General features: G+C 58.8%; 110 protein-coding genes, 1 tRNA gene and 8 pseudogenes (2 of these 119 cut by a window edge). 73 read left to right on the top strand and 46 right to left on the bottom strand.

What is annotated here, in order from left to right:
• Positions 1-2,362, bottom strand: partial view of a type I polyketide synthase gene (locus GZH91_RS11240; RefSeq protein WP_147071827.1) — the 5' portion only. 5,291 nt of this gene lie to the left of the window's left edge; only the first 2,362 of its 7,653 coding nucleotides appear in the window; it begins with the start codon at positions 2,360-2,362; its stop codon lies beyond the left edge, outside the window.
• Between the two features lie 520 nt (positions 2,363-2,882).
• Between GZH91_RS11240 and GZH91_RS11235 the strand changes: the two genes are divergently transcribed.
• Positions 2,883-3,869: an OmpA family protein gene (locus tag GZH91_RS11235; protein ID WP_147071825.1), complete on the top strand. Its 987-nt coding sequence runs from the start codon at positions 2,883-2,885 to the stop codon at positions 3,867-3,869.
• Between the two features lie 99 nt (positions 3,870-3,968).
• On the opposite strand, the gene GZH91_RS11230 is transcribed toward GZH91_RS11235, so the two are convergent.
• From GZH91_RS11230 to GZH91_RS11205, 6 genes and pseudogenes are all read right to left on the bottom strand, one after another.
• A complete protein-coding gene (locus GZH91_RS11230; protein ID WP_147071823.1) occupies positions 3,969-4,283 on the bottom strand; it encodes a VirB8/TrbF family protein in 315 nt (104 codons plus the stop codon).
• Between the two features lie 915 nt (positions 4,284-5,198).
• Positions 5,199-5,457, bottom strand: a pseudogene (locus GZH91_RS11225) (IS5/IS1182 family transposase); the annotation flags it as partial.
• Between the two features lie 30 nt (positions 5,458-5,487).
• Entirely contained in the window at positions 5,488-6,129 is a 642-nt protein-coding gene (locus tag GZH91_RS11220; RefSeq protein WP_147071821.1) for a DsbA family oxidoreductase, read from the bottom strand.
• Between the two features lie 26 nt (positions 6,130-6,155).
• Positions 6,156-7,268, bottom strand: a complete 1,113-nt coding sequence (locus tag GZH91_RS11215; protein WP_147071819.1) for an NADH:flavin oxidoreductase/NADH oxidase — start codon at positions 7,266-7,268, stop codon at positions 6,156-6,158.
• Positions 7,269-7,299: 31 nt separating this feature from the next.
• Positions 7,300-8,313, bottom strand: coding sequence for a zinc-binding alcohol dehydrogenase family protein (locus tag GZH91_RS11210; protein WP_147071817.1), 1,014 nt, complete (start codon positions 8,311-8,313; stop codon positions 7,300-7,302).
• Positions 8,310-8,501 (bottom strand): hypothetical protein, encoded by a 192-nt coding sequence (locus GZH91_RS11205; RefSeq protein WP_147071815.1) that lies wholly within the window; start codon positions 8,499-8,501, stop codon positions 8,310-8,312. Before GZH91_RS11205 ends, GZH91_RS11210 begins: the two co-directional genes overlap by 4 nt.
• 118 nt (positions 8,502-8,619) lie before the next feature.
• Here GZH91_RS11205 and GZH91_RS11200 point away from each other — a divergent pair, with 118 nt between their 5' ends.
• The 3 genes from GZH91_RS11200 to GZH91_RS11190 all read left to right on the top strand — a co-directional run bounded on the left by GZH91_RS11200 (position 8,620) and on the right by GZH91_RS11190 (position 12,090).
• Positions 8,620-9,516, top strand: coding sequence for a LysR family transcriptional regulator (locus GZH91_RS11200; RefSeq protein WP_147071813.1), 897 nt, complete (start codon positions 8,620-8,622; stop codon positions 9,514-9,516).
• Between the two features lie 418 nt (positions 9,517-9,934).
• Positions 9,935-10,495 carry a c-type cytochrome gene (locus GZH91_RS11195; protein ID WP_147071811.1) on the top strand — a complete coding sequence of 187 codons (561 nt, stop codon included), beginning with the start codon at positions 9,935-9,937 and terminating at the stop codon, positions 10,493-10,495.
• An 848-nt stretch (positions 10,496-11,343) separates the two neighbouring features.
• Positions 11,344-12,090 (top strand): hypothetical protein, encoded by a 747-nt coding sequence (locus GZH91_RS11190; RefSeq protein ID WP_147071809.1) that lies wholly within the window; start codon positions 11,344-11,346, stop codon positions 12,088-12,090.
• Positions 12,091-12,100: 10 nt separating this feature from the next.
• Here the strand turns inward: GZH91_RS11190 and GZH91_RS11185 are convergent, their stop codons facing one another.
• Positions 12,101-13,399 (bottom strand): glucoamylase family protein, encoded by a 1,299-nt coding sequence (locus GZH91_RS11185; protein WP_147071807.1) that lies wholly within the window; start codon positions 13,397-13,399, stop codon positions 12,101-12,103.
• 43 nt (positions 13,400-13,442) lie between these two features.
• On the opposite strand from GZH91_RS11185, the gene GZH91_RS18105 reads away from it, so the two are divergent.
• Positions 13,443-13,577: a hypothetical protein gene (locus tag GZH91_RS18105; protein WP_371860358.1), complete on the top strand. Its 135-nt coding sequence runs from the start codon at positions 13,443-13,445 to the stop codon at positions 13,575-13,577.
• 144 nt (positions 13,578-13,721) lie between these two features.
• On the opposite strand, the gene GZH91_RS11180 is transcribed toward GZH91_RS18105, so the two are convergent.
• Genes GZH91_RS11180 through GZH91_RS11170 form a run of 3 tightly spaced genes read right to left on the bottom strand, consistent with a single transcriptional unit; the run spans position 13,722 to position 14,777 of the window.
• Positions 13,722-13,982: an SPW repeat domain-containing protein gene (locus GZH91_RS11180; RefSeq protein ID WP_147071805.1), complete on the bottom strand. Its 261-nt coding sequence runs from the start codon at positions 13,980-13,982 to the stop codon at positions 13,722-13,724.
• Positions 13,943-14,143, bottom strand: a complete 201-nt coding sequence (locus GZH91_RS11175) for a hypothetical protein (protein WP_147071803.1) — start codon at positions 14,141-14,143, stop codon at positions 13,943-13,945. Before GZH91_RS11175 ends, GZH91_RS11180 begins: the two co-directional genes overlap by 40 nt.
• Complete coding sequence (locus tag GZH91_RS11170) at positions 14,130-14,777, bottom strand: SDR family oxidoreductase (RefSeq protein ID WP_147071801.1); 648 nt, start codon at positions 14,775-14,777, stop codon at positions 14,130-14,132. Before GZH91_RS11170 ends, GZH91_RS11175 begins: the two co-directional genes overlap by 14 nt.
• Positions 14,778-15,014: 237 nt before the next feature.
• Between GZH91_RS11170 and GZH91_RS18340 the strand changes: the two genes are divergently transcribed.
• From GZH91_RS18340 to GZH91_RS11160, 4 genes are all read left to right on the top strand, one after another.
• A complete protein-coding gene (locus tag GZH91_RS18340; protein ID WP_198415302.1) occupies positions 15,015-15,320 on the top strand; it encodes a thiamine pyrophosphate-binding protein in 306 nt (101 codons plus the stop codon).
• A gap of 48 nt (positions 15,321-15,368) precedes the next feature.
• Positions 15,369-15,581, top strand: a complete 213-nt coding sequence (locus tag GZH91_RS18335) for a hypothetical protein (RefSeq protein ID WP_198415301.1) — start codon at positions 15,369-15,371, stop codon at positions 15,579-15,581.
• Between the two features lie 79 nt (positions 15,582-15,660).
• Positions 15,661-16,242: a hypothetical protein gene (locus tag GZH91_RS17825; protein ID WP_232522178.1), complete on the top strand. Its 582-nt coding sequence runs from the start codon at positions 15,661-15,663 to the stop codon at positions 16,240-16,242.
• A 144-nt stretch (positions 16,243-16,386) separates the two neighbouring features.
• Positions 16,387-17,150, top strand: a protein-coding gene (locus GZH91_RS11160) for an IS5 family transposase (RefSeq protein WP_161984191.1) whose coding sequence is annotated in 2 segments (ribosomal slippage) — positions 16,387-16,759 and positions 16,759-17,150 — 765 coding nt in all. Because the reading frame shifts where the segments join, the coding sequence is not laid out codon by codon here.
• 94 nt (positions 17,151-17,244) lie between these two features.
• On the opposite strand, the gene GZH91_RS11155 is transcribed toward GZH91_RS11160, so the two are convergent.
• From GZH91_RS11155 to GZH91_RS11130, 6 genes are all read right to left on the bottom strand, one after another.
• On the bottom strand, positions 17,245-19,203 hold the full coding sequence (locus tag GZH91_RS11155) for a proton-conducting transporter transmembrane domain-containing protein (protein ID WP_147075065.1): 1,959 nt from the start codon (positions 19,201-19,203) through the stop codon (positions 17,245-17,247).
• Complete coding sequence (locus GZH91_RS11150; RefSeq protein WP_147075066.1) at positions 19,200-20,060, bottom strand: NADH-quinone oxidoreductase subunit B family protein; 861 nt, start codon at positions 20,058-20,060, stop codon at positions 19,200-19,202. The genes GZH91_RS11155 and GZH91_RS11150 overlap by 4 nt, the downstream gene beginning before the upstream one ends.
• Positions 20,061-20,075: 15 nt before the next feature.
• Entirely contained in the window at positions 20,076-21,641 is a 1,566-nt protein-coding gene (locus GZH91_RS11145; protein WP_147075067.1) for a hydrogenase large subunit, read from the bottom strand.
• Complete coding sequence (locus tag GZH91_RS11140) at positions 21,638-23,128, bottom strand: proton-conducting transporter transmembrane domain-containing protein (RefSeq protein ID WP_147075068.1); 1,491 nt, start codon at positions 23,126-23,128, stop codon at positions 21,638-21,640. Before GZH91_RS11140 ends, GZH91_RS11145 begins: the two co-directional genes overlap by 4 nt.
• Positions 23,125-23,757 carry a hypothetical protein gene (locus GZH91_RS11135; RefSeq protein WP_198415299.1) on the bottom strand — a complete coding sequence of 211 codons (633 nt, stop codon included), beginning with the start codon at positions 23,755-23,757 and terminating at the stop codon, positions 23,125-23,127. The genes GZH91_RS11140 and GZH91_RS11135 overlap by 4 nt, the downstream gene beginning before the upstream one ends.
• Positions 23,758-23,830: 73 nt before the next feature.
• Positions 23,831-24,775, bottom strand: coding sequence for a respiratory chain complex I subunit 1 family protein (locus GZH91_RS11130; protein WP_147075070.1), 945 nt, complete (start codon positions 24,773-24,775; stop codon positions 23,831-23,833).
• A 339-nt stretch (positions 24,776-25,114) separates the two neighbouring features.
• On the opposite strand from GZH91_RS11130, the gene GZH91_RS17705 reads away from it, so the two are divergent.
• A complete protein-coding gene (locus GZH91_RS17705; protein ID WP_174861875.1) occupies positions 25,115-25,273 on the top strand; it encodes a hypothetical protein in 159 nt (52 codons plus the stop codon).
• Between the two features lie 144 nt (positions 25,274-25,417).
• Here GZH91_RS17705 and GZH91_RS11120 read toward each other — a convergent pair whose 3' ends face one another.
• Positions 25,418-26,389 (bottom strand): cation diffusion facilitator family transporter, encoded by a 972-nt coding sequence (locus tag GZH91_RS11120; protein ID WP_147075071.1) that lies wholly within the window; start codon positions 26,387-26,389, stop codon positions 25,418-25,420.
• A gap of 96 nt (positions 26,390-26,485) precedes the next feature.
• On the opposite strand from GZH91_RS11120, the gene GZH91_RS11115 reads away from it, so the two are divergent.
• A complete protein-coding gene (locus tag GZH91_RS11115) occupies positions 26,486-26,836 on the top strand; it encodes a hypothetical protein (protein WP_161984256.1) in 351 nt (116 codons plus the stop codon).
• A 253-nt stretch (positions 26,837-27,089) separates the two neighbouring features.
• On the opposite strand, the gene GZH91_RS11110 is transcribed toward GZH91_RS11115, so the two are convergent.
• The 3 genes from GZH91_RS11110 to GZH91_RS11100 form a co-directional block, all read right to left on the bottom strand.
• Complete coding sequence (locus GZH91_RS11110; RefSeq protein ID WP_198415298.1) at positions 27,090-27,860, bottom strand: hypothetical protein; 771 nt, start codon at positions 27,858-27,860, stop codon at positions 27,090-27,092.
• An 83-nt stretch (positions 27,861-27,943) separates the two neighbouring features.
• Positions 27,944-28,792: an FTR1 family iron permease gene (locus tag GZH91_RS11105; protein WP_147075072.1), complete on the bottom strand. Its 849-nt coding sequence runs from the start codon at positions 28,790-28,792 to the stop codon at positions 27,944-27,946.
• A gap of 2 nt (positions 28,793-28,794) precedes the next feature.
• Complete coding sequence (locus tag GZH91_RS11100) at positions 28,795-29,133, bottom strand: cupredoxin domain-containing protein (protein ID WP_223264655.1); 339 nt, start codon at positions 29,131-29,133, stop codon at positions 28,795-28,797.
• Between the two features lie 235 nt (positions 29,134-29,368).
• On the opposite strand from GZH91_RS11100, the pseudogene GZH91_RS11095 reads away from it, so the two are divergent.
• The 4 genes and pseudogenes from GZH91_RS11095 to GZH91_RS18410 all read left to right on the top strand — a co-directional run.
• Positions 29,369-29,876: pseudogene (locus GZH91_RS11095) on the top strand (IS630 family transposase); the annotation flags it as partial.
• Positions 29,877-30,129: 253 nt separating this feature from the next.
• Positions 30,130-31,089 (top strand): IS5 family transposase, encoded by a 960-nt coding sequence (locus GZH91_RS11090; RefSeq protein ID WP_161984250.1) that lies wholly within the window; start codon positions 30,130-30,132, stop codon positions 31,087-31,089.
• A gap of 264 nt (positions 31,090-31,353) precedes the next feature.
• A pseudogene (locus GZH91_RS18415) lies at positions 31,354-31,416 on the top strand (hypothetical protein); the annotation flags it as partial.
• Positions 31,417-31,700: 284 nt separating this feature from the next.
• Entirely contained in the window at positions 31,701-31,955 is a 255-nt protein-coding gene (locus tag GZH91_RS18410) for a hypothetical protein (RefSeq protein ID WP_371860403.1), read from the top strand.
• Positions 31,956-32,110: 155 nt separating this feature from the next.
• On the opposite strand, the gene folK is transcribed toward GZH91_RS18410, so the two are convergent.
• From folK to GZH91_RS11035, 10 genes are all read right to left on the bottom strand, one after another.
• Positions 32,111-32,677 (bottom strand): 2-amino-4-hydroxy-6-hydroxymethyldihydropteridine diphosphokinase, encoded by a 567-nt coding sequence (folK, locus tag GZH91_RS11080; protein WP_147075121.1) that lies wholly within the window; start codon positions 32,675-32,677, stop codon positions 32,111-32,113.
• On the bottom strand, positions 32,674-32,916 hold the full coding sequence (locus tag GZH91_RS11075; protein ID WP_147075120.1) for a formate dehydrogenase subunit delta: 243 nt from the start codon (positions 32,914-32,916) through the stop codon (positions 32,674-32,676). Before GZH91_RS11075 ends, folK begins: the two co-directional genes overlap by 4 nt.
• 7 nt (positions 32,917-32,923) lie before the next feature.
• A complete protein-coding gene (gene fdhD / locus GZH91_RS11070) occupies positions 32,924-33,745 on the bottom strand; it encodes a formate dehydrogenase accessory sulfurtransferase FdhD (RefSeq protein ID WP_147075119.1) in 822 nt (273 codons plus the stop codon).
• Complete coding sequence (gene fdhF, locus GZH91_RS11065; RefSeq protein ID WP_147075118.1) at positions 33,732-36,581, bottom strand: formate dehydrogenase subunit alpha; 2,850 nt, start codon at positions 36,579-36,581, stop codon at positions 33,732-33,734. The genes fdhD and fdhF overlap by 14 nt, the downstream gene beginning before the upstream one ends.
• On the bottom strand, positions 36,578-38,140 hold the full coding sequence (locus GZH91_RS11060) for a formate dehydrogenase beta subunit (protein WP_147075117.1): 1,563 nt from the start codon (positions 38,138-38,140) through the stop codon (positions 36,578-36,580). Before GZH91_RS11060 ends, fdhF begins: the two co-directional genes overlap by 4 nt.
• On the bottom strand, positions 38,137-38,577 hold the full coding sequence (locus GZH91_RS11055; RefSeq protein WP_147075123.1) for a formate dehydrogenase subunit gamma: 441 nt from the start codon (positions 38,575-38,577) through the stop codon (positions 38,137-38,139). Before GZH91_RS11055 ends, GZH91_RS11060 begins: the two co-directional genes overlap by 4 nt.
• Positions 38,574-38,873, bottom strand: a complete 300-nt coding sequence (locus tag GZH91_RS11050) for a tunnelling fold family protein (RefSeq protein ID WP_161984254.1) — start codon at positions 38,871-38,873, stop codon at positions 38,574-38,576. The genes GZH91_RS11055 and GZH91_RS11050 overlap by 4 nt, the downstream gene beginning before the upstream one ends.
• 46 nt (positions 38,874-38,919) lie before the next feature.
• Complete coding sequence (gene folD / locus GZH91_RS11045; RefSeq protein ID WP_147075062.1) at positions 38,920-39,870, bottom strand: bifunctional methylenetetrahydrofolate dehydrogenase/methenyltetrahydrofolate cyclohydrolase FolD; 951 nt, start codon at positions 39,868-39,870, stop codon at positions 38,920-38,922.
• A gap of 26 nt (positions 39,871-39,896) precedes the next feature.
• Positions 39,897-40,760 (bottom strand): formyltetrahydrofolate deformylase, encoded by an 864-nt coding sequence (gene purU / locus GZH91_RS11040; protein WP_147075061.1) that lies wholly within the window; start codon positions 40,758-40,760, stop codon positions 39,897-39,899.
• Positions 40,761-41,529: 769 nt separating this feature from the next.
• Entirely contained in the window at positions 41,530-41,892 is a 363-nt protein-coding gene (locus GZH91_RS11035) for a hypothetical protein (protein WP_161984253.1), read from the bottom strand.
• 50 nt (positions 41,893-41,942) lie between these two features.
• Between GZH91_RS11035 and GZH91_RS18090 the strand changes: the two genes are divergently transcribed.
• The 8 genes from GZH91_RS18090 to GZH91_RS10995 all read left to right on the top strand — a co-directional run bounded on the left by GZH91_RS18090 (position 41,943) and on the right by GZH91_RS10995 (position 50,115).
• A complete protein-coding gene (locus GZH91_RS18090; RefSeq protein ID WP_223264653.1) occupies positions 41,943-42,119 on the top strand; it encodes a hypothetical protein in 177 nt (58 codons plus the stop codon).
• Between the two features lie 99 nt (positions 42,120-42,218).
• Positions 42,219-43,073, top strand: a complete 855-nt coding sequence (locus GZH91_RS11025; protein ID WP_147075059.1) for a 3-methyl-2-oxobutanoate hydroxymethyltransferase — start codon at positions 42,219-42,221, stop codon at positions 43,071-43,073.
• A gap of 73 nt (positions 43,074-43,146) precedes the next feature.
• A complete protein-coding gene (locus GZH91_RS11020) occupies positions 43,147-44,469 on the top strand; it encodes an ABC transporter substrate-binding protein (protein ID WP_147075058.1) in 1,323 nt (440 codons plus the stop codon).
• A gap of 230 nt (positions 44,470-44,699) precedes the next feature.
• The gene (locus GZH91_RS11015) at positions 44,700-45,575 is read left to right on the top strand and encodes an ABC transporter permease (RefSeq protein ID WP_198415297.1); all 876 of its coding nucleotides are present in this window, start codon (positions 44,700-44,702) and stop codon (positions 45,573-45,575) included.
• Entirely contained in the window at positions 45,572-46,387 is an 816-nt protein-coding gene (locus GZH91_RS11010) for an ABC transporter permease (RefSeq protein ID WP_147075057.1), read from the top strand. The genes GZH91_RS11015 and GZH91_RS11010 overlap by 4 nt, the downstream gene beginning before the upstream one ends.
• A gap of 30 nt (positions 46,388-46,417) precedes the next feature.
• On the top strand, positions 46,418-47,683 hold the full coding sequence (locus tag GZH91_RS11005) for an ATP-binding cassette domain-containing protein (protein ID WP_161984252.1): 1,266 nt from the start codon (positions 46,418-46,420) through the stop codon (positions 47,681-47,683).
• A gap of 30 nt (positions 47,684-47,713) precedes the next feature.
• Complete coding sequence (locus GZH91_RS11000; protein WP_147075055.1) at positions 47,714-48,565, top strand: ABC transporter ATP-binding protein; 852 nt, start codon at positions 47,714-47,716, stop codon at positions 48,563-48,565.
• Between the two features lie 5 nt (positions 48,566-48,570).
• The gene (locus GZH91_RS10995) at positions 48,571-50,115 is read left to right on the top strand and encodes a methylenetetrahydrofolate reductase C-terminal domain-containing protein (protein ID WP_161984251.1); all 1,545 of its coding nucleotides are present in this window, start codon (positions 48,571-48,573) and stop codon (positions 50,113-50,115) included.
• Between the two features lie 74 nt (positions 50,116-50,189).
• Here the strand turns inward: GZH91_RS10995 and GZH91_RS10990 are convergent, their stop codons facing one another.
• Positions 50,190-50,891: a Crp/Fnr family transcriptional regulator gene (locus tag GZH91_RS10990; RefSeq protein ID WP_147075053.1), complete on the bottom strand. Its 702-nt coding sequence runs from the start codon at positions 50,889-50,891 to the stop codon at positions 50,190-50,192.
• A 367-nt stretch (positions 50,892-51,258) separates the two neighbouring features.
• On the opposite strand from GZH91_RS10990, the gene GZH91_RS10985 reads away from it, so the two are divergent.
• Entirely contained in the window at positions 51,259-52,236 is a 978-nt protein-coding gene (locus GZH91_RS10985; RefSeq protein WP_223264652.1) for an IS66 family transposase, read from the top strand.
• 168 nt (positions 52,237-52,404) lie between these two features.
• Positions 52,405-52,539, top strand: a complete 135-nt coding sequence (locus GZH91_RS18275) for a hypothetical protein (protein WP_262982472.1) — start codon at positions 52,405-52,407, stop codon at positions 52,537-52,539.
• 118 nt (positions 52,540-52,657) lie between these two features.
• Here the strand turns inward: GZH91_RS18275 and GZH91_RS10975 are convergent, their stop codons facing one another.
• On the bottom strand, positions 52,658-53,074 hold the full coding sequence (locus GZH91_RS10975) for an AF1514 family protein (RefSeq protein ID WP_147075051.1): 417 nt from the start codon (positions 53,072-53,074) through the stop codon (positions 52,658-52,660).
• 481 nt (positions 53,075-53,555) lie between these two features.
• Here GZH91_RS10975 and GZH91_RS10970 point away from each other — a divergent pair, with 481 nt between their 5' ends.
• The 7 genes and pseudogenes from GZH91_RS10970 to GZH91_RS10940 form a co-directional block, all read left to right on the top strand.
• Positions 53,556-54,515 carry an IS5 family transposase gene (locus tag GZH91_RS10970; protein ID WP_161984250.1) on the top strand — a complete coding sequence of 320 codons (960 nt, stop codon included), beginning with the start codon at positions 53,556-53,558 and terminating at the stop codon, positions 54,513-54,515.
• A 225-nt stretch (positions 54,516-54,740) separates the two neighbouring features.
• A complete protein-coding gene (locus GZH91_RS10965) occupies positions 54,741-55,493 on the top strand; it encodes an adenylyl-sulfate reductase (protein ID WP_147074941.1) in 753 nt (250 codons plus the stop codon).
• A 4-nt stretch (positions 55,494-55,497) separates the two neighbouring features.
• Positions 55,498-55,941 carry an adenylyl-sulfate reductase subunit beta gene (gene aprB / locus GZH91_RS10960; RefSeq protein WP_147074942.1) on the top strand — a complete coding sequence of 148 codons (444 nt, stop codon included), beginning with the start codon at positions 55,498-55,500 and terminating at the stop codon, positions 55,939-55,941.
• Positions 55,942-55,989: 48 nt separating this feature from the next.
• The gene (aprA, locus tag GZH91_RS10955; RefSeq protein ID WP_223264641.1) at positions 55,990-57,801 is read left to right on the top strand and encodes an adenylyl-sulfate reductase subunit alpha; all 1,812 of its coding nucleotides are present in this window, start codon (positions 55,990-55,992) and stop codon (positions 57,799-57,801) included.
• A 138-nt stretch (positions 57,802-57,939) separates the two neighbouring features.
• Positions 57,940-58,086, top strand: a complete 147-nt coding sequence (locus tag GZH91_RS10950) for a hypothetical protein (protein ID WP_161984249.1) — start codon at positions 57,940-57,942, stop codon at positions 58,084-58,086.
• A gap of 47 nt (positions 58,087-58,133) precedes the next feature.
• Positions 58,134-59,207, top strand: a pseudogene (gene istA / locus GZH91_RS10945) (IS21 family transposase); the annotation flags it as partial.
• Positions 59,202-59,495 (top strand): annotated as a pseudogene (locus GZH91_RS10940) (ATP-binding protein); the annotation flags it as partial. The pseudogenes istA and GZH91_RS10940, both read left to right, overlap by 6 nt.
• A gap of 310 nt (positions 59,496-59,805) precedes the next feature.
• On the opposite strand, the gene GZH91_RS10935 reads toward GZH91_RS10940, so the two are convergent.
• Positions 59,806-61,005, bottom strand: coding sequence for a GGDEF domain-containing protein (locus GZH91_RS10935; protein ID WP_147074944.1), 1,200 nt, complete (start codon positions 61,003-61,005; stop codon positions 59,806-59,808).
• A 95-nt stretch (positions 61,006-61,100) separates the two neighbouring features.
• Positions 61,101-61,403 (bottom strand): integration host factor subunit beta, encoded by a 303-nt coding sequence (locus GZH91_RS10930; protein WP_147074945.1) that lies wholly within the window; start codon positions 61,401-61,403, stop codon positions 61,101-61,103.
• Positions 61,404-61,772: 369 nt separating this feature from the next.
• Between GZH91_RS10930 and GZH91_RS10925 the strand changes: the two are divergent.
• Positions 61,773-62,240 (top strand): annotated as a pseudogene (locus tag GZH91_RS10925) (transposase); the annotation flags it as partial.
• A gap of 555 nt (positions 62,241-62,795) precedes the next feature.
• Here GZH91_RS10925 and GZH91_RS10920 read toward each other — a convergent pair.
• A tRNA-Asn gene (locus GZH91_RS10920) sits at positions 62,796-62,871 on the bottom strand.
• A gap of 199 nt (positions 62,872-63,070) precedes the next feature.
• Between GZH91_RS10920 and GZH91_RS10915 the strand changes: the two genes are divergently transcribed.
• Positions 63,071-64,312 carry an OmpP1/FadL family transporter gene (locus GZH91_RS10915; protein ID WP_147074947.1) on the top strand — a complete coding sequence of 414 codons (1,242 nt, stop codon included), beginning with the start codon at positions 63,071-63,073 and terminating at the stop codon, positions 64,310-64,312.
• A 71-nt stretch (positions 64,313-64,383) separates the two neighbouring features.
• On the opposite strand, the gene GZH91_RS10910 is transcribed toward GZH91_RS10915, so the two are convergent.
• Positions 64,384-65,577: a pyridoxal phosphate-dependent aminotransferase gene (locus tag GZH91_RS10910; protein ID WP_147074948.1), complete on the bottom strand. Its 1,194-nt coding sequence runs from the start codon at positions 65,575-65,577 to the stop codon at positions 64,384-64,386.
• A 97-nt stretch (positions 65,578-65,674) separates the two neighbouring features.
• Between GZH91_RS10910 and uvrB the strand changes: the two genes are divergently transcribed.
• Complete coding sequence (gene uvrB, locus GZH91_RS10905; RefSeq protein ID WP_147074949.1) at positions 65,675-67,702, top strand: excinuclease ABC subunit UvrB; 2,028 nt, start codon at positions 65,675-65,677, stop codon at positions 67,700-67,702.
• Positions 67,703-67,783: 81 nt separating this feature from the next.
• On the opposite strand, the gene GZH91_RS10900 is transcribed toward uvrB, so the two are convergent.
• The 3 genes from GZH91_RS10900 to GZH91_RS10890 form a co-directional block, all read right to left on the bottom strand.
• Complete coding sequence (locus GZH91_RS10900; protein ID WP_147074950.1) at positions 67,784-67,984, bottom strand: heavy-metal-associated domain-containing protein; 201 nt, start codon at positions 67,982-67,984, stop codon at positions 67,784-67,786.
• A gap of 61 nt (positions 67,985-68,045) precedes the next feature.
• Entirely contained in the window at positions 68,046-68,342 is a 297-nt protein-coding gene (locus tag GZH91_RS10895) for a hypothetical protein (RefSeq protein ID WP_147074951.1), read from the bottom strand.
• Between the two features lie 31 nt (positions 68,343-68,373).
• Positions 68,374-70,416: a thioredoxin domain-containing protein gene (locus tag GZH91_RS10890; protein WP_147074952.1), complete on the bottom strand. Its 2,043-nt coding sequence runs from the start codon at positions 70,414-70,416 to the stop codon at positions 68,374-68,376.
• A gap of 401 nt (positions 70,417-70,817) precedes the next feature.
• On the opposite strand from GZH91_RS10890, the gene GZH91_RS10885 reads away from it, so the two are divergent.
• The 28 genes and pseudogenes from GZH91_RS10885 to cueR all read left to right on the top strand — a co-directional run bounded on the left by GZH91_RS10885 (position 70,818) and on the right by cueR (position 91,282).
• A complete protein-coding gene (locus GZH91_RS10885; RefSeq protein ID WP_147074953.1) occupies positions 70,818-71,051 on the top strand; it encodes an FmdB family zinc ribbon protein in 234 nt (77 codons plus the stop codon).
• A 186-nt stretch (positions 71,052-71,237) separates the two neighbouring features.
• Positions 71,238-71,618: a ribonuclease HepT family protein gene (locus GZH91_RS10880; protein WP_147074954.1), complete on the top strand. Its 381-nt coding sequence runs from the start codon at positions 71,238-71,240 to the stop codon at positions 71,616-71,618.
• On the top strand, positions 71,615-73,330 hold the full coding sequence (locus tag GZH91_RS10875; protein ID WP_147074955.1) for an AAA family ATPase: 1,716 nt from the start codon (positions 71,615-71,617) through the stop codon (positions 73,328-73,330). The genes GZH91_RS10880 and GZH91_RS10875 overlap by 4 nt, the downstream gene beginning before the upstream one ends.
• Positions 73,331-73,350: 20 nt before the next feature.
• The gene (locus GZH91_RS10870; protein WP_124703979.1) at positions 73,351-73,644 is read left to right on the top strand and encodes a hypothetical protein; all 294 of its coding nucleotides are present in this window, start codon (positions 73,351-73,353) and stop codon (positions 73,642-73,644) included.
• On the top strand, positions 73,641-73,808 hold the full coding sequence (locus GZH91_RS17655; RefSeq protein ID WP_170227465.1) for a hypothetical protein: 168 nt from the start codon (positions 73,641-73,643) through the stop codon (positions 73,806-73,808). Before GZH91_RS10870 ends, GZH91_RS17655 begins: the two co-directional genes overlap by 4 nt.
• Before the next feature lie 48 nt (positions 73,809-73,856).
• Complete coding sequence (locus GZH91_RS10865) at positions 73,857-74,165, top strand: hypothetical protein (protein ID WP_124703980.1); 309 nt, start codon at positions 73,857-73,859, stop codon at positions 74,163-74,165.
• Positions 74,166-74,174: 9 nt separating this feature from the next.
• Positions 74,175-74,489, top strand: a complete 315-nt coding sequence (locus GZH91_RS10860) for a hypothetical protein (RefSeq protein WP_147074956.1) — start codon at positions 74,175-74,177, stop codon at positions 74,487-74,489.
• Between the two features lie 78 nt (positions 74,490-74,567).
• Positions 74,568-75,881, top strand: a complete 1,314-nt coding sequence (locus GZH91_RS10855; RefSeq protein ID WP_147074957.1) for a flavin monoamine oxidase family protein — start codon at positions 74,568-74,570, stop codon at positions 75,879-75,881.
• 13 nt (positions 75,882-75,894) lie between these two features.
• Complete coding sequence (locus GZH91_RS10850; RefSeq protein WP_147074958.1) at positions 75,895-76,509, top strand: glutathione S-transferase family protein; 615 nt, start codon at positions 75,895-75,897, stop codon at positions 76,507-76,509.
• A 40-nt stretch (positions 76,510-76,549) separates the two neighbouring features.
• A complete protein-coding gene (locus tag GZH91_RS10845) occupies positions 76,550-78,052 on the top strand; it encodes a protein adenylyltransferase SelO (protein WP_147074959.1) in 1,503 nt (500 codons plus the stop codon).
• A gap of 4 nt (positions 78,053-78,056) precedes the next feature.
• On the top strand, positions 78,057-78,320 hold the full coding sequence (locus tag GZH91_RS10840; RefSeq protein WP_147074960.1) for a hypothetical protein: 264 nt from the start codon (positions 78,057-78,059) through the stop codon (positions 78,318-78,320).
• A 54-nt stretch (positions 78,321-78,374) separates the two neighbouring features.
• Complete coding sequence (locus GZH91_RS10835) at positions 78,375-79,061, top strand: fumarylacetoacetate hydrolase family protein (protein WP_147074961.1); 687 nt, start codon at positions 78,375-78,377, stop codon at positions 79,059-79,061.
• Between the two features lie 51 nt (positions 79,062-79,112).
• A complete protein-coding gene (locus GZH91_RS10830; RefSeq protein WP_147074962.1) occupies positions 79,113-79,547 on the top strand; it encodes a hypothetical protein in 435 nt (144 codons plus the stop codon).
• A 41-nt stretch (positions 79,548-79,588) separates the two neighbouring features.
• Positions 79,589-79,903, top strand: a complete 315-nt coding sequence (locus GZH91_RS10825; protein WP_147074963.1) for a Rieske (2Fe-2S) protein — start codon at positions 79,589-79,591, stop codon at positions 79,901-79,903.
• A 212-nt stretch (positions 79,904-80,115) separates the two neighbouring features.
• The gene (locus GZH91_RS17820) at positions 80,116-80,268 is read left to right on the top strand and encodes a hypothetical protein (protein ID WP_161984248.1); all 153 of its coding nucleotides are present in this window, start codon (positions 80,116-80,118) and stop codon (positions 80,266-80,268) included.
• Positions 80,237-80,746: pseudogene (locus tag GZH91_RS10815) on the top strand (IS110 family RNA-guided transposase); the annotation flags it as partial. The gene GZH91_RS17820 and the pseudogene GZH91_RS10815, both read left to right, overlap by 32 nt.
• Positions 80,747-81,052: 306 nt before the next feature.
• Positions 81,053-81,343: a hypothetical protein gene (locus GZH91_RS10810; RefSeq protein ID WP_198415296.1), complete on the top strand. Its 291-nt coding sequence runs from the start codon at positions 81,053-81,055 to the stop codon at positions 81,341-81,343.
• 36 nt (positions 81,344-81,379) lie between these two features.
• A complete protein-coding gene (locus GZH91_RS10805) occupies positions 81,380-82,246 on the top strand; it encodes a tRNA nucleotidyltransferase (RefSeq protein ID WP_147075139.1) in 867 nt (288 codons plus the stop codon).
• Between the two features lie 165 nt (positions 82,247-82,411).
• Complete coding sequence (locus GZH91_RS10800; protein ID WP_147075125.1) at positions 82,412-82,741, top strand: hypothetical protein; 330 nt, start codon at positions 82,412-82,414, stop codon at positions 82,739-82,741.
• A gap of 596 nt (positions 82,742-83,337) precedes the next feature.
• Positions 83,338-83,607, top strand: coding sequence for an AF1514 family protein (locus tag GZH91_RS10795; RefSeq protein WP_232522176.1), 270 nt, complete (start codon positions 83,338-83,340; stop codon positions 83,605-83,607).
• Between the two features lie 388 nt (positions 83,608-83,995).
• The gene (locus tag GZH91_RS10790; RefSeq protein WP_147075128.1) at positions 83,996-84,340 is read left to right on the top strand and encodes an HVO_A0114 family putative DNA-binding protein; all 345 of its coding nucleotides are present in this window, start codon (positions 83,996-83,998) and stop codon (positions 84,338-84,340) included.
• Positions 84,337-85,035, top strand: coding sequence for a DUF3800 domain-containing protein (locus tag GZH91_RS10785; RefSeq protein WP_147075130.1), 699 nt, complete (start codon positions 84,337-84,339; stop codon positions 85,033-85,035). The genes GZH91_RS10790 and GZH91_RS10785 overlap by 4 nt, the downstream gene beginning before the upstream one ends.
• Positions 85,035-85,505 (top strand): hypothetical protein, encoded by a 471-nt coding sequence (locus GZH91_RS10780; RefSeq protein WP_147075133.1) that lies wholly within the window; start codon positions 85,035-85,037, stop codon positions 85,503-85,505. Before GZH91_RS10785 ends, GZH91_RS10780 begins: the two co-directional genes overlap by 1 nt.
• 421 nt (positions 85,506-85,926) lie before the next feature.
• Complete coding sequence (locus tag GZH91_RS10775) at positions 85,927-86,340, top strand: hypothetical protein (RefSeq protein WP_147075135.1); 414 nt, start codon at positions 85,927-85,929, stop codon at positions 86,338-86,340.
• Between the two features lie 77 nt (positions 86,341-86,417).
• Positions 86,418-87,212, top strand: coding sequence for a TOBE domain-containing protein (locus GZH91_RS10770; RefSeq protein WP_161984247.1), 795 nt, complete (start codon positions 86,418-86,420; stop codon positions 87,210-87,212).
• Positions 87,213-87,230: 18 nt separating this feature from the next.
• Entirely contained in the window at positions 87,231-87,995 is a 765-nt protein-coding gene (gene modA / locus GZH91_RS10765) for a molybdate ABC transporter substrate-binding protein (RefSeq protein ID WP_147075181.1), read from the top strand.
• 292 nt (positions 87,996-88,287) lie between these two features.
• Positions 88,288-90,708: a heavy metal translocating P-type ATPase gene (locus tag GZH91_RS10755; protein WP_198415295.1), complete on the top strand. Its 2,421-nt coding sequence runs from the start codon at positions 88,288-88,290 to the stop codon at positions 90,706-90,708.
• Positions 90,709-90,877: 169 nt separating this feature from the next.
• The gene (gene cueR / locus GZH91_RS10750) at positions 90,878-91,282 is read left to right on the top strand and encodes a Cu(I)-responsive transcriptional regulator (RefSeq protein WP_147074848.1); all 405 of its coding nucleotides are present in this window, start codon (positions 90,878-90,880) and stop codon (positions 91,280-91,282) included.
• A gap of 21 nt (positions 91,283-91,303) precedes the next feature.
• Here cueR and cphA read toward each other — a convergent pair whose 3' ends face one another.
• Together cphA and GZH91_RS10740 are read right to left on the bottom strand one after the other, a co-directional pair.
• On the bottom strand, positions 91,304-93,877 hold the full coding sequence (gene cphA / locus GZH91_RS10745; protein ID WP_147074847.1) for a cyanophycin synthetase: 2,574 nt from the start codon (positions 93,875-93,877) through the stop codon (positions 91,304-91,306).
• A gap of 45 nt (positions 93,878-93,922) precedes the next feature.
• Complete coding sequence (locus GZH91_RS10740) at positions 93,923-96,127, bottom strand: cyanophycin synthetase (RefSeq protein WP_147074846.1); 2,205 nt, start codon at positions 96,125-96,127, stop codon at positions 93,923-93,925.
• Between the two features lie 367 nt (positions 96,128-96,494).
• On the opposite strand from GZH91_RS10740, the gene GZH91_RS10735 reads away from it, so the two are divergent.
• Together GZH91_RS10735 and GZH91_RS10730 are read left to right on the top strand one after the other, a co-directional pair.
• Entirely contained in the window at positions 96,495-98,771 is a 2,277-nt protein-coding gene (locus tag GZH91_RS10735; protein ID WP_223264639.1) for a cyanophycin metabolism-associated ABC transporter, read from the top strand.
• An 18-nt stretch (positions 98,772-98,789) separates the two neighbouring features.
• Positions 98,790-99,254: a cyanophycin metabolism-associated DUF1854 family protein gene (locus GZH91_RS10730; protein WP_147074844.1), complete on the top strand. Its 465-nt coding sequence runs from the start codon at positions 98,790-98,792 to the stop codon at positions 99,252-99,254.
• A gap of 319 nt (positions 99,255-99,573) precedes the next feature.
• Here GZH91_RS10730 and htpG read toward each other — a convergent pair whose 3' ends face one another.
• Complete coding sequence (htpG, locus tag GZH91_RS10725) at positions 99,574-101,475, bottom strand: molecular chaperone HtpG (protein ID WP_147074843.1); 1,902 nt, start codon at positions 101,473-101,475, stop codon at positions 99,574-99,576.
• A 200-nt stretch (positions 101,476-101,675) separates the two neighbouring features.
• Here htpG and GZH91_RS10720 point away from each other — a divergent pair, with 200 nt between their 5' ends.
• Positions 101,676-103,640, top strand: coding sequence for a DNA topoisomerase IV subunit B (locus GZH91_RS10720; RefSeq protein ID WP_147074842.1), 1,965 nt, complete (start codon positions 101,676-101,678; stop codon positions 103,638-103,640).
• A 108-nt stretch (positions 103,641-103,748) separates the two neighbouring features.
• On the top strand, positions 103,749-106,127 hold the full coding sequence (gene parC / locus GZH91_RS10715; RefSeq protein WP_147074841.1) for a DNA topoisomerase IV subunit A: 2,379 nt from the start codon (positions 103,749-103,751) through the stop codon (positions 106,125-106,127).
• Positions 106,128-106,430: 303 nt separating this feature from the next.
• On the opposite strand, the pseudogene GZH91_RS10710 reads toward parC, so the two are convergent.
• Positions 106,431-107,392 (bottom strand): annotated as a pseudogene (locus GZH91_RS10710) (DUF3375 domain-containing protein).
• Between the two features lie 59 nt (positions 107,393-107,451).
• Positions 107,452-107,862, bottom strand: coding sequence for a Fic family protein (locus GZH91_RS10705; protein WP_223264638.1), 411 nt, complete (start codon positions 107,860-107,862; stop codon positions 107,452-107,454).
• Positions 107,863-108,139: 277 nt separating this feature from the next.
• Here GZH91_RS10705 and GZH91_RS10700 point away from each other — a divergent pair, with 277 nt between their 5' ends.
• From GZH91_RS10700 to GZH91_RS10690, 3 genes are all read left to right on the top strand, one after another.
• Positions 108,140-108,526 (top strand): glutathione S-transferase N-terminal domain-containing protein, encoded by a 387-nt coding sequence (locus tag GZH91_RS10700; protein ID WP_147074840.1) that lies wholly within the window; start codon positions 108,140-108,142, stop codon positions 108,524-108,526.
• Positions 108,527-108,788: 262 nt separating this feature from the next.
• Positions 108,789-109,916 (top strand): Fic family protein, encoded by a 1,128-nt coding sequence (locus tag GZH91_RS10695; protein WP_147074839.1) that lies wholly within the window; start codon positions 108,789-108,791, stop codon positions 109,914-109,916.
• A gap of 80 nt (positions 109,917-109,996) precedes the next feature.
• Positions 109,997-110,191 (top strand): helix-turn-helix transcriptional regulator, encoded by a 195-nt coding sequence (locus GZH91_RS10690; protein WP_147074838.1) that lies wholly within the window; start codon positions 109,997-109,999, stop codon positions 110,189-110,191.
• A 20-nt stretch (positions 110,192-110,211) separates the two neighbouring features.
• Here the strand turns inward: GZH91_RS10690 and GZH91_RS10685 are convergent, their stop codons facing one another.
• On the bottom strand, positions 110,212-111,009 hold the full coding sequence (locus GZH91_RS10685) for a sulfurtransferase (protein WP_147074837.1): 798 nt from the start codon (positions 111,007-111,009) through the stop codon (positions 110,212-110,214).
• Between the two features lie 212 nt (positions 111,010-111,221).
• On the opposite strand from GZH91_RS10685, the gene chrA reads away from it, so the two are divergent.
• From chrA to GZH91_RS10670, 3 genes are all read left to right on the top strand, one after another.
• A complete protein-coding gene (chrA, locus tag GZH91_RS10680; RefSeq protein WP_147074836.1) occupies positions 111,222-112,439 on the top strand; it encodes a chromate efflux transporter in 1,218 nt (405 codons plus the stop codon).
• 9 nt (positions 112,440-112,448) lie between these two features.
• Entirely contained in the window at positions 112,449-112,865 is a 417-nt protein-coding gene (locus GZH91_RS10675) for a PadR family transcriptional regulator (RefSeq protein WP_147074835.1), read from the top strand.
• A 106-nt stretch (positions 112,866-112,971) separates the two neighbouring features.
• Positions 112,972-113,514 carry the beginning of a multicopper oxidase family protein gene (locus tag GZH91_RS10670; RefSeq protein WP_147074834.1) on the top strand. It continues 945 nt past the right edge of the window, so only the first 543 of its 1,488 coding nucleotides appear in the window; its start codon is at positions 112,972-112,974; the stop codon falls past the right edge of the window.

The raw sequence follows: 113,514 nt of genomic DNA, 5'->3' as shown, positions 1-113,514 counted from the left end.
TCTTGATCGCTTGCTTGAACAACACGGGTTTGCGGATGTTGTGCCACCAGTATTCCGCATTGAGTTCCGTTCCATCCAGCAGATTGCCGGTGACGGTCGAGTAGAACGGCACGAGGGATTCGCTGGGTTGGAGTTCTGCCAGTGTCTGTCTGACACTGGTTTCGATTTCGTCCATGGCCGGGCTGTGAAATGCGTAGTCAAGGTCCAGCCGTTTATTGAAGATGTCACGTTCGTTTAAAGCTGACTCAAGGCGGGTGAGCAATTTTGGGCTACCGGCGATGGTCACCCCATGGGAGCTATTGATTCCGGCTAGCGCAAGCGACTGTGTCAGGCCCAGTTCTGCAAGCAGGTCATGGGCGACTTCCTGCCCCAAACCTACGGCAGTCATTTGACCGTTGCCCTTGGTGGTTCCCTGCGCGTGGCTACGGTAATAGATCACATCCACCGCAGCTTCGAGCGTCAATGCGCCCGATGCCCAGGCCGCAGCCACTTCGCCTACGCTGTGACCCGCCACTGCTACAGGCGTGATACCCCGGTGCCGCAGCATTTGTGTGATTCCGACCTGAAGAGCGAACAGGGCGGGTTGCGCGATTTCCGTGTATTGGTAGCGGCCTTCGCCATTCTTGCCGGCCAGTTCGTCCTCCAGTGAGTAGTCGGCATGGCGACGGAAAATGGCATCTACTTCGCGGATGGCCTCTCTGAATAGCGGCTCCTCTTCCAGCAGGCGCTTGCCCATTCCCGCCCATTGGGAGCCATTGCCCGAGTAGATAAAGGCGACACCGGAAGGTGCTTCCAATGCGACTCCGGTTTCCACCATGAGTTGCTCAGGCACATCGTTTGCAAAGTTGAGCAGCGCCTTGGCAATGGCTTTTGGTGTGGCACCGTAGACCATTGTACGGTGCTCATGCCATTCGCGCCGAAATGCGGCGTTGTGGGCGATGTCGTAAAGCGCGGCCTGAGGTTGCTTCTTCAGGAAGGCGGAAAACTCGCGGGCTGCCGCTTTCAGTGCGACACTGTCCTTTGCTGAAAGTATGACTGGCAGAAGCGTGTCTTGGGGGTGTTCGGGTGTCTTTGATTGTGGTTGTTCATGACTTTCCAGAATCACATGTGCATTGGCGCCCCCGAAGCCGAAGGAATTGACTCCGATAATGAGCTTTCCGTTTTTTTTGAGAGGCCGGTTTTTGGTAACGACCTCGATGTTCCAAGCGTCGAACCGAATGTTCGGATTGGGAGTTTCGAGGCCAATAGTTGCCGGTACCATCCGATGCTGGATGCATTGCAGCGCCTTTACCAGTCCCGCCACGCCAGAGGCCGCTTCGAGATGCCCAAGATTGCTCTTCACCGAGCCGATAAGGAGTGGGCTATTTTTGGGGCGGCGCTTGCCCAGCGCCTCGCCAATGGCTCGTGCTTCAATCGGGTCACCTACGATCGTGCCGGTGCCATGAGCTTCGATGTAGTCGATTGCCGCTGGATCGATGCCAGCCTGGACGTAAGCCTGTTCCAATAGAGCCGCCTGGGTCTTTGGGTTTGGCACTGTCAGGCCGGATTTTCGGCCATCCGTGTTGATCGCGGAATTTGCAACGACGGCCAGGATCGGATTGCCGTCGGCTATGGCCTGGTCGTAGTCCTTGAGGAAAAAAATACCCCCGCCTTCGGAACGCACGTAACCATCGCCGGATGCGTCGAAAACACTGCATCGCCCACGCCGGGACAACATGGATGCCTTGGAGAAGGTAATGAAACCGTAGGGATGCAGATGCAGGCTGACCCCTCCTGCAAGCGCCTGGGTGCTCTCTCCCGAGAGGATCGAGCGGCATGCCTGGTGAAATGCCACCATTGAAGACGAGCAGGCGGTATCGATCGCCATACTGGGACCACGCAGGTCAAGAACATAGGAGATGCGGTTTGCCGCGATGCTCGCGGTATTGCCGGTAGCGACCGACGAGTCAACAGCAGCGAGATCGTCGGCCAGCCGATAGGAATAGTCAGCACTGGCGATGCCAATAAAGACGCCGCACTGGCTACCGTGAAGAGTGGATGGCTTGATCCCCGAATTTTCCAGCGCCTCCCAGCTCATTTCGAGCAGCAATCGCTGCTGCGGGTCCATCAGGGCGGCTTCCCGTGGGGAAATGCCAAAGAATCCCGCATCGAATGTTGAGATGTCTCCGATAGAGCCTGCTGCAAACGTATAGCTCGTTCCCGGATGATTCTTGTTCGGATGGCGGAAGGTGTCCTGCGCCCATCGTTCCGGATCGACCTCTGTCACCAGATCGCGGCCATTCATCAAGTCCGACCAATATTCGGTGATATTCGTGCCTGGAAATCTGAAGGAAAACCCGGTAATTGCAACTCGTTTTGCCATTGGTATAGAATTCTTTTGTGCTTTTACTTGTTCAGGTGCATTACGCCGTTTGCCGTCTTGAAGAGTTGATACGCTATAGCATCAATTAACGATTACTTACTCTCATACTTTGTCCAAAGTCCATGTCAATTTAATGTGTATCGAACGCAATTCTGGTTGCGCCTTTGATAACCGTATGCATTTTATACCGATTAGCTACAGCTTTACCCTGAATATCGCCCAAAAGAATGCCGATTCATCCGTCATCCTTGCGTAGGCTTGGATCCATTTGCCGCTGTGACTTACTGTGTGGATCTCATCGATGGGCCATACATGGAAACCGAACACTGGGAGACATAGTCAAAGCTTTCCACCAGAACAGCTGCAAAAAAACAACACCTGGATGAGGGATGCCGCCCACGCCGCTAAATTAACGATTCGACTTACAAGCTCTTACGCTTAATATGCTAAATTGATTACTGTTGTTGTCGCTAATACACAGGCGCTCGAGATTCGTATCAAAATTTCAAAGGAGAACAGTATGTCCCTCAAAATTCGCACCTTGGTGGCGTTATCATGCGCCATAGTAGCAGCTCAGGCACTGGCCGCAGAGCTGGATACCCGCCTGTATATCAGCCCGACGGTCAACTACACCGTGACCGATGGTAACTGGCATACGCGGGATGATTCCGGTTTTGGTATAGGTGTGGGCAAACCCATTAGCCAAAGTCTGAACCTGGAGCTGAACGCTAATTACGGCGAGTATCAACGCAATAATACTTACGCAACATTAGGCACGGTTAAAAACACCGGCCTGATGGTGGATGCTCTGTACTTCTTCTCACGTGATCCTAATTTTTCTCCCTATGCTTTGTTGGGTGTGGGTGGTGTGCAGACCCGGGCGACTAAGTACTCCGAGACCAATTTGGCTGCCAACGCCGGCGTGGGTATGATGACGTGGATTCACGACATTGGCCTGCGTGCTGATGTGCGTTATCGCGACATTAACACGAGGAAATTTGATCGAGGCGACTGGATTGCGACTGCCGGCCTGGTTATTCCTTTGGGCGCGAAACCACTACCGCCGGCCCCCAAGGAAGAACCTGCACCCCAGCCTGCGCCGGAGCCGGTTCCAGCACCTGTGCCTGCGCCTGTGGAACAGCCAGCCATTGAGCGTCCCGCACCGCAGACCAAGATTATCCTGGAAGGCACCAACTTTGACTTTGACAAGGCAACCCTGCGTTCCAGCGGCAAGGCCAAGCTGGATAAAGATGCTGAAATGTTGAATACCTATCCGGATATCAATGTGGACATTAATGGCTACACAGACAGCATCGGCACTCAGAAATATAATCTGGGCCTGTCCAAGCGTCGTGCCACGACCGTCAAAAAGTATCTGGAAAGCAAGGGTGTTGCCGCCAGCCGTATGACAACCAAATGGTTTGGCAAGAAGGATCCAGTCGCCAGCAATAAGACTGCCGCTGGTCGCGCCGAGAATCGCCGCGTCGAAATCATCATTCTCAACTAAGCAATTTCGTGTGTTGAATCAAGCTGGGCAGCTTGCAACTAGCCTGAATTTTGCTTGAAAAGGGCGAATAACACAGCAACCAATTGATATAATTGGAGTTTAAAATTCAAAGGCGGCGCTCTTTACGGAGTTCCACCTTTTTTCGTTGCTGAATCTGGAAACGTGGACTTCCGTATCCTGTTGGCAATCTGCGCGATCAGGAGGCGCTGACTCACGGCGCTCCGCCGGTAGGCTGGGTGATTGCAACCGGCTGCCCATCTGGTAAATGGCAACCACAAAAAACTGAATCTTGCTCAGCGCGCCGATGTAACTGACCCCAGCTACCGCCAGCCCGGCGACGGCAATCGTGGCGAGTGCGGCAAGGAGCCAGGACTTGGCGCGGGCTATAGCGTTCATCCCGTTCACGCCGGGCATCGAGGTACGGCGTGGTGTTGTTGTGACTATGGTTTGGTTTTGACACGACAAATCGCCTGGCTGAGGTTGCTGCACGGTATATGTGCAGCAGGGGAAATTTGTGCGGACGCTACTTGGTGCGCTGAGGCGTGGGGGAGGGGGCGATGATGTCAGAAGTCAGCAGATTCCTCTTCTGGTAATGATCGTTTTACCTTCTCGCGTGACTTGATGCGACCATTGGCAAATCTCCGACTCAGCGTTTTTATACAGCTTGGGTCGTTAACAGATAGTCAATTTCGATGTGTCATTAGAACGTAGCGGGCCCTAGCCGCTATTTATTCAAATCCGATACTGTTGGTGGATAGTTGACTATCTTGGCAGAGGCCGCGAAGACGGGGTGAAAGCCCAGCCAATAACACACGCCGAGGCGGCTCCCCTTCGCAGGCTTCCTGGTGGGTGGCCAAACTTTTTTATTGAGATGAAAGGGGGGTAAACCACAATATCACCGGTACAAAACTCTGGTACAAAACATAAATACGCGTATACTATAACCATTTGTTAAATATAGTTATATATTAGTTGGTAGAGTATCCCGCCCTCTCCGCCATATAATAGATGCAACGCATTGATAATAAATAACTATTGTTTTTAATTGCGCGATTGTTCTTGCGCCGATTTTGCCCAGTGACAACGTGAGGGGATGCTAAGGCAGTTCGGTAGCACTCTGTCTGAGAATTTCCTATCTGCTCAATCCACACTGAAATGTTGCTCTATTTATTGCTGTGAGCCTTGCGCATTAAGCTCCTTGCAAGCTCCAGATGGGAGGCATTACATGGGTGGGGTGGGCTGCTTGCCGGTCTCGGCTTCTCTGGTCGCTTTGATCTGATCTTCCGACAGGTGATTTCAGCCGCTACGCTCATGGCTGGCGTCGGCGGCGGTCTGATCTGCGACTTCGGCCAAGGCGAACAATTCCGGTACTTCGGCCTTGAGCTGCGCTTCGAGCCTGACAGCATGCTTGTATGGCAAGGCGCTATGCGCGGCTGGCGCTGGCGTGAATTTGGGTGCCGTCAAGGCTGACTGTCCCGCAGCGGGAGAGTTGGTTCTCCTGGGCGACTTGCGACACTTGGACAAAGGCTGATTCGGATTGCTTGCCGAAACAGCGGCGAAAGGTGACCAGGGTGTCGTGATCGGAGTGTGGCGGATACCCTCAGGCCGTTCGCCCATTTCAGCCCGCCTGGCTTGAGGCATCCCTCAGTATCTCACTGACTGCCCGACTGATTACCTGGAAAGGCTGGGCGCCACTCAACAAAAGGGCGTTTTCAGCCGCTTCGCCGTGCCGCTGCATGAGCAGCGCGGGTACGCCGCTGATTCCCAATGCCTGGGCCTGTCGCTGATCGTGACTGACGGCCTCGGCATGTTCGCCGTTTTCCAGAGCTACACGCAGACGCGCGACATCAATCCCCACGTTGCCGCCAATGTCCAGTACTACCTCGATATCGCCGATATCCCGGCCGCGCTCGAAGAAGGCGCGGAAAAACGCCTGACGCATTGGTTTGCCGAGCCCGTAGCGGCGAGCGAAGCGTTCAGCTTCCAGCGCGAGGCGGCTGCGCGGCTGGACCGGGGGCAAGCGCAGCGTCATGCCCCGTTGCGCGGCCATCGGGTAAACGGAGCGCGCCCAGGTTGTACGCAGGTATTCGCCGTTTGGATCCAGCGTGGGCACGGGGTCGGGGCGCAGTTCAAACGCCCGCCAGTCGACTTCAACCTGCGCGCCGAATGCCAACTCAAGCTGTTCCAGCACGGGTTCTTCAAGATAGCAGAAGGGGCAAACGTAATCGCTCCAGACGCTGATCAGGATTTTGTCGGACATAGCTCGGTTTCCGTGGGCTTTGAGGGTTAGCGTTGGCCGATGCGCACATCGCCAAACAGCCTGGTCAGGCCACGCGGCTGGGAACGCCAGTATTGTGGCGGCGCTTCGACCTGGGCGCCCAGTTTGGCCGCTGCATGCCAGGGCCAGCGCGGGTCGAAAAGGATGCCACGCGCCAGGGCGACCATGTCGGCACGTCCTTCGGCGACAATCGTCTCGGCCTGCTCCGGTTCGGTGATCAGGCCAACCGCGATGGTTGGCAGGCCGGTTTCACTGCGAATTTTTTCGGCCAGTGGAAGCTGATAATTCGGACCCAGGGGGATTTGCTGGCGCGGCGACAGGCCGCCGCTCGAGACGTGGATGAAGGCGCATCCGCGCTGGCGCAAGGCATGGCCGAAGGCAACGCTCTGCTCGACATCCCAGCCGCCCTCGACCCAGTCCGTGCCGGAAATGCGGATGCCAACCGGCATCTCGGCCGGCACGGCAGCCCGCACTGCCTCGAAAACCGCCAGCGGGAAACGCATCCGGTTTTCCAGCGAGCCACCGTATTCATCCGTACGGGCATTCGAGAGTGGCGAGAGAAACTGGTGCAGCAGGTAGCCGTGCGCCGCATGGATTTCGATGACGTCGATGCCGATCCGGTGAGCCCGCTGTGCGGCCAAGACAAAAGCTTGCAGCACGCGTTGCAAGCCGGCTCGATCGAGTGCCACTGGCGGCGGTTCGTCCGCACCATAGGGAGTGGCCGAGGGGGCGAGCGTGGGCCAGCCGCCTTGCTCCACCGGGATTAACTGACCGCCTTCCCAGGGAACGTGGCTCGAAGCCTTGCGGCCGGCGTGAGCAAGCTGGATGGCGATGGGTATCGGCGAATACTTACGTACGGCGGTCAACACCTTTTTCAGCGCCGTTTCGTTCGCCTCCGACCAGAGTCCGAGATCGGCTGGAGAGATGCGCCCCTCGGGCTCGACCGCCGTCGCCTCGATCATCAACAACCCGGCACCGGACAGCGCCAGATGGCCGAGATGAATCAGATGCCAATCGGTCGCGTCGCCATTCTCGGCGGAGTACTGGCACATCGGTGCGATCACGATGCGGTTCTTCAACGGAAGATTTCCGATGGAAAAGGGTAAAAAGAGTTGGCTCATGATCCATTCCTTATCGAAGCTGAATAGTGTTTCAGAATCCTTCAAGCACGACCTTGCCGATGGCCTGGCCGCTTTCCAGCAGGCGGTGTGCCTGTAGCAGGTTGGCGGCGTTGATGTTGCCGAGATTCTGCCGTGCCGTCGTGCGTATAATGCCCAGATCGACCAGGCCCGCCAACTCGTTCAGCAATTTGTGCTGCGCCTGCATGTCGCCGGTCTGGTACAGCGAGCGGGTGAACATCAGTTCCCAGTGCAGGCTCAGGCTCTTGCGCTTGAGCAGCCGGACATCGATCGGTCCCGGGTCGTCGATCAGGGCCAGTTTGCCCTGCGGTGCGAGGATCTCGACCAGTTGCTCGAAGTGCCGTTCGGTCTGCGTCAGGCTGATCACGTGATTGACTGGTGGCAGCTGTTTTTCGACCAGCTGGGCGAGCAGCGGCTGATGGTGGTCAATAACCTGATGCGCCCCCAGCTCTCTGGCCCAGGCTTGCGTTTCCGGGCGAGAGGCTGTTGCCACCACGGTCAGCTGCGTGAGCTGGCAAGCCAGCTGGATGAGGATGGAACCAACGCCGCCGGCAGCGCCGACGATCAGCAACGTGCTTGGTTGCCCGCCTCCGGCCAGCGGAATCTGCAGTCGGTCGAACAGCAGTTCCCAGGCAGTGATGCCGGTCAGCGGCAGAGCGGCGGCATCCGCCGCAGAAATCGAGCGCGGCCTGCGGCCGACGACGCGCTCATCGACCAGGTGAAATTCGCTATTGCAGCCCGCGCGGTCGATCGCGCCAGCGTACCAGACCTCGTCACCGGGCTTGAACAGCGTGACATTGGTGCCTACCTCGCGCACGATGCCCACCGCATCAAAGCCAAGCACCTTGTACTCGCCATCCGTCGGGACTGCACTGCGCCTGAGCTTGGTGTCGACGGGATTGACCGAAACGGCCTGCACCTCGACCAGCAGGTCGCGGCCGGTTGCGCGCGGGCGCGGCAGTTCAATGTCGATCAGGCTATCGCTTGCTTCAAGCGGGCCGGGCTGGCGATATCCGACGGCCTTCATGCAGCGCACTGCGCGATTTCGGCCTGCATTCCAGGATGGTAGACCGGATAGGTTGTATAACCCTCGGCCATCAGCACATTGGGTGCGTCGCCCGGCCGGGAACTTTGGACAGGGGTGAGCCGGGGCATGACAATGCGGTTGTAGAGGTGGAAGGCCCCGAACTGGCAGGGCTTGAACAAAGTCGTCATGTGGATCTAGCTGAGGAAGGTAAATTTGGATACGTAGAGTTTACGGTCATGTTGTTTGATTGATAATTTGCTGTTTTATTGATTTAATATCAAAACAATTTTGATAATTGATGAATACATGCTCAACTTTTCCGACATCCAGCTCTTTATACGGGTCAGTGAAACCGGCGGCATCAGTGCCGCCGCGAGAAGTCTTGGCCTGATGCCGGCGACGGCCAGCGCGGCGATCAAGCGGCTGGAGCGGCAGCTCGGTAGCCAGCTGTTCGAGCGCTCAACCCGTTCCCTGCGCCTGACCCAGGCCGGCGAGGATTTTCTTGGCTACTGCGTGCAGTCATCGCAATTGCTGGAAGAAGGGATGGCGGCCCTGAAGCATGGCCGCGAAGGACTCTCCGGCGAAATCCACCTGGGTGCGCCATCCGACCTTGGACGCGACCGTCTGGACGAAGTGCTGGAGCAGTTCCGTCAGCGCCATCCCCAAATTCGGCTGGTCATGCATCTGTCGGACGGCATCCACGACCTTTATCGCAACCCGATCGATTTGGTCTTGCGCTATGGTTTGCTGCGCGACTCCAATCTGATCGCCAAAAAGCTCTGCGACAACAACCGGGTGATTTGCGCAGCACCCGCCTACGTGGCTCGAGTCGGGCGGCCGGAAAACGTCGAAGCCCTGGCTCACCACAACTGTATCTGCTTTTACCGGAACGGCGAACTCTTCAACCTCTGGCGCCTGTTTTATCAAGGTCAGCCGCGAGAGGTGCAAGTCAGTGGCGACCGGGCCGCCGATGATGGCGCACTGGTGCGCAAGTGGACCTTGCAGGGATTCGGGATTGCCTACAAATCGCGGCTGGATATTCAGAGCGATCTGGCGGCGGGCCGGCTCATCGATCTTTTTCCGGAGGCCCGCTGCGAGCAGGTCCCGCTTTATGCGGTCTATCCAAGCCGACAGTATCAGCCGGCTCGATTGAAGGCATTGCTTCAATTCCTTCAAGAGAACACTTCCATGAATTCTCCGTAATTTTGGTTCACCCAGACAAGAGCCCAAACCTTAAGCACATGCAGCCAGCTACCCAAGGCGGGTGCGATCCCCATCGAATGGGGACAAGGGAAGTCCAGACTCGCGCCCAAAGATATTGGCGCGGCTGGACGAGAAAAGGGGGGCATCTTCCTGTTCGGTGCAGCCAAAATGCAGGTGGTGATATGAAAACGGGGGGCGTCCCAAACAGCTCACATTGCGCGAAAAAAAGGTCGAACCCCAGAAAAAATCGAAACTCTAGCCGAAAATTTCGAAAAATGAAATTTGTCCATGCAGCCGTGACTCTCACACGTGATTTATAATAGCAGCGCTCTTAAGAATGACTGAATGTCTGCTCCTGATCCATTAGCGTGGGCCGGCAGCATACGCAGGCAATAGTCCTGCCAATGAATGAGGAGATATGATTTTGAAAAGTATCATTATGGGAGTCGCATTGACGCTTGCTGCTGCACTGATCGGCGCGTACGCTCTGGTGCTAAGCGGCCTTATTCCAGCCAATGCCGATGCGAAACCCGGTCGGCTGGAAACCTGGATGGCTCGTACATCGTTAGACGCGACACTGCGCCGCGACGCCCCTAAAGACCCCAATCCGGTGGCGCTGACTGATCAGAATCTCATCAATGGTGTTCATCTGTTCGCGCAGAATTGCGCGGTTTGCCATGGTTCCGAAAAGGGGATTGCGTCGTTATCACCGATAGCGAAAGGTCTTTATCAAAAGCCACCGCAATTTGCGACCGACGGGGTGGAGGACGATCCGGAAGGCGTCTCGTTCTGGAAAATCAAGCATGGTATTCGGCTGACGGGCATGCCCTCGTTCAGGTATTCCCTCAGCGACCGGCAGATATGGACGCTTGCTCTGTTCCTGAAGCACATGGACAAGCTGTCGCCCGCGGTACAACAGACCTGGCAGCAAGTCCAGAACTGGCCGGTGACATCCGTGAACCAGGTGGTTCGGAAATAGCTCTTGCGACCCTGCGCAAGGCGTTAGTGGCACGCTGGACGATGCCGCTGTTTTGTCAAAACGCGCCTCTGCGTAATACGGATGTCCGTTCGACCACCACATACCACCCAATGCACCTGCGGCGTGTCTTGCCGCGAAGGCGCGGGACGAATGCGGAGAAATTACTTTGATGCACTGAATCGGAAACGGATTCACAAATGCATCTGTGGCAGCCCAATAATTTTCAGGGACGGACCAGACAAGGCGGAATTGAAAATGGCGATGCCGAAATCCCCCTAAGTGCACTGCCGAACAGACATCATTGGGCGATCCATGGCACTCTTTCGGAAAATCACGCGCAATCGTTGCCGGTCTGATCGCCAGCGCCTGATGTGAATTTACCAGCCACAGTTACCTCCATCGAGCCCTCCTTTGTGAAATGGTATGTCATGCCCATCGTGCTTGCCGCTGCCGATTCCCACATCTTCCACCAACAATTTGCCTGAGCCAATGGGAGAAAAAGGGAGATGATGTTGTGGCAGAATCGATTCAACGCGTTCGTGGCGCGGTTGCGTAGCCACGATATTCCTCTGCGGATACGCCTCTGGAACGGTGCCGAAACAGACCTTGGAGCCAGGTGAAGCTCCTTCTTTGCGGGGGATCCCGGGTCTCGCCGGCTGCGCCGCGCAGGCGTGATGAGCGACCGTCATTGCATCTTTGCGGCAGCCGGGATGCATCGCTTGTTACTGTGCTCCTGCGCCGCCCATCGTAATGCTGCGGTCAGAAACACCAGGCCTCATATCGGCGCTTCGATCTGTTTATGCGCCTTCAATCACTGTGGAAATTGTCCCCTGCGCATGGAATGCTGTATGTACGCTGGCGTACGTACAGCGGAAAAGCGTGCATTGCCGGTCAACTATGGACCAACACCACCCGAGCAGCAGCCGGTGGCCGAAAGTGTGGCGCCCGCAACGTGTGGGCCACGAGACACCGGCGTGCTCGCTGAATCCGTCCACTTTCCCGAGGGCCGCGTGCTCAGGGACGAGGAGGCCTGGTACTGTGATCTGCCCAAGCAGTCCGAACAAGTGGCCAGCCGGTACGGCCACTGCGTGCGCGCCGTCGAGCGCGGCCTGTGCTTCGGAGCGCATGGCTTGCCGCTGATGGGCTCGGGCGACGGGAACAATGGCATGAATCTCGTCGGCGCCGGCGGTAAAGGTGAAAGCGTCTGGCCCGGCTGCGCGGCGGACGTCTATGCGCTCGCGCCGCACACCGGCCATGGAAGCTGGACGTGGTACACGGGTTCGGCCGGCTGGATGTATCGGTTCATCGTGGAGTCATTCCTGGGCTTGCGGCTCGACGTGGACAAACTGCATTTCGCTGCGTGCGCGCGGACTGGAATTCATTCCAAGTGCATTACCGGTATCGGGAGACGGTCTAGCACATCACCGTGCTGCAAACCTCCGCTGCGGACGGCGGACCGGGCTGGCGGTCAATGGCGTCGAATTGCCCGGTCCGGCCATTCCTTCTGGTTGACGGCCGCCAGCAACACTCGGTCGAGGCGAGAATACACGCTGCACAAATTGATGGCGCTCGATCGTTCAAGCCGAAAGCCATGAGGAACGGAGGTCATAACCAGCCGCCGGTAAATCCGGCTCGCCGCAACCCGGTGACGACGTAGGGGCAGTCTCGCATCAAGCGCCACAACAAACCCGTGCGATAGTTTTCGATCATCAGAATGATCGGCCCCTGGTTGATTCCGTAATGCCACGGCGATACCCAGCCGCAGGGATTGCCGGACTTGTCCGGGTAGGTCGGATTGAACGTCGCCTTGAAGCCGTAAGGGTTGCCCATTTTCAAGTCGACCTGATGCACCAGATAGTCGATTGCCGGCAATACGATATCTGGCGCGAACGGCAGCGACGCCACCACCGCCCATGGCGCGATGGTGCCGTCGTCCGGTCCGTACGGCACCCCGCGCGCCAGGTAATCGAAGAAGCGCCGCTCGATGCCATTAACCTTGATGGTGTCTGGGCCAGGGCCGTCGCTCGCGGTAATCCCCCAGCAATCCTTGCCATAACCCGCGAACTTGAGTGGGTTGTCGAGCGCGTACTGTTGCTGCACATAGGTTGCGCGGCGGGTGTTCTCGAAGTAGTCGATGCCTTTGTCGCGCATGAACGCATCCTGAATGCCGCGAAAGTCGATCCAGATATGCGAAATCTGATGCGTGAACAACGGTCCCGCGTAAAGATAATCGTATCCGTAACTGTTTTTCCACTCGTAAGTGGAAGCCCACGTTGCGTAGCTGCTCTCCGCCAGCGGATGAGTGGGCGAACCGAGTCCCAGGATATACAGCACCAGCGCCTCGTCGTAACCCTCCCACCGCCATTTCAAGAATCTGCTTTCTGGCTTCCATCCATGCGTGACCGCAGCGCCGCCGTTTTGCGCCCATGGCCAGTCAGCGCGGCGATAGAGCGCGTCAGCAAGGGCGCGTATTTCCTGTTCCTCAGCCGTATCCGCGTCAAAATACGCGCCCGCAGTCAACGCACCGGCGAACAGAATGGCGCTGTCCACAGTCGACAGTTCGCATTGCCAGGCGCGCCGACCGGTCTGCATGTCGAGAAAATGATAATAAAAACCATGGTAGCCGGTAGCGTCAGGCTCGGGGCCTTGCGGGCTGTTCCAGAAAAATCGCAGTGTGGCGAGGATTCTCTCGATCGCCGCCGCGCGCGTGATGAAGGCGCGCTCGACCGCGACCGGATACACGGCCAAGGCGAGACCGGTGGCGGCAATGCTGGCGGGCCAGTCGGGCGCAGTCTTGTCGAGCACCAGTCCATTTTGCGGATTGGTCTCGTGCAGAAAGTAGCTGAAGGTTTCGCGCTGAAGCGATTCCAGCTCGGCATCGGCCGTGAGCTTGTCGGTGTTCATGGTTTCACCGGGTTTCCGGATCCGACGTCAGCTCACAAAACCCATGCTGGGTTTCAAGCTCATCCGCGCCGCCAGCAATGTGTTGGCCGGTATTGAACTGATGTACATGATCCGTAAGGGTCAGATGGTCATCACGGAAGGGATACAGATATCCTTCGCAGATCAACTGCGCGCCTGATAAGCCGATCCAAAATCTGAGATCTCGGGTAATGCGACAGAACTGTACAGATTGGCGATTCATATTTCAGGCCGGTCACTGCTTCTGCCCGAAGATGACCCAAACGGGCAGGCCACCAAGACCGAGCCAACTGGAAAACCACGGCTAAATAATATACCGATCCCAGCTCGCATAGGAATCCTTGATCGTACCGCGCGGAATCGCCAATGCAATCAGCAATGCACCGCATATGATACTGTTGCCGGTCGCTAACGGCGACGACACCCCGTCCAGTAGCCACGGCGCCGCGATGAGCCAGACTCCGAACAGTATGTTGATGAGACGCACGCTGCGCGCAACCTCGGCGAAGGCAATAATCGAGAACGTCACCACCGATGCACCGACAAGATAATCACTGTTCGCCATGGCACCGCTAGCCCGCGTTCGGCCATGACGCGCAATACATTGGCATCGGGGACGTAGTTGCTCAGATATCCCAGGGTAAACGGGCTGGTCAGCAACCAGAATCCGAGCATCAGATTGACATAGTGCAGCCACAGCATTTTACGATGATCATCGACCATCATGCCGCCATGCTCTGCCCGTGGTCATGTTGCCAGCGGCGTGCGCCTTGTCCATTCCGATCTCGCGCTGTAGCGCCGCGTAACACGGCGTTTCGGGCTCGCCGAGCAGCAAGGTCAAATGATCCGGCAATTCGTGCCGCTTGGACAGGAGCCTCCCGATTCCATCGAGCAAGTCGCCCATATGGATCGATGCCTGCCCGTGGCTGCTGTCACCCGGGAATACATGGCTGATCAGTTTGCGTTCGTTGATCCGCGCAATCTGCTGCGCGAGAGCGGGTAAATGACAACGGTCATCATAGACGCCAGCGATGCGTAGAATCGCGAAGGGGATCTGCCCATGTTCGCGTAGAATTTTTTCTTCGGCGGCCAACTTTGATACCGGATAGTCCCATTTAGGCTCAAACGGTGAATTTTCATTGATCAAATGACCGGGCGGCTGCGGCGCATGTACCAGCATAGAACTCGAGAAAATGAATTGTCCGACCTCGAATGATTGCAGGGCGCGCAGCAAGCGTTCGGTTCCAAGCACGTTGACCGATTGGTACTTGGGACTGGGTTCTCCGCTAAAATTATAATATGGGCGAGGTGAATGAAAGCGGCAATGCGTTGACCATGGTTTTGACGCACACGTTCTAATGCTTTTCGGACACCCACCATGGGGCGGTGTAAAACATTAAGGTGCGAACTTTGTCTTTTGCCCATCGCGCCCTTGCCTATCATGCCCATTTGTTTGTCCGTGTCTTGCAAAAATGATCTGGACCGTAATCGCAACCAGGTTCGCAGACAAACAAAACCATCTGACCCTGTGTGATGCAGCTGGCGTGTTCAAGCCTGGGCACGGCACTCCATAGGCGTATCCGAAGAGGTCAACCCTATGAGCGACACGGTAAGCGATTTCCTCCTGCAGCGATTCAGCGACTGGGGCATCAAGCGGATTTACGGTTTCCCTGGCGACGGCATTAACGGGATCATGGGCGCGATGGACCGCGCTGGCGATCGTTTCGAACTGGTGCGCGCGCGCCACGAGGAAATGACCGCATTCATGGCCTGCGTGCACGCCAAGTTCACCGGGCAGGTCGGTGTTTGCCTCGCGACATCGGGCCCCGGCGCCATTCATCTGCTCAATGGACTCTATGACGCCAAGCTCGACCACCAGCCGGTGGTTGCCATTGTGGGTTAGCAATCGCGTGTCACGCTCGGCGGCAAGTACCAGCAGGAAGTCGATCTGGTGTCGCTGTTCAAGGATGTTGCCGGCGATTACGTGCAGATGATCACGGTGCCGGCACAGGTGCGCCACATAGTCGATCGCGCGTTGCGCATCGCCATCGCCGAGCGCACGGTGACCTGCATCATCGTACCCAACGACGTACAGGAACTCCACGCCGTGACAACGCCGCCGCGCGCTCAAGGTCGGCACCATTCACTCGGGTCTCGGCTATAGTGCGCCGCGCGTGCTCCCGACTGATGCCGACCTTGGGCGCGCGGCGGAGGTGCTCAATGCGGGCGAGAGGATTGCGATCTTGGTTGGTGCCGGCGCACTGGCTGCGACCGACGAAGTGATGGAGGTGGCCGAATTGCTCGGCGCGGGCGTGGCCAAGGCCCTGCTCGGCAAGGCCGCACTGCCGGACGAGTTGCCCTATGTCACCGGCGCAATCGGTCTGCTCGGTACCAAGCCGAGCTGGAACATGATGATGGATTGCGACACTCTGCTGATGGTGGGTTCACGCTTCCCTTACTCCGAATTCTTGCCCAAAGAAGGCCAGGCGCGTGCGGTGCAGATTGATCTCGATCCCAAGATGCTGTCGATTCGCTATCCAATGGAAGTGAATCTGGTCGGCGACAGCGCGGTCACGTTGCGCGCGCTGCTCCCCCTGTTGCAACGCAAGACCGAACGCGCCTGGCGCGCGACGATCGAGAAGAACGTCGCCACGTGGTGGCAACTGCTCGAAGAGCGCGCAATGATGGACGCCGATCCGATCAATCCGCAGCGTATGTTCTGGGAACTGTCCTCGCGTTTGCCGGAGCGGTGCATCCTACTGCCAGGGCCGGTATCGGCTTCGAATTCAAGCACCCGGACGCGAAGCGCGACGAGGTGTAGCTAACGTAGTGTTAAAAAACTGGAAGCGGGCTTAACCCTCTCTTCCACCCGAAGCAGAGCATGCAAGCAAGTTCTATGTCAATAGACTCTAGATACTGTCATCACAAGATGTGGCAAAATATGGTTTTCGTAAAAAACTCATAACCGAATGCCAGAAACCATCCATCGACACGACATTACGGACAAACATTGGGCCTTGCTCGAACCGCATTTACCTGGGCGCGCAGGTGTTTGGGGTGGAGTGGCACAAGATAACCGCCGATTTATCAATGCGGTGTTTTGGATTCTTCGCACGGGTGCGCCGTGGCGAGACCTGCCTGCCTCGTATGGAGGATGGAAAAACACCCATCGACGCTTTTGCCGTTGGCGCGATCAAGGCATTTGGGAGTCGTTGCTGGAAAAGCTCATTGTCGAGCCGGATTACGAATGGCTCATGATCGATGCCAGCCATTGCAAGGTTCCCCCCCATGCCGCTGGGGCACGCGGAGGCAATCAAGGCATGAGCCGTACAAAAGGGGGCTCAACACAAAGATACATCTGGCCGTGGATGCGCATGGTATGCCGCTCAGAGCAGTTATTACAGAAGGTACCCGAGCAGATTGCGCTGAGGCTGACCAATTGATTGAGGGATTTCAGATGGAGCACCTTCTTGCCGACAAAGGCTACGACAGCGATGCGATCGTGGCGAAAGTCGAGGAACAAGGAGCAAAAGCGGTTATTCCGCCGCGCAAAAACCGTAAACAACCCAGAGAGTACGATAAGCATCTCTACAAGCTACGCCATTTGGTCGAGAACGCATTCTTGCATCTCAAGCGGTGGCGAGGGATCGCCACCCGCTATGCGAAAAACTTGTCATCCTTCGTGGCTGCCGTACAAATTCGCTGTCTTACCCTTTGGCTGACTATCTCGTGACGACAGTACCTAAGCTGCGTAAATTCCCAGCCTGCCATTGACGCTTTTCGTCATTCTTTTGGTTATGCAGTGGAGCCGTTGTGTTCCGGTGTAACTACCACCACAAAACAGTGGTCAGTATCAGCAGCAAAATTATCATCAAATAACCGAGATAGCGGTTCATCGAGCCGTTTTGCAGGGCGCTGATCTGTCCGGCCAGCCATTGCACGGTACGAATGACCGGCCGAAATAGCCACGGCTCGAAGACCGCATTCTGGCTGTGGGTGAAGATGAGCCGATTGATGAAATAACCATTGGCATCCAAAGCCTGGCTTGTGTTCTCGGTGCGGGGGCGGTAGACCGGGCTGTAGAACGAGCGCAGGGCATTGGAAAACGCCAATGCCGTGATCGGCGCATGGCGTACCGGCCTGGCAAGACCGTGGGCCCAGACGTCGGCGCGACGGCGGCTGTGCCAGCTTCGTGCCAGGAGGGCCATCGGAATCAGGGCGAGCAAGGGCATGACGATGACGAGTTCGCTCGGTGAAATAAAAGCGAAATTGGCTGAAAGCGGCACGATCAGCAAGCCATCGACCAGCCGATCGGCAGTCTGCCCCCAACTCGCAGCCACCAGCAGCGGTAGCGTCCAAGGCAGGCTAATGGCATACAGCGGCAGAGTGATGCCGAGTAAGGTCAGGCCAATGCGGGTACCGCGGCCCAGCGATCGGGTGTTGGGCGGGTTGTTTGGTGCGCCGAGCAGGCCGACGCCGACAACCTTGACCATTGTAGCCAGCGCAATTGCGGCGGTGAGCGCGACTCCGGCACCGGCGAGCGCCAGCAGGATGCGGGCGGTGGCCTGTTGCAGATCGAAGCCATGAAAGATGGTTTGCAACATCAGCCATTCGCTGGCAAATCCGGCCTGCGGCGGCATGGCCGCCAAGCTCATGGCCGCAAAAACGCCCGCCATACCAAGCCCGAGCGGCGCGAGGGCAATCAGCCGCATGGGGCGAATCGCATAGCTGTCGCTGAGCAGATACACCCGGTCTGCAATCAGCATCAGTACGCCTTTGCCAAGACTATGCCCGGTGATGTGGATGAAGCCGGCAAGCCAAGCTAAAGAGGCGAGTTGATTCTGCCCTTCGCTGCGAAACAGCAGCGCCGCTGCGAGCATGATTGTGACGAGCGCGGCATTTTCCACCGAGGAAAAGGCGAGCAGCCGCCGCCAGTCTTCTTGCTGGAACGCATATAAAATCGCGAGGATCGCGGTGGCGGTTGCCAAGCCGAGCAGAATCATGGCAAAAGTCTGCACTCCGGGGCCCAGCGGCAGCCAGTCGAGCAGGACATGGCTCAAGGTCAACCAGGCCGCCGCGAGCACGATGCCCGACATCAACGCGCCACTGGCACCCGTGCCACTGCCATACGCCTTGGGATACCACTTATAAAATGGTAGCAGGCCGAGCTTGGCGCCGAAGCCCAGGGTCAGGGCGGCGGCAATCGCAATGCTGGAGCTTGGCGCCAGGGTCTGCCAGTGCTGGATCATGGCTTCGATATGCGCGCTTGAACCAGCCAGGGCGGCAATGGCGACCAGCAGCGCCACGGCACCGACTTCCAGCAAGACCAGCATGAACAGCGTGCCGCTGGCTGCGCGTTCCGGGGCACGTTGCTGATCGGCAAGCAGCATCACGGCGCCGCCAAAGCTCATCAGCGCCCAACCAATCAGAAGCGTGACGCCATTCTGCCCGCCGAGCAAAGTGAACACTCCGAGCAGGGTCAAAATGGCTCCGGCCAGCCAGCCGGCGGGATGTCGGCCGGGGTAGGGCAGGAGCAGCGCGAGCAGAGCGGGCAGCAGACCGGTCAGCAACAGCCAGAGCGCATCGGTTGTCCAGTGCAGCGATAACCCCAGCAGGATGAGATTCAAGGATTTGTGCGCCAGCAGCAGGGCGCCGCAGGCCAGGATGAGGGGCAGCAGCGCCACCGCGGTTAGCACCCGCAACACGGCGGCATTGCGTCCCACAAGGCTCAGAATGAGCAGGAACACAAGGGCGAAGAGTCCGCTTTGAAACAGAGTAGGCATCATGAGGTAATCTCCCCGATGCGTTCCCGGTCGCGTTCGAGCAGCACGAGTAAGCCTTGAATCAGTGCCGCCGGATTGGGTGGGCAGCCCGGTAACCACACATCGACCGGCACGCTATCGCTCAGCCCGTTCTGAGTGGAAGGCATTCCGCGTAACGGGGTATCGAAGGGGGCCCCAGAGACCGCGCAGGTTCCGGCGGCCAGTACCCATTTGGGATCCGGCATGGCCTCGAATGTGCGCTCGATCAGCGCGCGGGTGGGGGGCGTGACCACGCCAGTGACGAGCAATAAATCGGCAAAGCGCGGCGATGGGGTGAAGAAAATCCCCAACCGGTGCAAGTTGTAGAACGGGTTATCGAGTGCTTGCAACTCGCTTTCGCAGCCATTGCAAGAACCGGCGTCGATGTGCCGGATATGCAGACTGTGTTTCTGGCGGCGCAGTAGGGCATGGCGCAGGCGCGATTGCGCCGGTTCAGTCACGGTATCCGGGTTGAGGTGGCGCAGTCGCTGGCGGTCGCGGGTGGCCATTGGCCAATGGTGGGTCAGCTCCAGCGGGCCGTCGTCCGGGCAGGCAAATACGCAGGCCTGGCATTGAATGCAGCGGCCATAGTCGATCCCGATCCGGGGATCGTGCGCAGGCTGGCCCGTTTCGGACGCTGGGGCGTAGCTAATCGCTTGAGTGGGGCAGGATTCGACGCACCGCTGGCAATCCGCCGCGCAGGCTTGGGCCGGATTGAGACGGGGAAATCCGAGCACGCCTTGCTGGCCGTCGCGGCACGGGTCGGGCTGCCCCTGATCGGCACGGGGCCAGTCGGTACTGCTGTTGGCGTGGCGTAGGCCAGTCCAGATCCAGTTGGGCATGGGTGGTATCTCCTGTTAGCGGTCACAACCGGCGATGGTTAGGCCAAAACTCGCTTCATTGATCGCGTAATCCATCATGTTGCTGCCGTGTACGGTGAATGGGAACACTCGCCAGTTCGAAAACGACGGTGATTTGATTTTGACCCGGGTCAGCCGCCCGTCAGCGCCGGTGATCGCGTAATAAAGTGAGCCGCGCGGGCTTTCCACCCAACCCAAACCGCTGCCCTGCCAGTGGGCGGCCAGCGGTTGATACACCGGCTCTGGTTCACAGGCCAGCAGGTGGTTGAGCACGCGCTCGAGTACTTCAAAGCTGGTGGCAATTTCGCCGCCACGCACCGCGGCTCTGGCTTGGGCATCCCCCGCCGCGGCGGTAGTGACCGTAAAATCAAGATGCGGCCAGGCCGCATAAGGATGGTCGCGGCGCAAATCGCGATCAAGGCCTGAAGCCCGTTCCACTGGGCCGGTTGCCCCCTGATCGAGCGCGGTTTTGCGGTCGAGCACACCGGTGCTGATCAGGCGATCGAGGTGGCTGGCGGTGCGATTCATTCGTGCAAGATAGGCGGCGACGCGCGGACGCAGGGCGAGCAGGGCGCGCTGCGTCGTTTCGAGTGCCTGGGCAGAGAACGTGCGGCGCAGGCCGCCCGGCACGATCAAGCCACGCCCAAAACGGCTGCCGGTGAGTCGTCCGAGGATTTGTTTGAGCTGTTCTTCCAGCCAGAATCCTTCGGCCGAGGCCACCTTGAGGGTGGTGGTCTTGGCGAGCAGGCCGAAATAATGCAGGTGGTTGTAAAGCCGTTCGAGTTCTTGCAAGAGGACCCGCAACCAGTGTGCCGGTTCCGGAACGGCGCAGCCGCTGGCGGTTTCTACTGCCTGGGCGAAAGCCAGAGCGTGGGCGACACTGCCCACCCCGGAAACCCGTTCGGCCAGAAAGAGCCCCTGATCGGCCGAACGGCCGGCCATGCGGGCCTCGATTTGCCGATGCTTGAAGAACAGCCGGGGCTGGTGATGCAGAATCAATTCCCCGACATAGGCAAAACCGAAAGCGCCAGTTTCGACCACATCCGCCCGAACCGGCCCCCAGATCAGCGATTGCACCTGTTTTTGTCCGCCGGTGATTTCCGGCAGCCCGAGACCGGGGGGGTCATGCTCATCGAACACATCGGGGGCATTGCTGGATGAGATGGGCGCGTCGTCGTCCGGCAGGTTCTCGGCGGCATCGGCCAGCAAAGGCGTGCGCGGAAGGTGGCCCGGATGGAACAACAGAGGCCAGGGTTGGGGGTGGCCGGTGCAGATCAAGCCGTGTTGATCCATGATCTCGCGCTCGTACCAGCCGAGCAGTGGAATCACGTGGGTCAGCGTGGGTAGTTCCCGCACGTTCTGGAGCGTCAGGCACTCAAACATTGCGGCAGTGCTCGCCGCGCCCGCCGATAGCGGTGGCGCGACAAGGTAATGCACATCGGTGCCGCCCTGCATGCCGCGCTCGGCCCAGGCCATTTGAAAGCGCGCGCCGCGTGCATGCAGCGCTTCGGCCTCGGGCAGCAGTTGATCGACGGTGATGATTCGGGTGCGACAGGGATTCATGGCAGCATCGTCCGCGCCAGATGGAAAAACCGGGTAAAGGCATCCGGCCACCACAGACCAAACAGCAGCGTCGGGATCAGCGCCAGCCACATGGGCAGCGTTTGCCAGCACGAGAGGTGACGATTGATGGGTTGCGGAGCGATTTGTCCCGTCGCGCCGAAGGCCATGCGCCGGATGTGGTTTAAAAATGCGGCGAAAATCAGGATCAACAACAACGCCATGAACAGAATCTCCCAGACATATCCGCTGGCCAGCCCCGCCCGCACCACCTCGAATTCAGAGCGGAACAGGCCAAACGGCGGAGCACCGGTGATGGCGACGGCGCCGGCTAAAAACAGTAGCCCCATCATCGGGAAATGCCGCAGAAAACCCTGCATCTGCGCCATGTCTTTGGTTTCGTAGGCCCGCATCAGATTGCCCGCGCCGAAGAACATCAGGGATTTGGTCAGTGAATGGTTGAGCATGTGATACATTGCGGCCGCAAAACCGATCGGCCCGCCGATACCAAAGCCGATGGCCAGCACACCCATATGCTCGACTGAGGAATACGCCATCAGGCGTTTGATTCCGGTCTGGCGCACGATGAAGAGCGCCGCAACCAGCAAAGACAAAAGCCCAATCAGGATGAGCGCGGTATGCGCTAGCGGCGCAACCGGGCTGTCATCCATCGCCGTCATGAACCGGACGATGCCCAGCAACGCGGTATTGAGCAACGCCCCGGAGAGCATCGCAGACACTGGCGCGGGGCCTTCGCTATGCGCATCGGGGAGCCAGGTGTGCATCGGTACCAGCCCGACCTTGGTGCCAAAGCCGGCGAGTACCAGCAAAAACGCCAGAGCCGCGAGCGGCGGGGCCATGCCGGGGGCGAGTTCGGCCAGCTTGCGCCAAGTGAGGTCGTAGACCATGCCGGCAGCAAAGCTGCCGCCCCAGTAGAACAGCACGATCCCGAGCAGGGCGAGCGATAGCCCCGCCGAAACGATCACAATATATTTCCAGGCGGCCTCAATGGGTTCGGGCGCGCGTTCAAAGCCGACCAGAAACGCACTGATGATCGTCGTCAGGTCGATGGCGATCCAGTACAGCCCCGGCGAATTGAGCAGGGGCGCGACGAGCATGCTCAAGGCAAAGGCTGCGAGCAGGGCATAGAACAGCGGCAGGCGGGGCGCTTCTTCCGGCAGCATCCGCATGTACCCGGTGGCGTAGATCGAGGCCAAGAGGTAGACGGTGCCGACACACAGCAGCACCCAGGCACCCAAGGGCGACAAGATCAGGGCATGGCCGAGCAGAATCGCGGGTGTGGTCAGCGTGCTGGAGCATATCAGCAGCGCCAGCGTTTCGGCGAATACCAGCCCGGCGGCGATGAGGTTCAGCCATTCTGCCCAGCGCGGCCGCCGGGTGAGCGCGATGCCGGCGATGGCGAGGGCGGGCGTGAGCCAGAGCAGGGCGATCAGCAGGCCGATCAGCCCGTGGGGTGATGGAGCAGTCATCCCGTCAGTCTCCGCAAATCGGCCGAACTGGTCGTTCCGGCGTGTTCCTTGAGGTAGCGCATCAAGAGTCCGAAGGTCAGGACGATAATCAGCAAATCAAACAGGATCACGAGTTCCAGCAGCATCGGCATCCCGGGCACGAGAATTTGCGAGCCGAGAAAAATTCCGTTTTCGATGACGAGCAGGCCGAGCACATGGCTCAAGGCTTCGCGTCGCAACACCAACATCAGAAAACCGATCAGCTTGAGCCCGAGGAGTGCCATCAGCGCCAGTACAGCAATTTTGCTTTCCAGCCCCAGGGATTGCCCAATGCGATCGGCGACGAGATAGGCAAAAACCATCAGCGCCGCGCCCAGCACGAGGGTGGTTGAAGGGTTAAGAATCGGTGTGAATTCGCGGTGCATATCGAGCCGGTTCACCAGCCGCATCAACAGATACGGCAGCAGGCTGCCACGAAACAGCGCGGTCAGCCCCGCGATCAGGAAGAGTTCGTAGAAATGCCCATAATAACCAACCAGTGCGGATAACCCAGCGATGACCCAGGATTCGGCGGCGAAGGCCAACACATGATTACGCAGCCAATGCGAACCGAGCATCACAAAGGCAAGGACAAGCGCAATCACGATCAACAGGCTCATCAGCGAAGTCGCAATCGGGTCGAGGTGCAGAATCAGCATAATGAATAAGCCCCTGGCGCAGCGTTCATAATTGCGCCGCCACGATCGCCAGCACCGCAAACAGAAACGACAGTGCCAGCGGTTCTTGATAGCGATAAAACCGCAGGCGGGATTGCGCGGTATCCACGCCGACCATGAATAAGCCGAGACCGGCGTATTTCAGGAGAATCATCGCGCTCGCGCCGAGGATGCTGAGCCAATGGCCGTTCGTCGCCAGTCCCCAGGGAAACAGGAACACGTTGAGAAAAATCGTGTAGAGGATGAACTGCTTCATCCAACTCGCCCATTTGAGCAACCCCAGCAGTGGGCCGCTGTATTCGAGGATGCGCGCCTCGTCGATCATGTAAATCTCGTAGGGAATCGTCGAATGAATCGGCAGGCGGTCGGTTTCCACCGTCAGCAGAATCAGAAACGCCAGAGTCAGAAAAATGTGCGTCGGGCTCAAGAACGCGGCCGGCTGGCTCACCAAAAGATGATTGGCCACAAAGGGCAGCATGGCGTGATCGAGAAAGGTAATGCCGACCAGCACCAGAATCAGGGTCGGCTCGGCCAGCACCGTCAGCATCACCGCCCGGCTCGAACCCAGCCCGCCGAATGGCTGTCCCGTATCCAGCCCGGCCAGCAGCAGGGCGAAACTGCCCAGGGTGAGAATCAAACCGCCGCCCAAAATATCGCCCATGTCCGATAGGGGGAGCGGGTAGTTGGTGAGCACAGGAATGAGCAGAGGCACGGTCAGCATCGCGGTGAATGCGACGATGGGTGTCAACAGAAACACCCACGAGGCATCGCGGGGCACCACCAGTTCTTTGGAAAAATATTTGCACAGGTCGCGGTAGGGTTGGAAGATCGAAGGGCCGGCACTCATCTGCACCCGCTCTTCCATGCGCACAATAAATCCATGCAACAGTGGTGAAAGTGCAAGAACCGTGAGGACCTGCAGAATCTGCAAAAAAATTGGGCTGAATGTCATAAACCACACGGATTCAAGTTCAAAGTGCCATAACTAATGGGGGTGGCCTGGTGTAGCGCATTTCCACCCCGAAGAATACTTCGTGCGGCGTTCTAAATCCAGGCACTTTGCGTGGCCGGTGATGGATGGGGCTATCAGTACCCCCTGGATGGTTCTTGCCAATGGCGGTATCGCCCAAAGTGGATCCGTCATTGAGTCGAGTTTAAGAAGGTAACCTTTCACACGCAGCGGAACGGCGCTGCCCCGGTTTTTCTTCTGTCTCCGTCATTGTCTCCAAGCGATATTTTTGTCTCTCACTGAACTTATCCACAATGCAGGCTCTGCCCCTACGGGGTCCGGGTGGCACCCATCACGGTGGTGGGCGACGCCTTGTTCTATGGCACTTTCCAGGACCAGCGGCGCAACCTGGAAGCGCGCGTTGCGGGCATTGAATGCGACCGGCTAAAAGCGTTGAACGGCTTGAGTCGCTCAGGGTCCTGTGCCGGGTTGCGGCAGTGATCAGCTCAGGGCTTGTAGACGATGCGTCCGCTGACGTCGTCGAGCAGTATCTGCGGACCGGTGGCGAACAGCGAGAACTGCGACATCGCCCTCATCTCGTGTCGGCACCGGGCCGCGTGGCACGCTGGTGGCAAATCGCGTCGATCATGCGGCGTCCCCACCCGGCTTGCTGTCGCGCTCGATCGCCTTGCGCCGGGCCCGCCAGGTTTCCGCGGTCTGCGGCTTGACGAACAGGGTGACGATTTCCGCATGCGAGGCCTTGGCGTTCTTTTCGATGCGGTTGATGCAGGCCTCGATCTGCGGCGTGGTCAGTGCGTCTTCGAACTCCGCACTGAGTGCGGCCACCACCTGGTGGGGGCCCATCTGCATGGTCAGCACGCCGTTCGCGCTGCGCACGCCGGGATCGGCCGCCGCGATGGCGAGGATTGATTCGCGCACTCGCGGATGTGCCGGTTCGCCGATCAGCAGGCCCTTGCTCTCGCGCGCCAGCAGCGTCGCCGAGGTGACGAGCACGAGGGCGATGCCGATCGAGGCCGCACCATCCGGCCACGGTTCGTCGAGCAACTGCGAGCCGAGGATGCCAGCGAATGCGATCAGCAGGCCCAGCAGGGCGGCGCTGTCCTCCAGCAACACGGTGAACGTGCTGGGATCCTTGCTCTTGCGGAACGCCTCGAAATAACCCACGCGTCCCTTGGTCGCGCGGAACTCGCGTAGTGCGACGAGCCACGAAGCGCCCTCGAACAGCATCGATACACCGAGCACGAGATAATTGATGCGCGGATCGGTCATCGCCTCGGGCTGGCGCAAATGTGCGATGCCCTCGAACAGCGACACGCCGGCACCGAGCACCAGCACCAGCAACGCGACGATAAAGCTCCAGAAATACAGCTCGCGACCATAGCCGAACGGATGGGTCGAGTCCGCTGGCGCCTTGGCGCGATGCAGGCCATACAGTAACAGCAGTTCGTTGATCGTGTCGACCAGCGAATGCACGCCCTCGCTCCACATCGCCGAACTGCCAGAGAGCGCCGCCGCGACAAATTTACTGATCGCGATCAGCAGATTGCCGGCGAGAGCGGCATAGACCACGGTGCGGGAGCCGGAGGTGTTGGACATGGCGCGGTGATCTCTTGGGTGGACAGGTTCCGTCGACGGTTGCCGCCAAGTTTGTACTCGCGGGCTGCCCCGTAAGGTGAAACGGGAAGGGGCGCCATGCGCTTCGCTGCCGGTGGCGCGCCACCGATGGCTTTGTCGCGCGGCAATGGTAAGGATAGGAAATTCAACCGCGATCCAAAGTATCCTCGACGTAAGTGCCCGTGTCAAACGCCCATTTTCATCTTTAGTTTCCTTGCAGTAAATGTTTATATCAGTTACCGACTGACAGAATTTGCCGCTGAAACCGGGAAGTCCTTGATGCTCATTGACATCCGGTTTGGAGAACCGGACATTTATCATACCATCGCGTATTTTCGACATTGTTCGAGATATGCGCCCGCGTGGCGCGCCACGAGTTCAACCACACTCGACCATGACCAGGGCGGCGCATCAAGTGTTTTTGTGTGATTGCGTGGAAGTTCGCGATGCCAGGGCGGTGATCCGGGGTGTCCGAACGCAAGCTGGGGCATGCAGACAGTCGGCTGGCGCAGTTGATGGGCCTGCGCAACAAGAACGTGGCGGCGGTCGCGTTGGCGAACAGAACGCCCGCACGGTTTGGACGCTCCTGGTGCATTGCAAGGGTTAACAGCCTTGACCCTGGCAAATTCAGCGCTTCTTATAAGCCATCAAAGCATTGCGCATAGCCTCATCCACAACGTCCTCAAAAGAACTCATATTCCAGGCGGGCGACAAAGGTCTGATCCGGCGCGCCCCGATTGACGCCGAAAACTACGCCCGCACTGTACTCAAACTCGCTACCCGCAGTAGCGGGGAGTTCCCCGCTCAAGAACGGGCCAATTTGGTAGGCATTGTCGCCGGGTCGATAGTAGGCTTCAAGACCCGGTGCAAACTTGACGTTGATTCGATAGTTAACGCTGTACGCGGAACGGAGCGCGTATTTCCCGCTTGCCCCGGTGCCGACCTGTTTCTCCCAGATCAGATTCAGGCGCTGATCTATCCGCCCGGAGCGCTTCTCGAAAAGAGGCCCGAATTCGACGGCATCCGGCGTGCCATGCTGCTTGTTGGATTCGTAGGACAGCAGGAACCCGGGGTCCGCCCAGAATTCCCCGGCAGATGCGAGCTGGAAGGTGTTCTCGAACTCATAGCCCACCAAATGCGTTGTCGCGCCGGGATTGCGCTCGAATCGCCCTAAATACAATTCCGGCTTCCACCAACTGGTGAACGCATGGGAAATCGCCAATTCGTAGCCCCCCGCACCGTTGGTGTCGGCGCTGCCATCCCGGTAGGTAAAACCACGCAATTCGATCTCGTTTTGCCCTTTGGTCACGTAGGGCGAGTAAACGATGAAGTCATCCGCGCGCGCGCCGTGTGTCAGTACGACGGTCAGTGCCGCAGTAACCGCTGCAAACCAATTTCCGATAGGTCGACCACCCCCAGCTTGCATGATTTTAAAAAACATATTTGTTTTCACACATCCAATTCCTTCAACTGATTCAAAAGACGCCGCGGTGGCTGTCACCGTCCGCGACGAGTTGCACGGGAACAGCCTGCCAGTCAATCAGAGATTCCTGGCGTCCCTTCCTCCGCTCGCACCCGCGTCATACGCCTCCACTCCCTGGAACGCATCAGAAGCAAGATGGTCAGGAGCGTTCCGACGTAAAACACGAGTTGAATCCCCGATGGGCGAGCCACATACCCCACGAGGATATGCAGAAACTGGCCGGTTAGACTGGTCTGGCTCAGAATATGAGAGGTGTTCCACACTGTATTTCCCAGCGCTGGCAGCAGCCCCGCTTGATTGAGAAATCCTGCCGCCTGCGCAGCAAGGCCTGCTGCCAAGAGGAGAATCAGCCAACTGGTGATCGAGAAGAAATGCCGGGCAGGAATGCGCAGCAAGCCGCGGTACAACAAGAACCCCACCAGAACGCCGGCTGCGACGCCACCCACCCCACCCAAAACCATATTTACATTTTGGCCTCCGCCGGCGGCAATCGCCCAGAGAAACAAGACCGCCTCCGAGCCTTCGCGCATCACCGCCACGAGGGTAATGACGAGCAGGGCAGCGAGGGGCCGCCTGCCCGTTTGCACATCCGCACCAACAGCAGACAGCCGGGCGGCGAGCTGGCGACCATGTGCGCTCATCCATACGTTGTGCCAGGTGAGCATGGCCACGGCGCTCAGCAGAATCCCCGCGTCAAGAATCGCTTGACCGTTACCGGAAAAGGTAGACGAAATCTCGGCAGCGAGAATCGCCACGATGGACGCCCCAAGCAACCCCATCCCTACGCCCGCGGCCACCCAGCGACCGTGACCCACAATACCCCGGCTCGCACCGAGTACGATGGCAATGATAAGTGCTGCCTCCAGTACCTCCCGGAACATAATGATCGCGGTCGCTAGCACGCTCAGTTCCTCTTCGCCACAACCGTACCTTGCATCGCACGGTTGAAGTCATTGAAGAACTGGTAGCGCCCGGGCTCCAAGGGCCCCACGTAGATCGTTACTTCGCTATTTGCCGGCACAAGCACCTCTCGGGACAGGTCGTAGCTCTCGAACTCGGCCGGGAGCGCGTCCCGGTTGCGAACAACGAGCTTAAGTTTGGTGCCTGCCAGGAGAGCCAGCTCACGGGGTTCGAACTGCTGTCCATGAATCACCAGCACCGGCAACGGGTCGGCGGCAAGCGCGAAGCCGGACAGCGCGAATGCGCCTGGTAGGGCAACGGCCAGCATAAAACGGAATAACATGGCTTCTCCTTGGATAAGTAGCTAATTAGGCAATTACCGAATAAAGCGTAAATATAAATGATAATTGTTATCGTGTAAAGACAGGAAAATTACCATTTGAAGCCGCTTCTCGAGTATTAAGGCTTTTCAAAGATAGTCGGGAAAAGTTAGATAACGCTTCGGTGTTGTCGCTTGATGTGCTTCACACAGTAAGTATCCCCGGGCAAAGCCTCCGAGGGTGTCCGCGGTTTTGTAATGGAAACGGCTGCTCGATGAAGGCGGCATCGATGCGTTGCGAACCGTGCCTGAGCGAGGTCGCCCGGCCCGGCTGGATGCGCAGCAGTGGGCGGCGGCGCGTGCAGCCCTCCTGCAAGCCCCACCGAGCATTGATTTGGCACCGAACTGTGGACGCTCAAGCGCGTGGGCGCTGTCATTGAACGCATGCATGGCGTGCGCTTTGGCCAGACCCAGGTCTGGCGCATCCTGGGCGCGCTGGGCTTTAGCCCGCAAAAACCAGAGAAGCGGGCGATTGAGCGCGACGCGGATGCGGTGCGCGCCTGGAAGCGCAGCAGCTGGCCCAGTCTTAAGAAAAAGCCCGGCGAGAAGGCCGCCTGATCGTCTTTGTCGACGAGTCGGGGATCAGCGAGAAACCCACCCGGGTGCGCACTTGGGCACCCAGAGGACAGACGCCCATCATCCAGTTTCACTTCAACTGGAACCCTGTCTCGGTCATCGCCGGACTCACGCATAGTGGAGCGTTTTATAGTCGCACCCATAATGATCAATGACTTGTGCGTTTAACTGTCGAACTCGGGGGCGCCGGGTGAAAATTGGGTTCCACATAAATTGATGCTAATACAACTTCGCTTAATGTAACTTCACCTTCGCTTCAGTTCGTCGGGTAATAGTTCTGGCTAATGTCTGCAAGAACATCGTAAAAAAGCCATGTAAGGGAAACTCTGCAAAACCCCCACTTCTGCGCCCCGCACCCGAGTCCATTGTGGCAATATTAAGCCCATGAAACAAACCACCCTGAATCTAGACCTCAGTCTCAAGCGCACGCGCAAGCGTGAATTTCTCGAGCAGATGGAACACGTCGTACCGTGGGCAGCGCTGGTCAAGCTGATTGCCCCGCACTACCCCCAAGGCAACAACGGGCGTCCGCCGTTCCCGCTCGAAACCATGTTGCGCATCCACTTCATGCAGCAATGGTTCAGCCTGTCCGATCCGGGCATGGAAGAAGCCTTCTTCGACGTCCCGCTGTACCGCGAATTTGCCCAACTCGAAGACTATGCCCGCCTGCCTGACGAGAGCACCATCCTGCGCTTTCGCCACCGGCTCGAGCACCACCAGCTGGCCGAACAGATTCTCGCCACCGTCAATCAGCTGCTGATCCAGCAAGGCCTGCTGCTCAAAGTCGGCAGCGTGGTGGACGCCACCCTGATCCCGGCGCCCACCTCGACCAAGAACAAAGACAAGACCCGCGACCCCGAAATGCATTCCAGCAAAAAAGGCAATCAATGGTACTTCGGCATGAAAGCCCACATTGGTGCGGATGCCGATTCCGGACTGGTGCATACCGTGCGCGGCACGGCTGGCCATGTGCATGACGTGATCGAAGCCAATGGGCTGTTGCATGGCGAGGAAACAGAAGTGTATGGCGATGCCGGTTACCAGGGTGCCGCCAAACGCCCGGACGCCAAAGCGAGTATCAACTGGCACATCGCCATGCGCCCGGGCAAGCGCCGGGCGCTGGACAAGGACAAACCCATTGATGCATTGATCGACCAGTTGGAGAAACTCAAGGCGGGTATCCGCGCCAAGGTAGAGCACCCGTTCCGGGTGATCAAGCGCCAGTTCGGATTCGCCAAGGTGCGCTACAAAGGATTGAAGAAGAATACGGCCCAGCTCATCACCCTGTTTGCGCTATCCAATCTGTGGATGGCGCGGCACAAACTGAGGGCACTACCGGGATGAGTGCGCCTGGAAATCAGGAAAGCGGCCTGAACGGGGCTAAAAACTCTAAAAACAGCGCGGGAATAGGCGCTTATTAAGCATTTCGCGTGGCTGATTTGAAATTTAAAGCAGCGCCGCCTGCCGCTGCGCGGTGGATGGGGTTGTTCAGAGCATCCTTAGTTAGTGGGCGAGTTCAAATTCGAAGTGCAACTCTGATTAATGGGCTGGGAGAGTGAGATGCGATAGCATCCGAGCCCCTCGACCGCCAAGTCAAAGTTGCCTGGAATGAACTACACACATCTCACCCGAGTGATGAACCGGCATCCATCCACCATCAGCCGCGAGCTCCACCGAAATCGGGGTCTGCGCGGCTACCGGCCGAAGCAGGCGCATGAGTTCTCACAGGCCCGGATGCCAGCCTGTGAGAACGGTCCTCGCATTTCTGATGAGACTTGGGCCTTTGCCGACGAGCGGCTCGGCGAACTGTGGAGCCCGGAGCAGATCTGCGGCCGACTCAAGCAGCGCGGTCTACCCTCGGCGAGCCACGAGGCCATCTACCAACGCTCTACGCCGACAAACGCGGAGCGCCCTGCACCGCGCCCTGCGCTGTCAAAAGGCGCGCAGGAAGCGCTATGGGGGTCGCGAGCGACGCGGCACCATCCCCAACCAGGTATCGATCCGAGCAGCGCCCGGCCATCGTTAACAGCCGCAAGCGTTTCAGCAACTGGGAGGGCGATCTGGTCATTGGTGCCGGTCAGCAACAGGCGTTCCTCACGCTCAACGAACGCAAGTCCCGTTACGCCCTGATCGCCCATGTCCCGTTCAAGACCGTACAGGCGGTTGGATACCATGATCTATCTGCTGACACCTTTTGCGGCCTGCGTTAATACGCTGACGACCGACAACGGCCGTGAGTTCGCCCAGCATGAGCGGATCGCCGGGAAGCTCGATGCAGACTGCATTCTTCGCTCATCCCTATGCCTCTTGGGAACGCAGCGCCAACGAGAATTTGAATCAGCTTGGCTTAACTATAGGAAAAGGATCACATTATTGTTTCTTTGCGGGAGATTGGCACCATGCCTTGGCCGAGTGCGCATAGTATCTGGAAGCCTTTGTCGAATTCCTCTCCATCGACACGCCAGATATCGTCCTGATCGGCAAGTGCTGCAAGCATCGAGGCGGCGGGGCCACGAAGCGGTATGACGCTATTGGGTGCGATCTCCAATAAGGGAACGAGAACGAAGGGGCGCATGTGCATGCGTGGGTGAGGCAAGGTGAGGGTGGCATCATCAAGGATCAGGTCATCGTAAAGCAGAAGATCCAGGTCTAGCGTACGCGGACCATTGCGAATGCTACGTACGCGCCCATGGCGAGTTTCCATGGCCAGCAATTCCATTAAGAGCGCATGGGGAGGGTATGTGGTTTCAAGCAGGGCGACGGCATTGATGAAATCGGGCTGGAAATCATAGCCTACCGGCGCCGTGCGATACAGGGAAGAGGCCCGTAGCAGGCGGCATCCGGGCAGGCGATCCAGTTCAGCAAATACAGCGCGGATCAGATTGGCAGGATGGTCCAGATTGCCGCCTAGTGCAATGAATGCCTGGCTCATGCGGGCTCCTTGTCAACCAGTAGCTGTTTGCGGTGGAGTTTCAAGGCCTCCCTGACGAAAGGGCTTAGATCGGTCTTGCCTGGTGTATCCAGGTGGGCGATGAGTGCTTTGCGCATGCGCGGTTCCCAGAAATGGGTTAGATGGTTGGCCACACCGGCCATTCCGATGGTGCGATCCGGATCGGTTTCAAAAAAATTACCGATCTGGTTCGCCATGTGTATCAGTCTCGCGATGTTCATAGCGGGTTCATTCCGTGATGCGCTCGGGATGCGCGTAGAGGATGTGGCGGTCAGAACGCACGAATCCGGCCAGGGTTAGCCCCGTTTCCCGGGCCAGGCGTATGGCGTAGCCGGTTGGCGCGGAAACTGCTGCGAGTAGGGGGATACCGACACTGGCGGCCTTCTGCACCATTTCGAAACTGGCCCGGCTGGTTACCAGCGCAAAGCCTTGTCGCGGATCTGCGTCCATGTGGATCATTGCGCCGATGAGTTTGTCCAGGGCGTTGTGGCGTCCTACGTCCTCGCGTACCGCCAGCAGGTTGCCCGCCCGGTCCGCCCAGGCTGCGGCATGAACCCCGCCAGTGCTGGCACGCAGAGGCTGGTTGAGCTGGAGTTGACGCAGTGCGTTGTGCATGGACGCGGCGGGCATGGGTTGCCCGGCGGCCAAAGGCGCCAGTGGGCGAGCCACCTGATCCAGGCTTTCTATCCCGCACAGGCCGCAGCCGGTACGTCCTGACAGCGTCCTGCGCCGCGCCTTGAGGCCGACAAAACGCTCCTCTGAGACGCGCATTTGTACGACCACGCCATGCTCGCTGACTTCCAGCTCCAGGTCGTAGAGTTCAGAAGGCTGGGTCAGGATGCCTTCGCTCAGGCTGAAACCCAGGCCGAAGTCTTCCAGATCCGCGGGGCTGGTCAGCATGACGGCATGAGAGATGCCGTTGTAAGACAGGGCCACCGGCACTTCTTCCGGCACGGTATCGATGCGTTCACTGCCGGATTCCCGCACCACGACTTCCAGCATGGCTGCAGGCAGGGTCAAAGCTGGCTCGGGAAGGTCACACGGGCGCATGGGCGGACACCGGCCGCAGCAGGGCCAACTGCTCTTCGCTGAAACGGGCGTATTCCTTCTGCCACGTTGAGGGTTGCTCCACCCGTGAGACTTGTATCGCGGTCACCTTGTACTCGGGGCAGTTAGTGGCCCAGTCGGAGTTCTCGGTGGTCACCACGTTGGCCCCGGAACCGGGCCAGTGGAAGGTGGTGTAGACCACGCCGGGCTGCATGCGCTCGCTGATTTTCGCTCTCAGCACGGTTTCGCCGGCGCGGCTTTGCACGCCTACCCAGTCGCCATCCCGGATGCCCCGGTCCTCAGCATCTGCCGGGTGCAGTTCCAGGATGTCCTCCGGATGCCACACGGTGTTGGCGGTACGCCGGGTCTGGGCACCCACGTTGTACTGGGAAAGGATGCGCCCCGTGGTAAGCAGCAGGGGGAAGCGGCGATTGACGCGCTCTTCAGAGGCCACGTACTCGGTGAGTATGAAGCGCCCCTTGCCGCGCACGAATTCCTCCACGTGCATGGTGGGCGTGCCCTCGGGATGTGCTTCGTTGCAGGGCCACTGGATGCTGCCCAGGCGGTCCAGCCTGGCGTAGCTCACGCCGTGGAAGGTGGGCGTCAGCCGGGCGATCTCGTCCATGATTTCGGACGGATGCGCATAGTGCATGGGGTAGCCCAGAGCGTTGGCCAGCATCTGGGTCACCTCCCAGTCAGCGTAAGTGGCCAGAGGACGCATCACTTTCCTGATCCGGGAGATGCGCCGCTCGGCGTTGGTGAAAGTGCCGTCCTTCTCCAGGAAGCTGGCGCCGGGAAGGAATACGTGGGCGAACTTGGCCGTCTCGTTCAGGAATAAATCCTGCACCACCAGGCATTCCAGCGCTTCCATGGCGGCAGTGACGTGCTGGGTGTCGGGGTCGGACTGGGCGATGTCCTCGCCCTGCACGTACAGGCCCTTGAAGCTGCCGGCAATGGCGGCGTCGAACATGTTTGGGATTCGCAAGCCCGGTTCGTTGCTGAGCGGTACCCCCCAGGCCGACTCGAACAGCTTGCGGGTGAGGTCGTCGGAGACGTGGCGGTAGCCCGGCAACTCGTGGGGGAAGGAGCCCATGTCACACGAGCCTTGCACGTTGTTCTGGCCGCGCAACGGGTTCACACCCACGCCGGGCCGGCCGATGTTGCCGGTGGCCATGGCCAGGTTGGCGATGCCCATGACCATGGTGGAGCCCTGGCTGTGCTCGGTGACCCCCAGGCCGTAATAGATGGCGCCGTTGCGAGCGGTGGCGTAGAGCCGCGCGGCGGCGCGCATCTCCTTGGCCGGCACGCCGGTGACAGCCTCGGTGGCCTCGGGAGCATGGCGCGGATCGGCGATGAAAGTCTTCCATTTGGCAAAGGCTTCCGCTTCGCAGCGCCCGGCCACGAAGGCCTCGTCCACTAATCCCTCGCTGACAATGACGTGGGCCAGCGCATTGACCAGGGCCACGTTGGTGCCGGGCAGCAGTTTCAGGTGATGGGCGGCGCGCACGTGCGGGGTGTCCACCAAGTCGATGGCGCGGGGGTCAGCGACGATCAGTTTGGCACCCTGACGCAGGCGCTGTTTCATGCGCGAGGCGAACACCGGATGTCCGTCGGTGGGATTGGCACCGATCAACAGGATTACGTCAGCCTCCATCACCGAATCGAAATCCTGGGTACCCGCGGACTCGCCCAAGGTCTGCTTGAGACCGTAACCAGTGGGTGAATGACAGACCCGGGCGCAGGTATCCACGTTATTCGTGCCGAAAGCAGTGCGGGTCAGTTTCTGCACCAGGTAGGTTTCCTCGTTGGTACAGCGAGAGGACGTGATTGAACCGATCGATTCCGCGCCGTATTGGGTTTGCAAACGCTTGAATTCGGACGCGGTGTAGGCAATGGCCTCCTCCCAGCTTACCTCGCGCCACGGGCCGCGAATGGATTTGCGGATCATCGGTGTGGTGATGCGATCCGCGTGGGTGGCGTAGCCCCAGGCGAAGCGGCCCTTGACGCAGGCGTGACCGTGATTGGCGCCGCCCGCGGTATCCGGCTCCATGCGGATCACCTTCTCGCCCTGCAGCTCGGCCTTCAGTGAACAGCCCACGCCGCAGTAAGCGCAGGTGGTCGTGACACTGCGCTGGGGCTGGCCCAACGCGATGACGGACTTGTCCATCAGCGCCGCCGTCGGGCAGGCCGCGACACACGCACCGCAGGAGACGCACTCGGAAGACAGAAAATCGTCCCCCCCGGCCGCCGCGATGCGGCTGTCGAAACCGCGTTCCGTGGTGGTCAGCGCGAAGGTGCCCTGGATTTCGTCACAGGCCCGCACACAGCGGGAGCAAACGATACACTTGGACGGGTCATAGGCGAAATAGGGGTTGGAGTTGTCCGCGCTTTCGGAGAGGTGGTTGTGGCCGTCGGCGTAGCGTACTTCTCTCAAGCCCACCCGGCCTGCCATGTCCTGCAGTTCGCAGTCGCCGTTGGCAGAGCAGGTCAGGCAGTCCAGCGGGTGGTCGGAGATATACAGTTCCATCACACCCCGGCGCAGGCGGAACAGGGCGTCACTTTCCGTGGTGACCTCCATCCCCTCATCTACCAGCGTCGTGCAGGAGGCGGGGTATCCGCGCCGGTCCTTTACCTCCACCACGCACAGGCGGCAGGAGCCAAAAGCCTCCAGCTGTTCCGTGGCGCAGAGTTTGGGGATATCGATGCCGGCCTCGGCGGCTGCGTGCATGACCGAAGTGCCGGCCGCTACGGTGACGGGGATGCCATCAATGCGCAAGGTGACTTGCTGGGGGGATGTGCGGGCAGGGGTGCCCCGGTCGTTGTGGGAATGCAGGCTCATGTAGCGGTCTCCTCTCGTTTCGGCGCCAGGCCGAAGTCTTCCGGATAGTGATCGAGGGCGGACAGTACCGGATAGGGGGTCATGCCGCCCATGGCGCAAAGCGATCCTTCCAGCATGGTTTGACAAAGATCGCGCAGCAAAGTGTCGTCGTTGACAGCTTGGGGACGGCTCGCGATCATGCCGTCGAGCAGTTCTACCCCGCGCACGGAGCCGATTCGGCAAGGCGTGCATTTGCCGCAGGATTCGATGGCGCAGAACTCCATGGCGTAGCGGGCCATTTTCGCCATGTCCACGCTGTCGTCGAAGGCCACGATGCCACCGTGGCCCACTGAGGCACCCACGGCGGCGAAGGCCTCGTAGTCCAGGGGCAAGTCGAAACGGGATGCGGGCAGATAGGCGCCCAGTGGGCCGCCCACCTGCACCGCGCGCAGTGGCCGGCCGCTGGCTGAGCCGCCCCCGTAGTCGTACAGCAGTTCATTCAGAGTGATGCCGAACGGCACTTCCACCAGGCCGGTGTGCTTGAGATTGCCGGCCAACTGGAACGGCAGCGTGCCGCGGGAGCGGCCCCATCCGTAGTCCTTGTAGGCCTCACCGCCATGCGCCAGGATCCAGGGCGCGCTGGCCAGGGTGATGACGTTGTTCACCACCGTGGGGCGTCCGAACAGGCCCTTCAGTGCGGGCAGCGGCGGCTTGGCGCGTACCAGACCGCGTTTGCCCTCGATGCTCTCCAATAGCGAGGTCTCCTCGCCGCACACGTAAGCGCCGGCACCCTTGAACAGATGCAGCTCGAAACGGCGGCCGGAACCCATCACGTCATCGCCCAGCAGGCCTTCCCGGCAGGCGCTGATGATGGCGTTGTCCAATACATCCCAGGCGTCTGGATATTCCGAGCGCAAATAAATGTAGCCGGTGTCCGCGCCCACTGCCAGGCCAGCGATGATCATGCCCTCAATCAGGCAATAAGGATCGCCCTCCATCAGCATGCGGTCGGAGAAGGTGCCGGAGTCGCCCTCGTCGGCATTGCAGACAATGTATTTCTGAGTGGCGTCAGTATTCATGACCGTGCGCCATTTGATGCCAGTGGGGAAGCCCGCACCGCCGCGTCCGCGCAGTCCCGCTGTGTCTATCGCGCCGACGATGTCCTCGGCCTTCATGCCCAGAGCACGCTCCAGTCCGATGAGACCGCCGTGGGCACGATAATCATCCAGGGACAGGGGATCGGTTATGCCGATGCGGGCGAAGGTGAGCCTGGCCTGGTTCTGCAGATAAGGAATGTCTTCGGTTGGACCAAGATACAGCGCATGGGCCCCCCCCTGCAACCAACCGCATTCGAACAGGCCGGGCACGTCCTTGAGATCAACCGGACCATATCCGATACGTTGTCCGGCCACTTCCACTTCCACCAGCGGTTCCAGCCAGTAGAGACCGCGCGAACCATTGCGCACGATGTCCACGAGTATGCCTCGGTGCTGGGCTGCGGCGACGATTGCCCGAGCAACAGCCTCTGCGCCCACTGAAACGGCACCGGAGTCGCGAGGAATGAAAATGCGGGGGGTCATGCGGGCTGCTCCTCCGTCAGCAGGGCATCCAGGCGTTCTGCGGTGACCCGTCCATACAGCTTGCCGTCCAGCATGATCGCCGGTGAGCAGGCGCAGTTACCCAGGCAGTAGGCCGCTTCCAACGTGACCGCACCATCCGCCGTGGTGGCACCGAAGTCCACGCCCAGCTGCCTGCAGATGTGGGCAGCCAGGCGCTCGGAGCCCATGGCCTGGCAGGATTCCGCCCGGCACACCTGGAGCCGCCGACGGCCGGGCGGGGTGCGGCGGAAGTCGTGGTAGAAGCCGATCACGCCTATCACCTCGGCGCGAGAGACATTGTGTGCTTGGGCCAGTTGCGCTATGGCATGGTCAGGGAGGTACCCCAATTGGTCCTGCAGCCGGTGGAGCGCTGGCATCAGGCCCGCCTGGTCGGTGCTGCGCGCGGATTCTTCGGTCATGGGAAAGCAATTTCGATGCGCGCGTCGAAATTGAAGACAAAATCCATTAGCTTGCGCAATCTGGTCTCAAGCAGCAGGGTATGCGGCTTCTTGGGCCACTCATTGGAAATCCACCGACAAACCAGTTCGTAGTTTAGGCAGTCCTGGATCTTTTGTGGAAACGCCGGTGCAATAGCATGCATTGAAATACGGGTGCGTATCGGCTGCGGTTCTCGCTCATACTCCCAGATGCCTACCCGTGATCGGGTTTCCGTATCCTCAATCTCGATAGTCCAGATCATGACTTGTGTGCCCATTTGGGCTGCTCTGGGAACAATGGCAATGTAGTTACCGATATCCTGCTCAAGATGGTAACGAGAACGGCGCATCGTGACTATGTGATAGCGTCTGCCGGAAGCAGATCTCCGGTTGTTTTCCGGAAGCAGATCTCCGGTGCGCGGCAAGCATGGTATTTTGCAGCAGGCAGGTTATCGTCATTGGTCCTACTCCACCTGGCACCGGTGTGATGGCACGTACTACTTTTATTGCCTCTTGAAAGGTTACGTCGCCGACAAGACGTGTCTTCCCAGGCCCTAGCTCCGGCGCGGCCAGCCGATTAATGCCCACATCAATCACAACCGCTCCCGGCTTAATCCAGTTGCCACGCACCATTTCCGGATGCCCGACCGCGACGATAAGCAAATCGGCGCGACGACATGTACCCGCGATATTTTGCGTCCCGGAATGGGCGATTGTTACGGTGGCGTTTGCCATGCTTAATAGCTGTGCCATCGGCTTTCCAACAATGTTTGAGCGTCCCACGACGACTGCTTCGAGCCCCGTTAGATCACCAAGAACGGATCTTGCCAATATCATGCATCCAAGTGGAGTGCAGGGCATTAGTGCCTCCCCACCGGTCGCGAGCAGTCCGGCGTTCATCGGGTGAAAGCCGTCGACATCTTTTTCCGGGTCGATTGCCATCAACACTCTTCGCTCGTCGATCTGAGCGGGTAATGGCAATTGCACCAGTATGCCGTCCACTTCCTCCATTCGGTTAAGTTCGCTAATAAGCGAAAGAAGCGCCGACTCGCTCGTTGTTGCAGGTAGACGATGTTCGAAAGATCGCATGCCGACATCCAAGGTTTTTTGTGCCTTGCTGCGCACGTAAACACTGCTGGCTGGATCATCCCCAACCAGTACTACCGCAAGGCCGGGTGGACGGCCAAACAAGGCAATAAATGCATCGACGTCACGGGCGATATCGCCAAGCAGTCCGGTCGATATCTTTACCCCATCAATCATCTGTGCGGTCATGTGGTCTCCTGGCGAATCTATAAAAGTTAATCTGCAAAGACGACGGCCGTCGTTCCATTTATCAGGACCCGGTCGTTGAGGTAATAACGCAGGCCACGGGCCAGTACCTGGCGCTCTAGGTCGCGCCCCTTGCGAACAAGGTCATCGGGCGCATCACTATGACAAACTCTCGTTACGTCCTGTTCAATGATCGGGCCCTCGTCAAGATCGCTTGTAATGAAATGCGCAGTCGCTCCTATCAGTTTGACACCGCGAGCATATGCCTGATGATACGGCTTGGCGCCTTTGAAACCTGGTAGAAACGAGTGATGCACATTGATGCACCAGCCGGACAGCTTTGCCGACAGATCGTCCGACAGTACCTGCATATACCGGGCAAGGACGACCATTTCTGTGCCGGTTTCGCAAATTAGGTGCCATAGTTTCTGCTCCTGTGCCAGCTTCGTTGTGTTATCGATTGGAAGATGGTGAAACGGTATGCCACCAAAGTCGACATTCGAATATGTTTCACGCGGATGATTCGAAACGATCCCGCTGATAATCATCGGCAATTCGCCAATACGCCAACGATACAGAAGGTCTACCAGGCAGTGATCTTGTTTGGAGACCATGATCATGACGCGTCGCAGTTCGAGCGGAGAGCGCAAGTGCCAAGTCAAGCCGAACCGCTCCACAATAGGCATGAACCCCGCGCGCAGCCGTGCGATGTCCGCGTCGTGTTTCTCGCAGCTGAACGTGACTCGCATGAAGAAATGTCCAGAGTTTTTATCGTCGAACTGCTGTGCGTCCTCGATATCACCACCAGTTTCAAAAATGTAGTTAGAAATGGCAGCAACGATACCGGGTCGGTTCTTGCATGTCAGTGTCAGATTAAAAGTTTTTCGGTCCATTGGCGTTATCCGTTCAAGTGTCGACGTTTATCGATATTTGCTCTGAAAGAGGTGTCCTCAGCAATCATCCGGTTTAATGGTCAGTCATTCGAGAATCAGAGACTGTCGGCTACCTGACAAATGCAGATTTTTTTTACCTCGGTGCATTGGTGATGCACAAGCCAGGATGCTTCAAGTAGCATGGCGAGCCAGACTGCTGCTTGGGAGTGGGTGACAGTCTCCTTGAGATTAAGGGACTATGAGCCCTGGATATCTGGCTTTACCTAAACAGCAATCAAGACATGCCGCGCGTGTAGCACAGTAGATGGAATCCGTATCAACATTCGGTTGATCCGGTCAAAGACTGCAGCGGAAAAGAGAAAAGCGCGTTTGAGAAGAAATCGCATTGCCTATAGCGCCCACCTTTGTGAAAACTGTTTATGGGCACTTCGCGTCTGGTGTCGCTTGCCCTGCTAGCCATTAGAGTACGGTCAGGGATATGGATGGTGGTTGCTACTCAATTGGTCAAGTAGCATGATGGGGAGCAGAAGATCCCCCTCAAGAACCTTGAACAAACGGCCCTTTTTGGGGAGTCTCTTTTCGACCACTACAAGACACCATATAAAGTGTGCCATATCCTGCTGCAAGACCCCAGGGTTTTCAATTACTGCTGCGAATGGATATTGATCTGGCTGCGCAAACGCGCGGGGAAATGTCAGTGTGGCGGCGTCTTCCACCGAGCCGACTATCCACGCAAACCCCGCGGTTGCCAAAATGAGGCGCGGGCTGACTACGAATCGCGTTTCAGTTTCTGCTGCAGCCGGTGCCGCAAGCGCACGATGGCCATGTCGGTGCGTTTTCTCGGACGGCGCGTGTATTTATCGCTGGCGGTGGCGTTGCTGTCGGCCAGGCGAACCGGGCTGACAGCAACGGCAGCGCGGCCGTGCGAGAGGCTGGCTTCGCCATGATCCACGGCAATCCGGATAGCGGCAAGGGCATCGTCTTGCGCCTGCTTGCCGGACGCCTTAAAAAGCTCCCCGACATCACTGTTGGCGCCATCAATCACCCGCAAAGCAACCTGGCCGATTTCTATCGCGAATTCGGCGACACCTGCTGTCCCCCTGCGCCCCTCCAATCGCTGGGGCGGCTTCAAGGCGTTGTGCGGGCGCTGGCTCAGCCATCTCGAATCGAGTCGTTGCCCCGGTGCCGCTCATCGACGAAGCCCAGGAAATGACGCCGCAAGTGCTCTGTGAGCTGCGCCTCCTGGCCAGTGCCCGCTTCGATTCCCAGCCACCGCCGCGCAACGCGATCTGCCTGTGCTCGACGAGAAGCTCTATCTGGATGCCTTTTGACAAAAAAATGTCAGCTTATGTCGTCTAGCCGACAGTTCCGATTCAGCGGGTGACTGATCATTAACCATGCTATGCCATTCCGCTACCCGCTTCGGCAAAGCTAATATTTCTAACGTAGGAGAACGCTATGGACGAAAATCGCAAGAAAGTGACACTAAAATATTTGCAGCAAAAAAAGCAGAAAAAGGAGCGCATTACGTCGATTGGTGTTTACGATTCACCAATGGCAGCCATTTCGGATCGTATAGGTTTTGACTTGCTCATTATTGGCAACGCCGGTCCGATGTCGTTGTTTGGGCACAAAGACCCCACCACGGTCAAATTCGAAGAGCAATTGTACATGACCCAGGCGGTTAGCCGTGTGGCGAAATACGGACTTATCGTTGCGCATCTGCCTTATCTTTCTTACCATCTTTCCAAAGAAGATGCGATAAGGAATGCGGGACGGATGGTGTCCGAGGGAGGAGCAGATGCCGTTAAGTGCGAAGGTAACAAGCACACAGCAGAATATATCGCCGAGATCGTGCGGGCGGGAATCCCGGTAATGGGGCACATCGGCATGCAGGCTTCGCGACGGACCGAAGAATCTGGATTCGGAGTCAAAGGGCGTACTGCCGAAGATGCGCGCAAAATTGTAGAGACTGCGGATGCATTTGTCGCCGCAGGTGTATTCTCGTTCATTCTGGAACAGGTGCCGACCGAGCTTGCGGCATTCCTGACCGCCAGAGTGCCGGTGCCCGTCATTACCTTGGGTGGCGGCACGGCCAATGATGGCGTCTATCACATCAGCGGCGATGTCGTTGGTTACAGTGCTTTCCCGACTCCTAAAAACCGTGGCGGATTTGTGGACGTGCGACCGCTTATTGAAGAAGGGCTGCAGGAGTATCGCAGTCAGGTACAAGCAGGTACATATCCGTTAGCAGAAAATTCCTATCACATGGCACCCGAAGAATATGAGAAGTTTCTTAAGATGTTAACGTAGGGTGCCAGCTCGGCGCGAAAGTTGGCGCGAAAGAAAATTTCCGCCACATTATAAAATTCCTTATAAAAGGAGCATGGAGATCATGTGGCACACATTATGCAAGGGTTATAGCTCATTTGTCGATATCATAGTCAAGGCAATCACTAGTTTCGAATGCGAACCGAAGTCGCAGGCCCGCGTTGGAACGATCCATCGAATGCATTATCTGGGTTATGCAGCTTTCGGCGTGATGCTGATCACCTTCGCGGGCAAGACGTTTTCGGCTCCCGCTCCACAACAAGCCGCTCCGAATGCCCTGGGGAGCTTCAATAATTCCAAATATGACACCATCGCCGCCAAAGCCGCGCCGGCCTCAGGCGCGCCTGTGACCGTCAAGGTCAATCTATTCCTCGGGTGGACAGGGGCCTGGGATACGATCGTCATGAAGCAGATGAATATGTTACCGAAGTGGCTCCCAAAGGGCAGCACCGTCGAATGGAAACGTAATCTGCAGGGGCCGCCGGTCATTACTGACATGCTTGCCAATAAGCAGAACATTGCCTATTTGGGCGACAGCCCGTCTATCGTCTCAACGACCAAAGGCGGTATAGCACCACTGAAGATCGTCGCATTCAATCTGATCTCTGCGAGCCGCATGTGCGGCATTCTGCTGGTCAGGTCCGATGCGCCCAACTTTAATAGTCCGGCGGAAGTTTTTCAATGGCTTAAAGGGAAAACAATAGCGGTGCCCAAAGGCAGTTGCGCTGACCGTATCGGGCAAGAAATGGTAAAGAAGGCTGGGGTGGAGGTTAACTGGGTTTTTAACCAAGCGGAGGTGATTGTCTCAAGTCTCCAGGCCAAGAAAATCGATGCAGCTTTCGTTTACGAGCCAAATGCGTCCAACGCAGTCAAGTTGGGATATGGACGGTACGCATTGTCAGGAGCGTACTACAACCTGCTCGATGCAGATACAGTTATCATGCGCCAGGATTTCATTCAAAAGAATCGCCCTGCTGCCATTGGCTGGCTGAAGGCCAACATCGAGGCATTGTATTTCATGCGTGACAATCCGATTGAAACCGTCAACATGATCAAGCGCGAGTTACCGGATTTTACAAAAGAAAATATATGGCAAGCCTTCTACGGGCAACTGCCGGTTAATACGGGGGGTAGTCCGATTGTCAATACGGCAGTCATGACCATTACGCCCCAAGCAGTGTATCTGGCGAACTCGGTGTTCAACTTCCTGAAATCCATGAAAGTGGTCCAGGGCAAATTCGCATCTGACGCCATCGACCCCACACTGGTTGCGCAGGCGTTCACCGAGCTAGGCCTCGATCCAAAAAAAGCCCTTTTTGAAATCAAAGGCGGCCTCCCCACCGACAATCCTTTCAATAAAGACGAATTGAAGAAGTGACGAAAGTGAGGCGGCGGGGCGCCGATTTGACATGTCCCGCCGCAATAAGCTTGCAGGGTGAAACGGAGACCGGGTGAACACTAACCTCCGATTAGGAGCATAGTCTTATGGTACAAGATTCATTGAAGCAAAGCTTGCCTCCTCAAAGTGGTCTACTTCCACTACCCGTAAGTCGCGGGCCGAAGCGGCAGCCGTCATCGGCGGAGGAATCATCGCTCACGGAGCAGCAGATGCGTGAAGCTGACCGAGAATTGTTGCTGGCTGGTGGATGGGTAGAAAAGGAGGGCGGCTTCGCAAGCAAGTTACTGAAAAAAATATCGAGCCCGCAGTTTATGCGCGGGATCATCGGGATTGGCTTTTTCTTCGGCATTTGGTTTGTTCTGACAGAACTCTATGTTCCACCGAGGTTTGAGTTCATTCCGAATCCGTTCTATTTGTTCAAGCAATGGATTAGCCTGAGGCCTGATAATGGCGTATCCATCTTCACGCCGATTTATTACGAACACATTTTTGTGAGCACTTTGCGGGTTTATACGGCATTCGCTCTCGCTGTCATCTTGGGTGTCCCGCTAGGCCTCCTGCTTGGCTGGAACCGGACATTTCGAAATATGGTCTTTCCTGTAGTTGAGCTGCTGCGGCCGATTCCGCCATTGGCGTGGGTTCCGCTTGCCGTGCTGACGATGCCTGGGATAGAAATGCCAGTCATCTTCGTGACGATGCTGGCTGGCTTTTTTGCGACCGTCCTCAACTCCTATCTGGGTGTCCTTTCGATCAACGAAACCTACTTTCGCGCAGCATCCTGCTTGGGTTTCAACCGCTGGCAGGTGTTGTTTCGAGTGGTCGTGCCAGGCGCTTTGCCGTTCATCTTCACCGGGCTACAAATCGCTATGGGAGTCTCCTGGTTTTCATTGGTTGGCGGTGAAATTATTGCCGGGAAGTCAGGCTTAGGATTTCTGATTTTCGAAGCTTACCAAAACGTCCAGTTATCCAATATTTTTATCGCCATGACTACCTTGGGAACCTTGGGATATGCGTCAAGTGCGATTATTCGGCGGATAGGCCGGGCATTAATGGCGTGGCAACTGAAAGAGCGAGGTACAGCATGATTGCAAACCCAATAGAGAAAAGTGCCGTTCCGTCGTTCAGTTGGCGCAATAAACTGGCACGTAGGCTAAGAAGCATCGATTTCTGGCAAGGTGTCCTTGGCATCGCGACCTTCCTGCTGGTCTGGCAAGTGGCTCGCAGCATCGGTCTGCTGCATGTTGTGCCAGGACCCCTGGAAGTGGTCAGGGGAACGCCGGACGTGATGAGGCAATCTGATTACCTTCTAAGCTGGACCAACAGCAGCAAACGTGTGTTTTTCGGTTTTGTCATTGCTGCTGTGTTGGCGATCACAATCGGTGTGCCGATGGGAATGTCCCGCAAGTTCAAGGATATGGTTTTTCCGGTGTTCGAGGTGATTCGTCCAATTCCCCCATTAGCCTGGCTGCCGATTTCCATCCTGTTCTGGCCGAGTTCGGAAATGACGATGGTGTACCTGACTTTTCTAGGGGCATTTTTCCCTATCCTGATCAATGTGTTGGCGGGCATTGACAATATCGATATCAGATACATTCAGGCGGCATTGTCGCTCGGCGCAAGCAAGCGCTCCCTGTTCTGGAAAATTCTCGTTCCCGGCGCGCTGCCCTCTTTGTTCACCGGACTTACGATTGCTGTAGCGATCACTTGGGAAGTGGTAATCGCTGCGGAAATGGCTTCCGGGGACAATGGTTTGGGTTATCTGACCTGGAACGCTTACATGAGCCACTCAATGGTTGGCATTCTCGTGGGGATGCTTTCCATCGGGATTGCCGGCATTGTATCGAGCCTGATGGTGTCATGGTTTGGGCGACGGGTGATGCCATGGCTCAAAAAATAATGGCTCCAAAAATAGATGCAGGAGGAAGCGATGCTAACCCACGCTGAAAAATTAAGGCTGTTGCGCTTGAATTCCTTCTTGAGTGGCGCCCAACTTGATCTCTTGAGTTCTGTGGCGGAGCACGCGCGCGAGCAGGACTACCCGAAAAACTCGTTTATCTTCTCCAGAAAAGATCAGGCCGACGATTTTTATATTCTGGTAGAAGGGCAGGTGGGACACCCGGAGGTACAGGCAGCCGAAGAGCAGTTTTCGGTTATGCCGCAGGCAAGCACGGCCGGCCAATTATTTGGTTTTGCGGCAATCGTTCAGGGTCTGCCGGAACGGGTTATCAGCGCCCACTGTGAAAAACCCACCAAGGTGCTTGCGATTGACGGGCAATGGTTTCAAAACCTATGTAAAGCACATGCCCACGGTGGAAGTGAATTGTTGTATACATTGTCACGCGCCTACGCGGGACATGAGTACAAAGTTGCTGGTAGTGCCGGATGGATTTCGATTCGCAATGCAGGCAAGGTATACGATCCCTTCGGCAAAGCCGTTGTAGCGGTTGAGGATTGCTCGATTGAAATCAGGCCGGGCGAGTTCGTCGCCATCGTCGGCCCTTCCGGTTGTGGAAAATCCACTCTGCTAAACGGAATCGCTGGTTTTGATTCCTTGACGAGCGGCGTGATTTATCTCGACGGTGAAGTTGTTAACCGTCCTGGTAGCCGGCCGAAGCCGGGCCCCGACCGGATGGTGGTTTTTCAAAACAATGCGCTTTTTCCCTGGGCAACGATCATGGAGAACTTGATCTGCGGCCCTGTAGCGCAAAACCGAATGAGCAAAGTTGAAGCGTTGGACAAGGCGCACGCATTGCTCGCCAAAGTCGGGCTCAGCGGTATCGAGAACCTCTATCCCAGTGCCGTTTCGGGGGGAATGGGGCGGCGGGTGGAAATTATCCGCGCTCTATTGAACGACCCGCGTGTCATCCTGCTTGATGAGCCGTTTAGAGGAGTGGATGCCCTAACAAAATCGGTGACCCACAACGCACTGCTCGAATTGTACGATCTATCCCGCAAGACCGTAATGTTCATAACGCATGATCTCGAAGAGGCCATTTACTTGGCCGATCGGGTGCTGGTGATGGCCTCCAGGCCTGGACATATCAAGCAAACCATCCATATCAATTTGCCACGTCCTCGTAGCAATAAGATTCTCACCTCACCCGAATTCCTGCGTCTGAAAGAAGAGGCGATTGAAGCGGTACACGAAGAGGCGTTAAAGGCCTTCGTTTCAGGCGAACGGGAATTTTCTTAACTTCGGCGATATTGATTGGAAGGACTCGGCATGCTTGATCAAACAATTGAAACAATGGGTGAAGTTCGATTGAAGGACGTAGGTCAAGTTTACAAGCGCGGGAATCAGCACGAGATAATTTTGAGGAAGTGCTCGTTCGACGTAACGCCTGGGAAACTGACTGTTCTCCTCGGTCCGTCCGGTTGCGGGAAAAGCACATTGATCAAGTTAATTGCGGGATATGAAAATCCCACATTGGGTGCGATAACCATCGATGGCAAACTGGTTCAAGGGCCAGGTTCCGACCGCACTGTAGTGTTCCAGGAAACGGCACTTTTCCCATGGATGACACTACACGAAAATATCATGTTTGGTCCCGTCGAGCAGGGGGCTAATAAAAGAGAAGTGTCTGAAAAAGCAACGAAATTGCTGGCTAAAGTTGGGCTTAAGGGATTCGAAAACAAATACCCGGATCAGGTTTCGGGCGGCATGCAGCGACGGGCCGAAGTTGCAAGGGCATTCATCAACAATCCCAAAGTGATGATCCTGGATGAACCCTTTAGGGGATTGGATCACATGTCGCGCGGCTTGATGCAAGAGTACTATTCCGCCCTGTTTGAGGAAACCAGGATGACCACGCTATTTGTGACATCTGAGGTGGATGAGGCGATTTTCCTTGCAGACCGCATCATTGTGCTGAGCTATAAACCTACCAATGTAAAAGCAATCATTGACGTTCCGTTACCGCGTCCTCGCCAATTTCATATGCTGACTTCAGAGACTTATGGAAATCTCAAGGAACATATTTTGGGCTTGCTTTATGAAGAGGCGTTGAAAGGTTTTGCAGCGGGGGCAGTAGGGACTGTGGAGATGGAGCAAATTGTCGAAGCTGTTCGGCGATGATGACCATGAACATGACCGAATCCATGTTGGTGTCGCCACCTGATGCGTTGGTGAACGTAAACGCCATCCGTCATGCATTGACCAGCGCCCAATTCTTTTGGACTCTGGAGTTCGTGCCATCGGTCGACAAGGTACTACGCGATGAACTCAATAAAATCGAGGGACTGCTCGCGTCCGTAAAAAATTATCCGTTGATCGCCGGTTTTTCGGTATCGGATCGGGTTCATTCCGATCGCGATCCGGATCCGGTAACTGCTGCGTCCCATCTTGCCATGCGAAGCGGAAAGCAGCCACTGGTACACTGGTCCGGTAAGGGCAGGGACATCATGGACTTGCACAAATCGATTGCCCGGATGGGTGACATGGAGCTGGAAAACATGTTGCTTCTGACCGGAGACAAGTTGAAGGAGGCGGCTCCAGGTGATCGCCACAGGTATCTTGAATCAGTACCGGCTGTGGAGGAGGTCAAGCGATTCAACCCTAATTTGCTGGTGGCAGTCGCGCTCAATCCGTTTAAGTACCGGGAAGAAGACTGCATGGCCCAATATTTAAAGCTTGGCAAAAAAGTGGGCGCCGGCGCAGATTATGTGGTTACGCAGATTGGTTTTGACAATGCGAAATATCAAGAAGCCCGCGATTGGGTCGAAAAACGCAATTACCAGGTGCCGCTGGTCGCAAATCTTATGCCTATGCTGGCGAAGCGTGCCCGCTACATGCGCAAGCACCAGCTCGCCGGCGTCACCGTCACGGATTCATTTCTGGCGCTGCTCGAGGAGGAGGAAAAACTGCCCGACCAAGGGGTAGGCCGGTCTATGAGACGATTTGCATTGCAAATTATCGGCATGCGGTTTCTGGGTTATGCAGGGGTGCAGCTGACGGGCATCCATACGTCGAAACAGTTCGCCCATCTGCAAAGCCAGGTTGCCGAGCTTAACGATTTTTGCAAAGATGAAAATACGTGGCGGCAGGCATGGCAGGAGTGCATGAGCTTTCCGCAAGGTGGCATGGCAGAGACTGCACCGCCGCGCGCTTGGTATCTGTCTGGACAAAGGGTGGCGCATGCTTCAGTCAGTGAACGATTGAAGTACCGAATCATGGAACACACACACGATTTCATGTTCTCCAACGGACCGGGAGCGTGGTTGTTTGGTAAACTGATGCGCCCGATCAGGCCGCGGCATGGCAAGCTTGACCACGCGGTGGAGCGGTTTGAGCGGATGGTGAAAAGCCCGCTATTCGGCTGTGAAACCTGTGGAATGTGCCGTCTGGCAGCCACGCAATACGTGTGTCCGGAAACCTGCCCCAAGGGATTGGCCAATGGACCTTGCGGCGGCACTATCGAAAACCTGTGCGAATTCCGGGACCGGGAATGCATTCACAGCGTGAAGTATCGCATTGCGAAAGATGCCGGAGTGCTCGACCAGCTGGAAACCTGGCTGGTTCCCGCAGTTCCGAAAGAAATACGTCACAGCTCATCCTATCCCCCGCATTTTCGCGGAGAAGGTCCGGAAATTCGGGTTGTGCAGTTCAAAAAACCACTAAATAAATAGTGAAGGCGGTCAGCCTTTATCTCTTCTCAGGCGATTCGCGGGTTATGGCTACCTGCTCATGCGAATAATGCCTATTAATCAGTGCGGCCCATGTCGATGATTTTTTGCAGATCACCCTGAGAAATAATGGAGAAGGTGCGTCCTTTTAAGTGAATCCATCCGTTATCGGAGAATTCATGCAGAAGCGCGTTTACTGTCTGCCGACTGCTACCAATCATATCTGCTAGCTCTTGATGAGACACACGCACCCTGATTTCTACTTTACCTCCAGCTCTCCTGCCGTAGTTGTGCGCCAATCTGAGCAATACACGGGCCAATCTCGATTCAGCCTTTTGCTCAGAGACATCAACCATGGAGTCGCAAGCCAAACGGAGTCGGGCACCCAGCAGCCGGATCATATTGATTGCAATTTGCGGATGTTCTTTCATTACCTTTTCAAAGTTCGCGCGTGAAATAAAATGGACGGTGGAAGATTCCACGGCTTGTGCGTAGACAGACTGAAAATAACTCCCGCTGATGGCGCCCGCGCCGAAAACATCGCCCGGCACACAAAACCAGAAAATCGTTTGGGTACCATTTGGGGATAAGTTGAAGACTTTGACTATACCTTCTTCGAGAAAGAAGATGCGTGTTCCCACATCGTTCGCAATGACGATGTAGTCGCCTTTCGAGTATTTCTGTTTGACGGTGAATTCAAAGAACGCGGTGCTGGCGTCGGCACCTGCATTTCTAAATAAATCGAATGGTTCCCAATACCAAGGCGTCGATTCGTCCATGACTATTAATCTTGATCGTACATTCTGCGTAACTATTCAGCCCTACCCCCGAATTGGCGGGGAAAGACTGGCGTGATTGACGTTTGAGAAATGAGTGGTGGGGATGCCGATGATATAGGGCATGAACGAGAGGCCCGATCTGATGCGACTGAGCCCCGCCGAGAAGGACGAGTTGATGTGCCGATTGTGGCCCCTTGCAATTTGAACTGGCGAAGCTGATGGTACGCGTAACCGAACATCGCGTCGCGCAAGGACGCTGTACCTGCGGCAAAGTGCATCGCGGTGCGTTTCCAGCCAGTGTCATTGGACCAACCCAGTACGGGCCGGGCGTCAAGGCGCTGGCGGTTCATCTGACACAACACCACATGTGCCGGTAGAGCGCACCGCCGGGCTGATGAACGATTTGTACCCTCTGCCGATCTCGACGGCGACGGCCATGGGCATGATCATGGAGACTGCCGAGGTTGTGGCACCGACGGTGGCTGGCCAAGGGGTCACGCAGCTGGTGGCGGCTGGCGGCGATGAGACGGGAATGCGGGTGGTCGGCAAACTGCACGGGTTGCATACGCTGGAGACAACGATTTCGACCTGGATGGGCGTGCATCCCAAGCGGGGTCGCGAGGCCATTGAGGAGTTCGCTGTCATCCCTCGCTTTGCGGGCATCCTCGGTCACGACGGCTGGATGCCGTACCGCTATTACATGACGTGTCAACATGTGCTGTGCAACGCCCATCATGTACGCGAACTGAGGGCGATCGCCGAGGCCAGCAAGGATGCCTGGCCACAACAGATGATCGACATGCTGTACCGGGCCAACGTCAAGGTGGACGCTGCCTGTCGCAGGAACGGATGGATCGACGCTTTGCGCACTGAGTACCGGAACATCCTCACAGCAGACGAATCGCGCAATCTGCCGGCTCCGCCTTCCGGCCAAAGCGGCCGAACTCGACAGCGCGACGCGACGAATCTGCTGGCGCGATTGCGCGAGTACGATGTGCTCTGCTTTACTTTCAACTCCGATGCGCCTTTCACCAATAACATCGCCGAGCAGGCAATCCGCATGTGCAAAGTCAAACAGAAGGTCTCCGGCTGCTTTCGTACTCTCGATGGGGGCGCCGCCTTCTGCACTATCCGCTCCTACCTCGCCACTCACCACAAGCAAAACTTCAACCTCTACCATTCGCTCGTCCAAGCCCTACAAGGCAATGTCCATCAGCCGTGCTTGGATGAGGGCCGAATAATTACTATTTTGCAGGATAAAAGATTGAAAGCGCATCTTGATATTATACGCCAAAGAAAATGCTTTGAAGGAACGGCGTCATGCGAAGACTCCGATTTACTTTAGGGACATTAGGGCACCTCTATAAGTCACTATTTTCGTCCTCCGGTCTCTGGAGTTGAATTTTTCTGAGTATGCCGGGATTTGCCTCGAATATTGAGCAGGTCACAGCGATAGAGGGGTTTTGCCGCCGTAACTGCGGCTGCGCACAAGCAGGCGCGCCTGATCTATACCATGCTCACCAAGGGTGAGGAATACACCGCCCAAGGTCAGGATTATTACGAAGCGCGCTACCGCGAGCGCGTGTTGCGGCAACTGTCCATGCGCGCTGAAAAAACGGACATGAAACTCGTCGTCAATGAAAAATAAGCCTAATTAACATCGTAGAATCAGTCACTTGAAAGGTGTTTCTTGAGAGAGGGAAATTCTGTTGCGCTGCCTTTAGGGAGCCTCAGATGAGGTTCCCTAAAATCCGCTGGGTGGCTTTTTAGGTCATCTTGCTGATCACTTCGTCCAGGGGTACGCAAGCCTCCTTATTGGGGTTGTGTGGGTCGCGCAGCGCGTTGATCTGACAAAGGAATTCATTGCCGCGCTTGTCGTACAGGTTGATATACGGGCTAGGGCCATATGGCTCGAAAGCGCTGGAGTCGGCGAAGATGAAATCGTATTCGCCGTTGATATCAACTACGAGTTTGCCGCCGTGGCTTTCTCCATAATCGTGCCAGCGGGTATTGATATCTCCGCCTTCGATTGCTGGAGACATCCTGGAGGTCTTCTTGTCATGCCAGGCAACCATGACGGGTTCACTGAGGTCCAGCTCCTTCGTAGCAAGGGAAGCAGCGAGCTCGCTAGCCATCTTGTAATCCAGATTCATGCCGGAATAGTTAATTTGGACTTCTTTCATTTTACTCTCCTGCGGGCCATTCCGGAAACCGGTACTGGCCAATATGATAAGTTTAAAAAAGCGGAGGGTGTTTTTCTTGATGTTTCTCCGATCCGTGGCTCTTATGCCGATTTGGATTCGGCAATAAGGCCATTACTCATATTTTAAAAATAGTACAAAAGCCGACTAAATCAATCAGTCTTTATTGTGCCTCTAAATTGGAAATAGGCGGCGAGAAGCGTTGTATTGTATTGATGTGCAAGTTTTTATTGCAGCCATACCATCACCAATAGTGCTGGCAGGTTAATGGCAGCTTTTGGCATTTATGTAGAGCTCTACATAATTCAGAGAGTTTTTAGCCTGGCGGACGCGGCGTGCCGGGGTCAATGAGTGGCGCGGCGTCGCCACCGCGTCCGCCGGTGAAGTCCACGCATTAAGGAAACTCTGCAAAACCCCCACTTCTGCGCCCCGCACCCGAGTCCATTGTGGCAATATTAAGCCCATGAAACAAACCACCCTGAATCTAGACCTCAGTCTCAAGCGCACGCGCAAGCGTGAATTTCTCGAGCAGATGGAACACGTCGTACCGTGGGCAGCGCTGGTCAAGCTGATTGCCCCGCACTACCCCCAAGGCAACAACGGGCGTCCGCCGTTCCCGCTCGAAACCATGTTGCGCATCCACTTCATGCAGCAATGGTTCAGCCTGTCCGATCCGGGCATGGAAGAAGCCTTCTTCGACGTCCCGCTGTACCGCGAATTTGCCCAACTCGAAGACTATGCCCGCCTGCCTGACGAGAGCACCATCCTGCGCTTTCGCCACCGGCTCGAGCACCACCAGCTGGCCGAACAGATTCTCGCCACCGTCAATCAGCTGCTGATCCAGCAAGGCCTGCTGCTCAAAGTCGGCAGCGTGGTGGACGCCACCCTGATCCCGGCGCCCACCTCGACCAAGAACAAAGACAAGACCCGCGACCCCGAAATGCATTCCAGCAAAAAAGGCAATCAATGGTACTTCGGCATGAAAGCCCACATTGGTGCGGATGCCGATTCCGGACTGGTGCATACCGTGCGCGGCACGGCTGGCCATGTGCATGACGTGATCGAAGCCAATGGGCTGTTGCATGGCGAGGAAACAGAAGTGTATGGCGATGCCGGTTACCAGGGTGCCGCCAAACGCCCGGACGCCAAAGCGAGTATCAACTGGCACATCGCCATGCGCCCGGGCAAGCGCCGGGCGCTGGACAAGGACAAACCCATTGATGCATTGATCGACCAGTTGGAGAAACTCAAGGCGGGTATCCGCGCCAAGGTAGAGCACCCGTTCCGGGTGATCAAGCGCCAGTTCGGATTCGCCAAGGTGCGCTACAAAGGATTGAAGAAGAATACGGCCCAGCTCATCACCCTGTTTGCGCTATCCAATCTGTGGATGGCGCGGCACAAACTGAGGGCACTACCGGGATGAGTGCGCCTGGAAATCAGGAAAGCGGCCTGAACCGGGCTAAAAACTCTAAAAACAGCGCGGGAATAGGCGCTTATTAAGCATTTCGCGTGGCTGATTTGAAATTTAAAGCAGCGCCGCCTGCCGCTGCGCGGTGGATGGGGTTGTTCAGAGCATCCTTAACAAATGCATTAACGTTGCTCCAGTTCCATGCTAGCCTTTATATCTCTGACATTGGGGGTAATCTTAATGTTCACCAGCAATCCTTTCGCCGACCTTACGGTTTTTCTACCTCCGCTTGTCATGCAGGCGTACATCGCACTGATGATATTCGCGGTTCCCATCGGAACGATATTAGAAACTTATCACAAGGGCAGCGCCAAGTTCTTCGCGCGGCGGAGAAAGAAAGCAGCGGCTGCCGCACCGAGGCGGCTTAGCGGCATGGAGACCACTTTCTTAGCGGTCAGAACCATTGCAGAGGCTGCCGTCTCCGGCGAGTTCTGCAAATGGAAGAGGCGGACTTCTCATCTGCTGATGTTGTACGGCTTCCTCCTCCATGTGATTACAACCATCGTGATGGTATTTGCTTATCCAGAAGCAGCGGATACACCAGCCTTACTGCCGGCCCTGTGGGACATAGGCGCTCTGATGATTCTCGCCGGTAGTTTGTGGTTTTTCTTCTTCCTGAGGGTAAACGTAGTCTATGACGGCGATTCGCCCTTCCATGTAGGGCGTGCTGACCTGTTCGTCGGTTCGCTTATCGGGAGCGCAGCGTTCGCACTGCTATGGCATTTGGTGCAAACGGCGGGCAATCCTACGGCGAGTCTGATATTTTTTGGCGTCTACATCTTCTTCACGACGCTGCTTTTTGGTTCCGTTTTCTGGTCGAAGTTTGCCCACATGTTCTACAAGCCCATCGTGGCGTTCCAGCGAAAGGTCGAGGCGGCAAACGGTTCCTCCGACCTCCCGAATCCGGCTCACAGCCGTACCGAAAGGAGTTGATGGTATGCCCACCTACACTGACATGACGCGATGTGACGGCTGCGGAGAGTGCGTGGATATCTGTCCTTCCGACATCATGCACATCGACCCGGTCAACCGGAGGTCTTACAACATCGAGCCCAATTTCTGCTGGGAGTGCTATGCGTGCGTGAAGGCATGCCCGCAGCAAGCGATTGACGTCCGCGGATATGCAGACTTCGTGCCGCTGGGCCACAAGGTCAGGGTTCTCCGGAAAGAGAAAAAAGGATTGGTCTTTTGGAAGGTAACGTTCCGGGACGGGCGGGTGAAGGAGTTCACATTCCCGATAAGGACCACACCCTGGGGTTCCATAAAGTCGCCATCCGCATATGAGGCGCCTGACCCAAGTGAGTTGAGTTCTCCCATGCTCGCGCACGAACCCGCAGCGCTCAAAGTCGAGACGCTTCCCACACTGCCCCCTTCCAACTAAAAAAGGTGTAATGCCATGGGTCTACTATCATCCAGAAGTACCCGGTTCGTGGATTCGGACATCCTCATCATCGGCGGCGGCTTTGGCGGATGCGGAGCCGCGTACGAATCCCGATACTGGGGACGGAACCTGAATATCGTCATCGTCGAAAAGGCCAACATCGAGCGCAGCGGCGCCGTCGCGCAAGGCCTATCGGCGATCAATTGCTATATGGGCATGCAGTGGGGCGAGAACCAGCCCGACGACTTTGTGCGCTACGCACGCGGTGACCTGATGGGCCTTGTGAGAGAGGACCTGATCTTCGACATCGCCCGGCATGTCGACGCCACGGTCCACAAGTTCGAGGAGTGGGGCCTGCCGATCTTGAAAGACCCGAAGACCGGCCGGTACATGAGAGAAGGAAAATGGCAGATCATGATTCACGGCGAGAGTTACAAGCCCATCATCGCCGAGGCCGCGAGGAAGTCTGCCAGCAAAGTGTACAACAGGATCATGGTGACGCATCTGCTGATGGACGAGTTGCATTCCAACAGGGTTGCCGGTGCCGTCGGCTTCGACATGCGGGATGGGACTTTTTACGTCTTCAGGGCGAAAGCGGTCATCGTGGGCGCCGGCGGCGCCTCGCACATTTACCGGCCCAGGTCGGTCGGCGAAGGTATGGGAAGGACCTGGTATGCGCCCTGGAGCAGCGCTTCGGCCTACGGTCTCCTGATACCGACAGGCGCCAAGATGATACAGATGGAGAACAAGATTGTTCTCGCCCGTTTCAAGGATGGTTACGGTCCGGTCGGGGCCTGGTTCTTGCTACTCAAGGCGTATGCGACCAACGCCTACGGCGAGAAATATGAGGCATCCTGGCTCGACCAGATCAAATCTCTCGTTGGGAAGTATGCGGACACCCAGCCGATGCCGACCTGCCTGCGCAATCACGCGATGCTGGAGGAGATGAAGGCCGGCAAGGGCCCCATCTACATGCAGACGCAGGAGTCGCTCGATACCATGGAGAAGGAGGAAACCGGTTGGGAGGATTTCCTCGACATGACGATCAGCCAGGCGGTTGTCTGGGCTTCACAGAACATAGACCCCAAGGAAAGGCCGTCCGAGTTGATTACCTCCGAACCCTATGTCATGGGTTCTCACGCCACGTGTTCCGGTGCCTGGGTAAGCGGGCCGGAGGACTTGGCACCAGAGGACTACCAGTGGGGATACAACCGGATGACGACGGTTGAAGGGCTCTTCGGGGCCGGGGACACGGTAGGCGGTTCTGCGCACAAGTTCTCATCCGGCTCCTTTACAGAGGGAAGACTGGCTGGAAAGTCGGCGGTCAAGTACGTCAAGGATTTGCAAGGCGATGCGCCGCAGGTGGACGAAGCGCAAATCAAGAAACTCAAGGAATTGATATTCAGGCCGCTCGAAAACTACAAAGTGGGCAGGAACGAGATCGTCGCCGGCACTGTGGCACCAAGCTACATCTCTCCTCTTCAAGGCCTTCAGCGGCTGGAGAAACTCATGGATGAGTATGCCGGTGGCTACAGTACCTTTTATGTGACCAACGAACCGCTGCTCAACCGGGGCCTGGAGCTTCTCGACATGCTGAAGGAGGATATCGAGCACCTTGGTGCCGAGAACCTGCACCAACTCCAGAGGGCATGGGAACTTCACCACAGGATCTTGACCGCAGAGGCAGTAACCAGGCACACGCTGTTCAGGCAGGAGACCAGGTGGCCGGGTTACTATTATCGCGCCGATCATCCGAAGCTGGACGACGCCGAGTGGCATGTTTTCACCGCATCGGAATACGACGCGAAGACGGGTGATTGGCGCATGAGCAAGCTTCCCGTACACCACATCATAAAGTGAACAGATCATAAGCTGGCCGGGGTCTGTAGGGGCAGACCACGGTTATCCATCCGTTCTCACCTCTCTTGTCGGTTGGCCGCTCCTTCCCGGTGTCGCGCGCCGCGTGGGGACGCGTTCGATCTCGGTTTTGAAGCGGTCGTGGCCGGGCGCGTAATTCCCATTGGTCGCCTGCCGGATTTTGTCGATGCGCGCGGGGTCCATGTGCGCTTTGAACAGCTCATGGTAGTGGTGACGGCGCTCCTTGTTGTCACCGCCGGATGTAAATTGACACGGCGCGCCGATTGAAAACTGATACACCGATTTGAGAAGATGGCCGGATTTTGAGGTTGGCCGTGATCACAGACGAGGTGTATGTGGAAATTGAATTATTGAGGAAGCACGGCATGAGCAAGCGCTTGATTGCCGAACAGGTGGGGTGTGCCGTGAACACCGTGCGCAGCCACCTGGCAGCGGATACGTGGCCCCGCTACCAGCGCAACAAATTGCGCGTGACCAAGCTGTCAGCGTTTGCGGATTACCTGCGCGAACGCCAGGCAGCAGCCCATCCGGCGTGGATACCGGCGACGGTATTGCTGCGCGAGATCAAAGCGCTGGGCTATCTCGGCAGCCACAGCCAGCTACGCGCCCATATGCACGGTCTCAAGCCGGCTGGGCCTATGGATCCGGTGGTACGGTTCGAGACCGCGCCGGGCGAGCAGACGCAAGTCGGGGCCCTCGTCGAGTTTCGCCACGGCCGCAACCCGCTCTACGCCTTCTGCGCGACGCTGGGCTACAGCCGCATGAGCTTTGTCGAGTTCGTCACTGACATGAAAGTGGAGACGCTGATCGCCTGCCACCAGCACGCCTTCGAAGCGTTTGGCGGCCTCACCCGGCGCATTCTGTACGACAACATGAAGACCGTGGTGATCGAGCGCGATGCCACGGGCGATGGCGCGCATCGCTTCCACGCCGGATTTCTCGATTACGCCCGCCATTGCGGCTTCGTGATCAAGCTGTGCCGTCCGTATCGGGCCAAGACCAAGGGCAAGGTCGAGCGCTTCAACGGCTATTTGCGGCGCTCGTTTTACGTGCCGCTGGTGGCGCAGCTCAAACAGGCCGGGCTGGCCCTGGATGCGGTGACCGCCAATGCCCAGGTGCGGCGCTGGCTGAAAGACATCGTCAATGAGCGCGTCCATGGCACGACGCAAATGCGTCCCGCCCAACGCTTGCCGGAAGAAAGCCTGCAACCGCTACCTCGCCCCTGGCGCGGCGACATCCGGGCGGCGCGTCCCCAGCATGAGGTGATTGCCGTGGTAACGGAACGGCCAGTGGTGGTCATTGAGCGGATTGCCCAGGTGTTGCCTGCGCAACACCCTTTGGCGGTGTATGAGCTGCTACTTGATCAAATCCGTAATGAACAGAGGGTACTCATCATTGACGAAATCGGCTATCAGCCGATGAACCGCGAGCAGGCCAACCTGTTCTTCCAGGGGAAACGCGGTGCGCTATGAAAAAGGCAGCTTGATCGTCACCAGCAACTTGCCGTTCGGCCAATGGGATGCGACCTTCGTCGAGGATGCCTGACTGCTGCGCTGCTCGATCGTCTACTGCACCACGCGCGCATCGTGCCGATCGCCGGCGAAAGCTACCGCCTCAAAAATCAGCGTGCGGCGGGAATGGTAAAGAGTAAGCGGGAAACCGCTCCGGCTGCATAAGCGGTAGGCAAACGTAATGGGGGTGTATCAGATTTAAATCGGCGTTGACACCTACCCACAGAAATGTCTGAAGAACCAAATTTTGGATTGGATATCTCCGCCTTTATGTAGGCAACCGACTACCTTACTTGGCGTAAAACCATCTTGGTGGTTCGGCCTAAAATACCTATGAAGGGTCAATCGTCGATGCATCACGCAGGATGTTTTCCATTACATCGAAATGTTTACCGCGACCGTCCGGTCATCGGTGCCATAGTGGACACTCATTTCTACCTTTTTGAGCTTTCGTTCCGTGCCAGTATTCAGTCGTTCAGATGGTTACTATTTCGGGTACGTTGCACACCATCACCGAATGCGCCACCACTCGATTGCGGCCTTTCTGCTTGGCCCAGTACATTGCTTGGTCTGCGGCAGACACCAGTGCACTGAATTCCAGCCCGACATGGATTGAGTCAGCGACGCCGATGCTGATGGTACTGCGCAGGACTTCGCCGCCAAACTCCATGGTCAAGGCGGCGTAAGCCTGGCGCAAGCGATCGGCCAATACCCTGGCTTCTTCTTCGGTGGTGGACGGGAGCAAGATACAGAACTCCTCGCCGCCATAGCGGGCGAAGTAGTCATCGCTACGGACGGAAGCCTGCGCCACAGCGGCAAGGCGTTGCAACACCTTATCTCCCAACTGATGGCCGTTTCGGTCATTGATCAACTTGAAATGGTCGACATCGATCATCATGATCGCCAGCGTATCGCCCTTACGGTTACAGTGCGCCGACAGTCGGATGGCTTCTTCTTCGAGACCGCGTCGGTTCAGTGCGCCGGTCAACCCGTCGTGCAACGCAATTTTCTGCATATCCGTAATGAGCCGATAATTCAGCATCAGTATGAAACCAAAAGTCACGCACATCAGTATCAGGCTGCTGGCCAGAAATCTCGCGGGAACGAAGGGCACCTGTGAGAAAAGTCCCACAAAAGTGCCGGGTGGCGCGTGAAAGATCGTTGCCGCCCTGATCAGGGATGCCGCCGCAAGCACCGCGAACGACGCTCCAGTAAACCAGTAAGCGGTCCGCAGCGGCGGTTCGATACGGATGAGTAAGGCACGGGCACAGAGAGCGTTGATCAGAGCGAACACCAATGAATTAGCGATGGCGCGCGCACTGGCGTCGGGATAGAGGAGAGTGAACCAGACACTCTGGGCAAACACCACGCCTACAATCAGCAACGGAATGCGCCAGTCAATGCGCTGCTCCTTGAAAGCCTGGATACCGGAAAATTGCAAGCCATTGCCTGCCATCACCAACACGGCACCCAGCACGATCAGCCAGGCGCTGCTTGTGGGTGTCATATCTGCGAAGGCGATGAAGCTCGCGAGGCTGTAGCACAGGCTGGCCAGCGCCCACAGCCGCACCCCGCGAATGCTGCCGGCATGCAATCCCGCCAGTGCCAGAAGCCCGGAAAGCAGCAGGGTCAGCACGGAGATCATCAACATCATCGTGCGCAGATCAAGACTCATTTCTTATCCTGGGTTTCTATGTGCGCGTTAATTATGCGGCACTGCATCTGCTCTCACCCAACGGTAACGCCCGGTTGAGGTCGATTTGAACTTTTCTACTTAATCGTCCCAGATGTGCCCAAACGATCAACGCGTTCCCGAAGTGGCTTGCCGGCCTTGAAGTGGGGAACCCATCTTTCAGGTACCGATACCGATTCCCCTGTCTTTGGGTTGCGCCCGATGCGAGGAGAACGGTAGTTCAAGGAAAAGGTGCCGAAACCACGAATTTCAACACGGTTGCCCTGCGCTAAGGTCATCTGAATGGCGTCGAGTATCTCCGCTACCACCAACTCGGTATCTTTCTGGATCAGTTGAGGATAGCGGCTGGTCAAGCGGGCAATGAGTTCGGATTGTGTCATGTCGAGAAATGGGTTGTTTGACGGAATTCAGCACGATATGTGCCAGCAGAGGAGTTCACAGCAAGGCTAACGAAGGTTTGAATGCAGGGCACCTGGCGTCAGATTGATTAAGAAATGAGGCGAAACCCAGACACTGATGTCGGGATGATGACAGCCAATTGAACTGCGTCGCAGATTGACCCGTCTTTTGCATTTTTGGTTGATCCACCAAATTATGGAATGGCTCCTGGAAGGACGAGGGGTTGCATTTATTTAGGCGAATCAATGTTAAATGCAAAAATTCAGGAAAAGTGGCTCAATCGAGCCTGTCAGAATTTTTGTGTGTAAGGCATATTCATCAGTTCGAGAAAGGAACGAGATATGCCCGAGCAACAAACGAAAGCCGTCGCAGCGGCGCTGTGTCCGATCTACACCGCGACGAGCGCAGACGCCGCAGAAGTCGCGCTGACGGCGTTCGAGCAATCCGAATGGGGAACGAAACTGCCGCATGTCGCTGCGGCCTGGCGGCGTGCATGGGACTACGTGACGCCATTCTTTGCGTTCCCGCCCGAGATTCGGCGGGTGATTTACACCACCAATGCCATCGAATCGGTCAACGCGCGCATCCGCAAGGCGATCAAGACACGCGGGCATTTCCCCAACGACGAGGCGGCGACGAAACTGATCTGGCTGGCGCTGAGAAATATCACCAAGGAATGGGCAATGCCCGTGTTTCACTGGAAAGCCGCTATGACGCAATTCGCCATCCAGTTCGGTGATCGCTTTACGAAACGTGTCGCGTCAATCAGCGCGCTGTTTTTGCCAGCCAACAGCGTAAGCTTTTACCAACTGTACTGACGCTAAGCTTGATTTCATGCGGTTTGTGCAATTTTTAACGGTGCTTATTTTTAATAAAATTGGAAAATTAAGAACGCTGATTAACAGGGTAGCCTGGTTCAATCACAACCGGCTGTTGGAGCCCATCGGGTATATACCGCCAGCAGAAGCTGAGGCAAACTACTACAGGCAAATCGCCGAAAAGATCAATTCCGAGGTCTTGACTTAAACCAAACAGCCTCCACGAAACCCGGGGCGATTCAATTCTTCCACTTGGCAGTTCGGCTATGGTGGTTTGAGGCGGTGTGTGGCTGTATGAATCAGTGACCTTGGATTCCATGTGTGTGCCCGCTTTCCCTACTGCATTCTCGCAAGCATATAGTCTCCGTCTCTTTGGTCGACCGCTTTCAGCGACGTGCGAACGGCCACTATGAGTTTGATTGGCTGACCTTCATGGCCATCACATTGGCTGACTGTCCCTGGCACGAATCCGAATAGCCAATACAGGAGGATTTCGCACGCTTCAATTGCGGACTGAAATAAAAAGGCCTGCATCGCTGCAGGCCTTGCTGTACATGGCTCCCCGAGTAGGATTCGAACCTACGACCTGCGGATTAACAGTCCGTCGCTCTACCAGCTGAGCTATCAGGGAATTAAGAAGCGCGAATGTTAAAGTAAGGTGGTCGTTTGGTCAACATGTTATACGGGTACTTGTAGCCATTTTGTTTAAGTTTGCATTACTAAAACAGCCGGGCGCTATCATCAGGCAGTAAACATGGCGAGCGTGAAGGGTATAATTGCGCGATGCTGGTTTTAGTTGCCCAATTTATTTGGGGATCAAGGGGGTGGAGATGAGTACAAAAAAAGTTGTGTCAGCTGTGCTAATAACCGTGTGCGGACTGGCAGTGGCCAATCATGCAGCTGCATCTGGATTTGCATTGATTGAGGAGAGTGCCAGCGGGCTGGGCAATGCATTTGCGGGTGGGGCCGCTAGTGCCGAGGATGCCAGCACCCTGTTTTTTAACCCGGCGGGGATGACGCGGTTGTCCGGCAAGCAGGTGTCGCTGGTGCTGCATGCCATCAAACCCACGGTCGAGTTTTCCAACACCGGCAGCACAGCGGCGGCCGGGCGTCCGCCGGGTAACAGTGGCGGTGACGCGGGAGACTGGGCGGCGCTGCCCAATTTTTATTACACGATGGAATTGAGCCCACAGCTGCGTGCGGGTATGGGTATTTCCTCGCCGTTTGGCCTCAAGACCGAATATGACCAAGGCTGGATGGGGCGCTTTCAGGCAATCAAGTCGGATTTGAAAACGGTCAACATCAATCCCTCGCTGGCTTATAAGGTCAATGACCATCTATCGCTGGGTGCAGGGCTGGATGCGCAATACATCAAGGCGGAACTCATCAATGCAGTCAACCTGGGCGTGGCCGAGGGCCTGGCGCAGGTGAAGGGGGACGCCTGGAGTGTGGGCTACAATCTGGGTGTGTTGTACGAAATGGATCCGGCGACGCGCTTTGGTCTGGCCTACCGCTCGGATGTGCGCCACAAGCTGGAGGGCGATGTGACTTTCAGCGGCGGCGTGCCTGCGCCGAATGGCCCGATTAGCGCGGAAATTACCTTGCCTGAAACGGTTTCATTCAGCGGCTTCCGCCAGATCAACCCGCAATGGGCGGTGATGGGTGACGTGACCTGGACGCGCTGGAGCCGGTTCAAGGAGTTGCGCATCGTGCGCGACACGGGTGCCCTGGTCGGGCTTACCACGGAAAACTGGGATGACACGCTGCGTTATGCGCTGGGAGCCAATTACCAGGCCACTGGCAGGCTGAAGCTGCGCAGCGGGGTTGCCTATGACCAGTCGCCGGTGTCAGACCCATACCGTACCGCACGCATTCCAGATGCAAATCGTACCTGGCTGACGGCCGGGGCAGGCTACAAGCTCTCCGGTGCAGGGTCAGTGGATGTCGGGTACGCGCACATCTTTGTCAACAATGCATCAATCAATACGGGTACTGCCAGCACTGGCAAATTGGTGGGAACGTACAACAATAGTGTCGATATCCTCAGCGTGCAATATAACCATCGCTTTTAAACAAGCTGACTGTGGAGATGAAAAAAGGCCGGGTTTCCGGCCTTTTTTCATGATGCTGTGCTGATACGGTTTCAAGCGAGTAGCTTGTGCATACGCTCCAGCGCAGCTTCGAGATTGTCCATGGACGTGGCAAAAGACAAGCGAATATAACCTTCCGCGCCGAAGGCGGAGCCAGGCACCACTGCCACACCCGCGTGTTCCAGCAGGTATTCGCTGAACGCTACGTCGGTGGCGCTGGCGAGTTTGCCTTCACGATGCAGTCGCGCGATTGCACAACGCGTATCCGGAAAGGCGTAAAACGCGCCGCCGCCATACAGGCAATTCACGCCGGGTATCGCGTTGAGCGCTGTCACTACATACTGATGGCGCTCGCGGAAGGCTGTCAGCATCGGCTGGATGCAGCTCTGGTCGCCGTTCAGCGCAGCCTCGGCCGCCACTTGCGAGATCGAGGCGGGATTGGAAGTGGACTGCGACTGCACGTTTTCCATCGCCGTAATCAGCGCTTCCGGTCCGGCGCAATAGCCGATGCGCCAGCCGGTCATGGCGTAGGCCTTGGATACGCCGTTGAGCACCATGGTGCGCGGGTAGAGATCCGGGCAGGCGTTGAGGATGTTCACGAACGGCGCATCCTGCAACAGAATGTGTTCATACATGTCGTCGGTGGCGACGATGACCTGCGGGTGGCGCCGCAGCACTTCACCCAGCGTCGCCAGTTCGTCGAGCGTGTATACCGCGCCGCTCGGGTTGCTGGGGCTGTTGAGCACCACCAGTCTGGTATTGGCGTTGAGCGCAGCTTGCAGTTGCTCGGCGGTAATCTTGAAGCCCTGGTCAATACCGGCTTCGATGATAACGGGTTTGCCACCGGCCAGGATCACGATATCTGGGTAGGAAACCCAGTACGGCGCGGGAATGATGACTTCATCGCCGGGGTTGATCAGCGCCTGCACCAGGTTGAAAAAACTCTGTTTGCCGCCACATGAAACCAGGATTTGTCTGGCGGTGTAGTCCAGCCCGTTGTCGCGCTTGAACTTGTTGATGACCGCCTGCTTCAGGGACGGGGTGCCACCCACTGCAGTGTACTTGGTGAAGCCGCGCTCGATGGCGCCGATCGCCGCGTCTTTGATGTGTTGCGGGGTGTCAAAATCCGGTTCGCCTGCGCCCAGGCCGATGATGTCCTTGCCTTCCGCTTTTAATCTGGCTGCGCGGGCGGTGACGGCAAGGGTGGGGGAGGGCTTGATGGCCTGTACGCGCTTCGAGAGTTCCAACTTGGGTCCTTAGGGCTGGCAATGCGGGCAAAATCCGATACCCGGCGTGATAAGATGTAATGTTTGTTTTGGCTACGCGAAAGCGCGAATTTTACCTGTGATTGCCACTTTTCCCAATAGTCCCTTCCGCCTGCACCAGCCATTTTTGCCTGCCGGCGACCAGCCCGCCGCCATTGAAAAACTGGTGGAAGGCGTCAACGACGGCCTGGCATTCCAGACCCTGCTCGGCGTGACCGGCTCGGGCAAGACCTACACCATGGCCAATGTGATCGCCCGGCTCGGGCGTCCGGCGATCATCATGGCACCCAACAAGACGCTGGCGGCGCAACTGTATTCGGAGATGCGCGAATTTTTCCCGGAAAACTCGGTCGAGTATTTTGTCTCCTATTACGACTACTACCAGCCCGAGGCCTACGTGCCGGCGCGCGACCTGTTCATCGAAAAAGACTCCAGCATCAACGAGCACATCGAGCAGATGCGCCTGTCGGCCACCAAGGCGCTGCTGGAGCGCGATGACAGCGTGATCGTGGCAACAGTTTCCGCCATCTACGGTATCGGCGATCCGGTCGATTATCACGGCATGATCCTGCACCTGCGCCAGGGCGAGAAACTTCCGCAGCGCGACGCCATTCAGCGGCTCATCGCCATGCAATACGACCGCAACGAGATCGAATTCAAGCGTGGCGTGTTTCGCGTGCGCGGCGATGTGCTGGATATCTTCCCGGCGGAAAGCGCGGAGCACGCGGTGCGTGTCTCGCTGTTCGACGACGAGGTGGAATCCATCACCCTGTTCGACCCGCTCACCGGCCATATCCTGCACAAGCTGGCGCGCTATACCGTGTACCCGTCCAGCCATTACGTCACGCCGCGCAGCACCACGCTGCGCGCCATCGAGGCGATCAAGCTGGAGCTGCGCGAGCGCCTGGACTGCTATTACAAGGAAAACAAGCTGGTGGAAGCCCAGCGCCTGGAACAGCGCACCCGTTTCGACCTGGAAATGATGAATGAGCTGGGCTTCTGCAAGGGCATCGAAAACTACTCGCGCCATTTGTCCGGGCGCAATCCGGGCGATCCGCCGCCGACGCTGATTGATTACCTGCCGCCGCATGCGCTGATGATTATTGACGAATCCCACGTCACCATCCCGCAGATCGGCGGCATGTACAAGGGCGATCGCGCGCGCAAGGAAAACCTGGTCAATTACGGCTTCCGCCTGCCTTCGGCGATGGATAACCGGCCGCTGCGCTTCGATGAATTCGAACGCGTGATGCGCCAGACCGTATTTGTTTCCGCCACCCCGGCGGATTACGAACAGCAGCATCAGGGCCAGGTAGTCGAGCAAGTGGTGCGTCCCACCGGCCTGGTCGACCCGCAGATTGAAGTGCGTCCGGCGACCAGTCAGGTGGACGATGTGCTGTCCGAGATCAACCTGCGCGTGGCGCTGGGCGAGCGCGTGCTGGTGACCACCCTGACCAAGCGCATGTCGGAAGACCTCACCGACTACCTGGCCGAGCACGGCATCAAGGTGCGCTACCTGCACTCCGACATTGACACCGTGGAGCGCGTGGAAATCATCCGCGACCTGCGTCTGGGATTGTTCGACGTGCTGGTGGGCATCAACCTGCTGCGCGAAGGGCTGGATATCCCGGAGGTCTCGCTGGTGGCGATTCTCGACGCGGACAAGGAAGGCTTTCTGCGTTCCGAACGCTCGCTGATCCAGACCATCGGCCGCGCCGCGCGTCACCTCAATGGCCGCGCGATTCTCTATGCCGACCGCATCACCGGCTCGATGCGGCGCGCCATGGATGAAACCGAGCGCCGCCGCAACAAGCAGATTGCCTTCAATCTGGAGCACGGCATTACCCCGCGCGGCGTGGTCAAACGCATCAAGGACATCATCGACGGCGTGTACGACATGGACAGCGCGCGCCAGGAACGCAAGGCCGCGCAAAACCTGGCCAGCTACAAGGTGATGGACGAAAAGTCGCTTACCCGCGACCTCAAGCGTATCGAAAAGGAGATGCTGACTGCCGCCAGGAATCTTGAATTCGAACGCGCCACCGAACTGCGCGACCAGCTGAAAAAGCTCAAGCTGGCGCTGTTCGGGGTTGAGGAACACGACTGAATCGCAAGGACCTGAGCGCCGTGATCAGCATCGCGGCGTTTTCTCACCCGGCCATGCGGACAAATTGCAGGCGTTCCTGAATCAGGCGACCAGAACCGGGGTATAGCCCGCCTCCCTAATCGCATCCTGAATCGCCTGTTGCCGGGTGGTGCCGTCAATGCGCACACGGTGGCTGGGAATGTCAATCGCTACTTTGGCTTTCGCATCCACCGCAGCGACGGCCTTGGTAATCACCCCGGCACAGTGGCCGCAGGTCATGTCGTCAACTCGAAATTCAATCATGGCGTACTCCATGTATATCCGTTTACAAGCCTGTAATATAAACCTTCCATGCATGGGAAGGTCAAGCATCGACTGGCACCAGTGGCAGACACATCCATGTCTGACCGACTTCCCGCTGCACTTCAACACCCCTGCCGGTCAGCCGATAGGTGAGGCAGCAGACTTGGAAGTTGGACAATACCGCCGGATTCAGCGCACCAACGCCGCTGGCCATCCAGTTCTTGAAGGAAAACCTGATGGTATTGGACCAGTCGCTCTCCGTGAACAGCCGGTCGATACTGGTGTCTTGGAGAAATGCAGCTGTGCGGCCTGGTAGCGTTTTCGTGGTGCCGGGCGAGCTGCCAGTCTGCGGGGGCATCCGACAGGTCACTCCGGTGCAGTGCACAGGCTTACTCGATCGAAAAACACGCCTCCAGCAATTTCTGGCAATCGTCTACCGGTGGCAAGCATTGCGTGCCCTGGCAGATCCAGGCGTTGACACTTTGCGACAAGGGTTTGGCCAGCGCTTCCGGCAGCCCGGCAAGCTCGCCTTCCAGGGCCAGGATCAGCTTGTCAGGCGCATAGTGCCGGAACAGTCGACGGTGCCAGGCGTCGCTTTGCCCCGGCGCGCTGCGCAGGATAATGATTTGCGGTGGGGTGAGATGTTCCTGCAGGGTCATTAACAGGCTGGTGAAGCCCGCCGGTTGCCGCGCCAGCGCCGGGTAATAAAGCGCCAGCGTACGCTCGGCGGCGTCGAGGTAGCGCACTTCCCCCAGTAGATAACCGAGGCGCTGCAGGGCAAATGCGGCGATGCCATTGCCCGACGGCATGGCATTGTCATGGCCGGGCTTGGGGCGATGGATGAGCTGTTCGTGATCGTGGCTGGTGAAAAAAAATCCGCCTGACTGGCTATCCTCGAATTGTTCCAGCAGCACGTCAGCGAGTGCGCGCGCAAATTCCAGATCAGCCAGGCGGAACTGCGTCTGCAGCAGTTCCAGCAAGGCGTCGAGCATGAATGCGTAGTCGTCCAGGTAGGCGTTCAGATGCGCTTTGCCGTCCTTGCAAGTCGCCAGCAGACGCCCGTTCTGCCACATTTCGGCACGGATGAAATCCACCGCGCGCTGCGCCGAGGCGATCCACGTCGGCTCGCCCAGCATTCTTCCGGCGTGCGCCATGCCTTTGATCATCAGGGCGTTCCAGCTCACCAGTATCTTTTCGTCGCGCCCTGGGCGCACCCGGCTGGCGCGTGCGGCGAACAGTTTTTGTTGCGCACTGGCGAGCAGTTGCGCAACTTGTTCCAGCGGCAGCTGGCGCGCTTCCGCTATGGCGGCGAGCGGCTGGGCAACGATCAGGTTCCAGTGCCGGTTCTCGAAATTAGGCGGCTGATCCAGACCGTAGTGGGCGGCTGCAATGGCATATTCCTCCACGCTCAACAGGCTGGCGGCCTGTTGCGGCGTCCACACATAAAACTTGCCTTCTTCGTGTTCCGAATCCGCATCCAGGCTGGAGTAATAACCGCCCTGCGGCGCCTGCATCTCGCGCATGACCCAGCCTGCGGTGCGGTGCACCACGCGCTGGAATGAAGCTTCGCCGGTCAGCACACAGGCATCGGTATACAGCGCCAGCAGCGGGCCATTGTCGTACAGCATTTTCTCGAAGTGGGGAATGGCCCAGCGCTCGTCCACGCTGTAGCGGCAGAAACCGCCGCCCAACTGGTCGTAGATGCCGCCGTCCGCCATTTTGCGCAGGGTATGCAGCGCCATGTGGCGCGCGTCGGGGTCGCCGCCGCGCGCCGCATGCCTTAGCAGAAACTCCATATCCGTCGGCCGCGGAAATTTGGGCGCGCTGCCAAAGCCGCCGTGGACAGGGTCGAAAGATTGCTGCAATGCGGTGCAGGCATGGTCCAGCGGCGTTGTGCTGAAGCTGGCCTGTTTTTGGGGGTTGGCAGGCAGGGTGGTGTCAAATGCCTGCAGCAGCGACGCGTTTTGCGCGGCGATATCCTCCTGGCGCGTACGGTAAAGCTCGGCCACGCGCTCCAGCAGCGCCTCAAAGCCGGGCAGATTGTGGCGCGCCTGTCTGGGAAAATAAGTGCCGCCGAAAAACGGTGTTTGATCCGGCGTCAAAAACAAAGTCAGCGGCCAGCCGCCGCTGCGCTGGGTCAGCATGTAATGGGCGGTCTGGTAAATGTGATCAAGGTCGGGGCGCTCTTCGCGGTCCACCTTGATATTGATGAAGTGTTGATTCATTACCGCAGCAACCTCGGCGTCCTCGAACGACTCATGCGCCATCACGTGACACCAGTGGCAGGCGGAATAGCCTATCGACAGCAGAATCGGCTTGTTCTGCTCGCGTGCAAGGCGCAGCGCTTCCTCGCCCCACGGATACCAGTCGACTGGATTGTCCGCGTGCTGTTGCAGATAGGGACTGGTTTCCAAGGCAAGGCGGTTGGTCATGGTGAGCTCGCTAAGATGGTTTGAACCGGTTTCGGCGCGCTGGCTTGCGACGCTACCAGCCTGGCATGAGACGCCAGCACAGCGCATGGCGAGGCGACGGCGATGGCGTTGCAGCTAATGGGACGCCTGATGTCTGAAGTTGAGATGACAGTCAGGAACCCCCGATGCGCGTAGCACCATAGATTACGCTGACCGGCGCTGAAGAGTAAAGTCCTGACACGACTGTCGCGCTCGAACACCACGCGCGCGCTTGGCCCGGCGTGCGCGGATTATCTTGCGGCTGTGGCAGGCCGCTTGCAACATTGTTCAGATTTGCTGGGTCACTGCTCAGTGAAACAGGCCTCATTTTTGCTTATACCTGCCTGTACAAGCCGTTTGTCGCAAACGCTACAGGAGGATGAATGCCGCTATACGAGTTTCACTGCAAGGAATGCAACTGTGATTTCGAGTTGCTGGTGCGCGGATCTACCGCTTGCGTGTGCCCTGAATGCGGGAGTGCCGAAGTAGAGAAGCTGGTGTCGCTACCGGCGTCTCCTGGCAAGACCCAAGCGATGCTCACGCGCGCACGCGGTCAGGCCGCCCGCGAAGGTCACTTCAGCAACTACGCCCCGTCGGAGCGGCCCCGGCGCAAATGACAGGCATTCGTCCACGCACGCAATCACGCTGCGGTTTTGTTGTATTTGCGACAAAGCCCGACATTGCGCCTGGCGCAGTTCCATGAAAAGGCACGGACTATGCCTGGGATGCGGCTTGCTCGAGATGCCGGGCTGCGCGTTGCGCCGCCGCACCGCGCGCCGAAACGGGTTTCCGGGAGCTCGCTCATGTTGAATGCATCGCTGCTATCGATTATCGAACAGGCGGGAGTCGCCGTGCTCACCCTGACCGAGGGGCTGGAAAAAGATGAATTCCTCGCCTCGCGCCTTACCCGCGCGGAAACACTGCGCCAGGTAAAGATCATCAGCGAGAGCGCAGCCAGCCTGCCGCCACAGATGCAAACCATGCTCGCCGAAGTGGACTGGGCGGGGTGGCGCATCGTCGCACGGCAACTCGGTGCCAACAAGGGCGCGGAACAGGACGCGCTGTGGTTCGCCGTGTGTTCCCTGGTACCGGCCACACTGATGTGGATGCAGGTCTATCGCAAAGAGCAGCCAGAGATTTTCGAATGCAAGCCATTGGCTGATGTGAGCGGAACAAGACCATGAATCTGCAGATCGAGTGGCCTTATATCGAGGCCATGATCACGGAATTCCCGTGCCTCGCGCCGCTACAGGATCAGTTGCGCTTCGGCAACAAGGTAACGATGCCGTTCAACCAGCTCTCCGGCATCGAACTGGGTTTCCTCGGCAATCTCTACCGGGAAGCCGGTCCCGCCATGCGCACGCGCGCGGCGCAACTCGCCACGCTGCAACGGGCGTTCGACGGCCAGGGCACCCGCTTTGGTCCCGACGACGATCTGGAAATGCTGATGCCGGCGATCGCCTGCTACCTGGCGACGGATGCCATGCGTGGCTGGCTGCTTCGGGTGAACGTATCGGACAAACCGTTGGCCTATGTGGTCACCCGCCTCGACTATATCGCGTCGTCCAACGACGAGACCGGCAAGGTAGTGCTGGAACTCAGGGCCAATGCCAAGGGCACGCTTGCCACTTCGGCTTTCCGCATTTCCGCCGCCGATATCGTCGGCAAGACCGTGGCGGAAATGATCGCCGCCAAAGGTTACGTGCGCGAAAGCGCCGAATTGATCGGCGCCTACGACGATAGCGTGGCGCGCTATTTCGACTGGCGCGGCCAATATGGCGCACAGTTCTCCGCCCAAGGCACCGGTTTTTACGCCGAAGACCCGGCCGCGACCCACCGCGACACCGACTGGTCGCGCAAGGACGTGGTGGTGCTGTCGAGCGGCGGCGTCACCCGGCTGGTGAACGACGAGGGCATCCTGAGTGCGCGCACCACCACCCTGGAAGCGACGGGGGATATCCTTGGCCCGTATCTGCGCAGGGCGGCGAAGAGCAATCAATACAATGCCGAAGAGGCCATCGGCGAATCCCGGGCCGCGATGCCCAGGGGGCTGTTCACGCAACTGCCGGTGCATCCCTACATCTTCATGTTCCACCTCGATCTGCACCACTACCTGTGGGTGCATGTGGACGACATCGCACCCTACGAATACCAGCCGGCATTGAAGCAGAAGCTGATCCTGCCGCCGGAGCAGACCGACCTCATCGACATCCTGACCGCCGAGATGGACGTGCTGATGGACGATATCGTGGCCGGCAAGTCCGGCGGCACCACGGTGCTGTGCGCCGGCCCGGCTGGCGTGGGCAAGACGCTGACCGCCGAGGTGTATTCGGAAATCATCCAGCGCCCCTTGTACCGCGTGCATTCCGGACAACTGGGGCTGAACGTGGCGGCGATGGAGACCGCGCTCAAGGACGTGCTGACCCGGGCGCAGCGCTGGGGCGCGGTGATGCTGATCGACGAGGCGGATGTCTACATCAAGCGCCGCGACGACAACATCGCCATGAACGCCGTGGTCGGCGTATTCCTGCGCGTGCTGGAATATTTCAACGGCCTGCTGTTCCTCACCACCAATCGGGTGGACGACATCGACGAGGCCATCGTCTCGCGCTGTATCGCCATGATCCGCTATTACCCGCCCGACAGTGAAGCACGGCGCAGGATCTGGCAGGTGATGCTGGAGCAGTTCGCGCTGGAGATCGATGGCACGCTGCTGGACGAACTGGTTGAACTGTTTCCCAGCGCCAGCGGCCGCGACATCAAAGGGCTGGCCAAGCTGGCGGCCAAGTTTTGCAACCACAAGCAGGTCAAACCCAGTTCCGAGGTATTCAGGCGCTGCTCGATATTTCGCGGCATGGAACTGGATCGGCCAGCGCAGCAGCCTTGTCCCGTATGAATCAGCAACAGGAGAAGCCCATGCAAGCCTGCATCACATTTGAAGGCGAACACGTCAACATGGCATCCCCGGACGAGATCGCCGCAGGCATCAAGGCGGCCAGCGTGGTGTTCTCACACCACAACGCCGACCCGCTGGCCTGCGCGGCGGCCAAGGAAAAGCTCGAGAAAGACGAGCCGCTGACCAGGGATGAAGCGCTGCTGTGCGTGATCTGGCAGACGGCGGAGGACAAAGCCTTTCGCGCCGTGACCTTGAACTGGATGGTGCGCGGGGATACCGACATCTGGCTCGCCGTGAGCCCCAGCGCGCAATGACCGTCGAACAACTGATCATGGCACTGCAACAGATGCCCGGGCAGGCGGTGGTGCTGTTCGAAGGCGATGCCGGCTACTCTCTGGTCGGTGGCCTGAACATCGAAGAAAACGGCAACGGCATGCCGGACGAAGTGATTCTGTTTCCGTCGATGGAAGACGATTAGGAACCTGTTCTACCCCACGCATGCAACGCATCATAGGAGAACCATATTATGGGAACTTACATCAAGACCACCGAGGATGGACGCAGGCTGCAAGTCATCGGCCGCGCTGTCTATCTGGACGGGGTGAAAGAGGCCGAGTGGCTGCTTGCGATTGTCCAGCACCCCAACTGGAAAGCCATCCTCGAAGCGGTGCCCAATGCCACCCATCTGGCCGGGCGCGTCCCGCTCACCTGGGAAGAGGCGCTCGTCGCGCAGGCCGCACTGAACGAAGCGCGCGACGCGTATGAGTCCAGCCCGACCGGCATTGCCGAGCGCATGCGCGTTTCGATCAATGTCGTCACCTCGATCCGCGACTGAACAGCACGTATGATCTACATTGTTGAAATTCCCCACCAGAAGCGCCCGCATGCCTGGTTCGCATTCAGCCGTGAAGACTTCGTGCTCAAGGTGCGTGCGACCCATGGATCGAAAGTGGATCAGGCCGGATCGGCAAATGAATTCGATGCGTGCGTCGCTGCGCTTGCGCACGATCTCAAGGATTATCGCGTACACCTCAGCGATGAGCTGGCGATCGGCGCGCTGCAAAGCGATCCGCTGTACGACAAGTACGACGGGTTTTACGCGCACATGGCGCTGCGCGAGCAACTGGTTGCGATGGACACCCTGGAGGACGATTTGTGAGTTGCCATGAAATGGACATTGCCCGGGAGTCGCCATGAATGAGATAGACATAGATATCGCCGTCGTCGGCGCCGGTCTGTGCGGCCTGGCGTTGGCACGCACACTGCACGCGCGCGTCTGGGCGGGCGGATACTGGGCGAACGCAGCGCCAGCGGCATGGCGCTTGATCTCGGCCCGACCTGGTTCTGGCCCGAAGCCGAACCGCACATGGCTGCGCTGATTGCAGAACTGGGTCTGGATGCCTATCCCCAGCACGATAGCGGCACGGTGCTGCGCATGCGCGATCCGAACGAAAAAACCGAAAGCAGCGATCAGGCCGTCCATGGCGGCGCGCAGCGCCTGAGCGGCGGCATGTCCGAACTGGTGCGGGCGCTATCCGGATTCCTGCCGGCGGAACACCTGCGGCTGGCGCATGAACTGGTCGCGGTGACCGACGTGGGCGCGTATCTCGAACTGCGTTTCCGCTGCGATGGTGGGGAGACCGGCGCAGCGGAAACCGTGATCCGCGCGCGTCGCGTGGTGCTGGCCGTGCCGCCGCGTCTGCTGCTCGAGCGCGTGCGCTTCACGCCCGCGCTCGACCCGGCACTGATCGAGGCGATGCGCGCCACGCCCACCTGGATGGCCACGCAGGCCAAGGCGCTGATGACCTACACGCAGGCTTTCTGGCGCGCAGACGGCCATTCCGGCAATGCCTTCGTGCGCCATGAACAGGCGGTACTGGGCGAAATCTTCGATGCCTGCGGCGGCACCGACCCCAGCGTGGGCGGCGCAGCGCTGGGCGGTTTTTGCGCCATGAATCCGGAACAGCGCAAGCACTTCGAATCCGGCATGCCCATGCTGGTGCGCAGCCAACTGTCGCAACTGTTTGGCGAACCTGCCGAGCTGGGTGAGCTGCATCTCCATGACTGGGTTGACGAGCCGTATACCTGCGCGGCGCTCGATCAGGCCGAGCCCGCCGATGCGCCCGAATACGGCCAGCCCGCGCTGACGCGCAGCTGGTACGGGGGTCGATTGCATTTCGGTGCCAGCGAGACCGCACTGCATGGCGGCGGCCACATGGAAGGCGCGCTGGACGCCGCCATGCGATTGCAGCAAGCGCTGGCTCCGGCGCGCTCGTCTCAGCCCCTCTCCGCGCTCAACGCGCACTGCATCGAGCGCTTCGCCACGTGGGCGGGTGTGCAGCGCGAATCAGCGCTCGCTGCCTGCCAGCGCACGCTGCACGAACGGCTATCCAGCCAGGCGCGCGAGCAGCTGACCCGTCACAGCGTGCTGGACAGCCTGGTTGAGACCTGCCCGGCGAGCACACGCCGGAGTCGGCGTATCTGGAGGATATCCGGCGTGATATGTACGCCGCCTGGCGCAGCTTCGTGCTCGCCGGCAACGACATCCTGATGCAAAAAGCCTCATGAAGCTCTACATGACCCCCGGCTCGTGTTCCACCGGCATCCATATCTTGCTGGAGGAACTCGACCAGGCTTTCGAGGCCTACATCGTGAACCTGCCGGCAGGCGACCACACCAGGCCCGATTACCTGGCGATCAACCCGAAGTCCAGCATCCCGACGCTGGTGCGCGACGATGGCTCCGTGCTGACCGAGTTTCAGGCGATCGCCTGGTGGCTTGCGCGCAGCCATCCCAAAGCCAGGCTGCTGCCGGGCGATGCGGACGGCGATGCGCGCGTGATCGAGGCGATGGATTACGTCGTCGGCACCCTTCATGGCCAGGGATTCGCCCGTATTTTTATCACGGACACGTTTACGCCGAACGAAGCCGACCACGAAGCGGTGAGGGCGCGCGGCCGCGAAATCGTCGAGCGGGGATTCGCGCTGATGAACGATGCACTGGCCGGCAAGGAATATGTCGTCGGCAGTTTTTCCATTGCCGATGCGGCGCTGTTTTACGTGGAATTCTGGGCGGACAAACTGGCCATTGACCTGCCCGAGCACTGCCGCGCGCATTACCAGCGCATGCTGGCGCGTCCGGTGGTGCAGCGGGTGCTGCGGGAAGAGGGGTATCGCTGATGTGCCAGCGGCGAGCGAAATGCAACGGGAGGACGGATCAATGGGAAACTTTTTTACACGGGGCTTGAAGCCCCTCGCGGAGCTTCCCCTCGACCCGTGCTATGCAGGGTTGAGCGATGCCTATCACACACCCGTCACGCCGACGCCCTTGCCGCAACCGCGACTGGTGCATTTCAACGAGCGGCTCGCCGTAGAGCTGGGCATCGATACCGGAGATCAGGCGCTGATCGACATTCTCTCCGGCAACCGCCCATGGCCCGCCTATGCGCCGGTCGCATCCGTCTATGCCGGGCATCAATTCGGCGCCTGGGTTTCGCAACTGGGCGACGGCCGCGCGCTGACCATCGCGGAAATCCGCAAGCCGGATGGCGAGCGGGTGGAACTGCAACTCAAAGGTGCGGGAAAGACACCCTATTCGCGCGGTTCCGACGGCCGCGCGGTGCTGCGTTCGTCGATCCGCGAATACCTTTGTTCCGAAGCCATGCACGCGCTGGGCATTCCCACCACGCGCAGCCTCAGCCTGGTGGCTTCGCCGCATCCGGTGCAGCGCGAAACGCTGGAGACCGCCGCGGTGGTGTGTCGTGTCGCGCCCAGCTTCGTGCGCTTCGGCCAATTCGAATTCTTCTACCATCGGGGCCAGCATGCACAGCTCGCACCGCTGGCCGATCACGTCATTGCGCAAAACTTCCCGCACCTGGTTGATCGACCGGATCGCTACGCGCGCTGGCTGGAGGAGGTGATCGAACGCACCGCGTGCCTGATCGCGCAGTGGCAAACGGTGGGCTTCTGCCACGGGGTGATGAACACCGACAACTTCTCCATTCTCGGTCTCACCCTGGATTACGGCCCGTTCGGCTTCATGGACGCCTTCCGCCAGCACCATGTCTGCAACCATTCCGATTACGAGGGACGTTACGGCTACGACAGCCAGCCCCTGATCGGGCAGTGGAACAGCTCGCGCCTGTTGCAGACCATGCTGCCGCTGCTCTCCGACAATCAGGAAGAAGCGGCGGACATCGTCACCGATATTTACGAACGCTATTCCTCCACCTACTCGCAGGAAGCCCTGCGCCGCTGGGCGGACAAGCTGGGACTGCGCGAAGTGCGCGAGGGCGACGCAAGTCTGATCAGTCGTCTGCTCACCATTCTGCATCAGAGCAAAAGCGATTTCACGCGCAGTTTCCGCCACCTGTCGCGGGTGCGCACCGACAGCGATGCACCGGCCACGGGGGTGCGCGAAGAGATTGCCGATCTCCAGGCGTTCGATGCCTGGGTCACGGATTACCGCGCGCGGCTGCGTTCCGAGCAGAATACCGACGACGCTGCGCGCGCGGCACGGATGAATCAGGTCAACCCGAAATACGTGCTGCGCAATCATCTCGCCCAGGCTGCGATCGAAAGCGCCATGAACGACGACGACACGGAAGTCGCCGCGCTGATGCGGCTGCTCAACCGCCCCTACGATGAGCAGCCCGACATGGAGCGCTACGCTGCCGCGCCACCCGACGAACTGCGCCATCTGGAAATCGGCTGCTCGTCGTAACGTTATGGAAGCCGAAACCGGCAGCGGATTCGTGGTGGCGGAAATGAACACGCACCACTTCATGTTCAAGGGTGCGGGGCGCAACCGGGAAAGCGCTCGCGTCGCGCTTATGAACGCCTGGCGGGTGCATCGCAGCGCACTGCTGGCACGCTACCCGGAACGGACTGACGCCATTCCGGACGAGACCAAAATGGAACAGCACTTTAAAATTCATTATCTGGAATTCGAATTGGATGCGGGCTATCGCGATGGCGAGCGCCTGGTGTGACCAGTCTGGCGCGCGAGCGCTTTCCATCACCTCCATGAAGAGACACAAACCATCATGAATTATGCCTTCCCGCCTGCCCCCGTCGTCACCCTGGACGCCATGTCGAGCAACCCGTTTCCGGTGCGCCGCATTTTCTGCGTCGGGCGCAATTACCCCGATCATGCGCGCGAAATGGGCGCCGATCCCGAGCGCGACGAACCCTTCTTCTTCATGAAGCCAGCCGGCGCCATCCTGCATAACAATTCCGTGCTGCCCTATCCACCCGCCACCAGCAATTTGCAGCCGGAAGTGGAGTTGGTGGTGGCCTTGCACAAGGGCGGCAGAAACATCCCGGTCGACAAGGTCGATTACGACTATGTGTTCGGCTATGCCGTGGGCCTGGACATGACCCGGCGCGACCTGCAGCTGGCCGCGCGCGAGAAAGGGCGACCCTGGGATATGGCCAAGGGATTCGACCATTCGGCACCATGCAGCGCGATCACGCCGGAGTTTTATGCGGGGAACATCAGCCGGGGCAAGATCGAGCTCAAGGTGAATGGCGAAATACGCCAGAGCGGCGATGTCGCCGACATGATTCTGAAGATTCCCCAGATGGTTCACACCCTGTCGAATCTGGTCGAGCTGTTTCCCGGCGACCTGATCTTTACCGGCACCCCTGCCGGCGTGGCGCCGGTGGTGAAGGGCGATGTCATCGAAGCCACGGTAGCCGGGCTGGAGCCGTTGATCATCACGATAGGCTAGCTGGCCCAACAAGGCTTTCGCGTATTCCAACCAACAGATCGCACGCACACTATGAGCAACCATCCTCTGTTTGATCACAACCGCGTGATCTTGAGTCACTACGACAGCTATAGCGCCGCCCTGGTCTTTGCCCGCTACGGCGCCAGCATTCTGGCAACCACGCCCTTGCCGCAATCGGCAGTACCCATGCCCGCACCCGGCGACGTCACTGAACTACACGACCCCGGCGCGGTGTTGGCCGTGATAGTGGCGCAAGCGGGCCTCGACCCCGCGCAATTACGCCTGGATGAGGGCTTCCAGGAATGGAAGTCGAGCGACAGCGGTCCCATTCGTCTCCATCTTGTTCGTTTCACGACACTGGATACGCCTCGCCAGGCGATAGAACTGCTCGGCGGCGTATTCAAGTCGATCAGTGAAATGCGCGGACTCCCCATGATCGAGCTGAATCTGATGCGTCAGATTTTCAATCTGACCATGGGTGGCTGAGGCCTCGCCACATGCGGCTTTTTATCAATCAGGAGTGAAGCATGGCTTACGAAAACGTCTGCAAACAGAGTCTGCTCTATGAGGGCGAACTGGTTCCCTGCAAGCTGGGCGATCAGGAAATCGTCATCATGTGGCCCGACGGCGGCAAGCCCAAAGCCTATGAAGCGCGCTGCCCCCATGAAGGCGTCTCGCTGGGACGCGGCGACTTCAACGGCCGCATCCTGTATTGCACCGCGCACGGCTGGGTCTTCGACGGCCATAGCGGAAAATGCCTGCAGCCAACCGGGTGGGCGATGAAGGAGTACCCCATGCGGCTCGAAAACGGCATGGTGCAAGTGGATATTGCGGGCGGCTGACACGACGCCGGGTTGAGTTACTTCGCCGTTGCTGAACAGGGTTTTAAATCTCACCGGGAAAACAGGGAGAATGGTATGGACGCTTGCCCCCGGCGACGGGCTACTGAGGTGGCGTAGGGTGGGGCGAAGGTGGATCCTCATGGGCCGACGGCATCTAAGTGCCAAATCGGGAGGAACATGGAGTTCTTCACAGGCAAACCCGAGGATCCATCATGAAGCATGGCGTAGTCGGCATTGATATTGCAAAACGGGTATTTCAACTGCATTGGGTTGATATTGAGACGGGAGAGATCGTGAGTTTGCAGCTCAAGCGAGAAAAGTTTCTGGCGCATTTTGCCAGGCATCGTGATCGAAGCCCTGCGTGAACAATGGCAGCGCATTACGGAGCTGGATATACAAATTGCAGGAATTGAGCTCAAGCTTAAAAGCTGGTTAAAGGTGGACAAGGCGGCCCGCGCCATTGCTGACATTCCCGGTGTGGGCCTGTTGACCGCCACCGCTGCGGTGGCCACGATGGGCGATGCCAAAGCCTTCAAGTCAGGCCGTGAGTTTGCGGCTTGGGTGGGCTTGGTGCCTGGGCAAACCGGCACGGGCGGGAAGACGAGGCTACTGGGCATCAGCAAGCGTGGTGACACCTATTTGCGAACCCTGCTCATCCACGGCGCCCGCTCGGTATTGGTACACGCCAAGCAACCTGGGGCGTGGGTTGACGAATTAGGCAAGCGCAGGCCATCCAATGTGGTGGTGGTCGCGCTGGCCAACAAGATGGCGCGAATGATCTGGGCGATGCTGGCCCATGACCGGGCGTACCAGGGCGACTGGGTCAGCATCAGGCCAGCATAGGGCCATGCACTGGGCAGTCAAAGAATAACGAACACAGGAGTGAATGCTGAAAGGTTGCGATAGGTAATTGTGTGTGATGGCAAACAGGTCAGACCGTGGCTTGCTGAACCTGAATGATGAGCTGGACATCAATAGTCCGCCAGGAGAATGAGGGGCAAGTCAGCGAATTCCATCGGGGCCCGCAGGGAAATAGCCTGCAACAAGGCCGGATATAGAACTGCAGCCTTGTCTTGTTTACCAAAACACAGAAATACCCTTGGCAATCGGGAAGCGTCCATATAGAACATCATGTCTTTGGATTTGAAAATGGAATGGTCCGATACCGACGTCGCGAAATTGTTAGGCTCCGTCAATGATGATCGGGACTGGCGTCTGGAAGCCGACAAGAACGGCATCGTCAGTCTGCAGGACAAAACCAGCCACCCGACCGACGTCGCCTATGACGAAAGCCTGCACTGCTTTTTCGAGATGTGGCATCAGGGAACCGACTTTGTCGGCGCCTCGGCGGCGAGCGACAAACAATTGGTGGCAAGTGTTGCAAAAGCCTTGCGCAACAACTATCCCGATCTGGTCAAAGGCCAGTTTATTTTTATCTAGCCTCCCCGAGCCCGGCTCGTGATTCCCGATATGCCCATGCCCTCAAAATTTACCTCTCTCCCCCCGGAACTCCTGCAGACGCATCCCGCGTTGAGCCTGCTGCGCCTGGCGGCGCTATCCGCCGGCCCCGATGGCAGGCTGGACGACGAGACGCTGGAGCTGATGTTCACACAGGTCGCAACTGGCGCGCTGGTCGGCATGGTGGCGGCCGACGCGTGGCCGGAACTGGTTCGCGGCCTGATGGCCCGGACGCCATCGAACATGTTCCGCACCCTGTACGCCTGCGGCGCATTATCGGTGGTGCTGCCCGACGTGGCGGCCGTGTTCGGCGTGCCGCAAATCGCCGACGATCCGCCGCAGGTCGACATCGGCCAGCATCTGCTGCGCGTGCTGGACGAGGCGGCCCGCTGCGGCGCACCGTTGCCGGTGCGCTTCGCCGCGATGGCGATGCATGTCGGCAAATCGGACTCACCGCCCGAGCATCTGCCCATCCACTATCGCCACGTCGAGCGCGGTCGCCCCCGCATTGAGGCGATGTGTGCGCGTTTCGATGTGCCGGCAGATTGCCGCGAACTGGCCCTGCTCGCGCTCGTCGAATGCGAGCGGGTGCACCGTGTATCGGAAATACGTGCCGGCCCGGTGGCCGCAATGCTGGAACGCCTGGGCGCGTTCGACCGGCCGCAACACTTCACGCAGCTGATGATGCTGTGCGCGTGCGACTACCGCGCCTATCCGCGGCGCACGACGCACGACTATCCCAAGGCCAGCCTGCTGGACATCGCGTTAAAGGCCTGCGCCGCCATCGATGAAATCGGACTCTCCGCAGATGGCTTGCAGGAAGCGCGCGCCGCCGCGATCGCCGTCGCGTTCGGCTCGGAGCGCTGGTCGAATTCGCAGACATGAGCCAGCCATGACGAACGCCGCCACGGAGACCGGCAGCATCGACACCCATCCATCCGCTGCGCGTGTACGCCGAAGCGGCGATCCCAAAGCCGGCCATGAAACGCTACAAGGCATTCCTGCGCGAGGGTCTGTTCGGTTAGCCTGTCCATAGCCGGGTGCTTCGCGATGAAGGATTACATCCACGGACTCAGCGAACAGCGCATGGTCAAGCGCGCCCCGAATCGGCCGATCGATTTCGGGGTGGACCGGGATTACATCTTCTCCTGTTTGAAGGATGTCGAACAAAGCTTCGGATTGCAGGGTTTTCCCGGCCTCGCCCCGCAACAGATACCGGCGCGCATGCTCATCCAACAGCTCATCGTCTGGTGGCGCACCCTCGAACCCGCTAACGCGACCCAGCAGACCGCCTACGCCCGCCTGCCAGGCGCCATCCGGCTCATCGACACCATTTCCGCCTGGTGGGCGGAGCATGCTGGCAACGCGCATGAGGATTGATGTCGGGTAGGCTGAGCAGGTTGTCATACATTCCGGATGGGTAGGGGTGGCGGAAACCCGGAAGGACGAGTCGCTCGGTTGTTACGAAAAGGCGCTGAGCAAGTTATTGGTTTGCGAAATAACGCATTGCGACCGTAGCCAAAATTCCAACAATCGCCAAAATCGCCATTGTCTGAAGTATGGTAAGACCTTGTTGTGCATTTTTTGCATTGCTCATATTTGATTATCCCAATGTGGATAGATTGAGCTTCCCCCGGTTTTTTCGTCTGCCAAAGGTCGGCAGCATTCACCGCAGCATCAGGCGACCACCCGAAAACAGGATCAGGTCTGCCGATATGACAGTACTGTCGCCTGGCGCCTCCTGGCAGGGAGTACGCATACCAGCCAGAAGTGACTGTCTTTGCTTATCCGGCGAGTCGATGTGCAAACGCAAATACAGTTTGACGAACAAAGCGGTTTGGCAGTAAAACCGGAACTCCCGCGTCGCTACATTCCGACCATCCAGTTTGCGTCGAATAAGCAGTCAGGTTGCCATTATGAATGAATCTCCCGTTTGCCCGATATGCATACCACCCGATTTTTCAGGAGTGACAGAGGTGAAGCTCACACCGCAACCGCCGCTCAAGGATTATCTGGAAGCCATGCGCGTAGCCAATGCCGAGGCAGATTTCCGTCTTGGCGAATACATGCTGCTGTCGTGGTATGACCGCGACCGCGATTTCGAATCCCCGCAGCACGCCAGCGAATGCCACGAGAACAGCGCCGTGCCGGGCTATGTCGATTACGGGCTATTTCATGGCGCCAAGCTGAAGGTGGACATTGAAGCGGGCCGCTTCGTGTTCTTCTACATACCCGTCGATGCCTAGGCGCATATCATAAAATCAGCCGCTGGCTAAAATCCCCTAAAACAGTGCCGCTTGCCTGTCAGCGAGGCGACGCCAGCCCTATGATGACCATGAAGGTCTGCTGCTCGGACGAAACAGTCGGTCAACTTAGTTGCAGCGAGCAAGCGGCTATGAGTCGCTAATCGGCCATTGAACGGCCAGCGTTTCCCGTGCTGGTAAGGATAGTCAACACTTCGATGGCTGTGGTCGCGGCAGCAATTGAGCGTGTGGTAGAAGTTTCCCATATTGATCGACCCGCTCGAACCGCAACACGACTTAATCGACCATCTTTCATCTTTAAGACACTGGCTGCCGTTGTGCCACACTGATAAACTGATCGACTTATGCCAAGCCAATCAGAACACTCAAAATGAAGCGCTGCGTTGTCGGAATCCGCCGTGGCGGTGACGCTGAAGTTGCCGGTAGCGGGAAGTACGCCCCCACCGTCTGGTTCCCATCGATGGCGACGATGGCGGCAGTGTTGTCGGAAGACAACCGGGCGTTACTTTGCATCATTCGTGATGCAAAACCCAAGACACTGACCGAGTTGGCCGCGCTGTCCGGGCGTCAGGTGCCCAACCTCTCGCGTACTCTCCGAATGATGGAGGGCTACGGATTGGTTGAACTCAAGCGTAATGTGCGCGAAATCGAGCCGATTGCACGGGCCACGGATTTTCTGGTGGTGCTGGATTCACCGCAGGGGGAGCGAGAATGAAATTTGAGGTGTATTGCGATGAGGCCAACCCGGATGTCCTGACGTCTGCGAATCCCCGTGCGCGTTACCTCATGATTGGCAGCCTGTGGCTACCGGAGGAACTACGCGATGAGATCAAGGCACGGATTGGTGCGCTGAGGCAACGGCACCAGGCGTGGGGGGAAATCAAGTGGAGCAAGGTGTCCCCGAATCGCAAGGATTTCTACGTCGAGTTGATTGATCTATTCGTTAGCTACGGTGACAACCTTCGTTTTCGCTGCATTGCCGTTGACCGCACCCAGCTCAATCTGGCGCTTCACGACAATGATGGCGAGCTTGGGTTCTATAAGTTCTATTACCAACTTCTGCACCACTGGATACTCGACTTCAACGCCTACCGCGTCTTCTGCGACATCAAGAGTAACCGTGACCCCAAGCGCCTGCCCGTGCTCACTCGATGCCTGTCGCGCGCCAACCTGACCTCGAACATCGATAGCGTCCAGTCGCTTCCTTCTCACGAAGTTGTCCTGATACAGCTATGTGATTTGCTGCTCGGGGCCGCAAGCAGCCGGATAAACGGAACGTTGCGCGACGGAACGGCCAAGTCCGCCGTCGTCAGCCGCCTCGAATCTGCTTTGGGCTGTTTACTCGCCCCTACGCACAAAGGCGAAGAGAAGTTCAACATTTTCCAGATTCGATTGCAGGGAGGCTGGTGATGGCATTGCCGCCGCTGGTTCATTACGCCACCGCCGCTGAATACCGAACGCACTATGAGCGAGTCTACTGCCGTGGGAATATCCTGACCTTCGACGGCATTCGTGTGTATTTTGCGCCTGGCAAGTTTGGTCACATGTTCTACGAGAGCACGGCGCGGAATGGAATCAAGGACGCCTTCTCCCCCGTCCGTGCGCAACGCATCGACTGGGTCAAGGTGACGCTGGAACACCCTACTGCTGCGCTGTTCGACGGGTGGGACAAGACTTCGCGCCAATACGATGCCACCCGCCGGGTGGCAGTTGTGTACGAGGATTTTGTCGTTGTGGTGGCGATGAGCCTGAAACTCGATGGTTCGCTAAAGGCCAACTTCGTGACTTGTTATCAGGCTGATAACAGTATTGGGAAAATCAGGACGTCGCCGGCATGGTCCCGGGCAGCTTGCCTGCATCTGTTGGGAGGGACGCCTTGATAGCGACCCGAAAAAAACAAAGGCCGCTGATTCGCTACGCGGGTTCAGCGGCCGAGACCTCGATTGGTTCAAAGCCGATAGGCAGTGAGCTCGACTTGGTATTCTACCCAGAGCTGATCGCTTGTCAAGTTACGCGTGGCCCTGTCCGCGGGACACAAGCGATTGCAACAACAATACGAAATCTGGAATCTAAATGTGCAGCCTGGCCGCAGCGAATCCAGCGTCATTTCATTGATGGAGCCCCGTTGTTTTTTTTGGATGTCGTTATGTAGATAAAGGTGATAACGGTATTGGTTGGGCACGAATCGATGCAAACAATGGATATCGCAGCAGCAGAAGCATCCGTCAAACGCGGCATGATGGGTTGGGAGCATGAAAGTGCGGGATAACCCGGACGAGAGTACGCAGGAAAGGCGTGAACATGAATTGGAACAATGGCTTGCACAAAAGATCATGTGACCTGGCCGACGTCAATATGTGCAAGGTAGTGCTTCCCGATTGGAAGGAAAGGCTGCCGGTTGACTACGCCAGCCAAGTGACGGTCCCGGTTGAATTTGAGTATTTCGAGGAACCGACGGCCCACGCATACAAGCTTATTGGCAACGATGAGCATGGGCAGTGTTGCTATTACCGCCATCGATACTCGCTGATGCGCGAGGTCCTGGACGACGATGATAATTTCTATCAGGAAGAGGCGTACTGGGAAGAAGTGCGTGCCTGGCGGCTTCATGGGGGTGAGTGGTTGCAGTGCAGTATTGCAGCGGGCGACGCAGGGGGGTGCCGGGATCGGCGGCTGAAGGTTCAATACACGGTGACCCCAACCCGTCCGAGATGAGGGGTGCAGTAGAGTCTGGCGCAGTACCTTGGGTGCAGCGGCAGCGGTTCTGAATCATTGGGAAATTTGGTGTAGACATGAATAAGGGTATTCAACCGATATTGCGGCTGGCCGAAGCATCCGGCAAGCGGGCTGGGAAAGGGCGTATCGAGCTGCTGGAAGCGATCGCCGGGACGGGCTTGATTGCAGCAGCGGCAAAGGCCGTCGGACTGAGCTACAAGGGCGCCTGGCAAGCGGTGGAGGAAATGAACAACCTGTCCCGCGAGCCGCTGGTGGAGCGGGTGGCGGGGGGCAGGCACGGTGGCGGCACGGTGCTCACTGCCCTCGGCTTGCAGGTGTTGTCGATGTTTCGAAGGCTGGAAGGACAGTACCGGGAGTTCCTCGCCGCCCTGCGGGCGACAGGGGATTTTGAACGTTTTTATCAATTGATGCGGAGGTTCGAGATGAAGACGAGTGCGCGTAACGAGTTTCTGGGCCGGGTCAGGGCCGTGAAGAAAGGCGCGGTGAATGCCGAGGTGGTGCTGGACATCGGTAGTGGCGCCGGGCTGGTGGCCATCATCACCAATGAGAGTGTGGACAATCTCGGCCTGGAGGTCGGCGTGGAGGCCTATGCCCTGATCAAGGCCCCCTGGGTGATCGTGACTGCGGCGGACTGCCAGCTCAGAACCAGCGCCCGCAACAAGTTATGCGGCGTGGTGACCCGCTGTCAGGAGGGCGCGGTGAACGGCGAGGTGGTGATCGAACTGGACGGCGGCAAGCACGTGGCGGCCATCATCACCAACGAGAGCATCCAGAGCCTCGGTCTCAAGGAGGGCGTGCGCGCCTGCGCCCTGATCAAGGCCTCCCATATCATCCTGGCGGTAACCACCTGATCACGGAAAGGAACCATCATGAATCGCAAGTTCTCTCGCCGGCTCGCGCTCCCTCTCCTTGTTTTTGGCCTGGCCGCCGGCCCGGCAGGCGCGGACGAGGTGCAGGTGGCGGTGGCCGCCAATTTCACTGCGCCGATGCAAAAGATCGGCGCTGATTTCGAGAAGGACACCGGCCACAAGACAGTGCTGTCTTTCGGCGCCACCGGCAGCTTCTACGCCCAGATCAGGAACGGCGCCCCCTTCGATATTCTGCTTGCCGCCGACGACGAAACCCCGGCCAGGCTGGAGAAAGAAGGGCTGGGCGTGTCCGGCAGCCGCTTCACCTACGCCATCGGCAAGCTGGTGCTATGGAGTGCCAGGCCTGGATTCGTGGACGACAAGGGCGATGTGCTGAAGAAGGGCGACTTTCGGCACGTGTCCATCGCCAACCCGAAACTCGCCCCCTATGGCGCCGCTGCCGTGGAGGCGCTGACCAGACTCGGCCTGCTGTCTGCCATGCAGGCCAAGTTCGTGCAGGGCGAAAACATCGCACAGACTTATCAGTTTATCTCCACCGGCAATGCCGGACTGGGCTTCGTCGCCCTGTCCCAGGTGCTCAACAAGGAAGGCAAGCTGGCCAGCGGTTCGGCCTGGGTGCTGCCAAATAATCTGTATTCGCCCATCCGCCAGGACGCGGTGATCCTCACCAACGGCAAGGACAAGACCGCTGCTGCCGCCCTGATGAAGTACCTCAAGAGTGGCAAGGCGAAGGCGGTGATCAAATCCTACGGCTACGACTTCTAGGTGCAGGGCGCTACGTTGCCGACGGATGGCGATCTCTCGGCCATCTGGCTGACCCTCAGGCTGGCGACGCTCACCACTATCCTGCTGCTCGTCATCGGCACCCCCATTGCCTGGTGGCTGGCAAGTGCTGGGCTTCTCCATTGGAACCGCTGACCTGATCGGATGAGCACGCCGGAGACGCCATCGATGGGCTTTGCCAGTAATCGCGAAAACCGGGCACTTTAAAATACTGGACTCTCCCACCATAGTAAGGTTTAACATGAGGCCGTCAGCTATTTTCGGGAGCACCGCTATGCCATCCGTATCACCAGCGCCGCAAGCCACACAGGAACAGCGCCTGCAAATTACCGGCATGACCTGCGCCTCGTGCGTGGCGCGGGTGGAAAAAGGCCTGCGTAAAGTCCCCGGTGTCTGTGATGTCAGCGTCAACCTCGCCACGGAGCAGGCCAGCATCACTGCCAGCCCGGAAGTGGTCGCGGCCGACCTGGTGGCGGCGGTGCAAAAGGCCGGCTACGAAGTCGCCGTGCAGGAAATCAACCTTGGTATCCAGGGCATGACCTGCGCCTCCTGCGTGGCGCGGGTGGAGAAGGCGCTGGGCAAGGTGCCGGGCGTGCGCTCGGTGTCGGTCAATCTGGCGACCGAGCAGGCGCGCGTCGAGGCAAATGCAGGCACGTCGCTGGAGGCATTGCGGCAGGCCGTGCGCGCAGCAGGCTATGAAGTGGTAGCGCTTGCCGATAGCGCAAGCGGTCAGGCACCGCCAACCCGCTGGCCGGAATGGTGGCCGGTGGCGCTGTCGGCTGCGTTGAGTTTGCCGCTGGTGGCGCAGATGATCGGATTGTTGTTCGGGCAGCACTGGTCATTGCCCGGCTGGGTGCAATGGGCGCTGGCCACGCCGGTGCAGTTCTGGCTCGGCGGGCGTTTTTATCGCGCCGGCTGGAAGGCGGTCAAGGCCGGAACCGGCAACATGGATTTGCTGGTGGCGCTAGGGACGTCGGCAGCGTACGGGCTGTCGGTTTACCTGCTGTTCGTGCCTTCCGGCCATGCCATGCAACACTTGTATTTCGAGGCATCAGCCGTGGTCATTACCCTGGTGTTGCTGGGCAAATGGCTGGAAACCCGCGCCAAACGTGAGACTACTGCGGCCATTCGCGCGCTGCAGGCGCTACGCCCGGACACCGCGCGGGTGCGCCGCGATGGCGTGGATGTCGAGGTCGCGTTGGCTGCCGTGCAGGTCGGCGATCTGGTCGTGGTGCGCCCGGGTGAGCGCATCGCCGTGGATGGCGTGATACGCGAAGGCCACAGCGAAGTGGACGAATCGCTCATCACCGGCGAGAGCATGCCGCTCGGCAAAGGCCCCGCTGCGCGTGTCACCGGCGGTTCGGTGAATGGCGACGGTTTGCTGCTGGTGGAAACCCTGGCGGTGGGTGCGGAAACCACGCTGGCACGCATCATCCGCATGGTGGAAAACGCGCAGGCCGCCAAGGCACCCATACAGCGCCTGGTGGACAAAGTCAGTGCGGTATTTGTGCCAGTGGTGCTGGTCATTGCACTGGTGACATTGCTGGGCTGGGGCTTCGCCAGCGGCGACTGGCAGCAGGCGCTGCTGAACGCGGTCGCGGTGCTGGTCATCGCCTGCCCGTGCGCGCTGGGCCTGGCGACACCGACAGCGATCATGGTCGGCACCGGTATTGCCGCGCATTACGGCATCCTGATCAAGGACGCAGAAGCGCTGGAAGTCGCGCATGCGGTGCGCTGTGTGGCGTTCGACAAAACCGGCACGCTCACCGCAGGCCACCCCGAGCTGGTCGCGCTGGAACCCGCAGCGGGCAGCGCAGATGACACGCTGCGCCTGGCCGCCAGCGTGCAGCAGGGCAGCGAACATCCGCTGGCACGCGCGGTGATGCGTGCGGCTGCCGCCAAACACCTGGCCCTGGCCAGCGCCAGCGCAGTCAAGGCGCTGCCCGGGCTGGGGATAGAAGCGCAGATCGACGGCGCCACACTGTCTCTGGGCAGCGGCCGTCTGATGCAAAACCTGCGAATCGCGACCACGCCGCTCGCCGCCAGCGCCGCCCGCCACGAGCAAGCCGGGCACAGCGTGTCCTGGCTGGCGCGCAGCATCGACGGGCACGGCACATTGCTCGGCCTGTTGGCCTTTGGCGACACCCTCAAGCCCTCGGCACAGGCCGCCATTGCCCAGTTGCAGGCACAAGGCGTGCGCACCGTGATGCTCACCGGCGACAATCCGGGCAGCGCCAAAGCGGTGGCGCGAGCCCTGGGGATAGACGAATTCAAAGCCGAAATCCTGCCTGCCGACAAAGCGCAGGCGGTAGCCGATTTGAAAGCCGACGGTACGGTCGTGGCGATGGTGGGCGACGGGATCAACGATGCCCCGGCGCTGGCCGCAGCGGATGTGGGTATCGCCATGTCCACCGGCACCGACGTGGCCATGCACACTGCCGGAGTCACGCTGATGCGCGGCGACCCCATGCTGGTGGCGGATACGCTCGACATCTCGCGCAAGACCTACCGCAAAATCCGCCACAATTTGTTCTGGGCATTCATCTACAACGTGGTCGGCATCCCGCTCGCGGCATTCGGCCTGCTCAACCCGGTCATCGCCGGGGCGGCCATGGCGTTCAGCAGCTTCAGCGTGGTGTCCAACGCACTGCTGCTGCGGCGCTGGCGGCCTGCCGGGCAGCGCAACCAGGATTGAACCTTAAAACTTAACCGCGGAATTCACGGAGAACACGGAGTAAAAACAACGGACAGCAGATCACCTGAATTCACCCACTGGGTGAGGCCATAAAAGCCCAGGATTGCCTTCCTCTGCGCCCTCCGTAAACTCCTGGTCAACTTGCTTTTCTAGTTTGAATGGAGGCCGCATGGATATATCTTCCTGCAATATTGGCGGCGCAGCGCAGGCATCCGGCGTCTCCGCCAAGATGATCCGGCATTACGAAGCCATCGGCCTGATCGCCAGACCCAGGCGCAGCTTTTCCGGTTATCGCACCTATTCGGAGAGCGACATCCACACCCTGCGTTTTATCAAGCAGGCACGGAATCTCGGCTTCTCGATGAAACAAATTGTCATGCTGCTCAGCCTGTGGCAAAACCGCACGCGTCCCAGCCGCGAGGTAAAGAGCATTGCGCTGCAACATATCCAGGAACTGGACGAAAAAATCCGCGAAATGCAGACCATGAAAGCCACCCTGGAACGTCTCGCCAAACACTGCCACGGCGACGACCGCCCGGACTGCCCGATACTCGATGGGCTGGCGGCGTCGTAGAATCGGCAGGCGGCAAGAAGATCAGCGTGCTTCGGCTATGCGCCTGGCAATATGCGCCAGCGCTGCGTCGACCTGATCGATCAGGAGCAGGCACAAGTCGCCCGGTGTGAGGCGTGCCAGTGCGCTATCGATGGCGGGAAACTCGCCGTTGATTGCGTCGATGGTGGTGGCGCGTTTCGCTTCGGCCAGGCCTTCGCGCAGCAGCGCCAGCACTTCACCGTCGGCGCGCCCGCGCTGGCACTGGTCCTGGTACAGGATCACTGCGTCGAAGGCGCCGCCCAGGATCCGGGTCTGCAGCCGGATATCGTCGTCGCGCCGGTCGCCGGCGCCGCTGATGACCACCAGGCGGCGTTTTGCCGGCATGGTTTCAATCGCATTGACAAGTGCCAGCATGGCGTCGGGGTTGTGGCCATAGTCGGCGATCAGGGTCGCGCCGCGATAGCTGAAGACGTTGAATCGTCCCGGTGCGGTGGCGGCGTCGTTGATGAAGCTGCCAAGCCCGGCGCGGATGGTCTCCCAAGCGAGGCCCAGACCCCAGGCGGCAGCCATGGCAGCCATCGCATTCTCGATCTGGAAACCGATGCTGCCATTGCGGGTGAGGGGAATCTCGGCAAGGGGAATCCGGTATTCAAAGCGGCCTTCCGCCGCGACGATCGCGTCCCCGTTGACGAATACCGCACGGTGACCTTGCGCGCGCTGGGTGGCGATCACGGGATGAAGCCATTCACGTGCGAAAAATATGATCGAGCCGGGGCAGTGGGCGGCCATCTGCACCACCATCGGGTCGGCTGCGTTGAGCACGGCGGTACCGTCCGGCGCGACATTCTGGACGATGACACGCTTGACCACAGCCAGGTCTTCCACCGTGGTGATGTAGTTGAGGCCGAGATGATCGCCCATGCCGATATTCGTCACCACCGCGACATCGCAGTGGTCGAACGCCAGCCCCTCGCGCAGTATGCCGCCGCGCGCGGTTTCGAACACCGCTGCATCGACGTCGGGATGAAGCAACACGTTGCGGGCGCTTTTCGGCCCACTGCAGTCTCCGGTGTCGATGCGCCGCTGCCCGATGTAGACGCCGTCGGAGTTGGTCATGCCCACGCGTTTGCCGCTGAGGGTGAGTATGTGGGCAATCAGGCGCACCGTGGTGGTCTTGCCGTTGGTTCCGGCCACGGCCACCAGCGGGATGCGGCCGTTATCGCCGTCGGCGAACATCGCCGAGATGATGGCCTCGCCGACCGGACGTCCCTTGCCGAAAGAAGGGTTGAGGTGCATGCGCAGGCCGGGCGCGGCGTTGGCTTCGACGACACCGCCGCCCTGTTCTTCAAGGGGCTTATGCACGGTTTCGCAGACGATGTCCACGCCGCAGATGTCGAGCCCGATCATCTGCGCGGCTTCCACGGCACGGGCCGCCACTTCCGGATGCACGTCGTCGGTCACATCGGTGGCGGTACCGCCGGTGCTCAGGTTGGCATTGTTGCGCAGAATGACGCGCGCGCCCTTGGGGGGGACCGAATCGGCGCTCAGGCCTTGTACGGCCAGGCGTGCCATGGCGATGTCGTCGAGCTGGATCCTGGTCAGCGAGGTCGCATGTCCTTCGCTGCGGCGCGGGTCGCTGTTGATCTGCTCCACGAGTTCACGCACGCTGTGGACGCCGTCGCCAATGGCATGGGGCGGCTCGCGCCGTGCTGCGGCAACCACGTGCTTTCCGACCACGAACAGACGGTGGTCATGGCCGGGAATGAAACGTTCCACCATCACCTCGGTGCTGATCTCGGATGCCGCTGCGTAGGCGATGTCGAGATGATCGCGGGTAACGATGTTCACGGTGACCCCCTTGCCCTGGTTACCGTCGCGCGGCTTGACCACCACCGGCAGTCCGATTTCGCACGCGGCTGCCCAGGCATCGTCTGCGGCTGATACGGAGCGGCCAACGGGCACCGGAACGCCGGCAGCCTGCAGCAGCTTTTTGGTGAGTTCCTTGTCCTGGGCGATCGATTCCGCAATGGCGCTGCTGTGATCGGTTTCGGCAGCCTGGATGCGGCGCTGACGGCTGCCCCAGCCGAACTGCACCAGGCTGCCGTCGGTCAGCCGCCGGTAGGGAATGCCGCGCGTGACCGCTGCCTGGACGATAGCGCCGGTGCTGGGCCCGAGGCGAATATCCTCATCAAGCTCACGCAGCCGGGCCAGGGCAGTGGCCAGATCGAAGGGCTGATCTTCTGCGGCAGCGTGACAGAGTGCCTCGGCGAGTTCGAAGGCGAGCCGCCCGACCGCTTCTTCCGTGTATTCGACCACCGCCTGATAGAGGCCGGATTCTACCGTTTGCGCGATATGCGTAAAGGTGACCGGGCAGCCGGCCTGTGCTTGCAGTCCAAGGGCGGCGAAGGCGAGGGCATGCGCAATCGAAATCTCGCTTTCACCACCAATGGACCGCAGCGCGCCGATTTCCGGGAAGCGTTCGCGCAGTCGCGATTCCAGGCCTGACATCCGGGTGACGTGGCACTCTTCGGCCGAGCATCTCACCAGTGCCTCGATGCTGGTGTGTTTGCTCCACAAGTTGGGGCCGCGCAGTGCGCGGATGCGTGTTACTTCCATGGGCCGGTGTTCCTTATGGTTTTTGTGGATGTTTTTCAACGTTGCTTAATGATCTCGTGTGGCGTGTCCGAAAAGCGGGTTAACGGGCTGATCCCTTTCAAAGGTCTCAATCCCGGCACATATCAATTCCGGGGAAATGTCGAGCGCCCAGGCTGCGCCAACCGCCGCCAGCAGGCTTGCTGTATGGTGGCCTGGCTGCCCCGGCCTGGTTAGCGGCAATGCCGACAGTTTGGCAAGATTGACTTCGTTCGGGCCGCTCGCCAGCATGATTTGCCCGTCACGCACGAATAGCGCACGGCCGCCTTTTCCCCGGTGTTCGGTGATGGCCGCCAGCTGCGGGTCGAGCCCGAAGAAGATCACTGCACCGTCACACAGGGGTGCCATTTTCACCACCAGTTCATCGTCGGCGTTGAGTACGGCCACGCCGTCGGGCAGCACCACGTCCATCTGCGTGCGCAATACGTTGTACAGCTGATCCGGCTCGCTGATGTAGAATTCGCCGAGCGTGTCGGCACCACTGACGTCGGTCACCACACCCACCTGACAACGGTCGTAGGCCAGTCCCTCGCGCAGGATGGCTGCTGCCGGATGTTCGAACACCGCGGCCTCAACTGCGCGGCTCATGAGCAGCCGCTGGCCGGCTTGCCAGGTGGCGCAATTGCCGCGCTCGACCTGGCGCCGGCCCATATACAGTCCGTCGCTGCAAGCGAGTCCCACGTAACGGCCGGAGAGGTGCAGCAGGGATGCCACCAGCCGGGCGACCAGCGTTGTGCCGTTGGCGCCGCTGACCCCGACGATAGGGATGCGGCCGCTCTCGGACTGCGGAATCAGGTGGTCAACGATGGCGCGGCCGACCGGACGCGGCTCGCCTTGCGCCGGCTTGAGGTGCATGAGCAGGCCGGGGCCGGCATTCACCTCGACGATTGCGCCGTGCTGTTCGTCGAGTGGGCGCGAAATGTCCGCGGCCACAACGTCAACTCCCGCCACATCCAGCCCGATCACCCGGGCGGCGAGGGAAACCATCGCGCAAACCTCCGGATGCACTGCGTCCGTCACATCGATGGCGACGTTGCCGTTGCGCTGGATCAATATTTCCTGGCTTGCTGCCGGTATCGACTCCGGGTTAAAACCCTGCCGTGTCAGCTCGAGGCGGATTGCCGGTTCCTCGTCGATCAGAATCCTGTTGAGGGGGTAGTCCTCGGTCGTGCCGCGGCGCGGATCGGAATTCAGCTGGCTGTCGATGAGCCCGACGATGGTCGAGCGGCCGTCGCCCTTCACCCATGCCGCTTCACCCCGCGCCGCCGCCACCACGCGGCCGCCCACCACCAGCAGCCGGTGTTCGTTGCCGGGTACATAGCGCTCGACGATCACTTTGCTGCTTTCCGCCCGTGCGACTGCATAGGCCGCTTCGACATGCGCCTGCGTCATCAGGTCGAGCGACACGCCGCGGCCGTGATTGGCGTCGACCGGCTTGACCACCACCGGCAGGCCGATCTCCCCGGCGGCTTCCCAGGCGTCTTGTGCACTGTCGACGATGCGCCCTTCGGGTACCGGTATGCCACAGGAGTGCAACAGGCTTTTGGTCAGATCCTTGTCGCTCGCGATCGCCTCGGCGATGGCAGCGGTCTGGTCGGTTTCGGCGGTCCAGATACGGCGCTGATGTGCAGCGTAGCCCAGTTGTACGAGATTGCCGTCGGTCAGGCGGATAAACGGAATGTGGCGCTCGCTGGCCGCGTCGACGATGCAGGCGGTGCTGGGGCCAAGGCAGAGATTGTCGGTGAGGGCGCGTAATTGTTCTGCCGTGGCTGCCACGTCGAAAGGGCGGTCTTCGATGGCCGCCATCAGCAAGTCGCGTCCGGCGTGCAGGCAGGCGCGACCCACCTGTTCGTTGCGCGTGCGCACGGCGACTTTGTACACGCCGCGTACCGATGTTTCGCGCGCCTTGCCGAAGCCGACTTTCATTCCGGCCAGGTTCTGCAGTTCCAGCGTGACATGCTCCAGAATGTGGGCCGGCCAGGTGCCTTCGCGCAGACGTTGCAGGAAGCCGCCGCGTTCGCCCACGCCGCAGCGGTGTTCGATCAGGCCGGGCAGCCACGCCGTCAGCCGTTCGTAGAAACCGGGAATGGTGTTGGAAGGGGAGTCTTCCAGGCCGCCGATGTCGACCCATGCCTCCAGTACCGGGCGATAGGTCCAGATATTCGGGCCGGACAGATGCATTATGCGAAGGAACTGAATGTTTTTGTTTTTCATGTCCGGGTAGCATGGCAGGGCTCAGGCGCATATCTGCGTGAGCCTGCCTGTTTGTTCTCTGGGCTAGGATATAATTTATGGTTTTCAGCGCTGCCCAGGCAAGCTGCAAGGTCATCGCCGCGGCTTGGGTTTGTTCTGAGGCGCCTTATTAACAGTTTAAACGTTTATTGCGTTTTTCTCGACGAAACATGCCGCTAACAGTGCGGCTTCGAGAGGTGCACACAGCGCCAGCAAAGAGGGCAGGCCAAAAAATCAAGCCCCGTTTTCCCTGCCTTCATTCCAGGCGCTGACCTTACAACCGCGATTAACGTGCCAGTGTACTTTTACGATGACAAGCCGATCCCTGACCGCAACTTCCGCGCATCCCATGCTGCCCGATTTCTGGCGCAGTGATATTGCGTCCACGCTGGCCGACAAGGAAGACATTCTGGCGTGGGTGGAGCTTGATCTCGATACCCTCCTCCAGTTTTCGCATGGTCTGGTGGCCGTCACCAACCAGCGGGTTTTGGCCAAGTCGGCCGACGCGGGCGCCTGGCATGGCTGGACTTTTCGAGACGGGCTGACCCTCTCGCATCATGATCATGCCGGCGTCGGCACACTCGAGCTGCGTGATGATCAGGCGCGTCTGGCCTGCTGGCGCTACACGCTCGGGCGCAACGTGGCGGCGCTGCACCTGATCGGCGAGTTCGAACGGCAGCTTGCCAGCCATGTGACCGGTCAGCCGGTTGCGCGCGAGGCCGTGGCGGTTTGTCCCAACTGCAAGGCAACACTTGAGCCGGGTCAGGATGAGTGCGCCATCTGTGCCAGAGAAACGCATGTACCGCCCTCGACATGGACGCTTTTCCGGCTGTGGCGTTTTGCCAGACCCTACCGCAAGCCGCTGCTTGCCGGTTTCCTGCTGACCCTCGCGTCCACCGCAGCCACGCTGGTGCCGCCTTATCTCACCATGCCGTTGATGGACAATGTGCTGATTCCTTACCAGAACGGCACGCGCATCGATGGGCACCTGGTCGCGCTCTACCTTGCCGGGCTGTTCGGCTCCGCACTGCTCGCCTGGGGCCTGGGCTGGGCGCGCACCTACATCCTGGCACGGGTAAGCGAACGCATCGGCGCCGATCTGCGCACCACGACCTACGAACACCTGATGCAACTCTCGCTGGAGTACTTCGGCGCCAAGCGTACCGGCGACCTGATGGCACGCATCGGTTCCGAGACCGATCGCATCTGCGTGTTCCTGTCGCTGCATCTGCTGGATTTCGCCACCGACATCCTGATGATCATCATGACCACGGCGATTCTGGTTTCGATCAATCCGTGGCTGGCGCTGGTGACGCTGCTGCCGTTGCCGTTCATTGCGTGGATGATCCATGTGGTGCGCGACAGGCTGCGCACCGGTTTCGAGAAAATCGACCGGGTGTGGTCGGAAGTCACCAACATCCTCGCCGACACCATCCCCGGCATACGCGTGGTCAAGGCATTTGCCCAGGAGCGGCGCGAGGCGGTGCGGTTTCGCGAGGCCAACAGGCACAACCTGGCGGTCAACGACCGTATCAACAGGATCTGGTCGCTGTTCTCGCCCACCGTGACGCTGCTCACCGAAGTGGGATTGCTGGTGGTGTGGGCGTTCGGTATCTGGCAGGTTTCGCGCAACCAGATCACGGTGGGTGTGCTGACCGCTTTTCTGGCCTATATCAGCCGCTTCTACACCCGGCTCGACGGCATGAGCCGCATCGTGTCGGTGACGCAGAAAGCCGCCGCCGGGGCCAAGCGTATTTTCGATATCCTCGATCACGTATCCAGCGTTCCCGAGCCGACCCGGCCGGTGCACCTGGCGCAGGTGGCGGGCAGAATCGAGCTGCATGACGTGGGCTTCCGCTATGGCAACCGCGCGGTGATCCGCGGCATCAATCTCGCCATCGCGCCCGGCGAAATGATCGGGCTGGTGGGCCACAGCGGGTCGGGCAAGAGCACGCTGGTCAACCTGATCTGCCGTTTCTATGATGTGACCGAGGGCGCGATTCGCCTGGAAGGCGTGGATATCCGCTCGCTCCCGGTATCCGAATTCCGGCGCAACATCGGCCTGGTGCTGCAGGAGCCTTTCCTGTTCTTCGGCACCATTGCCGAGAATATCGCCTACGGCAAACCGGATGCGACACGCGACCAGATCATTGCCGCAGCGCGCGCTGCCCATGCGCACGAATTCATCCTGCGGCTGCCGCAAGGCTACGATTCCCTGGTCGGCGAGCGCGGCCACGGGCTGTCCGGCGGCGAGCGCCAGCGCATCTCGATTGCCCGGGCATTGCTCATCGACCCGCGCATTCTCATCCTCGACGAAGCCACTTCCTCGGTGGATACCGAAACCGAAAAGGAAATCCAGAAGGCGCTGGACAACCTGGTGCGCGGGCGCACCACCATCGCCATTGCCCACCGCCTCTCCACCCTGCGCCGCGCCGACCGGCTGGTGGTGATGGATCGCGGCCAGATTGTCGAAGTGGGCAAACACGAAGACCTGATGGCGCGCGAAGGCGCCTACTATCGCCTGTATCAGGCCCAGGCACGCAACGTGGATACCGACCTGGACGATGTGGATATCGTGGATATAGATAACGCTACCGTAGCGAATGCCGGATTGTCCAAGTCATGACCGCAGCCGGAACCAACCATGTTTGATTTCAAAGTAAGCCGCAACCCCTTCGGTCAGCTGGTTCTCGCCGCGCCCGACGGCAAGGTTCACGCAAACGTGGTGCCGGTGCGCGCCTTTCCCATCGCCGCGCCCCAGGAAGGCATCGCCTTGCTGAGCGCGGATGGCCACGAACTGATGTGGATCGCGCGCCTGACTGACTTGCCCGAGGATGCACGCGCCTTGGTGGAGGAGGAACTGGCGAGCCGCGAGTTCGTGCCCGAGATTCGACGGCTGCGTCATGTTTCCAGCTTCGCCACGCCGACCACCTGGGAAGTGGAAACAGACCGTGGCGACACCAGCTTCGTGCTGAAAGGGGAGGATGATATCCGCCGGCTGGGTGCGTCCAGCCTGCTGATCGCCGACAGCCACGGCATCCAGTTCCTGATTCGCGACCTGGACGCGCTGGACAAGACCAGCCGCAAGCTGCTGGATCGGTTTCTCTGACAGGCTGCGCAAAGCACCTTTTTTCCTTCACGGAGGGGAGGGCTGGGAATAAGCGGCCAGGAAATACAGGATACAAGACGTGACCGCAGGTGTACGTGCCAACATTCGCGGACGTCCATTCCTGCTACACCTCGCGAAGCGAGAACGCTGGACAGATGGCCCCTTTATGGGGTCGTCTGCGCCAGTGTTGTAGCTCCCTCTCTCACCCCGGATGAACTACAATATCAAAGCGCCGGATGCAGCCAGACCCATCATTGTAGCTCCCAAACCAATGAAAAAGGGCGCCGCAGCGCCCCTTTCATTTCATTCTGCGCGCTGATTACATCGCCAGCCACAACTCGTTCAGCCGCCGCACAAAAGCTGCCGGATCTTCCAGTTGGCCGCCTTCTGCCAGCAGCGCCTGGTCGAACAGGATGGCGCTCCAGTCGCTGAATTTAGCGCTGTCGGTCTGGTCCTTGAGGCGCTGCACCAGGGCATGCTTGGGGTTGATTTCCAGGATCGGCCTGCTGCCCGGCACGTTCTGCCCTGCGGCCTTGAGCAGGCGTTCCAGATTGGCGCCCATGTCGTACTCGCCCGCCACCAGGCAGGCCGGGGATGTCGTCAGGCGGTGCGAGATGCGCACTTCCTTGACCTGCTCGCCCAGCGCTTCCTTGATCCTGGCGGTGAGGTCCTTGAAAGCGTCGGCTTCCTGCGCCTGTTCCTTCTTCTCTTCCTCGTCTGCCAGCTTGCCCAGGTCGAGGTCGCCCTTGGCCACGGATTGCAGTTTCTTGCCCTCGAACTCGGTAAGGTGGGAAACCATCCACTCGTCCACGCGATCGGCGAGCAACAGCACTTCCACGCCCTTGGCGCGGAAAATCTCCAGGTGCGGGCTGTTCCTGGCTGCGGCGAAGCTGTCGGCGGTGACGAAATAAATCTTGTCCTGTCCTTCCTTCATGCGGCTGACGTAGTCGGCCAGCGAGACGGTTTGCTCCTCGCTGTCGCTGTGTGTGGAGGAGAAGCGGATCAGCCTGGCGATGCGCTCCCTGTTGGCGAAATCCTCGCCCACGCCTTCCTTGATGACGCGGCCGAATTCCTTCCAGAAAACGGCGTATTTTTCCGGCTGGTTTTGTGCCAGGTCTTCCAGCATGCCGAGTACCTTCTTCACCGAGCCGCCGCGAATGGCGTCGATGTCCTTGCTCTCCTGCAGGATTTCGCGCGACACGTTGAGCGGCAGGTCGTTGGAGTCGATCACGCCGCGCACGAAGCGCAGGTAGGCAGGCATCAGCTGCTTGGCGTCATCCATGATGAACACGCGGCGCACATAGAGCTTGATGCCGTGGCGCTGCTCGCGGTCCCACAGATCGAACGGGGCGTGCGCGGGGATATACAGCAACTGGGTGTATTCCTGCTTGCCTTCCACCCTGGCGTGGATATAGGCCAGCGGGGCTTCATGATCGTGGGCCACATGCTTGTAGAATTCTTCGTACTGCTCCGGCGTGATCTCGTTCTTGGGGCGGGCCCACAGGGCGGAGGCCTGATTGACGGCTTCTTCCTCGTCCCTGACCACGGTTTCCTTTTTCTCCGCATCCCACTCTTCCTTTTTCATCAGGATGGGCAGGGTGATGTGGTCGGAATATTTGCGGATGATGGATTTGAGCTGATAGCTGGAGAGCAGCGCGTCCTCGCCCTCGCGCAGATGCAGGATGACGTCGGTGCCGCGCCCCGGTTTTTCCACGGTTTCCAGCGTGTAGTCGCCTTCGCCCGCCGACTCCCACAGCACCGCATGCTCGGCGCCCAGCCCGGCGCGGCGCGTGATCAGGGTTACCTTGTCGGCGACGAGGAAGGCGGAATAGAAGCCCACGCCGAACTGGCCGATCAGGTGCGTGTCTTTGGCCTGGTCGCCGGATAACGCTTCAAAGAACTGGCGCGTGCCGGATTTGGCAATGGTGCCGATATGCTCGATCACTTCCTGGCGGTTCATGCCGATGCCGTTGTCGGAAATAGTGATGGTACGGGCATCCTTGTCGAAAGCGATACGGATCTTGAGTTCGGGGTCGTTTTCCCACAATGCATCGTCCGACAGCGCTTCGAAGCGCAGCTTGTCGGCTGCGTCGGAGGCATTGGAAATCAGTTCGCGCAGGAAAATTTCCTTGTTGCTGTACAGCGAATGGATCATCAGATTCAACAGCTGCTTAACTTCAGCCTGGAAGCCCAGGGTTTCCTTGTGTGCTTCTACGGTCATGGTATGGGTCTCCGGAATTAACGGGGGCAAAAACTGGTGAATAAATTGGGGTGGGTGAAAGTTTTTCAAGAGGAAGAGGCTGGACGGACTGGTTTGCAACGATCATTCGGCAGGCAAATATCCATCTACTGATTTATGCTTGTGCGCATTCTTGTTAGTCTATAGCGCATCCTGTAAAACCACACACGACAACACACTCCATGGCAAAACAGAATTACGACGAATCTTCCATCCGCGTGCTGCGCAAGCTGGAACCGATCCAGTTGCGGCCCGGCATGTATACACGCACCAATGATCCGACGCACATCGTCGTCGAGGCCATCGACAATGCGGTGGATGAGGCGATGGCAGGCTACGCGAGAAATATCGAAGTCACCCTGCATCGCGACGCCTCGGTGTCGGTCAGGGATGACGGGCGCGGTATCCCGACCGGTATCCATCCCGAAGAAAAAGTGCCGACGGTGCAGGTGGTCTTTACCGTCATCCATTCCGGCGGGAAGTTCGCCAAGGGGGATGCGGACAGCAGCTACAAATTCACCGGCGGCCTGCATGGCGTGGGGGTCTCGGTCACCAATGCGCTGTCCTCGCGGCTGGAAGTCGAGGTCAGGCGCGCGGGCAAACTGCAGCGCATGAGTTTTGCGGAAGGCGAAGTGATCGAGCCCCTGTCCATCACCGGCAATTGCGCGGCTAAAGACACCGGCACCGCAATACGCATCTGGCCGAACCCCAAGTATTTCGATTCCCCGAGCGTTTCCCGCAGCGAGCTGGAACACCTGCTGCGCGCCAAGGCCATGCTGCTGCCCGGGGTGCGGGTCACGCTCAACATCGAAACCGCGTCCGGCCAGGACGTGAAGGAATGGCATTTCGAACGCGGCATGGCGCAGTACCTCGACCAGATGATTGCGGAAGACGAGCCTATCGCACCGGCGTTTTGCGGCGAGCGCTATCTGACCGGCAACGATTCCTTTGCCAGTGGCGAGGGGGTGCAATGGGCGCTGGCGTGGGTGTCGGGGTCGGGCGGCGGGGAATCCTACGTCAACCTCATTCCCACGCTGGGCGGCGGCACGCATGAGGCCGGCCTGCGCGACACCGTGTTCAACAGCGTGCGCATTTTTGCCGAACAGCACGGGTTGATGCAGCGCAACGTGAAGCTCGCTGCCGATGACGTGTGGGCCAGGCTGCGCTTTGTGCTGGCGGTGAGGATGGTCGACCCGAGTTTTGCCGGGCAGACCAAGGAGAAGCTGTCCTCGCGCGAGGCGGTCAAGCTGGTCGGTGCGGCCATCAAGGACACTTTCGATCTGTGGCTCAACGAGCACGTGGCGGAGGCCACCCGCATTGCCGAGCAGGCGATCCGGCTGGCGGTGGCGCGCACCAGGTCGTCGAAGGCGGTGGAGCGGCGCAAGAGTTCGGGTGTGGCGGTATTGCCGGGAAAACTGAGCGACGCGGAATCCTCCGACAACCGCATCACCGAACTGTTTCTGGTGGAGGGCGATTCCGCGGGGGGATCGGCCAAGGCCGGCCGCGACAAGGAGATACAGGCGGTGCTGCCATTGCGCGGCAAGGGCATGAACAGCTGGGAAGTGGAGCGCTCGCAGATACTCGCCAACCAGGAAATCCACAACATCGCCGTATCGCTTGCCATTGACCCGCATACCCTGGACAGCGCGCTGGACATGAACGAACTGCGCTACGGAAAAGTGATCATCCTGGCCGATGCCGATGATGACGGCGAGCACATCAAGGCGCTGCTGCTGACGCTGTTTTTCCGTCACTTCCCGCAGCTGATCACCCATGGTCATATCTACATTGCCCAGCCGCCGCTGTTTCGCGTGGACGTACCCGCGCAGGGCAAAGGCAAGCCGCCGCGCAAGCTGTATGCGCTGGACGAGGCAGAGCTGACCGTGCTGGAAGCGCGCTTGCGCCAGGAAGGCGTCAGGGAAGGCGCATGGCAGGTATCGCGCTTCAAGGGCCTGGGCGAGATGGACGCGATCCAGTTGTGGGAAACCACGCTGTGCCCGGACACGCGCAGACTGGTGCGGGTCGAGGTGGGGGACGATCTGCACGGCACCATCGGCATGTTCGACAACTTGATGGGCAAGGCCAATGCCGCGTATCGCAAGGAGCAAATTTCTGCGCACGGCAATGAAGTCGAGGCGGATATTTAACGGGGAAGGCAAAAGGCAAAAGGCAAGGACTCCACTAAGCTTGAGTTTTATCTTTCCCAGCGCTCTTCATGGCGCGTGCTTTATTCGAGCTGTAAATCAGGACTTAACATGAACAAACCAACAGATTTATTTTCCGGGATGAGTGATTTACCGGCAGCCTCCGCGGGCGGCGGTAACGGCGATCAGCCGCCGCCAGCATCCGCGGCGCCGCCGGAAGACGGTGATGAACGTTTCCTGCTCGGTGAATATACCCATCAGGTTTACCTGCGCTATGCGATCAGCGTGGTGAAGGGGCGCGCTTTGCCGGCGGTGTCGGACGGCGAAAAACCGGTGCAGCGCCGGATCCTGTTTGCCATGCATCAGCTGGGTCTGACGCCCGGTGCCAAGCCGGTGAAATCGGCGCGCGTGGTCGGCGATGTGATCGGCAAATATCACCCGCACGGCGATTCCGCCTCGTATGAAGCCATGGTGCGCATGGCGCAGGATTTTGTGCTGCGCTACCCGCTGGTCGACGGGCAGGGGAATTTCGGCTCGCGCGATGGCGACTCCGCAGCCGCCATGCGCTACACCGAAGTGCGGCTGACCAAATATGCCGAGCTGCTGCTGTCCGAGGTCAGCGCAGGCACGGTGGATTTCCGCCCCAATTACGACGGCTCCGAGCAGGAGCCGGTGGACTTGCCGGCGCGCCTGCCGTTCCTGCTGCTCAATGGCGCATCCGGCATCGCGGTGGGGATGGCGACCGAATGCCTGCCGCACAACATGCGCGAAGTGGGTGCCGCGGCGGTGGCCTTGTTGCGCGACCCGGCCATCGGCGTGGACGGCGTGCTGGCGCATATTCAGGGGCCGGATTTCCCGGGCGGCGGTCACATCATCTCCAGCCCGAAGGACATCCGCGACGCCTATGTCACCGGCCGCGGCAGTCTGCGTGTGCGTGCGCGCTGGACCATCGAGCAGCAGGCACGGGGCCAGTGGCGCATGGTGATTCATGAGCTGCCGCATGGTGTGTCGGTGAAGAAAGTGCTGGAGGAAATCGGCGAATACACCGACCCGCAGGTGAAGGCAGGCAAGAAAGACCTGACGCCGGAGCAGAAGGCGATGAAGCAATTGTTCCTCGATGCGCTGGAAACGGTGCGCGACGAGTCCGGCAAGGACGCCAGCGTGCGCATTGTGCTGGAGCCGCGTTCCTCGCGCATGCCGCTGGAGCAGTTCATCGCGCTACTGCTGACCCATACCAGCCTGGAGACGACGGTATCCGTCAACATGGTGGCGATCGGGCTGGATGGCAGGCCGGGCCAGAAGAACATCCTCGAACTGTTGTCCGAATGGATCGCGTTCCGTTATACCACCGTCACGCGCAGGAGCCAGACCCGGCTGGCCCAGGTGCAAAAGCGCCTGCACATCCTCGAAGGACGGATGGCGGTGCTGCTCAACATCGATGAAGTCATCCGCGTGATCCGCGAGTCGGACGATCCGAAAAGCGATTTGATCGTGCATTTCAAACTGAGCGAAATCCAGGCCGAGGACATTCTGGAAATACGCTTGCGGCAACTGGCGCGCCTGGAGTCCATCCGCATCGAGAATGAGATAGGCGAACTGAGGACGGAAGAAGACGGCCTGAACCAGGTGCTGGGCAGCCGCAAGGCGATGCGCGACCTGATCGTGGCCGAGATTAAGGCCGATGTGAAGAAATTCGGCGACGCACGGCGCACACTGATCGAGGCGGCGGAGCGGATTACTGCCAGGACGGTTGCCGTTCCCGACGAAGCCTGCACGGTGATCCTGTCGAAGAACGGCTGGATCAGGCAGCGCAGCGGCCATGACGCCGACGCCGCCACCCTGTCCTTCAAGGACGGCGATGGCCTGCTTACGCTCCGCAGGACGCGCACGGTGCATCCGGTGGTGCTGATAGACAGCGGCGGACGCGCTTACACGGTGGCCTCGTCGGATATTCCGGGCGGCCGCAGCGATGGCGTGCCGCTGGCTTCCCTGCTGGGTCTGCCGGCCAAGGCGAAGATTGTCGCCATGTGTGCGGCAGCGCCTGATACCCGATACCTGTTCAGCACCTCTGCCGGTTACGGCTTCATCGCCGTACTCAAGGATCTGGTGTCGCGGCAAAGAGCCGGCAAGGCATTCATGAACATTGGCGCGAAGGATGTCCTGTTGCCACCGGTTGAAGTCGGCGCCGGCGCGCTCATCGTCGCCCTGGGCAGCAACGGCAAGCTGCTTGCATTCCCGGTCAGCGAAATGAAACTGCTGGCGGGCGGCAAAGGGGTGATTGTGCTGGGCGTGGGGGAAGGGGAGGCCATGTTGTCCGCCACCGCGGTGCGGGAAGGCGGTACGGTGAAAATCCTGGGCCAGGGCAGGGGCGGCAAGCGCGCGGAGCTGGTGCTGGGCTGGAACGCATTGCAGGATTATGTCCTCCACCGCGCCCGCAAGGGCGTGCTGGTGCCGGTGAAATTCAAAGTGGAATCGGTGGCTGCTGAATGACCGCGGCGCAGTCCGCAGGAGCTACTCGGCCATGCGGGAGCGCGCAAGAAAAAGGGCCAACCGAAAATGGTTGGCCTTGAGATGCGGGTGGCGGATATGTGACGCAGCCAGAAACGGGCTGCCGGGTTTGTGGGTAATGCAGCGGGCTGCTGAGGAATTGTGCAGGTGCGAGGGCGCTGGCTTGTTCTCTGGGTAACAGGGTATCTGGCCTGCTTACGAGAGCGCCGCAAGCGCCGCCTCGACCCAGCCGAAGCCGATTCTTTCCTGCTCCAGGCGCAGGCTTTTGCCCAGGCGGTTGTCCCGTCAATCATCGTACAGTGCTCGCTCGTCGCGGTTCAATCTGGGCAAATCTCGCAGCGCCAGGGCCTTGGCCTCGATGCCGTGCAGGATATCCATGATTCTGCGGTTCTCCAGCCAGGCCTGGTCGTCCAGAAAGCGTCGTAACTGTTGCGAGATCTGGGCCACCGTACGCTGGGTGTGTTCGCCCGCCTCCAGCCAGTCGTAGTGGACGCGGCGGGTGCGGGTGTCGGGTTTGAGCTCGGCCACCGGCGGCAGCTGCAGTACCCGTTCCAACAGCTGCGACAACTCCTCCTGCCGACTCCGACTTTGGTCGGAGTCGGCAATCGCATCACTCTCGCCCATGATCTGTTCCAGCAGCGCGCCCTTGGCCCCATCCCACAGCGCAATGCGCTCGCGCACGCGCCGATCCAGCCCACGAAAATTGTACTCCACCTCGCGAAAGTCGGTGAGCAGCTTGCGCGCCAGTGCCATGAACTGCTGAAAGCGGTCTTTCAGCGCTGTGGCATCCAGCAAGGGAATGCCGCCGCTCAGTACCTGGGCGATCTCGGTGTCGATCTCGTCGCGGCGCTTGTGCAACTTGGCAATACGGGCCTGCGGGTCAGTCTCGGAGCCTGCGCCCATCTGCTTGAACAACTCGAACAGGGTCAATAGCCGCGATTCCGTGCCCACGAAGGCCCGCTCAGACAGCGTACCGAGCCAGGCAATCGCCTTCTCGGTGGACGGGGTCAAATCGAATCCGAACCCTGGCGGTAGAACTTGCGCAGCCAGCCCTTGTCGTTGGCGGCCCAGTCATTGAGGTAATCGAGCGCAGGCTTGGGGAAAGCCTTGGAACCCAGCCGCTCGCGTAGACCGAACAACTCATCCTCCAGCGCCTCGGCCAAATCCGCCTGCGCCATCATCCGCACATTGGGAGCGATGAAAACCCGGTGCAGAAAGCTCGCGATCAGCGGTGCGGAATCGGCCATCAGCAAGCGCCAGGCTGGGTGCCGACGGCGCAGGGTGTCGAGGGTGGCGTAGTCGAGGCTCATGCCGGGCGGGCTGGTTTGCAGTTCGGCGGGCAGCGCATCCACCAACTGGTAGCGTAACACGCAAATATCGGCGCGTTTTTTCTCACGACCATCCGTTCGCCGCTTTCGTGAATCAGTCCCAGCGCGTCACGGCAGCCTGCGACCCCCTGCCTGGAGCGGCTCCTGGAGGCGGCATCCTTGAGCGCCAGGGATTTGAGGCGACTTGCTGCCACCACCACGCCTTCGAGGCGGTTGGACGATTCGGTGGACTCAACAACCGCGATTTGCCGAAGGTCGCCCAGCACTTCAGGCGACTGGGCGCCGTACAGTCGCTGCTTGCCCCGGTACTCGCCCAGGGCGCGCAGCGTCACCAGTTGCCGTGTGTCGAAGCGCAGTCTGGCAAGGTGCCCGGGCGCCAGTGAGTGCATGGCGCGCCTGGGTCGTTAAAATGAGGTAATTGTAAAGATCATTGGGGCATCGAACCACACCATTACCCCTTTTATTCGCCTGTTGTCCCATTTCCCGGTGATGGACAGCATGGCTTGTCCATGGGTTGAATTTTGGCTCGCAGTGGAACCATTCCGCTGTTCCAGGCCCTATAGTGGGGTATGGGTGTGACATGGGTGCAACAGAATGGTCAGAAACCTGATGCTTCAGCTATATCGTGCCACTTCTTTCAGCAATTCAATAACGTGAGTATTTCTAATGAAATGGTTCTTTAAAACTTTCTTCAAGACGCTGCGAATCGTGATGACTCCATTCATGCTGCTTTGGGAAATGGTGACCACGCCAAAGGGTGTCGTGCGGCAACCGCAAGCGCAACGGCTAGTCGACCAGCAATGCCAAAATCTGGCGCTCTATCAATTCAAGACCTGTCCCTTCTGCATCAAGGTCCGGCGCGAGCTTAGCCGCTTATCGCTTGATATCGCGCTACTGGATGCGCAAAAACAGCCACAAAACCGCGAAGCATTATTGCAGGGTGGTGGGCGAATCAAGGTGCCTTGTTTGAAAATTACGGATGAACAGGGGAATATTCAGTGGATGTATGAGTCTTCCGACATCATCCAATATCTGCATGGGCGTTTTGCCTGAAGTTTCTTCTATTTATCAACCTGGATGTTTCCTGCTTCCTTTCCGGCAGGTAGCTGGATCGCTGAAACATCCGGATTGATATTGTGGGCAGCTATAGGAGTTCAACCGAGCAGTGCTCGTCTAGTTGAACCCGTGGGATTCTCATCCTGCCTGCTTTTGACCGGCCTGGTTCGCCTTCACTGCGGTGAATAACGGTGATCATCACCGCACCATCTGCGGCGAATAACTTGCACTTGCGAAGAATGCGCTTCATAATCTCCGCATGAATAGCGGCGATTACACTTATATCTGGCAGGCCGGCGACTGGCCGAGCTGGCACTATGACCTGGCAGCGCTGGCTGGCCCGCTGGCCGAGGTCAGCCGTGCCCAAGGGTTGCTGCTCGGTCGTCTGGCCGATGTCGGCATGGCGTTGCGCGATCAGGCCAGCCTGGCGGCGCTCACCGAGGATGTGGTCAAGACCAGCGAGATCGAAGGCGAACAGCTCAATGTAGAGTCCGTGCGTTCGTCCATCGCCCGTCGTCTGGGCGTGGACATCGGCGCACTGGCCCCGGTGGACCGTCACGTCGAAGGCGTGGTCGAGATGGTGCTCGACGCCACGGCCAACAGCGATGCTCCGGTCACCCGGGAGCGGTTGTTCGGCTGGCACGCTGCGCTCTTTCCCACCGGCTACTCTGGCCTCGCCCGGATCAAGGTTGGCGGCTGGCGCGACGATGCCAGCGGCCCGATGCAGGTGGTGTCTGGCCCGATCGGCCGTCAGCGGGTGCATTTCGAAGCGCCGCCGGCCGATCGGCTAAAATCCGAAACAGATCGTTTTCTCGGCTGGGCCAATGAGGCGTCGAACGAGCCGCCGCTCATCAAGGCGGGACTCGCCCATTTGTGGTTCGTCACCTTGCATCCGTTCAACGACGGCAACGGCCGTATCGCCCGCGCCATCGGCGACCTGCTGCTGGCGCGCGCTGACGGCAGCCCGCAGCGTTTCTATAGTCTTTCGGCGCAGATCCAGCGGGAACGCAAGGCCTACTACGACATCCTGGAGCGTACCCAGAAAGGGGCGCTCGATGTCACCGTGTGGCTCGCCTGGTTCCTCGACACCCTGCATCGAGCCGTCAATCAGGCACAGCACACCCTCGATGCCGTGCTGGCCAAAGTGCGGTTCTGGCAACGCTGGGCCACCACGCCACTGAACGAGCGGCAAGTGAAGCTGCTCAATCGTTTGCTTGATGGCTTCGAAGGCAAGCTCACCAGCAGCAAGTGGGCGGCCATTGCCAGGTGCTCCCCGGACACCGCGCTGCGCGACATCAACGAATTGCTGGCACAGGGCGTGTTGCGGAAATCTGCGGCGGGCGGGCGCAGCACCAGCTACGAACTGAACGAGCAGCCAGCAGAGTAACCACCCTCCGGAAAGATGTGGCTCATTCGCCGGACAGCGCCTTCATGGACGCCTGCCAACTCATTCGGAAGGAGACCAGGATGGCAGTCATTCACCTCAACCAGAAGCAACTCGCCACCCGCTGGAATATCAGCGAGGCCACCCTCGAACGCTGGCGCTGCGAGGGGATCGGGCCCAAGTTCCTGAAGCTGTGCGGCCGCGTGCTCTGCCGCCAGGTCGACATCGAGGCCTACGAGGAGTCGTGCCTGGCGACGTCACAGCATGCTGGCCAATGATCCTCGAAAAAATCCTCTGGTCAATCCCGCGATATCGGGCAGCTCTCATCGCGAGCCCAATCCGCGAAGCTCAGGTAGTAGGCTCGTACGCCGGTGTAACCTGCGCGAACTGCGGCGACGGCGGCCAACGCGGCTCGTCCGCCGCCATCACAATGCGTGACGACGTGGTCGCCGGCTTGAAAACCGGCCTCGGTCAGCAGTTGCTGCAGCTCATGCGCCGGCCGAAGCCGCTGGCCGTCCAGCAACTGGCTATGGGCAAGATGACGAGCACCGGGAAGATGACCGCCCCGCGCATTCTTTCGTCGGTCACCGCCGTCAAACTCGGCCGCAGACCGGGCGTCGAAAATGCGCGTAGTTGATCCAAGCTCTGCCCGTAGGCCATCACGATCAAGCAGCCCCACCTTCCCGGACCCTGCTTGGGCTTGAAAGTTGTGTGCCTTGGACGCTAACGGCGAGCCTGTAGGCACCACAGCATGGTTCAACATGGCCGGCCAGCCGCCGTTCACAATGACCGCTTTCGCACCAAAGTACTGCAAAATAAACCATACGCGCGCCGCTTCGGTCATGCGCCCGTCGTCATAGACAACCGCCAGGACGGTGTTGTCAACACCGAGCGCGTTGATAGCGGTTTCCCAATAAGCGACATTGCCCAGGGATGTCTCGTCGGCCCTGGCTGCCGCTTCCCAATGCTCGATGGGCACGCGCACCGCGCTTGGCGCATGAGCCAGCTTGAACGCTGCGGAATCGCGCACGTCCAGCAGGACGGCGCTGCGCATAGTCGCGAGGTCAGAGGGTTCAATCACGGGGTCAGGCTGCATGGCTATCTCCCAAAGTAGATGAAGGGGAAGGGATGCCGGGTCTAGGCATCCTCGAATAATTCACGAAAAGGCGCTCTGGCCTTGATGCTGGCTGCGGCCAGGACAGCATGATCACCCGGTGTGATGACGTAGATTCGCCTTGAGGCGCGTGTTGCACAAAATTTAATATCGAATTACGATATCGTCAATAGATATTTAAGACGCAAATAGCAATGGTCCTCGACTCGCAGGCAACCCAGGCAGAGCAAAGAACGTCACTACTCGACATCTTTTTGATTTTTCTCAAGCTCGGGTGCACCAGCTTTGGCGGGCCGATCGCGCATCTTGGCTATTTCCGCGCCGAGTTCGTTGAGCGTAGAAAGTGGCTGAATGATCACGCTTATGCCGATCTTGTGGCTTTATGCCAGTTCTTGCCCGGACCTGCCAGTAGTCAGGCAGGTATTGCCTTGGGACTGTTCCGCGGTGGATTGCCGGGAGCGTTGGCTTCGTGGCTGGGTTTCACCTTGCCGTCTGCCATTGCCTTGGTGTTGTTCGGTCTTGTTCTGACAAACCTGGGCAGCGGCACGGATGGCGCCTGGCTGCATGGGTTGAAGGTAGTCGCCGTTGCGGTGGTGGCCCAGGCTCTGTGGAGTATGGGGAAGAGTTTATGTCCGGATCGGCTCAGAGCAAGCATAGCCGTCGCCGGTGCAGTAGTGGCCTTCTGGATTCCCGGTGTACTGGGAGAGATCGGCGTCATCGTGTTCGGGGGATTGGTAGGCTGGCTATGGCTTGCGCCCCCAGCGAGCGAACTGCCACATAGCCCGTTCCCTCTTCTGTTGCGAAAACGCACGGGTGCAGTCGTATTGCTGGCGTTCTTCGTGCTCTTGCTGCTGTTGCCGGCGGTCGCGGCGCAAACGGACAGCTATGCTATTCATTTGTTCGATAGCTTCTTCCGCGCCGGAAGTCTGGTATTTGGTGGCGGGCACGTAGTGTTACCGGTACTTCAATCCCAAGTGGTTCCGGCGGGATGGGTGTCCAATGATGCGTTTCTGGCGGGCTACGGTGCGGCGCAAGCCGTACCGGGGCCCTTGTTCACCTTTGCGGCCTATCTCGGTGCTGTTTCATCACAGAGTCCCCACGGCTGGTTAGGGGCTGCCGTAGCGCTCGTCGCTATCTTTCTGCCGGCTTTCATGCTCGTGATCGGCGCATTGCCGCTGTGGGAGGGGGCGCGTCGGCATCCAGCCATGCAGCGGGCGATGCTGGGGGTGAATGCGGCTGTGGTCGGTCTGCTGCTGGCCGCTTTCTATCAGCCGGTTTGGACGAGCGCCATCCTGTCGCCTGCCGACTTCTCGCTGGCAGCGGGCGCTTTCCTGTTGCTGGTGTTCTGGAAAACGCCTCCATGGCTGGTAGTGATACTTTGCGCCCTGCTGGCAGGACTGGGATGGCACTAGGAGAGAAAAATGGGTGAACGCGATCTGCTCAGTGGCCTGATACGACTGCACATCCTGCATCATGCGGCCCATGAGCCCATCTTCGGCCTCGGCATCATCGATGAATTGGGTCATCACGGTTACAAATTGAGCGCGGGAACCTTGTATCCGATTCTGCATGGTCTAGAGAAAAGCGGATACCTCAGTTCCCAGACCGAACTGGTTTCCGGCCGGAGGCGACGGCTCTATGTCATTACCGACACAGGAAAGACGGTGCTGGCACTCGGTAAAACCAAAGTTTGGGAGCTGTTCAGAGAACTGTTCGAGGATGAGCTTCGGTTTACGACCTCGGCGCATGTCGATCAACAACAACCGGTCCAGATGGGTTCCCATCAATCAGGAAAATTGAACGGAAAGTCTGGCGGGAAGCGACAGCGTAAGTCTTGATATCGTCCTGATCCAAGACTAAGGAAATGCCAAACCGGGCATGATTTTCCCTGTTGCGCTAATCCATCCCATTCAAGCGCCACCCACTAAAAAAGAGGAGTACACCATGCTGATTGATCGTCGCGAATTTCTCAAGTTAGGGAGCCTGGCCGCTCTCAGCGGTAGTGTTCCAGGTCTGGTGCACGCCACATCATCCACGCTGGCTACATCTTCCCAACCCGTTCCCGATGGCAAGGCTGACTACACGTTGCGAATGGGCCGAAGCTTGGTCGAACTGGCACCAGATCACATCGTTCCCACCACGGTTTTCAACGGGCAGTTCCCGGGACCGCTGCTGCGCTTCAAGGAAGGCCAGCAGGTCGTTGTCGATATCCACAACGATACCGATACGCCTGAGCAACTGCACTGGCATGGCCAGTTCCTGCCTGTGGACGTGGATGGCGCCGCCGAGGAAGGTACGCCGTATATTCCGGCGCATGGCATGCGCCGTATCGCCTTCACACCCGGTCCAGCAGGCTTTCGTTTCTATCACACGCACCTGACTGCTGCCGACGACCTCACCCTTGGCCAGTACAGCGGCCTGGTCGGGCCGGTGTATATCGAGCCCAAGCGCGAACCGGGTGCCTACGATCGCGAAGTGTTCCTGACC

The organism is Sulfuriferula plumbiphila (assembly GCF_009938015.1).
GTDB lineage: Bacteria > Pseudomonadota > Gammaproteobacteria > Burkholderiales > Sulfuriferulaceae > Sulfuriferula > Sulfuriferula plumbiphila.
Note: the sequence above shows the minus strand (reverse complement) of the source record. Positions and strands in the feature narration are given on the sequence as shown.

Bases quoted from the DNA above. Each gene is read 5' to 3' on its own strand.
- GZH91_RS11235 (WP_147071825.1), top strand. From the start codon at position 2,883: ATGTCCCTCAAAATTCGCACCTTGGTGGCGTTATCATGCGCCATAGTA.
- GZH91_RS11230 (WP_147071823.1), bottom strand. From the start codon at position 4,283: ATGCCCGGCGTGAACGGGATGAACGCTATAGCCCGCGCCAAGTCCTGG.
- GZH91_RS11220 (WP_147071821.1), bottom strand. From the start codon at position 6,129: ATGTCCGACAAAATCCTGATCAGCGTCTGGAGCGATTACGTTTGCCCC.
- GZH91_RS11215 (WP_147071819.1), bottom strand. From the start codon at position 7,268: ATGAGCCAACTCTTTTTACCCTTTTCCATCGGAAATCTTCCGTTGAAG.
- GZH91_RS11210 (WP_147071817.1), bottom strand. From the start codon at position 8,313: ATGAAGGCCGTCGGATATCGCCAGCCCGGCCCGCTTGAAGCAAGCGAT.
- GZH91_RS11205 (WP_147071815.1), bottom strand. From the start codon at position 8,501: ATGACGACTTTGTTCAAGCCCTGCCAGTTCGGGGCCTTCCACCTCTAC.
- GZH91_RS11200 (WP_147071813.1), top strand. From the start codon at position 8,620: ATGCTCAACTTTTCCGACATCCAGCTCTTTATACGGGTCAGTGAAACC.
- GZH91_RS11195 (WP_147071811.1), top strand. From the start codon at position 9,935: ATGATTTTGAAAAGTATCATTATGGGAGTCGCATTGACGCTTGCTGCT.
- GZH91_RS11190 (WP_147071809.1), top strand. From the start codon at position 11,344: ATGTACGCTGGCGTACGTACAGCGGAAAAGCGTGCATTGCCGGTCAAC.
- GZH91_RS11185 (WP_147071807.1), bottom strand. From the start codon at position 13,399: ATGAACACCGACAAGCTCACGGCCGATGCCGAGCTGGAATCGCTTCAG.
- GZH91_RS18105 (WP_371860358.1), top strand. From the start codon at position 13,443: ATGCTGGGTTTCAAGCTCATCCGCGCCGCCAGCAATGTGTTGGCCGGT.
- GZH91_RS11180 (WP_147071805.1), bottom strand. From the start codon at position 13,982: ATGGCGAACAGTGATTATCTTGTCGGTGCATCGGTGGTGACGTTCTCG.
- GZH91_RS11175 (WP_147071803.1), bottom strand. From the start codon at position 14,143: ATGATGGTCGATGATCATCGTAAAATGCTGTGGCTGCACTATGTCAAT.
- GZH91_RS18340 (WP_198415302.1), top strand. From the start codon at position 15,015: ATGAGCGACACGGTAAGCGATTTCCTCCTGCAGCGATTCAGCGACTGG.
- GZH91_RS11155 (WP_147075065.1), bottom strand. From the start codon at position 19,203: ATGATGCCTACTCTGTTTCAAAGCGGACTCTTCGCCCTTGTGTTCCTG.
- GZH91_RS11150 (WP_147075066.1), bottom strand. From the start codon at position 20,060: ATGCCCAACTGGATCTGGACTGGCCTACGCCACGCCAACAGCAGTACC.
- GZH91_RS11145 (WP_147075067.1), bottom strand. From the start codon at position 21,641: ATGAATCCCTGTCGCACCCGAATCATCACCGTCGATCAACTGCTGCCC.
- GZH91_RS11140 (WP_147075068.1), bottom strand. From the start codon at position 23,128: ATGACTGCTCCATCACCCCACGGGCTGATCGGCCTGCTGATCGCCCTG.
- GZH91_RS11130 (WP_147075070.1), bottom strand. From the start codon at position 24,775: ATGACATTCAGCCCAATTTTTTTGCAGATTCTGCAGGTCCTCACGGTT.
- GZH91_RS11120 (WP_147075071.1), bottom strand. From the start codon at position 26,389: ATGTCCAACACCTCCGGCTCCCGCACCGTGGTCTATGCCGCTCTCGCC.
- GZH91_RS11115 (WP_161984256.1), top strand. From the start codon at position 26,486: ATGCGCTTCGCTGCCGGTGGCGCGCCACCGATGGCTTTGTCGCGCGGC.
- GZH91_RS11100 (WP_223264655.1), bottom strand. From the start codon at position 29,133: ATGTTATTCCGTTTTATGCTGGCCGTTGCCCTACCAGGCGCATTCGCG.
- GZH91_RS11090 (WP_161984250.1), top strand. From the start codon at position 30,130: ATGAAACAAACCACCCTGAATCTAGACCTCAGTCTCAAGCGCACGCGC.
- GZH91_RS18410 (WP_371860403.1), top strand. From the start codon at position 31,701: ATGGGGGTCGCGAGCGACGCGGCACCATCCCCAACCAGGTATCGATCC.
- folK (WP_147075121.1), bottom strand. From the start codon at position 32,677: ATGAGCCAGGCATTCATTGCACTAGGCGGCAATCTGGACCATCCTGCC.
- GZH91_RS11075 (WP_147075120.1), bottom strand. From the start codon at position 32,916: ATGAACATCGCGAGACTGATACACATGGCGAACCAGATCGGTAATTTT.
- fdhD (WP_147075119.1), bottom strand. From the start codon at position 33,745: ATGCGCCCGTGTGACCTTCCCGAGCCAGCTTTGACCCTGCCTGCAGCC.
- fdhF (WP_147075118.1), bottom strand. From the start codon at position 36,581: ATGAGCCTGCATTCCCACAACGACCGGGGCACCCCTGCCCGCACATCC.
- GZH91_RS11060 (WP_147075117.1), bottom strand. From the start codon at position 38,140: ATGACCCCCCGCATTTTCATTCCTCGCGACTCCGGTGCCGTTTCAGTG.
- GZH91_RS11055 (WP_147075123.1), bottom strand. From the start codon at position 38,577: ATGACCGAAGAATCCGCGCGCAGCACCGACCAGGCGGGCCTGATGCCA.
- GZH91_RS11050 (WP_161984254.1), bottom strand. From the start codon at position 38,873: ATGGGCACACAAGTCATGATCTGGACTATCGAGATTGAGGATACGGAA.
- folD (WP_147075062.1), bottom strand. From the start codon at position 39,870: ATGACCGCACAGATGATTGATGGGGTAAAGATATCGACCGGACTGCTT.
- purU (WP_147075061.1), bottom strand. From the start codon at position 40,760: ATGGACCGAAAAACTTTTAATCTGACACTGACATGCAAGAACCGACCC.
- GZH91_RS11025 (WP_147075059.1), top strand. From the start codon at position 42,219: ATGGACGAAAATCGCAAGAAAGTGACACTAAAATATTTGCAGCAAAAA.
- GZH91_RS11020 (WP_147075058.1), top strand. From the start codon at position 43,147: ATGGAGATCATGTGGCACACATTATGCAAGGGTTATAGCTCATTTGTC.
- GZH91_RS11015 (WP_198415297.1), top strand. From the start codon at position 44,700: ATGCGTGAAGCTGACCGAGAATTGTTGCTGGCTGGTGGATGGGTAGAA.
- GZH91_RS11010 (WP_147075057.1), top strand. From the start codon at position 45,572: ATGATTGCAAACCCAATAGAGAAAAGTGCCGTTCCGTCGTTCAGTTGG.
- GZH91_RS11005 (WP_161984252.1), top strand. From the start codon at position 46,418: ATGCTAACCCACGCTGAAAAATTAAGGCTGTTGCGCTTGAATTCCTTC.
- GZH91_RS11000 (WP_147075055.1), top strand. From the start codon at position 47,714: ATGCTTGATCAAACAATTGAAACAATGGGTGAAGTTCGATTGAAGGAC.
- GZH91_RS10995 (WP_161984251.1), top strand. From the start codon at position 48,571: ATGAACATGACCGAATCCATGTTGGTGTCGCCACCTGATGCGTTGGTG.
- GZH91_RS10990 (WP_147075053.1), bottom strand. From the start codon at position 50,891: ATGGACGAATCGACGCCTTGGTATTGGGAACCATTCGATTTATTTAGA.
- GZH91_RS18275 (WP_262982472.1), top strand. From the start codon at position 52,405: ATGCTCACCAAGGGTGAGGAATACACCGCCCAAGGTCAGGATTATTAC.
- GZH91_RS10975 (WP_147075051.1), bottom strand. From the start codon at position 53,074: ATGAAAGAAGTCCAAATTAACTATTCCGGCATGAATCTGGATTACAAG.
- GZH91_RS10970 (WP_161984250.1), top strand. From the start codon at position 53,556: ATGAAACAAACCACCCTGAATCTAGACCTCAGTCTCAAGCGCACGCGC.
- GZH91_RS10965 (WP_147074941.1), top strand. From the start codon at position 54,741: ATGTTCACCAGCAATCCTTTCGCCGACCTTACGGTTTTTCTACCTCCG.
- aprB (WP_147074942.1), top strand. From the start codon at position 55,498: ATGCCCACCTACACTGACATGACGCGATGTGACGGCTGCGGAGAGTGC.
- GZH91_RS10935 (WP_147074944.1), bottom strand. From the start codon at position 61,005: ATGAGTCTTGATCTGCGCACGATGATGTTGATGATCTCCGTGCTGACC.
- GZH91_RS10930 (WP_147074945.1), bottom strand. From the start codon at position 61,403: ATGACACAATCCGAACTCATTGCCCGCTTGACCAGCCGCTATCCTCAA.
- GZH91_RS10915 (WP_147074947.1), top strand. From the start codon at position 63,071: ATGAGTACAAAAAAAGTTGTGTCAGCTGTGCTAATAACCGTGTGCGGA.
- GZH91_RS10900 (WP_147074950.1), bottom strand. From the start codon at position 67,984: ATGATTGAATTTCGAGTTGACGACATGACCTGCGGCCACTGTGCCGGG.
- GZH91_RS10895 (WP_147074951.1), bottom strand. From the start codon at position 68,342: ATGCCCCCGCAGACTGGCAGCTCGCCCGGCACCACGAAAACGCTACCA.
- GZH91_RS10890 (WP_147074952.1), bottom strand. From the start codon at position 70,416: ATGACCAACCGCCTTGCCTTGGAAACCAGTCCCTATCTGCAACAGCAC.
- GZH91_RS10885 (WP_147074953.1), top strand. From the start codon at position 70,818: ATGCCGCTATACGAGTTTCACTGCAAGGAATGCAACTGTGATTTCGAG.
- GZH91_RS10880 (WP_147074954.1), top strand. From the start codon at position 71,238: ATGTTGAATGCATCGCTGCTATCGATTATCGAACAGGCGGGAGTCGCC.
- GZH91_RS10875 (WP_147074955.1), top strand. From the start codon at position 71,615: ATGAATCTGCAGATCGAGTGGCCTTATATCGAGGCCATGATCACGGAA.
- GZH91_RS10870 (WP_124703979.1), top strand. From the start codon at position 73,351: ATGCAAGCCTGCATCACATTTGAAGGCGAACACGTCAACATGGCATCC.
- GZH91_RS17655 (WP_170227465.1), top strand. From the start codon at position 73,641: ATGACCGTCGAACAACTGATCATGGCACTGCAACAGATGCCCGGGCAG.
- GZH91_RS10865 (WP_124703980.1), top strand. From the start codon at position 73,857: ATGGGAACTTACATCAAGACCACCGAGGATGGACGCAGGCTGCAAGTC.
- GZH91_RS10860 (WP_147074956.1), top strand. From the start codon at position 74,175: ATGATCTACATTGTTGAAATTCCCCACCAGAAGCGCCCGCATGCCTGG.
- GZH91_RS10850 (WP_147074958.1), top strand. From the start codon at position 75,895: ATGAAGCTCTACATGACCCCCGGCTCGTGTTCCACCGGCATCCATATC.
- GZH91_RS10845 (WP_147074959.1), top strand. From the start codon at position 76,550: ATGGGAAACTTTTTTACACGGGGCTTGAAGCCCCTCGCGGAGCTTCCC.
- GZH91_RS10840 (WP_147074960.1), top strand. From the start codon at position 78,057: ATGGAAGCCGAAACCGGCAGCGGATTCGTGGTGGCGGAAATGAACACG.
- GZH91_RS10835 (WP_147074961.1), top strand. From the start codon at position 78,375: ATGAATTATGCCTTCCCGCCTGCCCCCGTCGTCACCCTGGACGCCATG.
- GZH91_RS10830 (WP_147074962.1), top strand. From the start codon at position 79,113: ATGAGCAACCATCCTCTGTTTGATCACAACCGCGTGATCTTGAGTCAC.
- GZH91_RS10825 (WP_147074963.1), top strand. From the start codon at position 79,589: ATGGCTTACGAAAACGTCTGCAAACAGAGTCTGCTCTATGAGGGCGAA.
- GZH91_RS17820 (WP_161984248.1), top strand. From the start codon at position 80,116: ATGAAGCATGGCGTAGTCGGCATTGATATTGCAAAACGGGTATTTCAA.
- GZH91_RS10810 (WP_198415296.1), top strand. From the start codon at position 81,053: ATGGAATGGTCCGATACCGACGTCGCGAAATTGTTAGGCTCCGTCAAT.
- GZH91_RS10805 (WP_147075139.1), top strand. From the start codon at position 81,380: ATGCCCTCAAAATTTACCTCTCTCCCCCCGGAACTCCTGCAGACGCAT.
- GZH91_RS10800 (WP_147075125.1), top strand. From the start codon at position 82,412: ATGAAGGATTACATCCACGGACTCAGCGAACAGCGCATGGTCAAGCGC.
- GZH91_RS10790 (WP_147075128.1), top strand. From the start codon at position 83,996: ATGAAGCGCTGCGTTGTCGGAATCCGCCGTGGCGGTGACGCTGAAGTT.
- GZH91_RS10785 (WP_147075130.1), top strand. From the start codon at position 84,337: ATGAAATTTGAGGTGTATTGCGATGAGGCCAACCCGGATGTCCTGACG.
- GZH91_RS10780 (WP_147075133.1), top strand. From the start codon at position 85,035: ATGGCATTGCCGCCGCTGGTTCATTACGCCACCGCCGCTGAATACCGA.
- GZH91_RS10775 (WP_147075135.1), top strand. From the start codon at position 85,927: ATGAATTGGAACAATGGCTTGCACAAAAGATCATGTGACCTGGCCGAC.
- GZH91_RS10770 (WP_161984247.1), top strand. From the start codon at position 86,418: ATGAATAAGGGTATTCAACCGATATTGCGGCTGGCCGAAGCATCCGGC.
- modA (WP_147075181.1), top strand. From the start codon at position 87,231: ATGAATCGCAAGTTCTCTCGCCGGCTCGCGCTCCCTCTCCTTGTTTTT.
- GZH91_RS10755 (WP_198415295.1), top strand. From the start codon at position 88,288: ATGCCATCCGTATCACCAGCGCCGCAAGCCACACAGGAACAGCGCCTG.
- cueR (WP_147074848.1), top strand. From the start codon at position 90,878: ATGGATATATCTTCCTGCAATATTGGCGGCGCAGCGCAGGCATCCGGC.
- cphA (WP_147074847.1), bottom strand. From the start codon at position 93,877: ATGGAAGTAACACGCATCCGCGCACTGCGCGGCCCCAACTTGTGGAGC.
- GZH91_RS10740 (WP_147074846.1), bottom strand. From the start codon at position 96,127: ATGAAAAACAAAAACATTCAGTTCCTTCGCATAATGCATCTGTCCGGC.
- GZH91_RS10735 (WP_223264639.1), top strand. From the start codon at position 96,495: ATGCTGCCCGATTTCTGGCGCAGTGATATTGCGTCCACGCTGGCCGAC.
- GZH91_RS10730 (WP_147074844.1), top strand. From the start codon at position 98,790: ATGTTTGATTTCAAAGTAAGCCGCAACCCCTTCGGTCAGCTGGTTCTC.
- htpG (WP_147074843.1), bottom strand. From the start codon at position 101,475: ATGACCGTAGAAGCACACAAGGAAACCCTGGGCTTCCAGGCTGAAGTT.
- GZH91_RS10720 (WP_147074842.1), top strand. From the start codon at position 101,676: ATGGCAAAACAGAATTACGACGAATCTTCCATCCGCGTGCTGCGCAAG.
- parC (WP_147074841.1), top strand. From the start codon at position 103,749: ATGAACAAACCAACAGATTTATTTTCCGGGATGAGTGATTTACCGGCA.
- GZH91_RS10705 (WP_223264638.1), bottom strand. From the start codon at position 107,862: ATGCACTCACTGGCGCCCGGGCACCTTGCCAGACTGCGCTTCGACACA.
- GZH91_RS10700 (WP_147074840.1), top strand. From the start codon at position 108,140: ATGAAATGGTTCTTTAAAACTTTCTTCAAGACGCTGCGAATCGTGATG.
- GZH91_RS10695 (WP_147074839.1), top strand. From the start codon at position 108,789: ATGAATAGCGGCGATTACACTTATATCTGGCAGGCCGGCGACTGGCCG.
- GZH91_RS10690 (WP_147074838.1), top strand. From the start codon at position 109,997: ATGGCAGTCATTCACCTCAACCAGAAGCAACTCGCCACCCGCTGGAAT.
- GZH91_RS10685 (WP_147074837.1), bottom strand. From the start codon at position 111,009: ATGCAGCCTGACCCCGTGATTGAACCCTCTGACCTCGCGACTATGCGC.
- chrA (WP_147074836.1), top strand. From the start codon at position 111,222: ATGGTCCTCGACTCGCAGGCAACCCAGGCAGAGCAAAGAACGTCACTA.
- GZH91_RS10675 (WP_147074835.1), top strand. From the start codon at position 112,449: ATGGGTGAACGCGATCTGCTCAGTGGCCTGATACGACTGCACATCCTG.